The 110,970-nt window shown below is 64.9% G+C and carries 108 protein-coding genes and 1 pseudogene (2 of these 109 cut by a window edge); 69 read left to right on the forward strand and 40 right to left on the reverse strand.

Annotated features, from left to right (window positions below; translation table 11 throughout):
* Window positions 1-114, reverse strand: partial view of a PQQ-dependent methanol/ethanol family dehydrogenase gene (locus Q1A71_RS12010; protein ID WP_299676053.1) — the 5' portion only. The gene continues 1,653 nt to the left of window position 1, outside the view; the window shows 114 of its 1,767 coding nt (coding positions 1-114); the start codon lies at window positions 112-114; the stop codon falls past the left edge of the window.
* A 180-nt stretch (window positions 115-294) separates the two neighbouring features.
* Here Q1A71_RS12010 and Q1A71_RS12015 point away from each other — a divergent pair, with 180 nt between their 5' ends.
* On the forward strand, window positions 295-816 hold the full coding sequence (locus Q1A71_RS12015) for a hypothetical protein (RefSeq protein WP_299676056.1): 522 nt from the start codon (window positions 295-297) through the stop codon (window positions 814-816).
* Between the two features lie 143 nt (window positions 817-959).
* Here the strand turns inward: Q1A71_RS12015 and Q1A71_RS12020 are convergent, their stop codons facing one another.
* From Q1A71_RS12020 to Q1A71_RS12030, 3 genes are all read right to left on the reverse strand, one after another.
* Window positions 960-1,496 carry a sel1 repeat family protein gene (locus Q1A71_RS12020; protein WP_299676059.1) on the reverse strand — a complete coding sequence of 179 codons (537 nt, stop codon included), beginning with the start codon at window positions 1,494-1,496 and terminating at the stop codon, window positions 960-962.
* Between the two features lie 240 nt (window positions 1,497-1,736).
* Complete coding sequence (locus tag Q1A71_RS12025) at window positions 1,737-2,705, reverse strand: YVTN family beta-propeller repeat protein (RefSeq protein ID WP_299676062.1); 969 nt, start codon at window positions 2,703-2,705, stop codon at window positions 1,737-1,739.
* A gap of 79 nt (window positions 2,706-2,784) precedes the next feature.
* Window positions 2,785-3,951: an ABC transporter substrate-binding protein gene (locus tag Q1A71_RS12030; protein WP_299676065.1), complete on the reverse strand. Its 1,167-nt coding sequence runs from the start codon at window positions 3,949-3,951 to the stop codon at window positions 2,785-2,787.
* A 171-nt stretch (window positions 3,952-4,122) separates the two neighbouring features.
* Between Q1A71_RS12030 and pedF the strand changes: the two genes are divergently transcribed.
* The 6 genes from pedF (at window position 4,123) to Q1A71_RS12060 (ending at window position 10,259) form a co-directional block, all read left to right on the forward strand.
* On the forward strand, window positions 4,123-4,809 hold the full coding sequence (pedF, locus tag Q1A71_RS12035) for a cytochrome c-550 PedF (protein WP_299676068.1): 687 nt from the start codon (window positions 4,123-4,125) through the stop codon (window positions 4,807-4,809).
* 18 nt (window positions 4,810-4,827) lie between these two features.
* Entirely contained in the window at window positions 4,828-5,736 is a 909-nt protein-coding gene (locus tag Q1A71_RS12040; protein WP_299676071.1) for a transporter substrate-binding domain-containing protein, read from the forward strand.
* 73 nt (window positions 5,737-5,809) lie between these two features.
* Window positions 5,810-6,325 carry a carbon monoxide dehydrogenase subunit G gene (locus Q1A71_RS12045; RefSeq protein ID WP_299676074.1) on the forward strand — a complete coding sequence of 172 codons (516 nt, stop codon included), beginning with the start codon at window positions 5,810-5,812 and terminating at the stop codon, window positions 6,323-6,325.
* A gap of 26 nt (window positions 6,326-6,351) precedes the next feature.
* A complete protein-coding gene (locus tag Q1A71_RS12050; RefSeq protein WP_299676077.1) occupies window positions 6,352-6,837 on the forward strand; it encodes a (2Fe-2S)-binding protein in 486 nt (161 codons plus the stop codon).
* A 154-nt stretch (window positions 6,838-6,991) separates the two neighbouring features.
* Entirely contained in the window at window positions 6,992-9,364 is a 2,373-nt protein-coding gene (locus Q1A71_RS12055; RefSeq protein WP_299676080.1) for a xanthine dehydrogenase family protein molybdopterin-binding subunit, read from the forward strand.
* Window positions 9,365-9,470: 106 nt separating this feature from the next.
* Window positions 9,471-10,259, forward strand: a complete 789-nt coding sequence (locus tag Q1A71_RS12060) for a xanthine dehydrogenase family protein subunit M (RefSeq protein WP_299676083.1) — start codon at window positions 9,471-9,473, stop codon at window positions 10,257-10,259.
* Window positions 10,260-10,316: 57 nt separating this feature from the next.
* On the opposite strand, the gene Q1A71_RS12065 is transcribed toward Q1A71_RS12060, so the two are convergent.
* On the reverse strand, window positions 10,317-11,198 hold the full coding sequence (locus Q1A71_RS12065; protein ID WP_299676085.1) for an FAD:protein FMN transferase: 882 nt from the start codon (window positions 11,196-11,198) through the stop codon (window positions 10,317-10,319).
* Entirely contained in the window at window positions 11,195-13,291 is a 2,097-nt protein-coding gene (locus Q1A71_RS12070) for a 4Fe-4S binding protein (protein ID WP_299676088.1), read from the reverse strand. The genes Q1A71_RS12065 and Q1A71_RS12070 overlap by 4 nt, the downstream gene beginning before the upstream one ends.
* Before the next feature lie 300 nt (window positions 13,292-13,591).
* Here Q1A71_RS12070 and Q1A71_RS12075 point away from each other — a divergent pair, with 300 nt between their 5' ends.
* From Q1A71_RS12075 to cls, 3 genes are all read left to right on the forward strand, one after another.
* Window positions 13,592-13,777, forward strand: a complete 186-nt coding sequence (locus tag Q1A71_RS12075; protein ID WP_299676091.1) for a hypothetical protein — start codon at window positions 13,592-13,594, stop codon at window positions 13,775-13,777.
* A gap of 209 nt (window positions 13,778-13,986) precedes the next feature.
* On the forward strand, window positions 13,987-14,670 hold the full coding sequence (locus Q1A71_RS12080; RefSeq protein WP_299677019.1) for an endonuclease/exonuclease/phosphatase family protein: 684 nt from the start codon (window positions 13,987-13,989) through the stop codon (window positions 14,668-14,670).
* Window positions 14,667-16,100: a cardiolipin synthase gene (cls, locus tag Q1A71_RS12085; protein WP_299676094.1), complete on the forward strand. Its 1,434-nt coding sequence runs from the start codon at window positions 14,667-14,669 to the stop codon at window positions 16,098-16,100. The genes Q1A71_RS12080 and cls overlap by 4 nt, the downstream gene beginning before the upstream one ends.
* A gap of 12 nt (window positions 16,101-16,112) precedes the next feature.
* On the opposite strand, the gene Q1A71_RS12090 is transcribed toward cls, so the two are convergent.
* Entirely contained in the window at window positions 16,113-16,991 is an 879-nt protein-coding gene (locus tag Q1A71_RS12090) for a DMT family transporter (RefSeq protein WP_299676097.1), read from the reverse strand.
* A 110-nt stretch (window positions 16,992-17,101) separates the two neighbouring features.
* Between Q1A71_RS12090 and Q1A71_RS12095 the strand changes: the two genes are divergently transcribed.
* The 3 genes from Q1A71_RS12095 (at window position 17,102) to Q1A71_RS12105 (ending at window position 19,394) form a co-directional block, all read left to right on the forward strand.
* Window positions 17,102-17,998: a LysR substrate-binding domain-containing protein gene (locus Q1A71_RS12095; RefSeq protein ID WP_299676099.1), complete on the forward strand. Its 897-nt coding sequence runs from the start codon at window positions 17,102-17,104 to the stop codon at window positions 17,996-17,998.
* Between the two features lie 189 nt (window positions 17,999-18,187).
* Window positions 18,188-18,544: a hypothetical protein gene (locus tag Q1A71_RS12100; RefSeq protein ID WP_299676102.1), complete on the forward strand. Its 357-nt coding sequence runs from the start codon at window positions 18,188-18,190 to the stop codon at window positions 18,542-18,544.
* A 160-nt stretch (window positions 18,545-18,704) separates the two neighbouring features.
* Window positions 18,705-19,394 carry a hypothetical protein gene (locus tag Q1A71_RS12105; protein WP_299676105.1) on the forward strand — a complete coding sequence of 230 codons (690 nt, stop codon included), beginning with the start codon at window positions 18,705-18,707 and terminating at the stop codon, window positions 19,392-19,394.
* A 3-nt stretch (window positions 19,395-19,397) separates the two neighbouring features.
* Here Q1A71_RS12105 and Q1A71_RS12110 read toward each other — a convergent pair whose 3' ends face one another.
* On the reverse strand, window positions 19,398-20,903 hold the full coding sequence (locus tag Q1A71_RS12110; protein ID WP_299676108.1) for a winged helix-turn-helix domain-containing protein: 1,506 nt from the start codon (window positions 20,901-20,903) through the stop codon (window positions 19,398-19,400).
* A 342-nt stretch (window positions 20,904-21,245) separates the two neighbouring features.
* On the opposite strand from Q1A71_RS12110, the gene Q1A71_RS12115 reads away from it, so the two are divergent.
* From Q1A71_RS12115 to Q1A71_RS12185, 15 genes and pseudogenes are all read left to right on the forward strand, one after another.
* Entirely contained in the window at window positions 21,246-23,501 is a 2,256-nt protein-coding gene (locus Q1A71_RS12115; protein WP_299676111.1) for a DUF6851 domain-containing protein, read from the forward strand.
* Between the two features lie 437 nt (window positions 23,502-23,938).
* Window positions 23,939-25,813, forward strand: coding sequence for a serine hydrolase (locus tag Q1A71_RS12120; protein ID WP_299676114.1), 1,875 nt, complete (start codon window positions 23,939-23,941; stop codon window positions 25,811-25,813).
* Window positions 25,814-25,895: 82 nt separating this feature from the next.
* On the forward strand, window positions 25,896-27,122 hold the full coding sequence (locus tag Q1A71_RS12125) for a helix-turn-helix transcriptional regulator (protein ID WP_299676117.1): 1,227 nt from the start codon (window positions 25,896-25,898) through the stop codon (window positions 27,120-27,122).
* A gap of 149 nt (window positions 27,123-27,271) precedes the next feature.
* Window positions 27,272-28,291, forward strand: a complete 1,020-nt coding sequence (locus tag Q1A71_RS12130; RefSeq protein WP_299676120.1) for a LacI family DNA-binding transcriptional regulator — start codon at window positions 27,272-27,274, stop codon at window positions 28,289-28,291.
* Between the two features lie 92 nt (window positions 28,292-28,383).
* Window positions 28,384-29,688: a sugar ABC transporter substrate-binding protein gene (locus Q1A71_RS12135; RefSeq protein WP_299676123.1), complete on the forward strand. Its 1,305-nt coding sequence runs from the start codon at window positions 28,384-28,386 to the stop codon at window positions 29,686-29,688.
* Between the two features lie 113 nt (window positions 29,689-29,801).
* Window positions 29,802-30,668, forward strand: coding sequence for a sugar ABC transporter permease (locus tag Q1A71_RS12140; protein ID WP_299676126.1), 867 nt, complete (start codon window positions 29,802-29,804; stop codon window positions 30,666-30,668).
* Between the two features lie 12 nt (window positions 30,669-30,680).
* On the forward strand, window positions 30,681-31,511 hold the full coding sequence (locus Q1A71_RS12145; RefSeq protein WP_299676129.1) for a carbohydrate ABC transporter permease: 831 nt from the start codon (window positions 30,681-30,683) through the stop codon (window positions 31,509-31,511).
* A 24-nt stretch (window positions 31,512-31,535) separates the two neighbouring features.
* On the forward strand, window positions 31,536-32,540 hold the full coding sequence (locus tag Q1A71_RS12150; RefSeq protein WP_299676132.1) for an ABC transporter ATP-binding protein: 1,005 nt from the start codon (window positions 31,536-31,538) through the stop codon (window positions 32,538-32,540).
* Window positions 32,537-32,665: pseudogene (locus tag Q1A71_RS12155) on the forward strand (SDR family NAD(P)-dependent oxidoreductase); the annotation flags it as partial. The gene Q1A71_RS12150 and the pseudogene Q1A71_RS12155, both read left to right, overlap by 4 nt.
* A gap of 62 nt (window positions 32,666-32,727) precedes the next feature.
* Window positions 32,728-34,212 carry a mannitol dehydrogenase family protein gene (locus tag Q1A71_RS12160; RefSeq protein ID WP_299676135.1) on the forward strand — a complete coding sequence of 495 codons (1,485 nt, stop codon included), beginning with the start codon at window positions 32,728-32,730 and terminating at the stop codon, window positions 34,210-34,212.
* A gap of 160 nt (window positions 34,213-34,372) precedes the next feature.
* On the forward strand, window positions 34,373-35,110 hold the full coding sequence (locus tag Q1A71_RS12165; protein WP_299676138.1) for a hypothetical protein: 738 nt from the start codon (window positions 34,373-34,375) through the stop codon (window positions 35,108-35,110).
* The gene (locus Q1A71_RS12170; RefSeq protein WP_299676141.1) at window positions 35,107-39,300 is read left to right on the forward strand and encodes a CHAT domain-containing protein; all 4,194 of its coding nucleotides are present in this window, start codon (window positions 35,107-35,109) and stop codon (window positions 39,298-39,300) included. The genes Q1A71_RS12165 and Q1A71_RS12170 overlap by 4 nt, the downstream gene beginning before the upstream one ends.
* A gap of 516 nt (window positions 39,301-39,816) precedes the next feature.
* Window positions 39,817-40,887, forward strand: coding sequence for a hypothetical protein (locus Q1A71_RS12175; protein WP_299676144.1), 1,071 nt, complete (start codon window positions 39,817-39,819; stop codon window positions 40,885-40,887).
* A gap of 9 nt (window positions 40,888-40,896) precedes the next feature.
* The gene (locus Q1A71_RS12180) at window positions 40,897-41,568 is read left to right on the forward strand and encodes a hypothetical protein (RefSeq protein WP_299676147.1); all 672 of its coding nucleotides are present in this window, start codon (window positions 40,897-40,899) and stop codon (window positions 41,566-41,568) included.
* 11 nt (window positions 41,569-41,579) lie between these two features.
* Window positions 41,580-42,044, forward strand: coding sequence for a HEAT repeat domain-containing protein (locus tag Q1A71_RS12185; protein WP_299676150.1), 465 nt, complete (start codon window positions 41,580-41,582; stop codon window positions 42,042-42,044).
* A gap of 112 nt (window positions 42,045-42,156) precedes the next feature.
* On the opposite strand, the gene Q1A71_RS12190 is transcribed toward Q1A71_RS12185, so the two are convergent.
* A complete protein-coding gene (locus Q1A71_RS12190; RefSeq protein WP_299676153.1) occupies window positions 42,157-43,101 on the reverse strand; it encodes an aldo/keto reductase in 945 nt (314 codons plus the stop codon).
* Window positions 43,102-43,173: 72 nt separating this feature from the next.
* Here Q1A71_RS12190 and Q1A71_RS12195 point away from each other — a divergent pair, with 72 nt between their 5' ends.
* Complete coding sequence (locus Q1A71_RS12195; RefSeq protein ID WP_299676156.1) at window positions 43,174-43,560, forward strand: ectoine synthase; 387 nt, start codon at window positions 43,174-43,176, stop codon at window positions 43,558-43,560.
* On the opposite strand, the gene Q1A71_RS12200 is transcribed toward Q1A71_RS12195, so the two are convergent.
* The 5 genes from Q1A71_RS12200 to Q1A71_RS12220 form a co-directional block, all read right to left on the reverse strand.
* Window positions 43,545-43,841, reverse strand: coding sequence for a hypothetical protein (locus Q1A71_RS12200; RefSeq protein WP_299676159.1), 297 nt, complete (start codon window positions 43,839-43,841; stop codon window positions 43,545-43,547). The genes Q1A71_RS12195 and Q1A71_RS12200 overlap by 16 nt on opposite strands.
* Complete coding sequence (gene plsY / locus Q1A71_RS12205; RefSeq protein WP_299676161.1) at window positions 43,825-44,433, reverse strand: glycerol-3-phosphate 1-O-acyltransferase PlsY; 609 nt, start codon at window positions 44,431-44,433, stop codon at window positions 43,825-43,827. The genes Q1A71_RS12200 and plsY overlap by 17 nt, the downstream gene beginning before the upstream one ends.
* The gene (gene pyrC / locus Q1A71_RS12210) at window positions 44,433-45,716 is read right to left on the reverse strand and encodes a dihydroorotase (RefSeq protein WP_299676164.1); all 1,284 of its coding nucleotides are present in this window, start codon (window positions 45,714-45,716) and stop codon (window positions 44,433-44,435) included. The genes plsY and pyrC overlap by 1 nt, the downstream gene beginning before the upstream one ends.
* A gap of 117 nt (window positions 45,717-45,833) precedes the next feature.
* Window positions 45,834-46,379 (reverse strand): hypothetical protein, encoded by a 546-nt coding sequence (locus Q1A71_RS12215; protein WP_299676167.1) that lies wholly within the window; start codon window positions 46,377-46,379, stop codon window positions 45,834-45,836.
* Window positions 46,376-47,323, reverse strand: coding sequence for an aspartate carbamoyltransferase catalytic subunit (locus Q1A71_RS12220; protein WP_299676170.1), 948 nt, complete (start codon window positions 47,321-47,323; stop codon window positions 46,376-46,378). The genes Q1A71_RS12215 and Q1A71_RS12220 overlap by 4 nt, the downstream gene beginning before the upstream one ends.
* Before the next feature lie 107 nt (window positions 47,324-47,430).
* Between Q1A71_RS12220 and Q1A71_RS12225 the strand changes: the two genes are divergently transcribed.
* The 5 genes from Q1A71_RS12225 (at window position 47,431) to Q1A71_RS12245 (ending at window position 54,314) form a co-directional block, all read left to right on the forward strand.
* Window positions 47,431-48,210: a uracil-DNA glycosylase gene (locus Q1A71_RS12225; RefSeq protein ID WP_299676173.1), complete on the forward strand. Its 780-nt coding sequence runs from the start codon at window positions 47,431-47,433 to the stop codon at window positions 48,208-48,210.
* Window positions 48,203-48,814, forward strand: a complete 612-nt coding sequence (locus tag Q1A71_RS12230) for a LysE family translocator (RefSeq protein ID WP_299676176.1) — start codon at window positions 48,203-48,205, stop codon at window positions 48,812-48,814. Before Q1A71_RS12225 ends, Q1A71_RS12230 begins: the two co-directional genes overlap by 8 nt.
* A gap of 1 nt (window position 48,815) precedes the next feature.
* Window positions 48,816-49,358 carry a molybdenum cofactor biosynthesis protein B gene (gene moaB, locus Q1A71_RS12235; RefSeq protein ID WP_299676179.1) on the forward strand — a complete coding sequence of 181 codons (543 nt, stop codon included), beginning with the start codon at window positions 48,816-48,818 and terminating at the stop codon, window positions 49,356-49,358.
* A gap of 93 nt (window positions 49,359-49,451) precedes the next feature.
* Window positions 49,452-50,906 carry an HlyD family efflux transporter periplasmic adaptor subunit gene (locus tag Q1A71_RS12240; protein WP_299676182.1) on the forward strand — a complete coding sequence of 485 codons (1,455 nt, stop codon included), beginning with the start codon at window positions 49,452-49,454 and terminating at the stop codon, window positions 50,904-50,906.
* Window positions 50,907-50,909: 3 nt separating this feature from the next.
* The gene (locus Q1A71_RS12245; protein WP_299676185.1) at window positions 50,910-54,314 is read left to right on the forward strand and encodes an efflux RND transporter permease subunit; all 3,405 of its coding nucleotides are present in this window, start codon (window positions 50,910-50,912) and stop codon (window positions 54,312-54,314) included.
* On the opposite strand, the gene Q1A71_RS12250 is transcribed toward Q1A71_RS12245, so the two are convergent.
* Complete coding sequence (locus Q1A71_RS12250; protein ID WP_299676188.1) at window positions 54,311-55,117, reverse strand: protein-disulfide reductase DsbD domain-containing protein; 807 nt, start codon at window positions 55,115-55,117, stop codon at window positions 54,311-54,313. The two genes, Q1A71_RS12245 and Q1A71_RS12250, sit on opposite strands and share 4 nt — an antisense overlap.
* Window positions 55,118-55,234: 117 nt before the next feature.
* On the opposite strand from Q1A71_RS12250, the gene Q1A71_RS12255 reads away from it, so the two are divergent.
* Entirely contained in the window at window positions 55,235-55,819 is a 585-nt protein-coding gene (locus Q1A71_RS12255; protein ID WP_299676192.1) for a YqgE/AlgH family protein, read from the forward strand.
* Between the two features lie 267 nt (window positions 55,820-56,086).
* Here Q1A71_RS12255 and Q1A71_RS12260 read toward each other — a convergent pair whose 3' ends face one another.
* Window positions 56,087-57,034 (reverse strand): L-threonylcarbamoyladenylate synthase, encoded by a 948-nt coding sequence (locus tag Q1A71_RS12260; protein ID WP_299676195.1) that lies wholly within the window; start codon window positions 57,032-57,034, stop codon window positions 56,087-56,089.
* A gap of 128 nt (window positions 57,035-57,162) precedes the next feature.
* Here Q1A71_RS12260 and Q1A71_RS12265 point away from each other — a divergent pair, with 128 nt between their 5' ends.
* From Q1A71_RS12265 to Q1A71_RS12285, 5 genes are read left to right on the forward strand one after another with little or no spacing between them, the layout of a single operon-like run.
* Window positions 57,163-58,869 carry an acyl-CoA dehydrogenase gene (locus tag Q1A71_RS12265; protein WP_299676198.1) on the forward strand — a complete coding sequence of 569 codons (1,707 nt, stop codon included), beginning with the start codon at window positions 57,163-57,165 and terminating at the stop codon, window positions 58,867-58,869.
* A complete protein-coding gene (locus tag Q1A71_RS12270; RefSeq protein ID WP_299676201.1) occupies window positions 58,869-59,915 on the forward strand; it encodes an MBL fold metallo-hydrolase in 1,047 nt (348 codons plus the stop codon). The genes Q1A71_RS12265 and Q1A71_RS12270 overlap by 1 nt, the downstream gene beginning before the upstream one ends.
* 3 nt (window positions 59,916-59,918) lie before the next feature.
* On the forward strand, window positions 59,919-60,422 hold the full coding sequence (locus Q1A71_RS12275) for a DUF6173 family protein (RefSeq protein WP_299676204.1): 504 nt from the start codon (window positions 59,919-59,921) through the stop codon (window positions 60,420-60,422).
* 48 nt (window positions 60,423-60,470) lie between these two features.
* Complete coding sequence (locus Q1A71_RS12280; RefSeq protein ID WP_299676207.1) at window positions 60,471-60,605, forward strand: aa3-type cytochrome c oxidase subunit IV; 135 nt, start codon at window positions 60,471-60,473, stop codon at window positions 60,603-60,605.
* A gap of 27 nt (window positions 60,606-60,632) precedes the next feature.
* Window positions 60,633-61,229 (forward strand): hypothetical protein, encoded by a 597-nt coding sequence (locus Q1A71_RS12285; protein ID WP_299676210.1) that lies wholly within the window; start codon window positions 60,633-60,635, stop codon window positions 61,227-61,229.
* Between the two features lie 179 nt (window positions 61,230-61,408).
* Here Q1A71_RS12285 and Q1A71_RS12290 read toward each other — a convergent pair whose 3' ends face one another.
* Both Q1A71_RS12290 and Q1A71_RS12295 read right to left on the reverse strand, forming a co-directional pair.
* Window positions 61,409-61,738: an AzlD domain-containing protein gene (locus Q1A71_RS12290; RefSeq protein WP_299676213.1), complete on the reverse strand. Its 330-nt coding sequence runs from the start codon at window positions 61,736-61,738 to the stop codon at window positions 61,409-61,411.
* Window positions 61,731-62,465 carry an AzlC family ABC transporter permease gene (locus tag Q1A71_RS12295; RefSeq protein WP_299676216.1) on the reverse strand — a complete coding sequence of 245 codons (735 nt, stop codon included), beginning with the start codon at window positions 62,463-62,465 and terminating at the stop codon, window positions 61,731-61,733. Before Q1A71_RS12295 ends, Q1A71_RS12290 begins: the two co-directional genes overlap by 8 nt.
* 48 nt (window positions 62,466-62,513) lie before the next feature.
* Here Q1A71_RS12295 and fdhD point away from each other — a divergent pair, with 48 nt between their 5' ends.
* The 5 genes from fdhD to Q1A71_RS12320 all read left to right on the forward strand — a co-directional run bounded on the left by fdhD (window position 62,514) and on the right by Q1A71_RS12320 (window position 67,138).
* Window positions 62,514-63,401 carry a formate dehydrogenase accessory sulfurtransferase FdhD gene (gene fdhD / locus Q1A71_RS12300; RefSeq protein ID WP_299676219.1) on the forward strand — a complete coding sequence of 296 codons (888 nt, stop codon included), beginning with the start codon at window positions 62,514-62,516 and terminating at the stop codon, window positions 63,399-63,401.
* Window positions 63,398-64,006 (forward strand): molybdenum cofactor guanylyltransferase MobA, encoded by a 609-nt coding sequence (mobA, locus tag Q1A71_RS12305; protein ID WP_299676222.1) that lies wholly within the window; start codon window positions 63,398-63,400, stop codon window positions 64,004-64,006. Before fdhD ends, mobA begins: the two co-directional genes overlap by 4 nt.
* Complete coding sequence (gene mobB, locus Q1A71_RS12310; RefSeq protein ID WP_299676225.1) at window positions 64,003-64,494, forward strand: molybdopterin-guanine dinucleotide biosynthesis protein B; 492 nt, start codon at window positions 64,003-64,005, stop codon at window positions 64,492-64,494. Before mobA ends, mobB begins: the two co-directional genes overlap by 4 nt.
* Before the next feature lie 20 nt (window positions 64,495-64,514).
* Window positions 64,515-66,563, forward strand: coding sequence for a gephyrin-like molybdotransferase Glp (glp, locus tag Q1A71_RS12315; RefSeq protein WP_299677022.1), 2,049 nt, complete (start codon window positions 64,515-64,517; stop codon window positions 66,561-66,563).
* Between the two features lie 71 nt (window positions 66,564-66,634).
* Window positions 66,635-67,138: an aggregation factor core gene (locus Q1A71_RS12320; RefSeq protein ID WP_299676228.1), complete on the forward strand. Its 504-nt coding sequence runs from the start codon at window positions 66,635-66,637 to the stop codon at window positions 67,136-67,138.
* Window positions 67,139-67,142: 4 nt separating this feature from the next.
* Here Q1A71_RS12320 and Q1A71_RS12325 read toward each other — a convergent pair whose 3' ends face one another.
* The 3 genes from Q1A71_RS12325 to Q1A71_RS12335 form a co-directional block, all read right to left on the reverse strand.
* The gene (locus Q1A71_RS12325; protein WP_299676231.1) at window positions 67,143-68,177 is read right to left on the reverse strand and encodes a hypothetical protein; all 1,035 of its coding nucleotides are present in this window, start codon (window positions 68,175-68,177) and stop codon (window positions 67,143-67,145) included.
* Window positions 68,178-68,190: 13 nt separating this feature from the next.
* Window positions 68,191-68,661, reverse strand: a complete 471-nt coding sequence (gene greA, locus Q1A71_RS12330; RefSeq protein ID WP_299676234.1) for a transcription elongation factor GreA — start codon at window positions 68,659-68,661, stop codon at window positions 68,191-68,193.
* 125 nt (window positions 68,662-68,786) lie between these two features.
* A complete protein-coding gene (locus tag Q1A71_RS12335; protein ID WP_299676237.1) occupies window positions 68,787-69,167 on the reverse strand; it encodes a VOC family protein in 381 nt (126 codons plus the stop codon).
* A gap of 78 nt (window positions 69,168-69,245) precedes the next feature.
* On the opposite strand from Q1A71_RS12335, the gene soxR reads away from it, so the two are divergent.
* From soxR to Q1A71_RS12355, 4 genes are all read left to right on the forward strand, one after another.
* A complete protein-coding gene (soxR, locus tag Q1A71_RS12340; RefSeq protein ID WP_299676241.1) occupies window positions 69,246-69,701 on the forward strand; it encodes a redox-sensitive transcriptional activator SoxR in 456 nt (151 codons plus the stop codon).
* Between the two features lie 150 nt (window positions 69,702-69,851).
* Window positions 69,852-71,501 (forward strand): electron transfer flavoprotein-ubiquinone oxidoreductase, encoded by a 1,650-nt coding sequence (locus Q1A71_RS12345; RefSeq protein WP_299676244.1) that lies wholly within the window; start codon window positions 69,852-69,854, stop codon window positions 71,499-71,501.
* Between the two features lie 166 nt (window positions 71,502-71,667).
* Window positions 71,668-73,365, forward strand: a complete 1,698-nt coding sequence (locus Q1A71_RS12350) for a tetratricopeptide repeat protein (RefSeq protein WP_299677025.1) — start codon at window positions 71,668-71,670, stop codon at window positions 73,363-73,365.
* Window positions 73,352-74,176, forward strand: a complete 825-nt coding sequence (locus tag Q1A71_RS12355; RefSeq protein WP_299676248.1) for a 4-(cytidine 5'-diphospho)-2-C-methyl-D-erythritol kinase — start codon at window positions 73,352-73,354, stop codon at window positions 74,174-74,176. Before Q1A71_RS12350 ends, Q1A71_RS12355 begins: the two co-directional genes overlap by 14 nt.
* Here Q1A71_RS12355 and Q1A71_RS12360 read toward each other — a convergent pair.
* Window positions 74,169-75,170 carry a polyprenyl synthetase family protein gene (locus Q1A71_RS12360; protein ID WP_299676251.1) on the reverse strand — a complete coding sequence of 334 codons (1,002 nt, stop codon included), beginning with the start codon at window positions 75,168-75,170 and terminating at the stop codon, window positions 74,169-74,171. The genes Q1A71_RS12355 and Q1A71_RS12360 overlap by 8 nt on opposite strands.
* A 55-nt stretch (window positions 75,171-75,225) precedes the next feature.
* Here Q1A71_RS12360 and Q1A71_RS12365 point away from each other — a divergent pair, with 55 nt between their 5' ends.
* The 3 genes from Q1A71_RS12365 to Q1A71_RS12375 all read left to right on the forward strand — a co-directional run bounded on the left by Q1A71_RS12365 (window position 75,226) and on the right by Q1A71_RS12375 (window position 76,454).
* Window positions 75,226-75,441, forward strand: coding sequence for a DUF2007 domain-containing protein (locus Q1A71_RS12365; RefSeq protein WP_299676254.1), 216 nt, complete (start codon window positions 75,226-75,228; stop codon window positions 75,439-75,441).
* Entirely contained in the window at window positions 75,438-76,178 is a 741-nt protein-coding gene (locus Q1A71_RS12370) for a methyltransferase domain-containing protein (RefSeq protein ID WP_299676257.1), read from the forward strand. The genes Q1A71_RS12365 and Q1A71_RS12370 overlap by 4 nt, the downstream gene beginning before the upstream one ends.
* Before the next feature lie 111 nt (window positions 76,179-76,289).
* The gene (locus tag Q1A71_RS12375) at window positions 76,290-76,454 is read left to right on the forward strand and encodes a DUF465 domain-containing protein (RefSeq protein WP_299676260.1); all 165 of its coding nucleotides are present in this window, start codon (window positions 76,290-76,292) and stop codon (window positions 76,452-76,454) included.
* Here the strand turns inward: Q1A71_RS12375 and Q1A71_RS12380 are convergent.
* The 5 genes from Q1A71_RS12380 to Q1A71_RS12400 form a co-directional block, all read right to left on the reverse strand.
* Window positions 76,435-77,319 carry an EamA family transporter gene (locus Q1A71_RS12380; RefSeq protein WP_299676263.1) on the reverse strand — a complete coding sequence of 295 codons (885 nt, stop codon included), beginning with the start codon at window positions 77,317-77,319 and terminating at the stop codon, window positions 76,435-76,437. The two genes, Q1A71_RS12375 and Q1A71_RS12380, sit on opposite strands and share 20 nt — an antisense overlap.
* Window positions 77,316-78,260, reverse strand: coding sequence for a transcriptional regulator GcvA (locus Q1A71_RS12385; protein ID WP_299676266.1), 945 nt, complete (start codon window positions 78,258-78,260; stop codon window positions 77,316-77,318). Before Q1A71_RS12385 ends, Q1A71_RS12380 begins: the two co-directional genes overlap by 4 nt.
* Before the next feature lie 305 nt (window positions 78,261-78,565).
* Window positions 78,566-79,288, reverse strand: coding sequence for an acetoacetyl-CoA reductase (gene phbB / locus Q1A71_RS12390; protein ID WP_299676269.1), 723 nt, complete (start codon window positions 79,286-79,288; stop codon window positions 78,566-78,568).
* Between the two features lie 133 nt (window positions 79,289-79,421).
* Entirely contained in the window at window positions 79,422-80,597 is a 1,176-nt protein-coding gene (locus Q1A71_RS12395; RefSeq protein ID WP_299676271.1) for an acetyl-CoA C-acetyltransferase, read from the reverse strand.
* Between the two features lie 128 nt (window positions 80,598-80,725).
* A complete protein-coding gene (locus Q1A71_RS12400; RefSeq protein WP_299676273.1) occupies window positions 80,726-81,568 on the reverse strand; it encodes an EAL domain-containing protein in 843 nt (280 codons plus the stop codon).
* A gap of 359 nt (window positions 81,569-81,927) precedes the next feature.
* On the opposite strand from Q1A71_RS12400, the gene rpsD reads away from it, so the two are divergent.
* On the forward strand, window positions 81,928-82,548 hold the full coding sequence (rpsD, locus tag Q1A71_RS12405) for a 30S ribosomal protein S4 (protein ID WP_299676276.1): 621 nt from the start codon (window positions 81,928-81,930) through the stop codon (window positions 82,546-82,548).
* A gap of 59 nt (window positions 82,549-82,607) precedes the next feature.
* On the opposite strand, the gene Q1A71_RS12410 is transcribed toward rpsD, so the two are convergent.
* A complete protein-coding gene (locus Q1A71_RS12410) occupies window positions 82,608-83,228 on the reverse strand; it encodes a methyltransferase domain-containing protein (protein WP_299676279.1) in 621 nt (206 codons plus the stop codon).
* Between the two features lie 183 nt (window positions 83,229-83,411).
* Here Q1A71_RS12410 and Q1A71_RS12415 point away from each other — a divergent pair, with 183 nt between their 5' ends.
* From Q1A71_RS12415 to Q1A71_RS12430, 4 genes are all read left to right on the forward strand, one after another.
* Window positions 83,412-84,140 carry a VPLPA-CTERM sorting domain-containing protein gene (locus Q1A71_RS12415; protein ID WP_299676282.1) on the forward strand — a complete coding sequence of 243 codons (729 nt, stop codon included), beginning with the start codon at window positions 83,412-83,414 and terminating at the stop codon, window positions 84,138-84,140.
* A 155-nt stretch (window positions 84,141-84,295) separates the two neighbouring features.
* Window positions 84,296-85,381 (forward strand): histidinol-phosphate transaminase, encoded by a 1,086-nt coding sequence (gene hisC / locus Q1A71_RS12420; RefSeq protein ID WP_299676285.1) that lies wholly within the window; start codon window positions 84,296-84,298, stop codon window positions 85,379-85,381.
* Window positions 85,378-86,298, forward strand: coding sequence for a prephenate/arogenate dehydrogenase family protein (locus Q1A71_RS12425; RefSeq protein WP_299676288.1), 921 nt, complete (start codon window positions 85,378-85,380; stop codon window positions 86,296-86,298). The genes hisC and Q1A71_RS12425 overlap by 4 nt, the downstream gene beginning before the upstream one ends.
* Entirely contained in the window at window positions 86,298-87,086 is a 789-nt protein-coding gene (locus tag Q1A71_RS12430) for an extensin family protein (protein ID WP_366140246.1), read from the forward strand. The genes Q1A71_RS12425 and Q1A71_RS12430 overlap by 1 nt, the downstream gene beginning before the upstream one ends.
* On the opposite strand, the gene Q1A71_RS12435 is transcribed toward Q1A71_RS12430, so the two are convergent.
* Window positions 87,083-88,087 carry a DUF2125 domain-containing protein gene (locus tag Q1A71_RS12435; RefSeq protein ID WP_299676294.1) on the reverse strand — a complete coding sequence of 335 codons (1,005 nt, stop codon included), beginning with the start codon at window positions 88,085-88,087 and terminating at the stop codon, window positions 87,083-87,085. The two genes, Q1A71_RS12430 and Q1A71_RS12435, sit on opposite strands and share 4 nt — an antisense overlap.
* Before the next feature lie 65 nt (window positions 88,088-88,152).
* On the opposite strand from Q1A71_RS12435, the gene Q1A71_RS12440 reads away from it, so the two are divergent.
* The 3 genes from Q1A71_RS12440 to Q1A71_RS12450 all read left to right on the forward strand — a co-directional run bounded on the left by Q1A71_RS12440 (window position 88,153) and on the right by Q1A71_RS12450 (window position 91,830).
* Window positions 88,153-88,683, forward strand: coding sequence for a gamma-glutamylcyclotransferase (locus Q1A71_RS12440; protein WP_299676297.1), 531 nt, complete (start codon window positions 88,153-88,155; stop codon window positions 88,681-88,683).
* 73 nt (window positions 88,684-88,756) lie between these two features.
* The gene (locus Q1A71_RS12445) at window positions 88,757-89,941 is read left to right on the forward strand and encodes a biopolymer transporter ExbB (protein WP_299676300.1); all 1,185 of its coding nucleotides are present in this window, start codon (window positions 88,757-88,759) and stop codon (window positions 89,939-89,941) included.
* A gap of 2 nt (window positions 89,942-89,943) precedes the next feature.
* On the forward strand, window positions 89,944-91,830 hold the full coding sequence (locus tag Q1A71_RS12450; protein WP_299676303.1) for a peptidoglycan -binding protein: 1,887 nt from the start codon (window positions 89,944-89,946) through the stop codon (window positions 91,828-91,830).
* A gap of 168 nt (window positions 91,831-91,998) precedes the next feature.
* Here Q1A71_RS12450 and clpA read toward each other — a convergent pair whose 3' ends face one another.
* Window positions 91,999-94,320: an ATP-dependent Clp protease ATP-binding subunit ClpA gene (gene clpA / locus Q1A71_RS12455; protein WP_299676306.1), complete on the reverse strand. Its 2,322-nt coding sequence runs from the start codon at window positions 94,318-94,320 to the stop codon at window positions 91,999-92,001.
* Window positions 94,321-94,495: 175 nt separating this feature from the next.
* Window positions 94,496-95,263 carry a hydroxyacylglutathione hydrolase gene (gloB, locus tag Q1A71_RS12460; RefSeq protein WP_299676310.1) on the reverse strand — a complete coding sequence of 256 codons (768 nt, stop codon included), beginning with the start codon at window positions 95,261-95,263 and terminating at the stop codon, window positions 94,496-94,498.
* Between the two features lie 62 nt (window positions 95,264-95,325).
* Here gloB and Q1A71_RS12465 point away from each other — a divergent pair, with 62 nt between their 5' ends.
* The 6 genes from Q1A71_RS12465 to Q1A71_RS12490 all read left to right on the forward strand — a co-directional run bounded on the left by Q1A71_RS12465 (window position 95,326) and on the right by Q1A71_RS12490 (window position 101,238).
* Complete coding sequence (locus Q1A71_RS12465; protein WP_299676313.1) at window positions 95,326-96,060, forward strand: methyltransferase domain-containing protein; 735 nt, start codon at window positions 95,326-95,328, stop codon at window positions 96,058-96,060.
* Window positions 96,061-96,375: 315 nt separating this feature from the next.
* Complete coding sequence (locus tag Q1A71_RS12470) at window positions 96,376-96,936, forward strand: F0F1 ATP synthase subunit delta (protein WP_299676316.1); 561 nt, start codon at window positions 96,376-96,378, stop codon at window positions 96,934-96,936.
* Complete coding sequence (gene atpA, locus Q1A71_RS12475) at window positions 96,937-98,475, forward strand: F0F1 ATP synthase subunit alpha (protein ID WP_299676319.1); 1,539 nt, start codon at window positions 96,937-96,939, stop codon at window positions 98,473-98,475.
* A gap of 12 nt (window positions 98,476-98,487) precedes the next feature.
* Window positions 98,488-99,366, forward strand: coding sequence for a F0F1 ATP synthase subunit gamma (locus tag Q1A71_RS12480; RefSeq protein ID WP_299676321.1), 879 nt, complete (start codon window positions 98,488-98,490; stop codon window positions 99,364-99,366).
* A 19-nt stretch (window positions 99,367-99,385) separates the two neighbouring features.
* Complete coding sequence (gene atpD / locus Q1A71_RS12485) at window positions 99,386-100,810, forward strand: F0F1 ATP synthase subunit beta (protein WP_299676323.1); 1,425 nt, start codon at window positions 99,386-99,388, stop codon at window positions 100,808-100,810.
* Window positions 100,811-100,821: 11 nt separating this feature from the next.
* The gene (locus tag Q1A71_RS12490; protein WP_299676325.1) at window positions 100,822-101,238 is read left to right on the forward strand and encodes a F0F1 ATP synthase subunit epsilon; all 417 of its coding nucleotides are present in this window, start codon (window positions 100,822-100,824) and stop codon (window positions 101,236-101,238) included.
* 19 nt (window positions 101,239-101,257) lie between these two features.
* Here the strand turns inward: Q1A71_RS12490 and Q1A71_RS12495 are convergent, their stop codons facing one another.
* Complete coding sequence (locus Q1A71_RS12495; protein WP_299676327.1) at window positions 101,258-102,175, reverse strand: LysR family transcriptional regulator; 918 nt, start codon at window positions 102,173-102,175, stop codon at window positions 101,258-101,260.
* Window positions 102,176-102,273: 98 nt separating this feature from the next.
* Here Q1A71_RS12495 and Q1A71_RS12500 point away from each other — a divergent pair, with 98 nt between their 5' ends.
* Entirely contained in the window at window positions 102,274-102,438 is a 165-nt protein-coding gene (locus Q1A71_RS12500) for a hypothetical protein (RefSeq protein WP_299676329.1), read from the forward strand.
* Window positions 102,439-102,477: 39 nt separating this feature from the next.
* On the opposite strand, the gene Q1A71_RS12505 is transcribed toward Q1A71_RS12500, so the two are convergent.
* The 3 genes from Q1A71_RS12505 to Q1A71_RS12515 form a co-directional block, all read right to left on the reverse strand.
* Window positions 102,478-103,038 (reverse strand): c-type cytochrome, encoded by a 561-nt coding sequence (locus tag Q1A71_RS12505; protein ID WP_299676332.1) that lies wholly within the window; start codon window positions 103,036-103,038, stop codon window positions 102,478-102,480.
* Window positions 103,039-103,046: 8 nt separating this feature from the next.
* Entirely contained in the window at window positions 103,047-104,225 is a 1,179-nt protein-coding gene (locus Q1A71_RS12510) for a PQQ-dependent sugar dehydrogenase (protein ID WP_299677028.1), read from the reverse strand.
* Between the two features lie 395 nt (window positions 104,226-104,620).
* A complete protein-coding gene (locus tag Q1A71_RS12515; protein WP_299676335.1) occupies window positions 104,621-105,640 on the reverse strand; it encodes a ribose-phosphate pyrophosphokinase in 1,020 nt (339 codons plus the stop codon).
* 115 nt (window positions 105,641-105,755) lie between these two features.
* On the opposite strand from Q1A71_RS12515, the gene Q1A71_RS12520 reads away from it, so the two are divergent.
* Window positions 105,756-106,355: a 2-hydroxychromene-2-carboxylate isomerase gene (locus tag Q1A71_RS12520; RefSeq protein ID WP_299676338.1), complete on the forward strand. Its 600-nt coding sequence runs from the start codon at window positions 105,756-105,758 to the stop codon at window positions 106,353-106,355.
* Entirely contained in the window at window positions 106,352-107,152 is an 801-nt protein-coding gene (locus tag Q1A71_RS12525; RefSeq protein ID WP_299676341.1) for an alpha/beta hydrolase, read from the forward strand. The genes Q1A71_RS12520 and Q1A71_RS12525 overlap by 4 nt, the downstream gene beginning before the upstream one ends.
* Here the strand turns inward: Q1A71_RS12525 and Q1A71_RS12530 are convergent.
* The 5 genes from Q1A71_RS12530 to Q1A71_RS12550 all read right to left on the reverse strand — a co-directional run.
* The gene (locus tag Q1A71_RS12530) at window positions 107,126-108,169 is read right to left on the reverse strand and encodes a beta-eliminating lyase-related protein (RefSeq protein ID WP_299676344.1); all 1,044 of its coding nucleotides are present in this window, start codon (window positions 108,167-108,169) and stop codon (window positions 107,126-107,128) included. The two genes, Q1A71_RS12525 and Q1A71_RS12530, sit on opposite strands and share 27 nt — an antisense overlap.
* Entirely contained in the window at window positions 108,169-108,639 is a 471-nt protein-coding gene (locus tag Q1A71_RS12535; RefSeq protein WP_299676346.1) for a YcgN family cysteine cluster protein, read from the reverse strand. The genes Q1A71_RS12530 and Q1A71_RS12535 overlap by 1 nt, the downstream gene beginning before the upstream one ends.
* Entirely contained in the window at window positions 108,636-109,568 is a 933-nt protein-coding gene (locus Q1A71_RS12540) for a bifunctional riboflavin kinase/FAD synthetase (RefSeq protein WP_299676349.1), read from the reverse strand. The genes Q1A71_RS12535 and Q1A71_RS12540 overlap by 4 nt, the downstream gene beginning before the upstream one ends.
* An 83-nt stretch (window positions 109,569-109,651) precedes the next feature.
* The gene (locus Q1A71_RS12545) at window positions 109,652-110,095 is read right to left on the reverse strand and encodes a MaoC family dehydratase (protein ID WP_299676352.1); all 444 of its coding nucleotides are present in this window, start codon (window positions 110,093-110,095) and stop codon (window positions 109,652-109,654) included.
* Between the two features lie 90 nt (window positions 110,096-110,185).
* Window positions 110,186-110,970: the 3' portion of a TIGR01459 family HAD-type hydrolase gene (locus Q1A71_RS12550; protein WP_299676355.1), read on the reverse strand. It continues 88 nt past the right edge of the window; the window shows 785 of its 873 coding nt (coding positions 89-873); its start codon lies beyond the right edge, outside the window — the gene reads right to left on this strand; its stop codon occupies window positions 110,186-110,188.

Below are 110,970 nucleotides of genomic sequence, written 5' to 3' on the forward strand. Positions count from 1 at the left end.
CAGCACGTCGCCCGTGGACGCCTGATCGTTGGCGAGCATCTCTTCTGTCACTTCTGCATGTGCCGCGGTGCCTGCCAGCAGGCAGATGACGGCGGCTTTGATAAACCTGTTCATCGGTTTCCTCCCAATCGTCGGTATGAGGCTGCGCACCTTTCCTCATGGTACGGGACAACCCGAGGGCAGTATCGGAGGAACCGCTCACAATCTAAATTGGCCAAAGGTCGTATGCGGGTCGGCTTGCCTGATCCGGGCGATCCGGCCCAGCATGTGGGGACATGAGGTGGAGGGGGTGACATGCGGTTGTTGGGGGCATTGGTGCTGGTGCCGGGACTTGCCGGTGCGGCGGAGGTGGATGGGGCGACCGTCTATCTGGAAGAGGCGGATGGCACGCGGATCGAGGTCGCGACGCTGGCCGGGCCGCGCAACAGCTACAGCGTGGCGTTGAATGACGCGGTGTTCTCGGATCACTTCCTGTCGATGCGTCCGTTTCGATGCATCGAAGGGGCGGAGAAAATCTGGTGCCATGTGCCGTATCCTTATGACATCAAAAGAGATATATCGGATGATCTGATCGATCTGGAATATGATTTCCTCTTTGTGTGGAAGGGCAAGACGGACTACGGGATCAATATGTGGAATGGGGTTTATTACCGGTTGGAAACCGTGGGCGAGGGCCTGGTGGGGCGCATGTATGAGATGGACATGGGCGTGCTCGCGGTGCCGCCGGAGGCGGGGGAGCTGCGCCCGGTCCGGGAGGTCGATCTGGAAGAGGCGGACCCGGAGGGCCACTGGCTGCCGCGGATGGTCATTCGCTAAGGGCTTGGGCGAACGCCGAACCGAACCGCTCCGCTGGCCGGCCCGGCGGGAGCCGCCGGGCAGCGCCCGACCCCCCTCGATGGGGGCGAGGGCGCTTCTGACCTGTGCATATCGTACCCGGCTGGGAGGCCCGGCCCGTTTGCTCAGAAGACCGGCGCGTATTTCCAGTTGTCGGCGTCGGGCGTGACCTCGTCGAGATCGTAGCCTGCGCCTTGAAGGCGTTTGGCGACGGCGAGACCTGCGGCTGCGGCCTCATCGACGAATTGGCGCCCGAGGGTCTCGTCCTGTGCGGTGCCATGGCCGCGCATCAGGTTCAGGCCGTGGTTGAACTTGCCGACCGGATCGCCGAGCTCCGCGGCCCGCCGGTCCCAGTCGGCTGCGGCGTCGGGGTCGTAGTCGCCGCCCAGGCCATTGTTGTCGAGCTGGCTCATCCAGGTCATCGCGCCGGTGTAGCCCGCCTCCGCGCAGCGCTCGAACAGCCGCCGGGCGGCCGCGTGTTCGCCCTTCTTGGTGATCATGTAGCCGCTGGCGCAGAGCACCATACCGGTCTCGCCCCGGTCGGCCCGGTCAAGCATGGATTCCCAGGTCATCTCGGAGGGGTTCAGCGTGCCGCCCGGGTCGGTGTCGTCGGCGAGGGCGGGCGGTGCGATGAGCAGCAGCGGGATCAGGGCATGTTTCATGGGCATCAGTCTAGCACATCGGCGCGGGTGTTGCTCTTCGCCAAAGGTCGCAGGACTTTCATGGGGAATTAGATATTAAAATCAGTATTTTGGCGGATTTAGCCGTGATTTGTCCCATGGTGTTGCCAAACCGGACCGCCGGGAGGCGGCCCGGAATGGGGCGTCGGTGGGATGTCTGTATCGCGTCGGTATGACGTCGGTATCACGTCGGTGCGTGGCGTGCGGTGGCGCAGTGAGACGTTAACCTCCCGTGGGGCGGAAGGCGGCGCCCCAGGGGAAGCGGCCGACCTTGATCGACTTGATCGCCTCGCGGCTGGCCACGTCGATCACCGTGACATCGCCGGAGACCCCGTTGGTGGTGAAGGCCAGGGAGCGGTCGGCGTTGAAGTCCAGATGCCAGACGCGGCGGCCCACGAGGATATAGTCCTCGACCTCGTAAGTCTCGGCATTCACCACCGCGATGTGATTCGAGGGGCCGAGCGCCACATAGGCGTGGGTGTCGCCCGCGGTCATCTCGAAGCCCACCGGCTGCACCCGGTCGGGGTGCACGCCATCGACGGCGAAGTCGATCTTGGTGATCTCGTCCTGCGTCGCCACATCAAAGACGGAGATGGTGCCGCCGATCTCGGCGCTGACCCAGAGCTCGGTGCCCTCCTTGATGAACTCGGCGTGGCGCGGGCGGCTGTCGACCAGCGTGTTGGCAAAGATCTCCTGGCTTTCGGTGTCGATCCAATGGGCCATGTTGGTGGTCTCGGAGGTGGTGATGGCGATTTTGCCGTCGGGGCTCACGGCCATGCCTTCGGGCTCGATGCCGACGCTGATCTGGGCCACCACGGTGCGGCTCTCGGTGTCGACCACGGTGGTGATCGCGTCATCCTCATTGGCGATGTAGAGGTGGCGGTCATCAGGATGCAGCACGAATTGCTCGGGGTCCTCGCCCGAGGGCAGCTCATGCAGGACCTCGCCGCTGTCGGGGTCGATCACCTGCACCGTGTCGCTGTCCGACGCACAGACGTAGAGCACCGAGTAATCCTTGGAGAAGGTGATGCCGCGCGGGCGTTCGCCCACGTCGATGGTGCGCACGACCTCCAGCGTTTCGATGTCGATCACGCTGAGGGTGTCGTCCTTTTCATTGGAGATCCACATCTCGTCCGCCAGCGCGGGTGTGGCGAGCAGAGGGATGGCGAGGAGGATCGGTTTACAGGTCAAGGCGCGTCTCCTTTTTGCGGTGCTCGTGAGGGGCCAGCCCCTCACACTCCCCGGAGTATTTGGGGAAAAATGAAGGGGCCTATTGGAAGGCCGTGCAGGGGCTTTCGGGGGCGTCGAGGCCCAGGGTGTCGAGCTCGGTACGCTGGTGCAGGAAGCCTTCGAGGGGCGCTTGCGCGACGAGGGCGGCACGCGTCACCAGCGGGATCGGCTGGCGCATCTGGCCGTTCCACGTGCGGAAGGACAGTGGGCGGCCCTTGAAGCCTGCGAGCTCGAAATTGTCCGACAGCAGGTAATCGCGGATTGTGGTGGGGTCGGCGGATTGGGTGCGGGTGACGGCCTCGCCCACGGCGCGCACGGCGGCCCAGGCGGCGTAGTCGCGCGGGGTCATGTCGCGGCCTGCGAGATCCTGGAAGCGGCTGTGCAGTTGCGCGGCGCCCCATTGTTCGACGACGGGTGCCCAGGAGACGGGGCGGAGGCCTTCGGAGCCTGCGATGGGGCGGGGGGTCCAGGTGTTATAGGCGATATAGCGGGCGAAGTCGTTGGCCACATCGGCGATGAGCAGGAGGTCATGGTCCGCGAGGTCTTGGGTGAAGAGCGGCACTTCCTGGGCGGCGTTGCGGCGCATGTCGGCGTCGAAGATCCAGGGTTTGGTCTCGGCGATGGTGAGCCCGAATTTAGCAGCACTTGCGGTGAGGGCCGCAGCATACGCGGCATCTTCCGGGGCGTTGCCGGTGATCAGCACCAGGTCTTCCCAGCGTTTGGCGCGGGCGAATTGCATGAGCGCGTCGGTCTGCATCGCGTAGCTGGTTTTCGTATGGAGCAGGTTGGCGCGGCAGTTTTCGCCGCGCAGGGCCATGTCGGAGGCGGCGGCGTTGAAGAGCATCGCGCCTTGCGCTTCCGGCAGATCGGCGATGGCGAGCAGCGTCTCGGCGGGGGCGTCGAGCACCATGTAGGGGGAGCGCGCGAGGGCGGCGCGGGCGTCGGGCAGGGGGTCCGCTTCGGGCGGGATCTCGATCACTTCGAGGCTGTAGTCCTGCCCAAGGAATTTACCGGTGGTGAGGTTGTCCGAGAGGCCCAGTTCGGCGCCCGCCTGGCCGCGGTCTTCGGGGATCGGGTCGAGGTTGGAGAGCACCGGGCGTTCGGCTTCGGCGTGGCGCAGCCAGATCAGCGGCACCTGCAGCGTGTCAGCCAGGGCTGTGGTGCAGAGACCCAAGGATATCGCGGATGCGAGCAGGTGTTTCAGCATGGACCCTCCCAGTCGGCGACAGGATGACGGAGGCGGCGCGGACAGGCTATGCGACCAATGTCCAATGCCGCGGCGGGCGTGGGGCCGCCGCTTCACGACCAAGGTCGCATTGTTGCCGTGCGGGGCGTCGCGTTAGATCAAAGCCAACTTCGAAACGGGAGGGTTTTCACGATGTTGAAGACAGGAATGACGACGGCTGCATTGCTCTGTGCCGCCACGCTGGTCTGGGCCCATGGCGATGTGGCGCCGCAGCCGGTGAACACCGATGCGTTGCCCGATGTGGGTGAGGAATGGCTGATCGAGAACCCGTATCGCGCCGAGGCGGTGGGCGAGGATGTCTGGCAGGCGGCGGTGGAGATCGGCGCCTCGGGGTACAACCAGAACTGCGCGCGCTGTCACGGGCTGGAGGTGATCTCGGGCGGCTTGGCGCCGGATCTGCGCTTCCTGGAGGCGGAGGAATACGGGGATGAATGGTATATGGAGCGCTTCATCCATGGCTATACGCAGAACGGGATTACCAAGATGCCGGCCTTCGGCGATCTGCTCGGTCAGAAGGCGGCCTGGGCCATTCGGACTTACATCGAGACGCGGCCCGACCAGGACATGGTGGACGCGCGCTCGGACGAGTTGAAAGAGATGCGCGATCAGTTTGCGGCCTGGGCCGAGGATCCGGCGGGGGCGGACCCCGATGCGGCCAAGGCGCGGCTGAGCGAGATTGCGGCGGAGATCGAGACCCTCTCGGGGGCGCCGCTGGCCGACAGCATCGCGTTCCGCGCGAGCAATGTGATCGACGGCACGCCGGTGGCCTACAAGCGCGCGGCGGAGATCCTGACGATCGGCTTGTCAGCGGCGCATTAAGCGAACAGACTGGCGGGCATGAAGCTTTTCTCCCTGATGATAGCTGTCAGTCTCGGGGTCGGTCTTTTGGTCGGCCCTGCGCCCGTCTGGGCCAATGACCCCTGTGCCGATCACGTGCCGCAGGCGCGGCCCCAGAACGCGAGCCGCGATATCGTGGGCCGGGAGCTCGACCAGATCATCGAGCAGGGGCATATGCTCTTTGCGGTCTATGAGGAGTATCCGCCCTATTCCTGGGAAGAGGCGGGGCAGCCGCGCGGCGTGGATGTGGAGATTGCGCGGCTGATTGCGGAGTACATCGGCGTGGAGCCGCGGTTCAACTTCGTCGCGGCGGGTGAGAACCTGGATGCGGATCTGCGCAACAACCTGTGGCGCGGGGCGCTGATCGGCGGGCGGATTGCCAATGTGATGATGCGGGTGCCCTACGATTCGGCGTTCAAGTGCCGGGTGGAGCAGGTGGTCTTCACCGGGCAGTATCAGACCGAGACGATTGCCATTGCGTACCGGCAGGAGGCCTATCCGGAGGAGAAACCGGTGCCGGCCTATTTCCGCTTTGACACGGTGGCGGTGGAGAATGATTCCATAGCGGATTTCTATCTCTCCGGTCTCGCGGGCGGGCAGCTCGGCGCCAATATCCGGCGCTATCCGGATGTGGAGGCGGCGATGGCGGCGTTGGCGGCAGGCGAGGTCAAGGCCGCGATGGGCCCGCGCGCGCAGCTGGAGCATGGGTTGGGCGCGGGTGTGGGGCTGCACCAACCGCCGCTGCCCGGCTTTGCGGTGGGCACCTGGACGCTGGGCGTGGGCGTGAATTTCCGCTACCGTCCTCTGGCCTATGACGTGGACGATGCCATCCGGACGGCCCTGGAGGACGGGCGGATTGCGGGGATTTATGACGCCTACGGCCTGAGTTTTCAGCCGCCCGAGCGCTAGACCTATCCATTGGTCTTATATCGCGCGGCGGGGGCACAACGTAACGTCGGGACCAAGACAGGAGGAGACCGCCATGGAAATGTCCGGATCGATCAAGATTGACGCTGACCGCGAGACGGTCTGGGCCGCGCTGCTGAGCCCGGATGTGCTCAAGGAGTGCGTGCCCGGATGCCAGGAGATGACCGGCACGCCGGAGGACGGATTTGCCGCCACTGTCGTGCAGAAGGTCGGCCCGGTGAAGGCCACCTTCAAGGGCGAGGTCCAGTTGCAGGACCGTGTGCCCCCTGAAAGCCTGCGCCTCGTCGGCGAGGGCAAGGGCGGTGCTGCGGGCTTTGCCAAGGGCGGGGCCAAGGTGCAGCTTGTCGAAGAGGAGGGCGGCACGCGGCTCGACTATGAGGCGGAGGCCAAGGTGGGCGGCAAGCTGGCGCAGCTCGGCAGCCGGATCATCGACGGGTTCGCGCGCAAGATGGCCGATCAGTTTTTCGAGAAGTTCCGGCAGGCCGTGGAAGGCCCTGCCGAGGATGAGGCCGCGGATGCATCGCCGGACGCCCCGAAGAAGGGCTGGTTCCGCTCGATGGTGTCTGGTTAGGTGGGGTTCAATCCAGGGAGGTATGAATGACCAAGATTGAAATGACAGTGAACGGGCGCGCGGCGTCCGGAGACGTCGAGGGCCGGACGCTGCTCTCGTCGTTCTTGCGCGATGAGTTGAAGCTGACGGGCACGCATGTGGGCTGCGACACCAGCCAGTGCGGGGCCTGCGTGGTGCATGTGGATGGCGAGGCGGTGAAGGCCTGCACCATGCTGGCGGTCGAGGCTGCGGGCTCCGAGGTCACGACCGTCGAGGGGATGGCCAATGCGGATGGCTCGCTGAGCGTGATCCAGCAGGCGTTCCAGGACCATCACGGGCTGCAGTGCGGGTTTTGTACGCCGGGGATGGTGATGTCGGCGGCGGCCTTGCTGAAGGAGAACCCCAAGCCCAGCGAGGCGGAGGTGCGCGACTATCTGGAAGGCAATATCTGCCGCTGCACCGGGTACCACAACATCGTCAAGGCGATCATGGCGGCCTCCGGGCAGGATGTCGCGCCCGTCGCGGCCGAATAGCATCACGACGCGCCGGGGAGGGTGGCCTGAAAGCCCACCCCACCTGTCAGTTGCGCGTGGAACAAAACGCACGACGGTCTGCCCCTGGGGCGACCAAAGTACAACCAACAGGTAAGGTGGGCTTTCAGGCCACCGTTTGACAGGGAGGAAGGATATGCCGAAAGACGGAGGCATTGGCGCCAGTTCCAAGCGGCGCGAGGACGTACGGTTCCTGACCGGGACCGGAAATTACACCGACGACATCAACATCCACGGGCAGGCGCACGTGTTTTTCCTGCGCTCTGACATCGCCCATGGCACGATCACGTCGGTCGACACCGGCGCCGCCGAGGGGATGCCGGGGGTCGTGAAGGTCTTCACCGGCGCGGATTTTGAAGCCGTCGGCGGCATGCCCTGCGGCTGGCAGGTGACGGACAAGCATGGCCAGCCGATGCAGGAGCCCAAGCACCCGATCCTGGCCCATGGCAAAGTGCGGCACGTGGGTGAGCCCATCGCAGCTGTTGTCGCTGACACGTTGGAGCAGGCGCGCGATGCGGCCGAAGCCATCGTGGTGGACATCGACGAGCTGCCCGCCGTGGTCGACATGAAGGCGGCGGTCGCCAGCGACGACGTGAAGGTGCATGACGATCTGACCTCGAACCTCTGCTACGACTGGGGGTTTGTCGAAGAGAACAAGGATGCCACGGACGCGGCCTTTGAGGCGGCGGCGCATGTGACGACGCTGGAGCTGGTGAACAACCGGTTAGTCGCCAACCCGATGGAGCCGCGTGTGGCGGTGGGCGATTATGCCCGGGGCACGGACGAGTCGACGCTCTATACAACCTCGCAGAATCCGCATGTGATCCGCCTGCTGATGGGCGCTTTCGTGCTTGGAATCCCTGAGCACAAGCTGCGTGTGGTGGCCCCGGATGTGGGCGGCGGCTTCGGCACCAAGATCTTCCACTATCAGGAGGAGGCCTTTTGCACCTTTGCCGCCAAGGCGTGCAACCGCGCGGTCAAGTGGACGTCGAGCCGGTCGGAGGCCTTCATGTCGGACGCCCATGGCCGCGACCATGTGACCAAGATCGAACTGGCGCTGGACGGGGACAACAACTTCACCGCCGTGCGCACCGAGACCTATGCCAACATGGGGGCTTACCTGAGCACCTTTGCGCCGTCGATCCCGACCTGGCTGCATGGCACGCTGATGGCGGGGAACTACAAGACGCCGCTGATCTATGTGAACGTGAAGGCGGTGTTTACGAATACGGTGCCGGTCGATGCCTATCGCGGGGCCGGTCGGCCCGAGGCGACGTTCCAGCTGGAGCGGGTGATCGACAAGGCGGCGCGGGAGCTGGGCGTCGACCCGGTGGAACTGCGGCGGCAGAACTTCATCACCGAGTTTCCTTATGCGACGCCAGTGGCGGTGGAGTATGACACCGGCGATTACCACGCGACCATGGACAAGGTGCTGGAGATCTCGGATCGGGACGGGTTCGCAGCCCGCCGGGCCGAGAGCGAGGCCAAGGGCAAGCTGCGCGGCTTTGGCATCAACTGCTTCATCGAGGCCTGCGGCATCGCGCCCTCGAACCTCGTGGGGCAATTGGGCGCGCGCGCGGGGCTCTATGAGAGCGCCACGGTGCGGGTCAATGCCACCGGCGGTCTGGTGGTGATGACCGGCTCGCATTCTCACGGGCAGGGGCATGAGACCTCCTTTGCGCAGGTGGTGGCCGACATGATCGGGATCGACGAGAACATGGTCGAGATCGTGCATGGCGACACCTCCAAGACGCCGATGGGCATGGGCACCTATGGCTCGCGCTCGATCGCGGTGGGGGGCTCGGCCATGGTGCGCGCGACCGAGAAGATCATCGCTAAGGCGAAGAAGATCGCCTCGCACCTGCTGGAGGCCTCCGAGAGCGATATCGAGCTCAAGGACGGCGCCTTCAGTGTCGCGGGCACGGATAAATCGGTGGCCTGGGGGGATGTGACCCTGGCGGCTTACGTGCCGCATAACTACCCGCTGGAGGACATCGAGCCGGGGCTGGAGGAGACGGCGTTCTATGATCCGTCGAACTTCACCTATCCGGCGGGCGCCTACACCTGTGAAGTGGAGGTCGATCCGGCCACCGGCGAGGTCACCATCGAGCGCTTTGCCTCGGCCGATGACTTCGGCAATGTGGTCAACCCGATGATCGTGGAAGGGCAGGTGCATGGCGGGATCGCGCAAGGCATCGGCCAGGCGCTGCTGGAGAACTGTTCCTATGACGAGAACGGCCAGCTGCTGACGGCGAGTTACATGGATTACACCATGCCGCGCGCCGACAACCTGCCGCAGATGGATCACTATGTGGTCGATCACTCCTGCCAGACGCCCTGCACGCACAACCCCTTGGGCGTGAAGGGCTGTGGCGAGGCCGGGGCCATCGGCTCGCCGCCGACGGTGATCAATGCGATTATTGATGCGCTGCAGTCGGGCGGGCATGATGTCGCGCATATCGACATGCCGGCAACCCCGGCACGTGTCTGGGCGGCGATGCACGGGTGATGAGCTTGGGGCGCGAGCGGTCGATGCCGCCTCGCGCCCTCGCAGTTTATCTGGCAAGATCGAGAGGCCCCGCGGGACCCAGACTTGCCGGGAGAGGAGACAGAATATGTACAACTTCGATGTAGAGACCCCGGGCACGGTGGCCGATGCGGTTGCCGCTATGGGGCGCGATGAGGCGCAGGCGCTGGGGGGCGGTCAGACGCTGATCCCGACGCTGAAGCAACGGTTGGCGAGCCCGTCGGTGCTGGTGAGCCTGAGCGGTGTGGCCGAGATGAAGGGCGTCTGCACCGGCGATGACGGGCAGCTGTGTATCGGCGGAGCGACCACCCATGCGACGGTCGCGCGGGAGGCGACGCAGTACCCCGCGCTGGCGGCGATGGCGAGCCATATCGGCGACCCGGCGGTGCGCAACCGCGGCACGATCGGCGGATCGCTGGCCAACAACGACCCTTCTGCCTGTTATCCCGCGGGTGTTCTGGGCTCGGGGGCCACGGTGGTGACCAACACCCGCGAGATCGCGGCCGATGACTATTTCCAGGGCATGTTCGACACCGCGCTGGACGAGGGCGAGATCATCACCGAGGTGCGCTTTCCGATCCCCGAGGCGGCGAACTATCAGAAGTTCGTGCAGCCCGCGTCGCGCTTTGCGCTGGTGGGCGTCTTTGTGGCGAAGTTCGCCGATGGGGTGCGTGTGGCAGTGACAGGGGCCTCGGAAGACGGTGTCTTCCGCTGGTCCGAGGCCGAGGCGGCGCTGTCGTCGGACTTCTCCGCCGGGGCGCTTGATGGGCTGTCGCTGTCGGGCGACGGCATGATCTCCGACCTGCACGGCACCGGCGCCTACCGGGCGCATCTGGTGGCTGTGATGACCAAGCGTGCGGTGGACGCCGTCGCCTGAGACGCGGACCCATCGGCCAAGACCTGACGCCGCCTCTCGGGGCGGCGTTTTCCGTTTCTAGAGGGTGATCAGATCACCGGTGTGGTCAACGGCAATGATACGCCGGACCCCCGGACGAACGCGCAGCTCTTCCATGAGAGACAGCGGCGCGAGGCAGAGCGCGGTGGAGAGTGCGTCGGCCTCGGTTGCCCGTGTTGCGGTGACCGAGACCGTGGACCAGCGAGGTGCACCGCCCGTTGGCCCAAAGATATGGCCGCTGCCGTTCAGCCGGGTCGCGCCGGGGCTGGAGGTCGCAACCGCGCCGTCCTGCAGGGTCAGATGACCCAGATGACCATGCGCGGGGTCGGAGAGGCCGAGCCGGCGCGCGGGGCCGAAGGCGGCATGCTCGCCGATGTTCACATGGATGTCGCGCAGGCCCGCGCGGCGCAGCGCGTCGCTGACCAGATCGGTGGCGTAGCCCTGGGCGATGCCGTTGAAGCTGAGCTGTTGGCCCGGAGAGAGATGGAGGCCCGCAGGGCCGAACGCCACACGGGACCAGTCCACATGCGCGCGGGCCTGCTCCAGCGGCGCGCCCGTGGCCAGAGCCTGCCAGAGCACCTGCACCGTGGGATCGAAGAGGCCGCCGGTTGCCGCATGGACCGCGTCGCTCGCCGCGAAGAGCGCCAGCATATCCGGGGGCGGGGCGGCGAGATGTCCCGTGCGGTTCAGCGTGACGAGCCGGCTCTCGGGATCGTAGAGGCTGAACAGCGCCTCGATGCGGGCGATCAGCCGCCGCGCCTCGGCGAGCGCCGGTTCGGCCATCTCGGCGGGGCCACGGATCACGACGCTGACATCTGCGCCCAACGCCCGCCCGTGCCAGCGGGTTGTGAAACCCGCGGCACGGGCGGGCGCCCCCAGAGCGGCGCAGCTGATCGCGAGGAAGCGGCGGCGAGAGATCATTCGGCGGCCACCCTGCGCCGCGTCCCGGCCCGGTCCGCGAGGATCAGCGGCACGCATTGCGCCCGGTCGTCGTGGATCGTCACGCAATCGAGGCAGTGGAAGCATTCATCATAGCGGATCTCGCCGGTCTGCTTGATCGCGCCATAGCGGCATTTGACCTTGCAGAGCTGGCAGGGGCTGCCGCAGGCCTCGCGCCGGGGGATCCACGCCCGACCTCGGACCAGCCCGCCGATAGCCAGAAACGCGCCCAAGGGGCAGACGTAGCGGCAGAAGCCCTTGAAGAGCACCATCGACAGGAGCAGCCAGAAGACCGCGTAGGCGACATAGTACCATTCGCGCACGAAAAAGGTGGTGATGGCGGTCTTGAAGGGTTCGACCTCTGCCGCCTTGTCGGTGTAGCCGGGGGCCACGACGACCACCGCGACGAGGGCCCCGAGCACGGCGTATTTGAGCCAGCTCAGGCGTGCGTCCCATGTCGCGTTGGGTTCGATCTGGGGGATGCGAAGGGCGCGGCCGATGTGGCTCGCGAATTCCTGCAGCGCGCCGAAGGGGCAGAGCCAGCCGCAGAAGAGGCCACGGCCCCAGAGCACGAGACCGAGCAGCGCAAAGCCCCAGATCACCAGCGAGAAGGCGTCGTAGATCAGGAAGGCGTAGGAGCCGCCCTCGAGGGCCGCGCGCAGCGTGGCGAGCGGCGTGACGATGGAGAGCTGGCCCTGGCCCCACCAGCCGATGAAGCCCGTGACAGCGGCGAGGATACCGAGGCGTATGGGGGTGTAGTGGCGCAGTGCTGCCAATTCGGACTGCCGCAGCAGCAGGACGGCGCAGAGCGTGGTGAGGGCCACGGCGGCAATGGCGATATCCACGGCGCGCCCGCGCAGCGCCTCCAGCCAGGGCGGATTGGGCGCCTGCACCACGGGGCGGGAGAAGAACCGTGCGTCGGTCTGATGCGTCAGGTCGAGCGAGACGGAGCCGATCTCGGGCTGGAACATGCCATGTTCGCGCACGGCCTTCACCTTGAACGTCCAGTCCGAGGCGGGGTCGAACCCCAGCCGCCGGTCGGTGCGCAGGATCAGCCCCGCGCCGAAATCCGCGGCGTCGTGCAGCGCGTCGGGCACATCGTCGTTGAGCTCGATGATCAGGTCGGCGTCGCGCAGGGCGATGGGGAAGCCGCCCTGTTCCGCGCTCAGCCAGTCGGGCGCGGTGTTGCGCACGAAGTCCTCGGAAACGAGGCCATGGCGGCCCGCTTCGATCACCAGCAGGGGCTCGTCGCTGGTGGAGATGGACATGAAGTCTTGCAGCGCTGCGAAGCCGTCCTCGGAGAGCACGGCGCGGGCAATCGACGGCGGGCCGAGGTCCACGAGCCAGAGGTCGAGGTAGATGCCTTCGGGGTCGTCCAGCGCGTCGGGGTCGTCATCCTCCCAGACAGTTCCGTCAAAGAGCGCCTGGATCTCGGCGTTGGTGACGGTCTTGCGGGCGACGAGACCCTGGGCGACCAGATCGTCCCAGGTGAGGTCTTCGGTGTGGTCGCGGTTGGGGTAGGCGGGCGGGCCGGCGGAGACGCCGCCCATCTTCTCGCGCGCGATCTGGAGGGCTGCGGCGAGGATGCTTTCATGGGCGATACGCACGCTGGCGGTGCCCTTGGTCACCCCGTCGAGGTAGACCAGTGCGGAGCTGTCGTCTCCTGCGCCATAGGGCGAGCCGACCACGAGGCTGTCGGAGATCGAGTGGCCGCGGTACTGCGTGAAGAAGTCGAAGAAGAGCTTTTCGGGCAGGCCGGACACGAAGATGGGTTCGTTGTGGGTGAGCAGTTGCACATCAAGAAAGCGCCCGTCGAGGTCGAGCACCACCAGCGCATTGATCGGCGCGCCGGAGAAGCCGGGCAGGGGCGCCATGGGTTCGGTCTCGAAGACATAGCCCGCATGCGCGCCGCCCGAGTTCAGGAGTTCATAGACGCCCTGGTCGTTGATCACCTCGCCCAGCGACATGGGAGGTACGATCAGCGGGGCAAGCACGTCGCGCGGGGAGGGTTCCGCCGACGCGGAGGACGGTCCCAGGACCGCGAGGATCCAGAGCAGAAGGGCGCGCACCAACATGCGCGCATGATTGCACGGGAGCGCCGGGGCGACGAAATGCGACTTTGGTCGGGGGCGCTCCAGTGCGGAGGTGGCGACGCGTCCTGGGCCCGTGCGAAGCGCGAGGCCGCCGGTTCGAAGAGATCTTATGGTCGCTGCTGCTGTTGTACAGCGACACGGGCCCGCCGCCCGTCGCCGTTGCACGCGCCGCCCGTGTTCTGGCCGATGGGATCGCCGGGATCAGGGCGGCGATCCCCCGCGTCGCGGGCGTAGAATAGCATGGCTGGACTTGCGGGATGACGGAGGGCACCGGCTTCTCGAGTGATGCAGCTCGCTCGGCTTTTGCCGGACTTTGACGCGACCGATCGGATGGTGACGGACGAAACCGGGATGTCTGCTGCCGGGGGTGGCGGATGTCACCGGCGCCTTGCGCTTCGGCACGGCTCTGTGGCAGTTGCGCGGGTGCCCGAAGCGGCGGTGGACGTCGAGGGCAAGGCCGCGCTCTGAGAGGCGGGCATGCGGCCAAGTGCGGGGGCCCGCTATTGGCCCCTCGCGCGCGGAATTTTGTCGCGGGCTCTTGCCAAAGTCGCCGCGGGGCGGTGAACTCCGCCCAGAGCGTGTGGTGGCCCCGGGGGATGTCATCCGGTGCAGCAGGTTGAAGGATGTGCCATGCGCGAGGCGGGCTGGATAGACGTGTTGAGAGTGACCGCCGCGTGATGCGGATCGCCAGCTATAATATCCGCAAGGCGGTCGGCCTCGACTGGCGGCGTGACCCGGACCGGATTGCCGATGTGCTGGCGGAGATCGATGCGGATGTGGTGGTGCTGCAGGAGGCCGACAAGCGCACCGGGCCGCGCGAGGGTGTGCTGCCGCTTGAGCGTCTGGAGCGCGAGCAGGGCTATGTGCTGGCCGATGTCTCGGCCCGCCCGCTGAGCCATGGCTGGCACGGCAATGCGATCCTGATGCGGGACCGATTTGCGGTGCGGGAGACCTGCCGGATCGACATCCCCTCGCTGGAGCCGCGGGGCGCTGTTGCGGTACGGGTCGGTCCGCCAGATCTGGAGGTGGTGGGCGCGCATCTTGGCCTCACCCGCGCGATCCGGCGCAAGCAGATGACGGCGCTGCAGGCCTACCTCGACGGGTGCGATCATCCGGTCATCATCGCCGGTGATTTCAACGAGTGGAACGGAGACAAGATGGGGTTTGATGCGGGTGCGCGCGTGGTCTCGCCCGGGCCGAGCTTTCATGCCGCGCGCCCGGTCACGGCGCTCGACCGCTTCGTGCTGGCGGGCGCGGTGCGGCCCGTCTCCGCGCATGTGCATCGCTCGGAACTGGCGCGGCGGGCCTCGGACCATCTTCCCATCGTGATGGATGTGGCCTTCGCGGAGGCTGCGCGATGATCTGGCTGGCGGTGGCGGCGCATGTCTTCGTGGTGATCGGCTTCACCACGCGGATCCTGCTGCGCGATGACCTGTCGCCGCCCGCGCGCATGGCCTGGTTCGTGGTGCTGAACCTGCTGCCCTATTTCGGCAGCGCGGTTTACTTCCTCTTCGGCGAGGTCGATCTGGGGCACCGGGCGAACAGGCGGCATCAGGCGGTCTTTGATGCGCTGCGCGCCAAGATGGCGGATTTCATGGGCGCGCCCGGATCGGCCGATGACCTGATTGCGCCGCTGTACCGCCCGGCGTTTCACTATGCAGCCTCGATCAATGGGTTTCACCCGGTGCCGGGCAACCGGGCGGAGCTGCTGGCAGACGAGGCGGCCACCACGGCGCGGCTGGTGCAGGACATTGAGGCCGCGACCGAGCGGGTGAGCGTGCTCTACTACATCTGGCTGACCGACGAGACAGGCACGGCGATCGCCGAGGCCCTTATTCGCGCGGCGCAGCGCGGCGTGATCTGCCGGGCGCTGGCGGATGGTCTGGGCTCGCGGCGGCTGGTGCGCTCGCCGCTCTGGCGGCGCATGGGCGAGGCGGGCGTGCAATGCGCAGTGACGCTGCCGCTGAAAAAGCCGGTGCGCACGGTGCTGACCAGTCGGCTGGATCTGCGCAACCACCGCAAGATCACCGTGATCGACGGCAGGATCACCTATTGCGGCAGCCAGAATGCGGCGGACCCGGCGTTTCTGATCAAGGCGCAATACGGGCCCTGGGTGGATGTGATGCTGCGCTTCGAAGGGCCGGTGGTGGCGCAGAACGAGATCTTGTTCCTGAGCGACTGGCTGCAGGCGACGGGGGAGCATCTGGAGGCCTTCGACCTCTATGAGGAGCCGCAGGCGGGCGGGTTTCCGGCGCAGGTGATGGGCGACGGGCCGACCGAGCGGCGGGGTGCGACGCCGCAGCTCTTCTCGGGGCTTTTTGCCTCGGCGCAGGAGGAGCTGATCCTGTCGACACCCTATTTCGTGCCGGATGCCACCGTTCTGGAGGCGCTCTGTGCGGCAGCGCACCGCGGGGTGGCGGTGCAGTTGATCTTCCCCAAGCGCAATGACAGCTGGGTGGTGGCGGCGGCGAGCCGGAGCTACTATCGCAAGCTGTTGTCCGCAGGCTGTCAGATCCACGAGTACCGGGACGGGCTGCTGCATGCCAAGACGCTGACCGTGGATGGCTGTGTGAGCGTGATCGGGTCGTCGAACCTCGACCAGCGCAGCTTTGACCTGAATTACGAGAACAACATCCTGCTGCAGGATCCAGGCGTGACATGCGATCTGCGGGCGCGCCAGCAGAGCTATGTCGCGCAGTCGGATGTGGTGCATCATGCCGAGGTGCTGGCCTGGCCGCGGCACGAGCGGATCTGGCACAATGTCATCGCCACCATCGGGCCGGTGCTCTAGCCGGCGCGCGGGTCAGCGCCGCCGGGGCAGGGCGAGCAGGCCCGCTGCGAAGATCAGGCCGATGCCGAGGAGCGCCACGGGGCCCGGACGCTCGCCGAAGAAGAGGTGGCCCCAGAGCAGGCTGAACAGAAGATAGCTGTAATCGAAGACGGCCACGGTGACCGGGGGGCCGCTCTGATAGGCGAAGGCCGCGCCCACGCTGCCGATGAGGATGATCACCGCGAGTGCCGCGATGGTCCCGATCAGCCGCGCGTCGAGCGGCTGCCAGGGGCCGCGCAGCACCCCGCCGTCTGCGCGTGAGAGGAGCCCCAGTGCCAGCCCTGCGACGATGAAGCCGATGTTGAGCGCCAGGGCCAGGACCAGCGGGCTCTCCTCGCGGCACCGGGCGGCGGTCAGCATCATGGCGCAGGCGTAGAGCCCGGCGGCGAGCAGCGGCAGCAGGGTGGCGGGTTGGAGGGCATCTGCATCCGGGCGCAGGATCAGCAGGACGCCCAGAAAGCCGCCCGTGATCGCGGCCCATGCGCGGGGGGTCGGCCAGCGGCGGGCCTGTGCCGCCGCGAGGGCGAGGATGAAGAGCGGACCGGTGTAATAGGCGGCTGCGGCGAGCGAGAGCGGCATCTGCGGCAGGGCGAGGTAGTAGCTGAGCCACATCACGACCAGAAGCGCGCTGCGCAGCGCCACCCAGAAGGGGGCTGCGGGCCAGAGCGGACCTTGCCGGCGCGCCAGGACCCAAAGCATCGGCAGGGCCAGGGCCGAGCGCAGGATATACATCTGCCACAGCGGCAGCGACAGGCCCGTACCCTTGATCAGCGCATCCCCGAGCGAGAGCGCAAAGACCGAGAGGATGATCGCCAGGATGGCGGCGGACCTGCCGTGCGGTGGCGCTGTCATGGGGTGGGCCTTCGAAAGGGTCTCATGCAGCAGAAAAATCATGTAAAAGAGGAGGTATAAAATGAGTTCCTCTCTCATTTGCATGAGGTAAAGTTATGGAGCAGCGAAGATTGGCACTGCCGCCGCTGTCACGGTTGCGGCCGTTCGAGGCGGCAGCGCGGTTGGAGAGCTTTTCGCGTGCGGCGGAGGAGCTGGGCATGACCCAGACGGCGGTGAGCAAGCAGATCGCGCAGCTGGAGCGGGAGCTGGACACACCGCTCTTTGAGCGGCGGAACCGGGCGGTGTTTCTCACCGACGCGGGGCGCAGGCTGGGCCGCGTGGTGAGTGCGGCCCTGTCGGACATCGCGACGGAGATGAACGCGCTGCGCGGGGCGCGGCTGTCCGGGGAGCTGATCCTTCAATGCCAGCTGTGCGAGGCGTTCTATTGGCTGATGCCGCGGCTGGCCCGGTTTCACGAGCGTCATCCCGGTGTCGAATTGCGGGTGGTCACCACTCTGCGACCGATCACAGAGGCGACGGAGGCTTTCGACGTGGCCATGCAGACGACGGGGCGGCCCTCGGGCAGTCACCGGCTGGCCTTCACGGCGGCGGACGAGATCTTTCCGGTCTGTGCACCGGAGCTGGTCGCAGGCCGGCCGCTGCCCTTGGACCCGGATGCGCTGGGCGCCTTTGCGCTGCTGTCGCACCGGGTGGTTCCGCAGGACTGGATGGACTGGGCGGCCTGGTTCGAGGCGGTGGGTGTGCCACCGCTGCGGGAGGCGCGGGTCTTGCCGTTTGACAGCTACCCCATGGCGCTGCAGGCCGCGGCGATGGGGCAGGGGGTGGCGCTTGGATGGTCACGGACCACGCAGGCGCTGATCGCCGATGGCAAGCTTGTGCGACCTTGCGCGGAGGCGGTGCGGCGCCCCGAGGAGATCTCGGTATTTCGCGGGGGCGGGCGGCACCTGCATCCCGACACGGACAAGCTGGTGCGGTGGCTCGCAGATGAGCTGTTGGGCGAGGGCTAGGCCATGTGCGCACTGGACGGGCGGCGGGGTCCTTGGCACACATCCCTTGCCCGGAGACTTATGTGGAGCGGTGCCGATGCCGGAGACCCCGATTGAACTCTATCAGCCGCGCGGTGTGAGCGACCTGGGCAGGCGCAGACCGGCCGCCTGCGGGTCAAGCTCTATGGTCTGGTGGCCGCCGGTCGGGAGGTGACCCCCGAGATGCGGGCGGTGGCAGAGCGGATCCTGACCGACGAGGTCCCTGCGAAGGTGGCCGCCATGGGTGAGAGCAACGATCTGGGCTTCGTGATCATTCATCCGGGAGACGGGGGCGTGTCGATCCTGGTGCAATGGTGGGTGCAGGGCTCGGTCCTCTGCCAGCATTTTCACCGCCAGCTCTATGGCGCCGCGGCGCCGCTGGAGACGGCCACGCGCCCGGCCATCGGCTGTGTCTGGGAACTGGCCATCATCGATGCGGAGCGGGAGGCCTGGTGCCGGACCATGATGCAGGCGGACCCCGAGCCGGAGCGCTATCTCGCGATGCGGCTGGTTGAGGGGGCGGTCTGAGGTCGCTTCTTGCCCGCGTAACCCCTTGATGATGCGGCGATACCGCTGAATCAACAAAGAGTCATCGGACGGGCCCCCAGCCCCGGCGATAGGCTTCCTCCATGCGCTGGCTGACCGGCTATGCGCTGCTTTTTCAGAAAGTGATTTGGAGGGTAGAGCCTTGTGCAGCCATCTGGGGAAGTCCTCCTTTGACCGGCGCCCTGCGGGCGGTGGGGCACCCGTTGCGGGGCAGTGGCGGCGGGTCCGCTCACCGGGGCCGGGCGTGCTTTACAACATCGGCAACGTGCTGGCGCTCTGTGCGGGCGTGATCATGCAGTGGGTGCAGATGCGCGGCGAGGCCGGGGTCGGCGCGGCGGTTGTCGCCTATTTTGCCGGCAGCCCCGGCGCGCTGTGGCTGACGGGGTCCATGGTGCTTTTTATTCTGGCGGGTGGTCTCTACCACCGGGGCTGGTCTGAGCCGTCGGGAACGCAGCCGCGGCTGGTGCAGCTGGGAGACCTGATTTCGGGCCTTGCGGCGATCCTGCTGACGGTTGCGCTGGTGTGGATGGGGGATACGGCGCTGGCGCTGCTGGCGGGTGTGCTGCTGGCGGGCGGCAAGCTCGGCACGGCTGTCCTGCCCACGATGCCGGTTCCGGGCAGGGGTCTGCTGGATGGGGCCTGTCGCATGGCGGTGATCGTGAGCCGGGGGCCGTCCATCGCGGCGCTGGCGGTGGCGCTGCTCGACACCAGCGGGTCCCTGGCCGACGTGGCGCTGCCCGCGACGATGATCGTCTGCTTCCTGCTGTGGTTCTGGGCCGATCTGCTGTTGCTGCGGGCGGGGCCGGTGCAGCTGATCGAGGGGAACCGCTAGACGCTAGTCGACGCCCAGCCGGGCGACGGCGTCGTTGTAGGTTGCAAGCGTGGCCTCGGCCACCATGCCCATGTTCTTGGGATATTTATCAAACCTGAAATGGGGGTATTTTGCGCGCAACACCTGCAGTGTTTCGCGGGCGGCCTCGGATTTGTTCTGCAGGGCTTGCGACAGCACACGGATCACATAGGTCGATTCGTAGTCAGGCCCGGTGGCGGCGACCTCTTCGGCCTCCGCGTAGCGGCCCGAGAACAGCAGGTTGCGGCCTTTGGCAAAGGCGTAGAAGGCCGGCGGCAGCGGGCACAGCGAAAACGCCGTGTCGAGCATGTGATCCGCCAGGTCGAATTCGCCCGCAACAAGCGTCAACGAGGAGGCTGTGTTGAGGGCGGCATGCGCGTCGTTTTCGGCGTAATCGGCGGCCCGCACGGCCGCGTCGCGGCCCTGGGCTGCGCGCCCGGTGTTGGCAAAGGCGCGGGCGCATTCGGAGAGGATCAGCGGATCGCGCCCGTCGATCTTCAGCGCACTTTCGGCAGAGAGCGCGGTTTCCGCCACCCATTCCGCCTGGCTGCGGCTGGTCGAGACCGCCTCGCCCCGGTCGCAGAACATGGCGCGCATCAGGTGGCCACGCGCGAACTCCGGGTCCATCTCGATAACCGTCTCGGCGTGCTTGAGCCCGGTTTGCATCGAGACCTGATCGTAGTGTTCCTCCAGATGGCAGGCCATGACGTAGTGTTCGTAGGCGGTGAGCTCGGAGAGCGGGCGGCGGACGGCAAAGCGTTGCTCGGCGCGCATGATGGCCCCCGCCGTGCCGCCGATGTGGTTGGCTACGCTGAGAGCGATGTCGCCGGAGAGCTTGGGCATGGAGGTGATCGGGCGCTCGATGCTCTCGGCCCAGACGTGCAGCCCGTTGCGCCCGTCGATCAGCTGGAACTGTGCCTTCAGGTGATCGGACCAGGCCGAGAGGCTGCTCTCAACCACGTAATCGGCATCGAGCTGGTCGACCACATCGAGGATGGAGTTCGACTTGTCGGCGGCGAATGAGGAGATGCGCGCGATCACGGCGAGATCGCTGAAGCGCGCCAGATCGGTGATCAGCTCGTCGGCCATGCCATCGGCAAAGCGCTGCCAGCGCGGGCCACCTTCAAGGCAGTCGGGCCGCAGCACGGCGATGCGCGGGCGGCGGATGCCCGGTGCGTCGCCGGTCCGGTTGCGGTGCACTTCCACACCGCCGAGCAGCCGGAAGCCTTTGCCGCGGATGGTCTCGATATAGCGCGGGTTGCTTGCGTCATCGCCGAGCGCCTGGCGGATGTCGAAGATGTACTCACGCACCAGATCGGGGGTGACATGCACGTCCTGCCAGATCGCCTTGTGGATTTCGTCGCGCGAGACCACCGCGCCCTGGTTCTGCAGCAGATAGCGCAGCACGGCGCTGGCCTTGCCCGTCAGATGGGCGATTTCTTCCTCCGTCTCAAGGCGGTTTTCCGAAGGAATGAACGACCATGTCCGCATTCGGCGTGCCCCCGCGCGCAATCTGCAACCGATGGAATCAACGTTTAATCAACACAGAGCCTAATGCGGATCGCGTTATCCTCAAAGCCAGGTCTGAGAGGGGCCAGAGCCTGTCGGTGCGGTTGAGGGATATAAGGCGTGAGATATGCGCAAGAGCGGGGCGTAGTTGCGGCCTCTGGCAGTGCAGCGTCATGGTGCACCATATGCCCAGATTATGGGTGCTACTTCTATCTGGAGTTGAGTTAAGATGCTGAATTAAAACAAAACTCTTTGGATCTGCTCGGCTCTGCCATAGGGTTCAGGCACATTTGAAAACAAGGCTATTCTATTGGAGTTGTTATTATGACTGTTCAGCAGCAATCTCTTGTCGCGCAGTGGAACGAGGTGATGCTTGAGGCCATTCGCGAAGGCGGCGCTAAGCCCACCGCGACGACCTATCAGCTGCATCTGGTGAGTTCTGCCGTCTACGACGCCTGGGCCGCCTTCGATCCGGAGGCCTATGGTTACTACTCGGAGATCGACACCGGGCTGGCCGCGACGGAGGCCAACAAGGCCGAAGCGGTGAGCTTTGCGGCCTATGTCGCCTTGAGCGCGCTCTTTCCGGATGAGAGCGACAGGTTCGACGACTTCATGGCGGATCTGGGCTATGACCCGGCGGACGCGGTGCCGGGGACCGGCAGGGCCGCCGGGCTGGGCGCGCTGGCGGCGCAGAATGTCTTTGCCGCGCGGGCCGAGGATGGGGCCAATGCGAATAATGACTTCGCCGATACCAGCGGCTATGTGCCGATCAACTCCGCCGACCCCGCAAGCGGGCGCGCGCCCGGAGGGGATGACTTTGACCCCAACCACTGGCAGCCCTTGCGGGTGCCGACGGGCACGGTGACGGATGCCAATGGTGTCCCGATTGTCGATAATGACGATCCGGCCAGTTACGTGGATCAGGTCGCGCTGACGCCGCACTGGGGATCGGTGGACAGTTTCGCGCTGAGCTCAGGCGATCAGTTCCGCCCGGATGCGCCGCCGCAGCTTGGTGATTTCTCACCCTATGTGGACGGCACCGGCACCGTCACCACCAACGATCAGGCCTACCGCGACCAGATCGCGGAGGTGATCGCGGTCTCGGCCAATCTGACCGATGCGCAGAAGGTCATTGCCGAGCTGTGGGCCGATGGTCCGCGCACCGAGTCGCCTCCCGGTCACTGGAACCAGATCGCCCAGGACATCGCGCTGCGTGACGGGCATGGCATCGACGAGGATGCCAAGCTGTTCTTTGCATTGAATGCAGCCGTCTTTGACGCGGGCATCGCGACCTGGGAGGCGAAATACACCTATGATTACGTGCGCCCGCAGTCTGCGATCCGCGATCTCTTTTATGATCAGCAGATCGAGGCCTGGGGCGGGGTCAACCAGGGCAGGCAGACCATTCTGGGTCAGGACTGGCAACCCTATCAGAACGTCACCTTCGTCACACCGCCCTTCCCGGAGTATGTCTCGGGGCACTCGACGTTTTCGATGGCGGCGGCGCGGACGATTGCGAGTTTTGTCGGTTCGGACGCCTACTATGATGGCGCCTCGCTCAGCAATTACGACCTCGACGGCGTGCCCGGCATTGATCTTTTGGGCCGCTATGAAACCAGCGAGCTGGTCTTTGAGGAGTTCGGCGCCGGGCCGCCCGTCGTGCTGCAATGGGAGACCCTGACCGAGGCGGCGGAGGAGGCGGGGATCTCGCGGCTCTATGGGGGCATCCACATTCAGGATGGCAATCTCAATGGTCTGGAGGTCGGCAAGCAGGTGGCAGCGCAGGCCGAGGTCCGATGGGAGGCGCTGTTCACGCGCGGTGGTGATGATGGGATCGCCGCCGAGGCGCAGGGTGGCTTGATCATAGCGGGCGCCGGTGACGACCGCGTGGCCGGGCGTTTGGGTTCGGATCATGTCGAAGGCGGATCGGGTGACGACCGGCTGGGTGGGCGCAACGGGCGTGACCTGCTGGAGGGGGGCCTCGGCGATGACAGTCTCATTGGCAATCGCGGTGAAGACACGCTGCGGGGCGGTGAGGGCGACGATCTGCTGCGCGGCGGGCGCGACAACGATGTGCTCGACGGAGGGGAGGGCGCGGATACGCTCTTCGGCGGTGGCGACGACGACACGCTCAGCGGTGGCGCTGGCGATGACATGGTCCGTGGTGGCAGCGGCGATGACCTGGCTGCCGGAGGGATCGGCGATGACGAGATGGTCGGAGGCCATGGCCATGACACCATGCAAGGCGAACACGGGTCCGATACGCTTCACGGCGGGCAGGGGGATGACATCCTGTCGGGCGGTGACGGTCCGGATGTGCTCGAGGGTGGGCTAGGCGCTGACACCTTCGTCTTTGGTTTCGCCGAGACCGGTGTCGATCTGGTCAGGGATTTCGACAGCAGCACGGATCAACTGCATCTGATCGGCTTCGGAGCCGGGGCGCAGGTGGGCCTTGCAGCGGGTGCGGTGGGCGTGATGCTTTCGGTCGATGGCGAGGAGATTGCCATCCTGCGGGGCGCCGATGTGGCGGATGTGGTGCTGGGCGAGACCTTTTTCTTTGTCGATGAGCTTTGGGCTTAGCATCCGCGGGCGGGCCGGCGGGGCTTGACCCGCCGGCCCGCCCGCGGCCCCCGCCCGGATGACCCGGGCGGCTCCCGAAGCGCGGTGGCGCCCCGATCAGCACTGCGCGCCTCTGACGACGGAAGGCAGGCATCGACGAGTGGGGCGTGGTACCGATTTTGGTGTCGGCGCCAACTGTCTTGACCATCGGCTATGATCGCGGGCCGGGGCTGCAGTGGTCGTGCCGCGGCATCGGCGTCTGGGACGTGGCGGCGTTGCGCGGGGTGAATGCTCCCTCCAATCCCCCTCTGTGTATGGTGGTCGCAGGGGGAAGTGCCGGCCCCACCTGAAAAATCTGTCCTGACCGATCCAGACGGACGCCTTGGCGTGCGGGACCGGGCATGTGGGCCCTCGGGCGCTGTGCCCGTTTCCACCTGCATTTACCAAGGACCTAACTCATGTCTTTTTTCGACCCTTCTGCCCTGCAAGCGGCCCCCCGTGCCGTGATCGATGCCTTCATGGGCGGCACACCCGCGCCCGCCGTTCTCATGGAGATCTTCCGCGACGGTCTCTCTGTCACCGAGGCCCGCGGGGTCAGTGATATCGCCACCGGCAGGCCGGTGCAGACGGACAGCCAGTTCCAGATCGGATCGCAGACCAAGATGATGACCGGTGTGATTGTCCTGGATCTGGCGGCGGAGGGGGCGCTGGACCTCGATCTGCCGCTGAGCGCCCAGATGGACATCTCCGATCTCGCCGGTATCGCGAATGTCGAGACGGTGACGGTGCGGGAGCTTCTGGCGAACCGGTCGGGCATCCCTGATTTCGACACCATCCCTGGCGCCGGTGGCGCGCCCGCCTTCCTCGAAGCCCTGATCGCGGATCCGACGCAGCCCATGGGCCCCGATGCGCTGCTGGAGTTCGCGCGGGGCGCGCCTGCGTCCTTTGCGCCGGGGACGGAGTATGCCTATTCGAACACCAACTTCCTGCTGCTGCAGACGCTGGTGGAAACGCTGAGCGGGCAGACCTTCAGCCAGCTGCTGGACGACAGGATCTTCGCGCCCAGCGGTATGGCGGCCACGCGCCTTGCGCCGCACAGCGGATCGGCGGAGATGCTGAGCTCCTACGCGGAACTTGTGCCGGGCCAGGTGATCGACGTGACGCAGGCGCCGCTCGATTTCGGCGCGGCGGGCGGTGTGGTCTCGACCACCGGCGATATGGTGCGCTTTCTCGATGCGCTGCTGATCTCGAAGACCCTGTTGCCGCCGGAGCAGTTGGCGCAGATGCTGGATTTTCGCGCGCCGGACGGCACAGCGTCCCTCAATGGCGAAAGCCTCGGCCTGTCGTCTGGCATTGTGTTTGGTCAGCAGCTGATCGGGTTCCAGGGCGGGACACTGGGCACCAAATCGGCGACCTTCGTGCATGTGCAGAGCGGCACCATCGTCTCGGTCGCGGCCTCGCACTCCGGCGCGGAGCCGATCGATCTGCTGCTGGAGGCCTTCGCCGCGGTCTTCGATGATGCGCATTGGGCGAGCTTCGACCCCGGTGACGACAGCTTCGAGATTGCCGGGACGGCGGCGGAGGTCACGCTGGGCGAAGAGGTCGATGTGGCGGGTGAGCCGCAAACGACGCTGGCGCTGGACGGCGCGCAGCTGAGCTTTGATGGCGCGCTCGAAGACCTCGACACGGCGCGGTTCAGGTTCGCGGATGGCTCGACCCTGTGGGTCGGTGGGGACGGGCGCGATGCAGTCGACATCCTGCGATCCGCCCCCGATGCGGCCTGGGCTGACAACCAGATGCTGGGGCTGGGCGGCAACGACCACCTGCGCGGTGGCTTCGGCGACGACAGGATGCTGGGCGGCGACGGGCGGGATGTGCTTCTGGGCCGGGCCGGGGATGACCGGTTGGATGGCGGCGCGGAGGCGGATTTCCTGAGGGGCGGACGCGGTCAGGACACGCTCGACGGTGGCGCGGGGCGCGATTACCTGTCGGGCGGTCGTGGCGATGACCTGCTCACAGGCGGTGCGGGCGACGACCGGCTCTCCGCCGGGGGCGGGGATGACACGCTGGACGGCGGGCAGGGTGCCGACCGGATGTCGGGCGGGCAGGGCGCGGATGTGTTCGTCTTTCGGAGCGACGCCGGGCATGACCGGATTTACGACTTCGATCCGCAGGCCGACAGTCTGGACTTCTCGGCCACCGGTTTGAGGTATGACGATCTGGAGATCACCGGCACGGGGCGCTGCGGCGTGCAGATCGTCTATGGCGAGAATGAGATTGATCTGATCGGCGTATCGCTTACAGAGCTGACGGAGGACGCCTTCCTGTTCTGACCGGAAGCGTCCGACGTCTGTATGCCCGCAGGGGGTGCCGCGCGCATCCTGCGGGCCCTTCGGGGTTGGTTTGAGATTGGATATGACAGCGGCACCCACCGACCTTGAGACCTGGCGGCTGGCGCTGGCGGTGGGGCTGTTGATGGTGTCGGCCTTCTGTACGCATCTGCTGCTGTTGCCGGGGCCCAACCGGGCGGTGCGCCTGCCGTTGGGGCTGTTCTTTCTGTCCAACACCCTGCGGCTGACCGCGCTGCCGGTGGAGCATCTGTTGCTGGCCGCGCCAATGCCGCTGCTCGGCCTCAGCCTCGATCTGGCCGAAGTGCCGCTGAGCATGGTGCAACCGTTTCTGTTGTGGCTTTACGTGCGCCGGCTCACGGCGGATCCGACGCGGGCGGACGCGCCAATCCGGCGCTGGTGGCATCTGGCGCCGGTGATCTTCGGTTGCCTCGTTTATGGCGCGGTGCTGGCGCAGCAGGCGGCCTCGCTCAGTCTTGGCGAAGGATCCCGCGCCGCGGCGTTGCTGCCCGCCACCGTGGGGCTGTTGTGGGGCGCGACCGGGGTGTTCTATGCGCTGGTGCCGTTCTATGCGGTGCTGACCATCCGCCGGCTGCTGTCTTACCGGACCCAGTTGAAGGCGCTTTATGCCAGTACGGAGGGCCGGGAGCTGCGCTGGATCTGGTGTCTGACAGCGGTGGTCGCCGTCTTCTGGAGCGTCAACCTCTTTGCCATCCTGTTGGAGGGGGCCGGTGTGGCGGTCGGGGCGCTGACCCCTGAGGTGTCCTTTTACGCGGAGGCGACGGCACAGATGGCGCTGTTGTGGACCATCGCCATCTGGGGGGTGCGCCAACGGCCCGGCATGGTGCCGCCGCGGCCACGGCGGGAGGAGGAGAGCGAACCGGCGCCGGACGGGCGGAAATACGGCCACTCGGGGTTGGACGAGCGGCACCTGGCGCGGATCGCGGCGAAGATCGAGGCCGTGATGCGCGCCGATACGCTCTACCGCGACCCGGATCTGTCACTCTGGGATCTGGCGGAGAAGGTCGGGGCGAAGCGGCATTATGTCTCGCAGGCGCTGAACGATCATCTGGGGCAGAACTTCTTTGACTATGTGAACGGGTTTCGGATCGAGGATGCAAAAGGGCAGCTGGTCGGGACATCGGCTCCGATCCTGACGATCACCTTCGACGTGGGGTTCAACTCGCGGTCCGTGTTCTACCGCGCGTTCAAGCAGAACGTCGGCATGACGCCGTCTCAGTTCCGGCACCGCGGGCAGCTGGTCGCGGGTGAGGGGCTGCAGACGCTGTCCTGACGGGTGCGCCCCCTTGGCGGCCCGACCTTCCGGATGGGAATTCTTTACAGCCTGCGCGAATTTTCACAGAGAAGTTACCGCGCGTAAAAGTTACGGATTGACACATCGCGGCCTGTCATGACTGTTTGGTAACATGTCAAGGAAGCGAAATGGTCAGAATACGGAACATGGAGGAATTTGCGACGCTGAGCGGTGTGTCGCGTCCGACGGTGTCGAAATATTTTCACGACCCGAGCAGTGTGCGGCCGAAGATCCGCGCCCAGATCGAGCGGGCGTTGGAGCAGTACGACTATCAGCCGAATATCTTTGCGATCAACCAGAACCGCAAACTGACCAAGAACATCGGGATCGTGGTGCCCTATCTGGCCGATCCGTTCTTTGCGGAGATCGCGCGGAACCTGGAGCAGCGCTGCCTCGCCGCCGGGTTTCAGCCGACGTTGTATTCGTCTCATGGGCAGCCGGATCTGGAGGTCGGCATTCTGAGCAACCTGCGCCGGCTGAAGCCCGCGGGGGTGTTGCTGGCCCCGCTGGGGCGGGTGTCGAACCGTGCCGAGATCGAGAAGTTCTGCAAGGATGTGCCAACGGTGCTGTTTGACAGTGCTTTGGACGATGTGGGGCTGGCCTTCATCGGCTCGGACAATCCGAACCTGGCGCTGCAGATCGTGGACTATCTGTGCCGCAGTGGCGAACCGCCGTGCTTCATGGAGATGAAGACCCCGGCGAACCCCAATGCCAACAAGCGGCGCGAGGCCTATCTGCAGGCGATGGCGCATTTCGGGCAGACACCCCAGATCGTGAAGATCGAGGGGATCGGCTGGGCGTTCGAAGAGATCGGCTACACCTACGGGGGTGCGGCCCTGGCCTCCAACGCCTTCGCCACCAACACCATTCTGTGCAGCAATGACCGTCTGGCGATCGGGCTGCTGTCGGCCTGTTATGAGCAGCAGATCCGCGTCGGCATGACACCGGGCTGCGCGATCCGCGTTGCCGGACAGGACGATCACCCCTTCTCGCGCTTTACCTGTCCGCCGCTCACGACCGTGGCGCAGGACTACGAGTCGATCTCGGCGAAATCGCTGGAAATTCTGATGCAGGTGATCGACGGAGGCGCCGTCGATGCGGCCAAAACCCTGTTCGAGGGCCGGTTGGTGATGCGGCAGTCGGCCTGACTTAATTTTGTCGCGCGTAAAATTTTTTGTTGACGCCCGAATTTTTAATCGGCTAGTCTGGCTTGCATAACATCCAGCTAGGGAGGATTCGGATGTCTATAAGAACCGCACTTGGTGCGGCGAGCGCCCTTGCCGTGCTCGCAGGCACAGCAGCTTTCGCCGACACCACGATCACCATCGCCACCGTGAACAACGGCGACATGATCCGCATGCAGGGCTACACCGACAATTTCACCGAGCAGACCGGGATCGGCGTGGAGTGGGTCACGCTGGAAGAGAACGTCCTGCGTCAGCGCGTGACCACCGATATCACCACCAAGGGCGGTCAGTTCGATATCATGACCATCGGTATGTATGAGACGCCGATCTGGGGTGCCAACGGCTGGCTTGTGCCGCTGGACGATCTGTCCGCCGAGTACGACGTGGACGATCTTCTGCCCGCGATGGCCGGTGGCCTGAGCCATGAGGGCACGCTTTATGCCGCGCCTTTCTACGGCGAAAGCTCCATGATCATGTACCGCACTGACCTGATGGAGAAGGCCGGGCTGGAAATGCCGGACGCGCCCACCTGGGAGTTCGTGCGGGAAGCCGCCGCGGCGATGACCGACCGCGACAATGAGATCAACGGCATCTGCCTGCGCGGCAAGGCGGGCTGGGGTGAAGGCGGGGCCTTCATCACGGCGATGTCAAACTCCTTCGGTGCACGCTGGTTCGATGAAAACTGGACGCCCCAGTTCGACACGCAGCCGTGGAAAGACACGCTGGAGTTCTTTGTCGGCATGATGAACGAGAGCGGCCCGACAGGCTATGCCACCAACGGGTTCAACGAGAACCTCAACCTGTTCCAGCAGGGCAAATGCGGCATGTGGATCGACGCGACGGTTGCGGCCTCCTTTGTGACGAACCCGGACGACAGCACGGTGGCCGACAGCGTCGGATTTGCGCTGGCGCCTGACACCGGCTTGGGCAAACGCTCGAACTGGCTCTGGGCCTGGGCTCTGGCCGTGCCGGCCGGCACGCAGAAAGAGGCTGAAGCCAAGCAGTTCATCGAATGGGCCACCTCGAAAGACTACATCGAGCTGGTGGCGGCCAACGAAGGCTGGGCCAATGTGCCTCCGGGCGCGCGGAAGTCGCTGTACGAGAACCCCGAGTACCAGAAGGTGCCCTTCGCGCAGAAGACGCTGGATTCGATCCTGTCGGCAGACCCGAACGACTCCACGGTCGAGCCGACCCCCTATGTGGGCATCCAGTTCGCGGCCATTCCTGAATTTGCGGGCATTGCCACGCAGGTGAGCCAGGAATTCTCGGCGGTTTATGCTGGTCAGCAGACGGTCGATGAAGCGCTGGCCAAAGCGCAGGCGATCACGACCGAGGAAATGGAAGCGGCAGGCTACTAAGCTTCTATTTCACGCGGGCGGGCGGCCCGGCTGCCCCCCGCAACACCCCTCTCTTCCATACGTCCCCGTCTTTTCCGACGGCTGCAACGACCTGACCAGAGGAGGCATGCCCGATGGCGACCCAACACTCCCGATCCGCTGCACGCGTGATGATGGCCCCCGCGGTGATCCTGCTCCTCGGTTGGATGCTCGTGCCGCTGACGATGACGCTCTACTTCTCGTTCAAACGCTATCTGCCCCTGCGGGGCGGCGACCAGGGCTGGGTCGGGTTCGAGAACTACGTCCGTTTCGTGTCCTCCAGTGCGTTCTGGCCTGCGGTGCAAACCACGCTGCTGATTGTCGGCGGAGTCCTGTTGATCACGGTGGCGCTGGGGATCTGCCTGGCGATGTTGCTGGATCAGCCGATGTGGGGGCAGGGGGTCGTGCGCATCCTGGTCATCGCCCCGTTCTTCGTGATGCCGACGGTGTCGGCGCTGGTGTGGAAGAACATGTTCATGGACCCGGTGAACGGTCTCTTTGCCCATCTGTGGCGGTTTTTCGGGGCTGAGCCGGTGTCCTGGCTGTCCGAGGCCTCGATGTCCTCGATTGTGATGATTGTCTCCTGGCAGTGGCTGCCCTTTGCGACGCTGATCCTTCTGACCGCGATCCAGTCGCTGGACAGTGAACAGCTGGAGGCCGCGGAGATGGATGGCGCGCCGGCGCACAAGCGTTTCTGGTTCATCATCCTGCCGCATTTGAGCCGCGCGATCACCATCGTGATCCTGATCCAGACGATCTTTCTGCTGTCGATCTTCGCCGAGATCTTCGTGACGACCGGTGGCGCCTTCGGCACCCGCACGCTGACCTATCTGATCTTCCAGCGCGTGCTGGAAAGCCAGAACGTGGGGCTGGGCTCCGCCGGTGGGGTCTATGCGATCATTCTGGCCAATATCGTTGCCATCTTCCTGATGCGCATCGTCGGCAAAAACCTAGACCGGTAGGGAGGAGCTGTCATGGCACGCGCTGTCACCACACCCCGCAAAGTGATCAACACCACCGTGACCTGGGGGATTGGCCTGCTGATCTTCTTTCCGATCCTCTGGACCATCCTGACCAGTTTCAAGACCGAGGCGCAGGCCATCGCAAGCCCGCCGATCTTTCTCGCCTTTGACTGGACGCTGGAAAACTACGCCGTCGTGCAGGAGCGCTCCAACTATATGCGGTTCCTGTGGAATTCGGTGATCATCGCCGGCGGGTCGACCATTCTGGGGATCATCATCGCGATCCCCGCCGCCTGGTCCATGGCCTTTGTGCCGTCCAAGCGCACCAAGGACATCCTGCTGTGGATGCTGTCCACCAAGATGCTGCCTGCGGTGGGCGTGCTCTACCCGATCTACCTGCTGTGCATTCAGCTGGGATTGCTCGACAACCGGGCCGCGCTGGTGGTGATCCTGATGCTGATCAACCTGCCGATCATCGTCTGGATGCTCTATACCTATTTCCGCGAGATCCCGGGGGAGATCCTCGAAGCGGCGCGGATGGATGGTGCCGGCCTGAAGGAAGAGCTGCTCTATATCCTGACGCCGATGGCGGTGCCGGGCATTGCCTCGACCCTGCTGCTCAACTTCATCCTGGCGTGGAACGAGGCCTTCTGGACGCTGAACCTCACGGCGGTGGATGCCGCACCGCTGACGGCCTTCATCGCCAGCTATTCGAGCCCCGAGGGTCTCTTCTTTGCCAAGCTGAGCGCCGCCTCGACGATGGCCATCGCGCCGATCCTGATCCTTGGCTGGTTCAGCCAGAAACAACTCGTCCGAGGTCTGACCTTTGGCGCCGTCAAGTAATCCAGTGAATGAGGGAGCCTGATCATGGGACACATTCAACTCCAAAAAGTGACCAAGAGCTTTGGTGATGTCGAAGTCATCCCGCCGCTGGATCTGACCATCGAGGATGGCGAGTTCACGGTCTTCGTCGGCCCCTCGGGCTGCGGGAAATCCACTCTGCTGCGGCTGATTGCGGGGCTGGAGGATATCTCCTCGGGTGTCATCAGCATCGACGGCTCGGATGCCACCGAGGTGCCCCCGGCCAAGCGCGGGCTGGCCATGGTGTTCCAGTCTTACGCGCTTTATCCGCATATGTCGGTGCGCAAGAACATCGCCTTCCCGCTGCGCATGGCCCAGCTGGATCAGGCGGAGATCGACCGGCGTGTGACGGGGGCTGCGCAGATCCTGAACCTGGCCGATTATCTAGATCGGCGGCCGGGGCAGTTGTCCGGCGGGCAGCGGCAACGGGTCGCCATCGGGCGCGCCATCGTGCGGGAGCCTGCGGCCTTTCTCTTCGACGAGCCGCTCTCCAACCTCGACGCGGCCCTGCGGGTCGGCATGCGTCTGGAGATCAGCGAGCTGCACAAGCGGCTGGAGACCACGATGATCTATGTCACGCACGACCAGGTCGAGGCGATGACCATGGCCGACAAGATCGTCGTGTTGCAGGCCGGGGTGATCGAGCAAGTGGGCTCGCCGCTGGATCTCTACCGCGCGCCGCGCAATCTCTTCGTGGCGGGGTTCATCGGATCGCCGCGGATGAACTTCATCGAAGGGCCCGAGGCCGAGAAGCATGGCGCGCACACCATCGGGGTTCGCCCGGAGCATATTGCCGTCTCTGAGACCGAGGGGCCGTGGTCGGGGGTTGTCGGTGTGTCGGAGCATCTGGGCTCTGACACCTTCTTTCACATTCACGACACCGGTCTCGCCGAGGCGATCACGGTGCGCGCCGATGGCGAGGTCGGCTTCCGGCATGGAGATCGCGTGCATCTGACGCCGCGGGCTGACGTCATCCACCGGTTCGATGCGCAAGGGTTGCGTATGTCATGACGCGGCTGGCCGGACAGTCGGCTCTGATCACGGGTGGGGCGCGCGGGATCGGATTGGCCTTTTCCAAGGCCTATCTTGCCGAGGGCGCGCAGGTCGCGATTGGAGATATCGACCTAGGTCGCGCCGAGGCGGCAGAGTATATCGTCGCGCAGACCGACAATGTGGATGGCGGAAACTGGATGAGCTGATGAACGAGATGTCTGAGACCGACCAACTGATCCCGCTTTCCAACGCGACGCTGAATGACTTGCCTGCCGCGATCCAGCGTCCGACCTACGACCGGTCTGCGCTGCGCGCCGGGATCGTTCACATCGGGCTCGGAAACTTCCACCGCGCGCATCAGGCGTGGTACCTGCATCGGCTGATGCAACAGGGCCTTGCGCAGGACTGGGCGATTGTCGGCGCAGGCGTGCGGTCGGGTGACGCGCAGATGCGCGCGCGGCTCGAGGCGCAGGACCATCTGACCACCCTCATCGAGCTCGACCCGGAGGGTACACGTATCGAAGTCACGGGGGCGATGATCGATTTCCTGCCCGTGGCGGAGGACAATGCCCCGCTGATCGCCTGCCTGTCGGACCCGGCCATCCGGATCGTTTCGCTGACCGTCACCGAAGGCGGCTACTTCATTGCGCAGGACACAGGCGGCCCGGATCTGGACCATCCGGAGCTGTTGCATGACATTGCCCATCCGGCGACGCCTCGCACGGCATTCGGGGCGATCATCGCCGGTCTGCGGGCGCGGCGCTTGGCGGGGCATGGGCCCTTCACCGTGCAGAGCTGTGACAATCTGCAGGGCAACGGCGATATCACGCGGGACCTGGTTGTCTCGCTGGCGCGGGTAATGGATCCGGCACTGGCCGACTGGATCGAGGCGGAGTGCGCCTTTCCGAACTCCATGGTCGACTGCATCGTTCCGGCGACGGGCCCGGATGAGCTGGCCCGGGTACGGGCCTCCGGGATCGACGACGCTGCCCCCGTCACCCATGAGAACTTTCGCCAATGGGTAATCGAGGATCACTTCTGTGCCGGGCGCCCGGACTGGGACCAGGTGGGCGCGGTGTTCACCGATGACGTGGTCCCCTACGAATCCATGAAGATCCGCATGTTGAACGCAGGTCATCAGCTGTTGGCCAATGCGGGGGAGCTTCTGTCGATTGCGACGATTGCGGATTGCATGGCGGATGCCGATATCGCGGCGTTCTTTGCTCAGGTCCAGCGGGCGGAAATCGCGCCGCATGTGACCGCGGTGGCCGGGATGACGGCGGAAGAGTACGTGACGCTGATCACGCGCCGTTTCGCAAATCCGCAAATCCGCGACACCACCCGACGCGTGGCGTTCGACGGCCTGTCCCGTCACCGCGGGTTTCTGCATCCCATCATTCGCGATGCTCTGACGGCCGGGCATCGGGTGGAGGGTCTCGCCTTGGCAGAGGCGCTTTGGGCGCGGATGTGCGCCGGCCTCCGGGAGGACGGCAGTGAGATTGCGCCAAACGATCCCGAATGGGACGTTTTGCATGCGGCGGCGACAGAGGCCCGCACGGACCCCAGGGCGTGGCTCGCGCTCTACGCTGATCTGGCGGAGGATCCGCGCTTTTGCGCGCCCTTCGAGCAGGCGCTGCGCCGGGTCTGGCAGGATGGGACGCGGTCTGTCTTGCGCTCCTATGTGAGCTGAGCGGCCAGCCCGCACCGGCGTCAGGCCGCGGTCATCGGCGGCCTCTCCATCGGACGTGCGGCTTGACACAGCTGGAGCGCGGATGGCTCACTGCAATATGGGGGGGTGGGGACGTCTCGCGTCGGTCCGCCCTTCATTTGCAACCAAGGATCATTGCTTCATGTCGATTAATCTGCACTACACCCGAGAGATTCTGGAGGAGCTGAACTACGTCGCGACCTGGTTTCCGACGACCACGCTGGCCCCCGGAGAGGTCTGCGACATGCGCGGCGGGCAGCTCAAGCCTGTTGGATCTCTGGAGGACTTCGACATCACGTTCGAGACCGAGCCGGGCTCGGCCGAGAGCACCATCGAGTACAAGTCGGCGGGCGCCGTTTCGATCAAGACCAAAGCGGCAGGCAGCGCCGAACTGCCCGGTTCGGCGTTGAAGGAGGCCGAGGCGGGGCTGCATATCACCTTTGCGCGTGAAAACGCGATCTTGCTGACGCTGACAGGCTGTGAGGCGCGCCGGATCGCGCGTCTGCATCAGGTCGGACAGCAGGTGTTGGCGAAGCACAATGAAGGAGCGTGGCCCAAAGGATATGTTGTGGTCACCGAGGCCTTGACCTGTGGCGCCTCGACCATTCTGGTGGCCTCCAGCGACAATGCGGCGATTGATCTGTCGGCGAAAGGGGCCTTCGGGGCCATGGCGCTCACGCTCGCCAATGCCAATGCGGGTCTGGAGATGCGCACCGAAAGCAACATCGGGTTCCGCACCATTTCCAGCCCCGGGCTCACTCCATTGCTGCGCACCTCCGGTATTGTCCCGAGGTTCCTGAGGCCCGATGAGTTCCGCGGCGGTGCCGAGGAGGCGGATGTGGATTTTGCCGCCGTGAGCTATGACGATCTGGAAGAATGAGCCCGGGCGCGTCGGTCAAAGACGCGCTGGCGGCGGTTGGAGCGCTCCTCGGTCGGGGCAAGTTTGACGCGGCTGCGGAGCGGCTGACGTCCATTGATCCGGGAGATGATGCCGCAGCGCAGGCGCTGAAGCTGCGGCTGGAAGGCGCGATTGCCTATCGCAGGAACGACCTTGCGGTGGCCATAGACCTCCTCGCGCGCGGGATCGAGGGTGAACCGGACGGGAGCACGGAGGAGCTGGCCACCGCGCTCCGGGATTTGGCCAACGCGCATCAGGAGATGGGGCACGCGGACGCCGCCGCCGAGCACAGGCGCGCGGCGGTGGACAACCTTGTGGGGCGCCTGTCCATTTCGCCCGGCTGGGCCATCGAACTGGCAGCCGCGCTGTCGGGCGATTTGCGCCACAGCGGGGCGGAGGACCCGGAGGCCCCTTTGCTGCGCGTCGCCGAGGCGGCGCAGGGGCTGAGCGGGCAAGCGGCCGTGTCCGTGTTTGTCCGGCTGGCGTCCGGCTTTCTCGGTGCCGGGGCCGCCCCGCAGGTGGTGGCTGTGTTGACGGACGCGTTGGAAAGAGTGCGGGCGATGGATCCACCGGGCCGCCGGGCTGCCGTGCCCGCGCTGCTGGAAGCCGTGGCCACCGTACAGCAGTTGGGACCAACCGATCTGGCGGATGCGCTTCTCAGCCTCGTGGAAGGCATGACCGACGATCTGTCGCCGGAGCAGCGACACGCGGCTCTGCAGTATCGGGCGGCGCATCTGGCCATGATGGGCGATGCGGAGGCGCGTGTCGCTTTGGACCGTGTGATCACCCACGCGGAAGACGGCCTTCGCAGCGCAGAGGCGGCACGTGCGGCCCGCGCGACACTGGGGGAGTATCTGGCCAAGACGGGGGATGCCGAAGGAGCGGAGGAGGTCCTGCGGACCGCTCTCGAGGACGCGGACACGGCCGACCCGGTGACCATTGGCCGGATCGCGGCGGAGCTTGGCCTGCTCGCCGACAAGGCCTGGCGGTGGCGCGACGCCGCGGACCTGCACGGGCTGGCCTTGACCAAGCGCCGCGACGCTTTGGGGCACTGGCACCGGGCGACGAACAGCAGCCGCTATGAACTGGCCGAGATGAGCCGTCTTCTGGGGCGCAACGCCGAAGCCGAGCTGCACTATCGCGATGCCATCCGGGTCGATGACCGGATTGGCGACGACGGTGGAGAATTCGGATCGAAGCTGCGCAACAATCTGGCCGAATTGCTGATCCAGATGGGGCAGGGTGCGGCAGCGGATGTCTTGCTCGAGGAGGCGTTGGAGCGTCGCGTGGCGGCCTTTGGGTCTGACAGCGAAAGCGCCTGGCGCAGCCGGTCCAGCCGCGCCAACTGGCATTTGATGTTCGGTGATCCGCAGGCGGCGGCAGATCTTGCCGAGCAAGCCCTGGCCTTGCCGCAGTTCGAGGGGAGCGTTGCGTGGCACCTGCTGCAGGCCTCCGCGCTGCGGCGCCTGGGCCGGTTTGCCGAGGCCGAGCCGATACTCACACAGGTTTTCGACCAGATCCCCGTCGATGATCTGGAGCGGTATATCAACTGGGAAACATATCTCGATTTGACGATGGATCTGGCCTTGAGCCGCGCCGGCCTCGCCGACTGGCCGGGTGTGGTGGCGGTGCTGGCAAAGGCGTCGGAGGCGTTGATCCGCCGCGAGATCACCTTGCTGCAACATTCGTCAGCGGGTCAGGTGCTGCATTATGCGCGGCGGTGCCATGAGATCCTGTCGATCTGGATGGGAGCGGCGGTGAAGCTCGACCCGGAGATGCGCCGCACTGAGGCCTTTCTGGACCGTGCCACCAACCTGACCGAAACCGTGAAAGGTCTGCGGACACGGTACATGCGCCTGCGCCAGCCTGGGACCGGATATGTCGAAGACCTCGCACCACCGGATCGGCGCAGGCGCGATCAGGACCGGCGGGCGCACCTGGCAAAGCTTGATGCCGAACTGGCCGAGCTGGAGTTGGCTGGTGTGCCCCGGACGGATCGGGCCCATCTTGCGGTTCGGGCGATGATCGAGGAGGCTGAACGCAGTCTGGCCAGCACGATTCCATCCTGGAAGACCGCCTACAACTGGACGCATCTGGGCGCGGACACCCTCGGCTTGGAGATCCTGCGCATCGAAGGGATCGAGCCGGCGGGACAGCACGCGCCGCCGCTTTCGCAAGACCGTTATGTCGCGCTTCTGGTCGAGGGTGACGGTGATGCGACCCGGGTCGATCTGATTGATTTCGGACTGGCGGATCCGATCGACACCGCCGTCACCGATCTAAGGGCGTCGCTGGTGAACGAGGCCTGGGGGGCGGGGCGCAAGCCCAGCTGGTGGCGGCTGTCCCGATTCCTCGGGCGCAAGCTCCTGGACCCTATTGCCGAGGCGCTGGCAAAGGCGGACCGACTCTTCGTGGCGCCCGATGGTCCGCTGGGTGCGCTGCCGTTCGAGATCCTGCGCCTGTCCGAGGGTGCCTATTTGGACGATGTCCTGAAGGTCTGCTATCTGCCGCGGCTTGCCGAAAGCGGGGGCTTCCGCCGACCGCTTCTGGCCGCGCAGCCGCCTCTGGTTCTGGGAGGCCCGGATTATGACCTCGAGGGTGCTTTTCGGGGGGCTCGTGGACTTATGGGCACCTTGGAACGGGAGCTGTCCGATGGTCTGAGCGAACAGCGGTTCGCCTCGCTGCCGCAGGCGGAGGCGGAGGGTCGCGCGGTGGCTGCGACCCTGGATGCGACAGCGTTTTGCGGGCGTCTGGCGCTGGCCACCGTGCTGCAGGACACGCCTGCGCCCGAGATCCTGCATATCGCGACACATGGGTTCTGTTTGCCGCGCGCGGCGGCGGAGCGAGGCTTTGCGGCGACGCTCGGCAATGCGGTGGACCGGCGGATGATACTCTCGGACCCGATGCAGCGCAGTGGTCTGGCGCTTGCGGGCGCGAATGCGGTGCTGGATCAGCGGGCCCTGCCTGAGGAGGTCGGCACCGGTTTTCTCTACGCGGCGCAGATCCAGAGCCTCGATCTGCAGCGCACCGATCTGGTTTTTCTGGCGGCCTGCCGGTCGGGCCTCGGCGAATTTGAGGTCGGCGATGGAGCGCAGGGGTTGGGACGGGCGTTTCTGGCAGCGGGGTGCCGGTCGGTGGTGACCGCGCTCTGGGACATTCCGGACACGGCCTCTCGCAAGCTGGTGGAGCGGTTTTATCAGGAGGTCATCGCGGGTGTTCCGCGCCTCGATGCGTTGCGCGCGGCCCGTCAGGCTGTCCGAGCGGAGCATCCCAATGATCCGATCTACTGGGCCGGGCTGGTCTTGATCGGCAATCCGGGGCCGCTGGGACGGTGTTCAGCTACGGCAGGGCTGCATGTCGCCTCGGTTTCGATGTCGGAGTGGGACTTGCGCGGGACCGGTGACGGCCCTGACCTGGAGGCATTTGCAGAGCGTGTGGTGGCGGGCGAAAAGGTCAACTGGGCCGAACGCCCGGGAGGGCGTGTGATGCTGCTCGAACGGGCGTCGGCGAAGCCGGATCTGAAAGAGCGGGATCGGGTTTGGATCACCTCGAAGCGCGCGGATCTCTTGAACCGGCTCGGGGATCATGACGCGGCGATTGCCCTGTATAGCGAATTGAGTGAAGACCCGGAGGTTGCGGAGGATGCAGGCCTTTTCTACGCCTACAATGCGGCCAAGATCGCCCAGCAGAAAGGCGATTTTGCTCAGGCCCTTTCCGGCTACACCGCTGTTCTTGAACGCTGTGCCAAGCGGCCCGATCCGCGGGCAAGCCCGTTTCACCATGCGATGGTCAATCGGGGCACAGTCTTCATGGCAACAGGCCGGACCACGGAGGCCATGGCGGACTTTAGGGTCGTGATCGAGGACACTGCGGCACCTGTTGATCAGCGGTTCATGGCATATGGCAATCGCGCCGATGTGTTGACACGGACCGATCCCGCTGCGGCCTTGGCCGATGTCGAGGCGGCGCTGGATCTGGATGTGGCGACGCCGGGGGAGCGGCGGCTGTGGCAGGCCAAGCGGATTTCACTTCTGATCGCTGTGGCGGATGCGGCGGGGGGGCGGGCAGCGCTGCAGGCGCTGGAGGCCGAACTCGACGGTCTGCCGGACGATCCCGAAACACGCCGTGTGCGTGGCTTCCTTCAGGCGTTTCGGCGCGATTTGGACATGTAGCGCGCGCTCCGGCGGCTCGTTGACCGGAGCGGGGTGAACACGATTCGTTATGGAGCGGCGTCGATGCGCTTGAAGGGCGGTCTTGCGATCTGCCATCCGCCGGACCTGACGCGTCGCACATCCACCTCAGTCGGTGGATCGACGGGAGGCGATGGTGCAGTGCGTGTCGACCTTTGGGGTTGGGGGACCGATGCCCGGTTTGCAACCTGAGAAAATCGCGTAACGCGCTGGCAAGAAGTTACATAATCCATGCTTCGGCTGATCTTGTCGCAGCGATTTTCCATGCAAGACCCTGGCCTCACATAGCGTTCTCTTGGCGCAAATGTCGACGGCCAGCGCTGTCCCGAACTCCTTGGCATCGACCTCCGCTCGGACCGCTGGCTTGAAAAAAGCGGGTTTTTGGGCTACAACCATGCCGCGTGTATTGGCGCGGTGGGCGTTTTTCCGCCCTCCCTTTTTGAGGCCCATTTTTATTTCAGCGCGATCCTGAGCGCATTTTTCAAGGGATGACATTTCATGGCAATCAAGATTGATTCCGACACCGGCAATATCTCAGCGGGCGGTGACAACACCGATGGCGATCTGCTTCTCAACTCCAACAGTGGTCAGCGCCGGATCCATCTCGATGCGGGATCGGGCAATGCCTATCTCGGGGGCAATGGCGCCGATGGCGACCTGTTGCTGATGCCGTCGGGGGCCTCCAGCCAGTCGGGCTCCTCCGGGACCATTCATATGAGCGGTGACAGTGGCAACTACCGCGCCGGCGGCAACGGTGCCGACGGAGATGTGACGCTGCAATCCACCGAAGGCCAGAACCGCATCCGGCTCGATGGCGGAGGCGGCAATGCCTGGCTGGGCGGCAATGGGGCGGACGGGGACCTTGTGCTCTTTGCGTCGGATGGCGACAACGCCACGCTGGCAGCATCAACGATCCACATGAACGGCGAGGAGGCCAATTACCGCGCCGGAGGCAACGGTGCGGATGGAGACATCACTCTGCAATCCACGGAAGGCGAGAACCGCATCCGCCTGGATGCCGGCGGCGGCAACATGTGGATCGGCGGAAATGGCGCGGATGGTGATATCGTTGTCTTTGCATCGACCGGCGACAATTCGACCTTGGCGAATGCGACCATCCATATCAATGGGGATGCGGGTGATATCGTCATGCAGAACGCCGACTTCGCCGAGGAGTTTGATATCTGCGAAGCGTCACCGGCGGTAGAGCCGGGCGATGTGATGGTGATGGGCCGAAGCGGAGCGCTGGAGCCGTGTCGGTCGGCGTATGACGCCCGGGCTGTCGGTATCGTCTCCGGCGCGGGCGATTACCGGCCCGGTATCGTGCTGGACCGACAGGTCAGCGCGGGGATGCGCCTGCCCGTGGCGCTGGTGGGCAAGGTCTTCGTCAAGGCCGATGCCAGCCATGGCGCGATTGCGGTCGGCGACATGCTCACGACCTCGCCGACGTTCGGTCACGCGATGCGGGCCAGTGATCGCGCGCGGGCCTTTGGGGCGACGTTGGGCAAGGCGATGGCGCCGCTGGATGACGGAACGGGGATGATCCCCGTTCTGGTCAACCTGCAGTAGGGCCCGGCCATGACTGCGAGCATTCGTAACGTGGCGAGCAGCTGTCTGGACAAGACCGGGCGCCTGTCGCTGCGCGAGGACATCCTTGGTGTCTACGCCAACGACAATCCTCAGAACCGATCCGTTCTGGCTCAGATGAACCGGATACAGACCGTACCTTTTGTCAAAATCGCTCTGGTGACCATCCAGGGCGCGAGCCCGCAGATCCAGCGTGATCTGGACAACGCCAATGCGGTCTGGGTCGGGAACTGCAATGTCTGGGTTTACCCCACCGACAGCATTACGGTGAACGCGCCTGCGCTGGTGGCGCTGGCGCAGGATGACTGCAATGGCAGCGGACATTCGGTGAGTTCAGAGGAGGATCAGCTTTTCGATCTGGGCCGCAATCTGGGGGCCAATATCGTCGCTTACTATATCCAGTCGGGCAGCGGTGCGGGATGTGCGGCGCATCCACCCGGGCGCCGGGGCTTCTGGGCCGATGACGGCGCCTCACCCTGGACTTTCATTCACGAGTTGACCCATGTGGTCGGGGACAATCCTCACATCGACTCCAATGACAGCTGCAATCTGGGCAATCTCATGACCACCTGCGGGACGGCCAATATCAACGTGGCACTGCCCAATCTGACGAATAACCAGTGTGACCGCATCAATGGCGATGCCGACATCGAAAGCTGCTGAAGGAGGCGAGAATGGCAGAGATTTCAGACCGCACGGAACGCCTGCTCGTCACCGATTGCGGGCGCGCGATATCGGAACTGGCGCAGGGTATGACCCGAGAGGATCTGGCGCATCTTGCGGAGGTCGTCGCGGACCCGCAGGAGACGCCCGAGCGCGTCGGACGGGCGAGCATGATCCTGGGACGGTCGGGGTACAAACCGGCACTGGAGCCGATCCTCGCCTCTCTCAAACGCTTGAGTGGCAAGCCGCGCCTTCAGGCTGCGGAAGCGTTGGGTCGGCTGGGCGGGGCGAAGGCGCGGGATGCCCTGGCGCAGCTGGCCCGGGACGAGGACGCCCAGGTGCGGAAATTCGCGACGCTGGGGTTGGCACAGATTGCGGATAAGAAGACGCAGACCCTGTTGCAGTCGATTGCCGAGCGTGACAGCGAAGCGTTTATTCGCGAAATCGCAGGTCGGCATCTGGCGCCCGACCGGTAGCGGCACGATCCGGCTTAGTCACTCTGATCCTGCAGTGAACCCTTTGGATTTGAAGGGTGCCGGATCAGCTTCTTCGCCGTCGGCCGTGGTCACCGCAAGGTGGCCTTGAGGATCAGCCGGTCTCTTGTTCTTCGATGCGGTCCGTCGCCGGTGGTGGGGTCGGGCTCAGGGCTGCGAGGCGGGCGTAGAGGTCGGGGCTCATCTCGTAGTCGAGAGCGTCGAGCGATGGCACCAGCTGTTCGGCAGAGCGCGCGGAGATGATCGGCGTGGGGCCCATCGGGTGGGCGGCGGCCCAGGCGACGGCGAGCGTGGCGGCATCGGTGCCGACCTCTTGCGCCACGGCGCTGAGCCCGGTGGCCGCGGCGTGCATCCAGTCGAGCCCATAGCGCGCGGCATAGCGGTCATCCTCGGTGAGCCGGCCCCCGCCGCCGGTGCCGTATTTGCCGGTGAGTAGCCCACCGCCCAAGGGTGAGTAGGGCGCGCAGGCCACACCCTGATCGGCGCACATGGGCAGGATCTCCACCTCGGCCTGGCGTTTCACGAGGTTGTACATGGGCTGCAGGATGTCGATGGTGATGTCGAATTTCGCGGCGATGTTGAGGGCCTTGACCACCTGCCAGGCGGCAAAGTTCGACACGCCGACATAGCGGATGAGGCCTTTCGCTTTCAGCTCGGCCAGCGCCTCCATGCTCTCATGCAGGTCGGTGTCGGGGTCGAAGCGGTGCATGTAGAGGACGTCGACCATATCCATGTTCAGCCGCTTGCGCGAAATGGCAAAGCTGTCCTGGATGTTCTTCTTCGAGCCACCGCCGGTGTAGGCGGCCTTGGTGGCGATGATCAGGCGGTCGCGGTGCGGCCCAAGCATGGCACCCAGCAGCTCTTCCGAGGCGCCATGGTTATAGACATGCGCGGTGTCGAAATGGGTGATGCCCGCGGCGATACAGGCGTCGAACATGGCGCGCGAGGCTGTGGCATCGGCGCGGCCTCCGAACTGCATTGTGCCAAAGGCGAGGCGGCTTGCGGGGGTCCCGTCGGGACTTGTTAAGAGTTTGGTCATACGCTCAGAAGTGGCACGCGGCGCAGAGGCGTGCAACAGTCAATCCCGACCGATGAGCAGAAGGAGCAGAGCATGATCGTCACACGGAAATCCGAGCTGGAAGGCACCGCGCGGGATGCGTCGGGGCCGGGATGGACCAGCCTGCGCTTGTTGGTGAAAAGCGACGGGATGGGGTTTTCGATGACCGATACGCAGGTGATGCCGAGCGAGGTGCTGAGCCTGCAGTACAAGCATCATATCGAGGCCTGTTATTGCATCGGTGGCACGGGCCGGGTGACGGAGCTCGACACGGGCGCCGTGCATGAGATCGGGCCGGGGGTGCTCTATGCGCCGAATGAGCATGAACGCCACCAGGTCGAGGCCCTTGGGCCCGAGCCTTTGCATTTCATCTGTGTGTTCTCGCCTGCCTTGCAGGGGGACGAGGTGCATGGGCCTGACGGCAGCTATGCGTCGTCCTGACCGGCCACGCGCAGGGACTGCAGGAAGGCGATGACCTTGGCGCGGGGCATTTCGCAGGGAAAGAGGCGCGGGCCGCTGCGTAGCTGGTAGAAGTTGAGGCTGATGTAGTTGACGCCGCCCATCTCCTCGGCGACGAGTTTCACCGCGCGCCCGCCACTGAAGAGCGTCTTGGTGAGCAGGTAGCGGCGGTCGGCTGCGGTGCCCGTGAAACTGCCGCGGGGCAGGGCGTTCAGGATCGCGGTGACCTCTGTGAGGTCGGTCGGGTCAGGATTTACCGCCAATGGTCGGCTCGGTGCCCGCGCGCAGGCGGGCGATGTTGGCGCGGTGGCGCCAAAACACCACAAGGGTGAGGGCGATGCTGAGGAAGAGGCCCTCCGGATGGCCGGTGAAGACCATCAGCGGGCTGCTCGCCGCGGCGGCAAAGAGCGCGCCCATGGACGAGATGCGCGAGGTGAGCGCCCCCGCCAGCCAGGCGAGGCAGCAGCCGATGCCGACAGGCCAGGCCAGCGCCAGCACGATGCCGAGGAAGGTCGCCACGCCCTTGCCGCCCTTGAAGCGCAGCCAGACCGGGTAGCAATGGCCCAGCATGGCCATCAGCCCGGCGATCTGGGCGGTGTCCTCGCCGCCGAAGGCGCGGGCGAGCAGCACCGCGACCACACCCTTGCCGCCGTCGAGCAACAGGGTCAGGGCGGCGGCGGTCTTGCTGCCGGTGCGCAGCACGTTGGTGGCCCCGATGTTGCCCGAGCCGATGTCGCGCAGGTTGCCGAGCCCCATAACCCGCGCCAGCACCATGCCGAAGGGGATGGAGCCCAGCAGGTAGCCGAGGACGGCCCAGAGGGCGAGGAGGGGGGCGGCGTGCTCGAGGGTGGGCATCAGGATTTCTCGTAGACGCTGGTGCCGCCGACGAAGGTGGAGAGCACCTTGCCCTGCATCCGGGCGCCGTCGAAGGGGGTGTTTTGTGATTTCGAGCGCAGGGTGGTGCGGTCCATCAGGAAAGGCGCGTCGGGGTCGAAGAGCACCAGATCGGCAGGAGCGCCGACGGCGAGCCGCCCGCAGGTCAGCCCTAGGCGCTGGGCGGGGTTGAAGGACATCGCGCGCCAGAGCGTCGGCAGGTCGATGAGCCCCGCGTGATACAGGCGCATGGCGGCAGGCAGCAGGGTTTCCAGCGCCACGGCGCCCGAGGCGGCCTCCTCGAAAGGCAGGCGCTTGCTTTCTTCATCCTGTGGCGTGTGCATTGAGGAGATCACATCGATCAGGCCGGACTTCACGGCTTCGGCGACGGCGAGCCGGTCCTGCTCGTCCCGCAAGGGGGGCTTGAGCTTGAAGAAGGTGCGATAGTCGGCGACGTCGAGCGCGTTCAACGTCAGGTGATGGATCGACGTGCCCGCGGTGAGGTCGAGCCCGTTTGCCTTGGCGCGCGTGAGCGCGGGCAAGGCACGGGCGCAGGTGATCTGGTCGGCGTGATAGCGCGCGCCGGTCATCTCCACGAGCGCGATGTCGCGGTCGAGCCCCATGCGCTCGGCCATCGGCGAGACGGCGGGCAGGCCGCGCAAGCTCGCGAATTTGCCGGAGGTCGCCGCGGCACCGTGGCTCAGCCCCGGCTCCTGCGGGTGGGCGATGATCAAGGCACCGAGGCCCGCCGCGTAGTGGAAGGCCCGCGCGGCCACCTTGGTGTCGGTGATCACGCGGTCGCAATCGGTGAAGGCGACGGCGCCCGCGTCCATCAGAAAGCCGATCTCGGTCATCTCGCGGCCCTGCCGCCCCTTGGTGAGTGCTGCCATGGGCAGCACGTTGACCGGCGTCGCCTCGCTCGCGCGCCGCGCGACGAATTCGAGCGTCTCGGGGCTGTCGATGGCGGGGTCGGTGTCGGGGCGGGTGATCATCGTGGTGACCCCGCCCGCCGCCGCCGCGAGGCCCGCGGACCGGTAGCTTTCCTTGTGCCGGTCACCGGGCTCGCAGACCTTCACGCCGAGATCGACGATGCCGGGGGCGAGGTATTTCAGTCCGCAATCGATCACACGCCCAGAGGTGAGGCGCGGCGCGTCCTTGGGCAGATGCTTGGTGATGCGCCCATCCTCGACCACCAGGCCGCCGATCACGATCTCGTCTTTTTCGGGGTCGACCAGGCGGGCATTCAGAAAGGTGATCTTGCTCATCCGCCCACCCAGATCATCAGGCCGACCACGCCAAAGGCGACGAGCAGCGCGATCATCGCGATGCGGCCCGACATCTTGGGATCTTTCGGTTCTTTCATCGCGGGGGTGCCTTTGTTGTCATGAGAGCATCCACCAGAGCGCCAGCCCGCTGAGCACCACGAGCGCGAGCGCCACGAGGGCGCTGCCTGCGGGGCCGCGCGCCGGGGTGGGCGGCGTCATCTGGGCCGCGCCGCTGTAGGGTTTGGCGCTGTCGGTGTCGATCGGCGGTCCGCTGTCCGCGGGCTGGGCCTCGGCATAGGTGCCGATGAGCGTGAGCGTGGCGGTGGGCGTGAGCGTGGCCGCACCCCCTTTGAAGCTTTCCGAAAAGAGCAGCAGCACGTAGCCGTCGAGCGCGTCGAGCTTGGTGCGGTCCGCGTTGAGTGTGCTGTCTGCGACCGCGTAGCCTTCGGCCAGGTAGCCCGCGAGCCCCATGCCGGTGAGGTCGCTCACGGGGAAGAGCTCGACGCTGGTGGTGTCGAGATGCGGGCTGTTCAGCAACTGGCGTGCGAGGTCGGCCTTGGGCAGCGTTTTGAGCTGCTGAGCGATCTCGTCCGCGGCGGCATTGATCGCGAAGACGCGGATCACGCCGCGCTCGTTTGCGGGGATGTCGATGGGGGTGCTCATGTGGGTTCGGCCCGGGTCAGCTTGAGGTTCTGGGCGAGCAGGTCCATCGCGGCCATGCGCACGGCGACGCCCATCTCGACTTGGTCCTGAATGACGCTGCGGTTGATGTCATCGGCGAGCGTGCCGTCGATTTCCACGCCGCGGTTCATAGGCCCGGGGTGCATCACGATGGCGTCGGGCTTGGCATGGGATAACTTCTCGGCATCCAGGCCAAACCGGTGGTAATACTCGCGTTCGCTGGGGATAAACCCGCCGTCCATGCGCTCTTTTTGCAAGCGGAGCATCATGACGACGTCCACGTCTTTCAGGCCCTCGGCCATGTCGTGGAAGACCTCGACGCCGAATTCGGCGATGCCGGAGGGCAGCAGCGTGGGCGGACCGATAAGGCGGAGGCGGTTTTCCATCTTGCCCAGCAGCAGGATGTTCGAGCGGGCCACGCGGCTGTGCGAAATGTCGCCGCAGATCGCAATCGAGAGCCGGTGCAGCCGCCCCTTGGCGCGCCGGATGGTGAGCGCGTCGAGCAGCGCTTGCGTGGGGTGTTCGTGCCGCCCGTCACCGGCGTTCAAGACGGCGCAGTTGACCTTCTGGGCCAGCAGATCGACGGCACCCGACTGCGGGTGGCGCACGACCAGCAGGTCGGGGTGCATGGCGTTGAGCGTGAGGGCGGTGTCGATCAGAGTTTCGCCCTTTTTCACCGAGCTCGCCTGCATCGCCATGTTCATCACATCGGCGCCAAGGCGCTTGCCCGCGATCTCGAAGCTCGCCTGCGTGCGGGTCGAGTTTTCGAAGAACATGTTGATCTGGGTGAGCCCGGCGAGCGCGTCGGCGTGCTTGTCGGGCTTGCGGTTGAGGGCGGCGTAGCGATCCGCCAGATCCAGCACCGTGGTGATCTCCTCCGGGCGCAGGGCCTCGATCCCAAGCAGGTGGCGGTGCGGAAAACTCATGGGCTGCAGCTCTTCGTGATTTCCTGCGTTATAGGCAGCACATGGCGGACGGGCAAGCGGGTCGGATAGCGGTTCATCTCAGGCAGGCAACGTCGTAGGCTGCGGCCATGGAATCATCCGAGTTTCATCACGCGCTGGCGCTTTTGGAGTGGCAGGTCGAACTGGGCGCGACCGAGGCGATCGGTGACGCGCCGGTCAATTGCTACGAGCTGCCGGAGACGGTGGCGAAGCCGAAGGCCAAGGCGCCCGCTGCGGCACCCCTCGCCACGCCTGCAGTGGCGGCGGCTGCGGATCCCGTGGTGGAGGCGGAGCGCCTGGCGGCGGCGGCGCCGGATCTGGAGAGCTTGCGTGCCGCCCTTGCCGGGTTTGAGCATTGCGCGTTGAAGCGGGGCGCGCGAAACCTGGTGTTTTCGGACGGGATCGCAGGCGCGCCGGTGATGATCGTGGGCGAAGCGCCGGGCCGCGACGAGGACCGCGAGGGCAAGCCTTTCGTGGGGCGCGCGGGGCAGCTGCTGGACCGGATGCTCGCGGCCATCGACATGGGGCGTGCGGAGGCGGAAGCGCCCGTCTACATCACGAATGTGCTGCCTTGGCGCCCGCCGCAGAACCGCGACCCGCAGCCCGAAGAGATTGCGATGATGCGCCCCTTCCTGCAGCGGCACATCGTACTGGCGCAGCCCAAGCTCTTGGTGATCATGGGAAATATCTCGGCTCAGACGCTGCTGGGCAAGCGCGGAATCACCCGGCTGCGCGGGACCTGGACGGAGGCCTGCGGGCTGCCTGCGTTGCCGATGTTCCACCCCGCCTATCTGCTGCGCCAACCGGCGGCCAAGCGGGAGGCCTGGGCCGATCTGTTGAGCCTGAAGGCACGGCTGGCCGATGGTTGATCCGATTGTCCTGCTGGCCTTCATCCCGGCGGCGCTGGCGCTGAACCTGACGCCGGGGGCGGACATGATGTTCTGCCTCGGGCAGGGCGTGCGCGCGGGGCCGAAAGCGGCCTGGCTCGCGAGCGCGGGCATTGCGACGGGCGGCATGATCCACGTGCTGATGGCGGGGCTGGGGCTGAGCGCGGTCGTGGCCTCGGTGCCCTGGGCCTTCGATTTGATCCGCTGGATCGGGGTGGGGTACCTCCTGTGGCTGGCATGGCGTGCGCTGCGCCCGACCCCGCAGAGCGAGACCGGGCCTGTGCCCCCGGCGCGGCAGGCGTTCCGCGCGGGGCTGCTGGTCAATCTGACCAACCCCAAGGTGATCCTCTTTGTGCTGGCTTTTGTGCCACAGTTCGTGGTGCCGGCGGCGGGGTCGGTCCTGCTGCAATTCGCGATTTTCGGGGCGGTGATCGGGGTGGGCGGCTTCGTGATCAATGGGCTGGTCGGTGTCTTTGCAGGGTCGCTGGGCCAGCGGCTGGCCAAGGGCAGCCGGGTGCTTGACTGGATCACTGCGGGCATCTTCACCGCACTGGCCGCGCGCCTCGCCCTTTTGGAGAAGGCCTGACATGAGCCGCATCGACGAGAGCATCGAGTTCATTCCCGTCCGGATCGCCGTTCTGACGGTGTCGGACAGCCGCAGCCTCGCCGAGGACCGCTCGGGCGATGTGCTGGTGCAGCGGCTGCTTGACGCCGGGCATGAACTGGCTGACCGGCGCATTCTGCCCGACGAGCGCGACCAGATCGCGACGCAGCTGCGCGCGTGGTGCAAGGATTCCGGGATAGATGTGGTGATCTCGACCGGGGGCACGGGGTTGACGGGGCGCGATGTGACGGTCGAGGCGCACCGCGATGTCTATGAGAAGGAAATCGATGCCTTCGGCACGGTCTTCACCATAGTCTCGATGCAGAAGATCGGCACCAGCGCGGTGCAGAGTCGGGCGACGGGTGGCGTCGCGCAGGGCACATACCTCTTTGCGCTGCCCGGAAGCCCCGGTGCCTGTAAGGACGCCTGGGACGAGATCCTGGCCCGGCAGCTCGACTATCGGCATCGCCCCTGCAACTTTGTGGAGATTTTTCCGCGCCTTGATGAGCATCGGCGACGGAAATAGCCGGTTGCGGCGTAACATTGCTGTAGATTGGTATATTTGCGCGCTATCTTGAGGTATAAGCGTCCGGGGGTAAGGTATTAGGAACACGGCGGAATGCGGTTTTTGCGCCAGAGCATGATCGGGGTCTTCCTCGCGGCGGTCAGCCTGGGGCTGCTCGCCTATGCGGGTTATGCGGTGCAAAGCGCTGTGCAGGCCCGTTTGAACGCCGAAGCCGTCGTCCCGCCCGCGCGCGAGCGTGTTTTTACCGTGACCCTGCAACGGGCCGAAAGTCGCACCATCACGCCGGTGATGGAAACCTTTGGCGAAGTCTCCTCGCGGCGGACCTTGGAGCTGCGCGCGGCTGTGGCCGGGCGGGTGACCGCGCTGCATGAAAATTTCGAGGATGCCGGTCACGTGAACGCGGGCGATGTGCTGGTCCGCATTGATCCGGCGGATATGCAGTCTGCGGTGGATCGGCTTTCTGCCGATCTGGCGGATGCGGAGGCCGAGGTGCGTGATGCAGAACGCGCGCTGGATCTGGCGCATGCGGAACAGGACGCGGCGGAGGATCAGGTCACCCTGCTGCAGAGGGCTTACGACCGGCAGGTGGATCTCGCTGGACGCGGCGTGGGGACGGCTGCAGCGGTCGAGAGCGCGGAGCTCAGTGCGGCCTCGGCGCGCTCGACCGTGCTCGCCCGGCGTCAGGACGTGGCCCGGGCCGAAGCACGCATCGATTTGGCCGCGACCCGGCTGGCGCGCGAGCGGATCGCGCTGGCCGAAGCGGAGCGCAAACTGGCCGACACCGCGATTGCCGCGCCGTTCAGCGGTACGTTGAGCGATACGACCGTGGTCGAGGGGCGCCTGGTAGCCGCCAACGAACGGCTGGCCGACCTGATAGATCCAAGCGATCTGGAGGTGTCGTTCCAGATTTCGACGGCCCAGTATGCCAGGCTGCTCGGGCCCGATGGCGGGTTGATCGACACCCGTGTTCTTGCGTCGCTCGATGTCACGGGCGTTGATCTGCAGGCGACGGGCGTGCTGTCACGGGTCAGCGCGGGGGCGGGTGACGGGCAGACCGGGCGGCGGGTCTTCGCGCGCCTGATCCATGCGCCGGGCTTTCGTCCGGGAGATTTTGTGACGATCCAGATCGAGGAGCCACCGCTGGCCAATGTGGTAAGTCTGCCAGCTGCCGCGTTGGGCCCGGATCGGACCGTCCTGGTGCGGACCGACGATGATCGTCTGGAGGCGCTGCCGGTCACTCTGGTCCGACGTCAACGCGACCAGGTCTTGCTGCGGGGCGAGGGCCTGGAGGGACGGGACGTCGTCACACGGCGAACCCCCCTGCTCGGGCCGGGCGTGGCGATCCGGCCTGTTCAGCAGAATGCCGATCTGTCTGCGCTGCCGGATATGCTGGAGCTTACGGATGAGCGGCGCGCGCGGTTGGTGGCCTTTGTGCAGAGCAACGACCGTATGCCGCCCGACGCCAAAGAGCGCGTTCTGGCCCAACTGGCCGAGCAGGAAGTGCCCGCGGGCATCGTTGCTCGAATCGAAAGCCGCATGGGCGGATAGGGCATGTCTCGGCATATTCCTCCGGCCGCTGGCGGCATCCTGTCGTATTTCACCCGCCACCGGACGCTGGCCAACCTCGTTTTCGCGGCGATGCTTCTGGCGGGTCTCTTTGCGATGCCCAACCTGCGGGCGCAATTCTTCCCGGATGCCAGTTTTGACCGGGTGACGGTCACGACGACCTGGGAACAGGCCAGCTCCGATGATGTGGACAGTGCCATTATTCAGGTGCTGGAACCCTCCCTGATGCGGGTCGAAGGGGTGACGAAAAGCACCGCCGTCGCACAGCCCGGGAGTGGAACGATCTCCCTCGAGTTCGAGCCGAACTGGGACATGACCCGCGCGGCCAATGAGGTCCAGGATGCGGTGGATGCGGTCACCGAGCTGCCCGAGGATGTCGAGGATCCCGAAGTCCGCCGGGCCGTGCGGCGGGACCGGGTGACGGATGTGATCATAACCGGACCGGTGTCACCGGAGCAGTTGGGCCTATACGGCGATGAATTCGTCAAACGGCTGTTTGCCGCCGGGGTGACGCGCACCACCTTCCGCGGTTTTGCCGCGCCGCAGATCACCGTCGAGGTGCCCTCGGTTCAACTGGTGGCCAACGATGTGACCATGGCGCAGATTGCCGAGGCCATTGCGGCGGAGGTTGATACGGATCCTGCCGGAAACGTGACGGGCGGAACTGCGCGGGTTCGCACCGGCACCGAAAAACGCGTGCCGGAGCAGATCGCCCGGATCGTGTTGCGCTCCAATCCGGATGGTTCAAAACTGCGGGTGGGTGACATCGCCCAGGTCCTGCAGGAAGGGCCTGATCGCGAGCGCGCCTATTTCGTCGAGGGTGATCCTGCGATCTCGATCCGTGTGGATCGCGCCGATGGCGGCGACTCCATTGCGGTGCAGCGGACCGTCGAGGATGTGGCGGAAGAGATGCGTGCGACGATGCAGACCGGTGTGTCGATCACGCTGATCAGGACACGCGCCGAGGCCATTACCTCGCGGCTGAACACGTTGGTTGACAATGGGTTGGTTGGTTTGGGGCTGGTGGTTTGCCTGCTGTTTCTTTTCCTGAACGCCCGCACCGCTTTTTGGGTTGCGGCGGGCATTCCGGCCGCGATGATGGCGGCGATCGGTTTGATGTATGCCGCCGGTCTGACACTGAACATGATCTCGCTCTTCGGCCTGATCATTACTCTCGGGATCGTAGTGGACGATGCCATCGTGGTGGCGGAGCATGCCGACCATCGGGTCCGGCATTTAGGTGAACCTCCCTTCATTGCCGCGGAACGGGCGGCAGGGCGCATGGCGTTGCCGGTCTTCGCGGCAACCATGACGACGGTCATTGCCTTTATGGGACTGCTGGTGGTGGGAGGCTGGTTTGGCACCATCGTCAAGGACATTCCCTATACGGTGATCGCTGTCTTGCTGGCGTCGCTGATCGAGTGTTTCCTGGTGTTGCCCAACCATATGGCCCATGCGCTGGTCGCCCAGACCAAGGAGCGCTGGTACGATTGGCCGAGCCGGCAGGTGAACCGGGGCTTTGTCTGGGTGCGGCACACCCTTTTCAAACCGATGATCGCCGGGGTGATTGCCGCGCGCTATGCGGTGCTGTCCGGCCTCGTTCTGATCCTGGCACTGCAGGTCTCCGCCTTTATCAGCGGCGAGGCGCAGTGGCGGTTCTGGAACGCGCCGGAGCGCAGCACGGTAACGGGTAATTTCGCCATGGTCGAAGGGGCCGACCGTGCCGACACCAAGGCGATGATGGATGAGCTACAGCGCGCCACGGATGCGCTGGCCGAGGCGTATGAGGCCCGCTATGGGGTGAACCCGGTGCTCTATTCCATTGCGGAGATCGGTGGCAACGCCGGTCGCGGGCTTTCGGCGAACGGATCAAAGGACGAGGATCTGCTCGGCGCCATTTCGATCACGCTCATTGATCCGGATGACCGGCCTTACTCCAGCTTCGCCTTCGCCGCCGACCTGCGCGAGAACGTCACCGAAAACCCGCTGATCGAGGTTCTGTCATTCCGGGGGCAGCGCAGCGGACAAGGCGGCGATGCGCTGAGTGTCGAGTTCTCCGGGGGGGACACCGATACGCTGAAAGCGGCCAGCCTCGATCTTCAGGCCGCTCTGCTGCGGTATCCCGAGGTCCTGTCGGTTGAGGACGATCTCACCTATGACAAGGAGGAGTTGATCCTCGATCTGACCCCGCGCGGTCAGGCTCTGGGCTTCACCATCGACGGGCTGGGGCGTGTCCTGCGAAACCGCTTGGGCGGGGTCGAGGCGGCGACCTTCCCGGACGGCCCGCGCAGCGCCACGATCGAGGTGCAGCTGCCGAAGGGAGAACTCACCGCCGACTTCCTTGATCGCACGCAGATGCGCACGCCCGACGGCGTGTATGTTCCGCTGTCGGACATCGTGACAGTGCAGAGCCGCATCGGGTTCAGAACCATCAACCGCGTCAACGGCGTTCGGGTCATCTCCGTCACTGGTGACATCTCCGAAGACAACCCGCAGCGGGCTGCCGAGATCCAGCAGGCGCTGCAACAGGAGATCCTGCCGCGTATCGCCGGCACGCATCAGGTGGATTGGCAGGTGTCGGGCCTTGCCGAGGAGGAGGATCGCTTCCTGAGCGAGGCGCTCAACGGGTTGGTGCTCTGTCTGGTCGGCATCTACCTGGTTCTGGCGTGGGTCTTTGGCAGTTGGACGCGGCCGCTCCTTGTGATGTCGGTTGTGCCTTTCGGCCTTGTCGGGGTGATCTACGGCCACATGGTCTGGGATATGCCACTGAATATCTTTACCGTGGTGGGCCTCTTGGGGATGACGGGGATCATCATCAACGACTCCATCGTCCTGATCACCACCATTGACGACTATGCCGAGGACCGCGGCCTGATCCCCTCCATCATCGACGGCGCGGCGGACCGGTTGCGCCCGGTCATGCTCACCACGCTGACGACGGTTCTGGGGATGATGCCCATGCTGCACGAGTCGAGCCGTCAGGCCGAATTTCTCAAGCCCACCGTGATCACGCTGGTCTACGGCCTCGGGTTCGGAATGGTCATCGTGCTGTTGCTGGTCCCCGCGCTGGTGGCGGTTCAGCATGATCTCTCACGGCAGATCAAAGCCATGCGGCGCGGTTTGGTTGCACCCGTCGCCACTGTCCGCATGGGGTTTGTGGCGCTCTGGGCAGCGATTGCGCTCTGGGCAGGTGCCACACTGGGCTGGACCATGGTGGGCTCGGGCCTGTCGCCTGTACTCGCGCAGTCCTGGCCGTCGCTTGTGACCTGGCCGCCCATGACGGCGGCCCTACTGGCCTTCATCTTGGGCGCGGCGATACTGGTTGCTGCGGCCTATGTGGTCGCTGCGGGTCTCCTGCGGATGAGCCGCCACAAGGGAGACGCGGTCTAGCCCGGCGTACAGCCTCGGACATCAACGGCGTGGTTGCTGCCCAAGACGGTGAGACGAATGGCGGACCGATCAATCGCGATTGTGCCGCCGTTTACGTGGATCATTTCCGACGTGGCAATCACGTCACCGCCCTTGCGGTGTGTGTGGGACTCGCTGACCCAGACTTCGGGCAAACCCGGTTCGATCACCATCACCTCCGTGCCGCCCGTATGGGGGACACCCACACGCGCCTCGATCCGCAACCCATCCGATGTCGGTTCGATGCGGCATCGTGATGACGTGACACCCGCTTCTCGTGCGGAATAGGGGCTTTGCGCCAAGGCTGCTGCAATGGCCGGGGTCGGGCGGGTCCGGTCGGTGTCGATCATCTGGTCAAATTCGAGCCGGTGGGGGATACAGATGTCCGCACAGACGCCAATGTCCATGGTCAGGCGCACCCGCACCGGCTCGCCCGGTTGTTTCGGCGTCAGCGATAGGGGAATGACCAAAGTGTCGGAGTACCCAATCGAACGCATGCCATTGTCGTCGAATACCTTGGGTTTGGGCCAGGATATAGCAACAGAGTGCAGATTGCGCGAGCCGGACCAATCGAAACTGGGGGGGATGCCGGCGTCTCCCGGCGCCCGCCAGTAGGTCTTCCAGCCTGGTTGGAGATCCATGTGCACGGCGGACATCCGGGTGCCGTCCCTTTGGACCCAGCCTTGCAGAACCTCTGCAGTGACCGGCACCGCAAAGCGATCCTGAGCCCAGGCGGGTAAGGCAGCCAGACCGCCGAGCATCAGCACAAAAAGTAAGTGTTTCATCGCTCCGATATGCGGCAGACTCGATGAAATGCCAAGTCACGATCCGGTTAGCCATGTTTCGCCGCTGTCCGGTCTATTGCCCTTGCACCCTCTGCGGGTGCAGGTCATTCTGAAATCATGGGCGGACCAGTTCACGACACGGACACACTCGATCTGACGGGCGCGCTTCTGGTTGCGATGCCGTCCATGGGAGACCCGCGGTTTGAGCGTGCGGTGATCCTGATGTGCGCCTATTCCGACAAGGGGGCGATGGGGCTGATCCTGAACAAGCCCAGCAGCGATGTGCGCATGAGTGATGTGCTTGACCAACTCGAGATTGCTCCCTCGGACAAGGCCGCGCGGATGCCTGTCCATTTCGGCGGCCCGGTCGAGACGGGGCGGGGGTTCGTGCTGCATTCGGATGACTATGAGTCCAGCTTGCATACCCTGCGAGTTCAGGGAGGGTTCGGGATGACCGCCACGCTGGACATTCTGGAAGAGATCGCCCGCGACCGGGGGCCGGACAAGGCGCTGATGATGCTCGGTTACGCAGGCTGGGGGCCGGGCCAGCTGGAGGGCGAGATCGCTCGGAATGGCTGGCTGACGGCGGATGCCTCGCCAGAGCTGGTCTTTGACGTAGGGGCGGAAGACAAGTGGTCCGAGGCGCTTGTGAGCCTTGGGATTGATCCGCTCGGTCTGTCGTCGGCGGCCGGGCGGGCGTGATGGGCCATTCGGCATTCATCGCGCCACTGTTCGCGGTAAACAGCTGGGGTCATCGTCCGACCTGGAGGGCGTTTGAAACGCGGCCGTGACGCGTGACATCGCCAAGCAGCCAAACGCAGAGTGGTTTGCGACGTTTAAGTCGCCCTCCGGGGCGGAGGTTGGGCGATGCCTTGCGGTACATCTGAACGGTTTGTCGAGGGGCCGAAGCTTTTGTCACGCTCTGACTGTCGTTTGAGCGGAGTACCCGCGGCGGCGCCCCGAGACGTCTCAGTCTCGGGGCGCCGCCGCCCGGGCGAGCCGATCGTTGATCGCGCGGCCCAGGCCGTGATCGGGGATTGGTGCCACGGCGATGGCTTGGCCCATGGCGTCGAGCCGGTGCAGCATCTCGAAGAGATTGGCCGCCGCCTCATGCAGGTCACCCCGCTCGGAGAGGTTGAGGTCGGCCTGGATCTGGCCAAAGCCGAGCAGGAGTTCGCCGGGCTCTGCGGTGGTCACATTCATGCGGAGAGGCGCGCGAGGCGCATAATGCGAGGCGAGTTGGCCCGGTGCGGTGATCGCCACCGGTGTCGTCGATTGGTCCAACGGGCCGCCGAGCGCAGCTTCTATGGCCTCAAGCGGCAGGCCACCCGCGCGCAGGAGCGTCGGTGCGCCGTCGAGCCCGATGATCGTGCTTTCCAGCCCCACCGTGCAGGGGCCGTCATCGAGCACCGCAACAAGTTTGTCGCCCAGACCCGCCACCACATGCGCCGCGGTTGTGGCGCTGATCCGGCCCGAGGGGTTGGCGGAGGGCGCGGCCACCGGCCCGCCGAAGGCCCGCAGCAGGGTCTGGGCCGAGGGTTGCGCGGGCACGCGCAACGCCACTGTGGGCAGCCCCGCCGTCACCAGCCCGGAGAGGCCGTGATCCGCCCGCAGCGGCAGCACCAGGGTGAGCGGCCCGGGCCAGAAAGCCTGCGCCAGCCGGTCGGCGGTGTCGCTCCAGTGCACCAGATCACGCGCGGCGTCTGTCGAGGGCAGGTGCACAATCAGCGGGTTGAAGCTGGGCCTGCCCTTGGCCGCATAGATCGCCGCCACCGCCTCACCATTACGCGCGTCAGCACCAAGGCCATAGACCGTCTCGGTCGGGAAGGCGACGAGCGCGCCGCTGGCCAGCAGGCTGGCCGCTTGATCAATGCCCGCCGCATCGGGGCGCAGGGCGAGAGGGCGGGTGGGGGTCATCAGGCTCCGTGACGCCGCGTTTCGGTTGCCGGGAGCGGCGATGCGGCTCATGTTTGGGTGCGCAAACCCTTAATGGGTCCCGTGCCTGTTGCCAAGACAGCCCGCCTGCCCGGACCGGAGACAACGACATGCCGTATCACGCCCCTGTGGATGACTTTGCCTTTCTTTTCGAACATGTGGTGGGCTTTGGCGCGGTGCAGGCGACCGAGCGCTTTGCCGAGGCGGGCCCGGATGTGACGCAGGCGATCCTGACCGAAGCGGCCAAGCTCTGTGACGAGGTGCTGGCCCCGTTGCAGCGTCCCGGCGATCTGCACCCCGCGCGGCTGGAGAACGGCGTGGTGCGCACGTCACCCGGCTTTTCCGAAGGCTACCGGGCGATTGCCGAGGGCGGCTGGGTCGGTATGGCGGCGGATCCGGAATATGGCGGCATGGGTTTGCCGATGACGGTGACCACGGCGGTGAACGAGATGATGAGCGCGGCCTGCCTCTCGCTGCAGCTGGCGCCGCTGATGACCCAGGGACAGATCGAGGCGCTGGAGCACCATGCCTCTGACGAGATCAAGGCGCTTTATCTGCCCAAGCTGATTTCCGGCGAATGGACCGGCACGATGAACCTGACCGAGCCGCAGGCAGGCTCGGACGTGGGCGCACTCAGCTCCAAGGCCGAGGACAATGGCGACGGCACCTACAGCATCACCGGGCAGAAGATCTACATCTCCTGGGGGGACAATGATTTCACCGAGAATGTCTGCCACCTGGTGCTGGCGCGACTGCCGGGCGCACCTGCGGGCACGAAGGGCATTTCGCTCTTCCTCGTGCCGCGCAACCTGCCGGATGAGAGCGGAAATGCGGGCGTGGCCAACAGCCTCAAGGTCGTGAGCCTGGAGCACAAGATGGGCCTGCACGGCTCGCCCACCTGCGTGATGCAGTATGATGGGGCGACCGGCTGGCTCGTGGGCCCCGAGGGCGGCGGCATGGCGGCGATGTTCACGATGATGAACAACGCGCGGCTTGGCGTCGGCGGGCAGGGCGTGGGGGCGGCGGAAGGCGCCTATCAGCACGCGCTGGCCTATGCGCTCGACCGCAAGCAGGGGCGCACCGAAGGCGAGACCGGGGCGATCATCGACCATGCGGATGTGCGGCGCATGCTGATGACCATGCGCGCCGACACCTACGCCGCGCGGGGGATTGCGCTAACGTGCGCGGTGGCGATTGACATGTCCACCGCGACCGAGGACGACCGCTGGACCTCGCGCGCAGCACTCCTCACCCCCATCGCCAAAGCCTTCGGCACGGATATCGGCAACGAGGTCGCGGCCATGGGCATTCAGGTGCACGGCGGCATGGGCTTTGTCGAAGAGACAGGGGCCGCGCAATACGCCCGCGATGTGCGCGTGACGACCATTTACGAAGGCACCAACGGCATCCAGGCGATGGATTTGGTGGCGCGCAAGATGATGGACGGCGGCGAGGCGGCCTATCAGCTTATGGATGAGATCGAGGCAGCGGCGGAGGCGGCGCGCGACGTGCTGCCGGAGCTGGCCGAGCCGGTCTGGCAGGCGAGCGAATCTCTGCGCGAGACCACCGAGTGGATGATCAGCCAGAACCACCGCGTGCGTTTCGCAGGTGCGGTGCCGTATCTGCGCGCCTTCGCGCGGGTGCTGGGCGGGCATATCCATCTGGCCTCGGCCCTGCAGGATCCGGAGGGTCCCCGCGCCAAGGTCGCGAAGTTCTACATCCAGCGACTTCTGCCCGATCACAACAGTCTGCTTGCGCAGGCGCAAGCGGGCGACTACGACGTCTATGCATTGACCCCGGAGGAGTTTGCCGCCTGATGAAAGATCAGCCCCCCGAAGGACTGCGCTACCCTTGGGAGGCGCCGCCCGCCGAGGGGGAGGCGATTGAGGTGGCCGACGGTGTGCTGTGGATGCGGCTGCCGCTGCCGATGAAACTCGACCATGTGAATGTCTATGCGCTGGAAGACGGCGACGGCTGGACGATCATCGACACCGGGTTTTCTTCGAGACGCGGCAAGGCTCTGTGGCAAAACCTGCTCGACGGCCCGCTGGCGGGCAAGCCGGTCACCCGCGTCGTGGTCACCCACCATCATCCGGATCATGTGGGCCTTGCCGGGTGGTTTCAGACCGCGCATGGCGCCGAGCTGATCACGACGCGCACCGCGTGGCTGACTGCGCGGATGCTGACGCTGGACGAACAATCGTTGCCCGCGCCCGAGACGCTGGCCTTTTACCGCAGCGCGGGAATGGACCCGGAGATCTATGTGCAGCGGGCGCAGGAGCGCCCGTTCAACTTCGCGGATATCGTGGAGCCTCTGCCGCTGGGCTATACCCGGATCAAGCAGGGCGATTGCATCGAGATGGGCGGGCGCGCATGGGAAGTCCACATCGGCAATGGCCATGCGCCGGAACATGCGACCTTCTGGAGCCGGGACGACGATCTGGTCCTGGCGGGCGATCAGATCCTGCCGTCGATCAGCCCCAACATCGGCGTTTATGCCACCGAGCCCATGGCCGACCCGATCGCGGAGTGGCTGGAAGCCTGTGAACGGCTCGCAACGCTGGCGCGTGCGGATCACGTGGTGCTGGGCGGGCACAAGCTGCCCTTCACCGGGCTGCCTATGCGGATGCGGCAGTTGATCGACAATCACCACGGGGCGCTGAAGCGGCTGCTGGCGTTCATCGAGACCCCGAAGACCGCCGCCGAATGCTTTGCCCCGCTCTTCAAGCGCACCATCGGGGCTGGCGAATACGGGCTTGCCCTGGTCGAATCCGTCGCACACCTCAGCCACCTCTATCAGGATGGGCTTGCCACGCGGCACCGCCGCGAAGATGATGCCTGGGAGTATCAACGGAAAGGGTGAGCCATGGGCGAGAAGATCGAGACCTCGGCGGAGGCGGTGGAAGCCGATGCCTTGCCACGCCGGCACGAGGTGCACTGCGACCCAGAGACCCCAGCGCCCGCGCAGACGCATGTTCCCAAGGATATGGCCCGCACGCCTACGGGTCAGAAATCGCCCGCACAATGGGCCTATGAACGCATCATCCTCTACCTTAAGAACTTCGAGGAGCAGCTTGATAATACGCAGGAAGTCGCCATGGGCTTCACTGCTGGCGGTGCGGGCGTGCTCCGGATCGAGGGCATGGGGTACTTCGACCCCGATATCGTGACCTTCTATGGCTCGGACGGCGTGGGCGGGCGCACCCAGCTGGTGCAGCATGTGAGCCAATTGAACGTGATGCTGCGCGCGCTGCCGAAACCGGAGGAGAAGAGCGAGGCACGGCGCATCGGCTTTCGGCTGGCGCAGGATATCGAGGACAACGCCGAAAGCATTTCGTCGCAACCCGGGGGTGAAGAGGTGACATCTTAGTCCGAATCCAGTAGGGCTTGGCGCAAAGACAACGGAAGGGCTGCGGCAATGGCAGAACACAAGCACGGTGACATGGATATCGAAACGCAGGAGAAGACCTTTGACGGCTTCATGCAGTTCACCACCCGGACCGTTATCGTCATCCTGGCGATCATCATCCTGATGGCCATTTTTATCACCTGATCCCAAGACCTCGCGGAGCGCCCTCGGATGCGGATAGTTGCAACGCTGGCCCTTGTGGCTGTGCTGTCGGGCTGTGCGGTGTCCTCGCCGTTCGAGGCGACGCCGGAGGAGGCGGCGGCGAAGGCCTATGTGCCGGAGGGGCCGCCAAAGCTGACCCTCTTCACCATGGTCAACAACACCACCGGCGCGGGGGGGCACACGGCGCTGATGGTGTCCGGCTCGCAGCAGGTGATCTTTGACCCCGCAGGCTCGTTCCAGCACCAGCTAGTGGCCGAGCGCGGCGATGTGCTCTATGGCATATCGCCCGCGTGGGTGCAGGCCTACAAGAGCGCCCACGCGCGAAACTCGCATCACGTGGTCACGCAAGAGATCGTCGTGACGCCGGAGCAGGCGGAGATTGCGCTGCAGCTTGTGCAGCAGAATGGAGCGGTGGCGGGCGCCTTCTGCACGCGCTCTACAACCGCAATTCTCAGGCAGGTACCGGGGTTCGAGAGCATCGAACCCACGTTCTATCCCGTTCAGCTGATGGAGCAAATCGCTGCGCGTCCCGACGTGGTGATGGATCGCTACTACGAGGACGACGAAGGCAATGTGCGCGACGGGATCGTGCCGGCCGAGGGGTAGCGCTCCGGGCTGAAAGGCCGACCTAAGCCTTAGAGTTCATCCAACTGATGGCCACCATCGCGCAAGGCGTTGTACCGCAGGTTCTGGCACGGGGGGGCGCCCCAAACTCAAGCAAGCCAGAAAGACAGGACGAGGCGCGTCAGCTCACGCTTGCGATTCCGTGGTCTGAAGCGCCGGTTCTAGAGGGCAACCAGCCATAACAGACCGAAGAGCGTTCCCGCCCCGGACATGATCGCCGCGAGCACATTCTTCGTGATCAGCCCCACCACCAGCGTGACGGCCGCTGCCGACATGCGCGGCAGATCGGCTTCGCCTCCGGTGGCGGCGGGCCAGACCACCTGCGGGGCCACCAGCGCGGGCAGGATCGCCACCGCCGTATACCGCAGATGGCGCAGCAACCAGGGGGGCATGGGCCGGTCGCCGACGATCCCGAGGAAGGTGAAGCGCAGCGCGTAGCTGCCGATGCCTAACCCGACGATCACGATCCAGAGGGTTGTCTGATCAATCATGGGCCAGCCTCCTGCGCGCCAGCCAGACCTCGGCCTGGGCGCCCGCCATCATGCCCAGTGTGCCTGCGATGATGAGCCCGAGGGAATAGGGCACTGTGGCGGTCAGCAGGCTCACCGTGATGCCCACGAGCGCCGCAATCACATGCGCCGCTGTGCGCAGCATCGGAGCGACCAGCGCAAGGAAGGTGATGGGCAGCGCAAAGTCGAGTGCCCACGCCTCCGGGATCTGAGTGCCCACCAGCGCGCCGATCACGGTGCTGATGTACCAGAGCGGGACGATGGGGGTGAGAACGCCGGAGAAATAGGCCATGCGCTGCGGCACACTCATCTGCGGCTCTTTCTCGAACTGCGCGACCGAGCAGGCATAGGACTGGTCGACCGTGAAATAAGCTGCGATCGCACGCTGCCAGAGCGGCGCGGCTCCGATCCATGGCGTAAGCGAAGCGGAATACATCGCGACCCGTAGATTGACCGCCAGAGCCGAGGCCAGCACGACAGCGGTGGGCGCGTGTTCCTGCATCAGCTGCAGAGCCGTGAACTGCGCTGCCCCCGCAAAGACCACTGCCGAAAAGGCCAGCGTTTCCAACACGTTCAAACCGGATTCGGTCGCCAGTACCCCAAACAGCATCGCGAATGGCACGACCACCAGAATGAAGGGCGCGCCATCTGCAGCACCCTTCCAATAGGCTCCCGCCGTCGTGCGTGTTTTCGATGTGGTGGAGGGCATCATATGCTTCTACAGTGTCGCCCAAGGCGTAGCCCAGCCCGAGGGAGGATGCAATTGGCCAGACTGGCGGACACCGGCGACTATCTGATCGCACCGGACCCGCGTGCAGCGCGCCTCACGCGGTCGGTGACCGGCTCAGATCAGACCGGCGCTGTGGTCGAGACCAATGTGGTCGAGGAGCGTCCACTCACGATCTTTCTGAATGGTCAGGAGATTGTGACGGCAATGACCATCGGGGACTATCCCGATTATCTCGCGCTGGGGTTTCTGCGCAATCAGGGCATGTTGCGCGCGGATGATGAGATTACCGGTGTAGACTTCGATGAGGAGCTGGAGACGGTGGTCGTGCGCACCGCGCGGCAGACCGATTTCGAGGAGAAGCTGCGCAAGAAGACCCGCACGAGTGGCTGCGCCGTCGGGACTGTGTTCGGGGACATGATGGCGGGTCTTGAGGGTGTCGAGTTGCCCCAGACGGAACTGCGGACGTCCTGGCTCTATGCTCTGAGCGGCAAGATCAACCGCACACCATCGCTCTATCTCGAAGCCGGCGCGATTCACGGCACGGTGCTCTGCCACGAGGATCGTCCGCTGGTCTATATGGAAGACGTCGGCCGTCACAATGCGGTGGATAAGATCGCGGGCTGGATGCTGACCGAAGGCGTGGAGGCAGCGGACAAGATCCTCTACACTACCGGGCGGCTGACATCCGAGATGGTGATCAAGACGGCGATGATGGGCATCCCGGTGCTGGCCTCGCGTTCGGGCTTTACGGCCTGGGGCGTCGAGATTGCCCAGCAAGTGGGGCTGACGCTGATCGGGCGCATGAAGGGGCAGCGCTTTGTCTGCCTGTCGGGGGAGGCGCGGCTCATGCGCGATGCGGACCCGGCGCAGGTGCCGGACGAGCCGCGCCGGGCGGGGCGGAAGGCAGCGGAATGAAACAACCGCTTGGGGTGATCCTCGCGGGCGGGCAGGCCACGCGCATGGGCGGGGGTGACAAGGGTCTGTTGCCGCTGGGCGGACAGACTTTGCTGGATCGTGTCATTGATCGCTTGGCGCCGCAGGTCGCCGGGCTTGCGCTGAATGCCAATGGCGATCCTTCGCGGTTTGATCGCTTTCGTCTTCCAGTGCTGGCCGACAGCGTGGCAGGCTTTGCCGGGCCGCTGGCGGGCGTGCTCGCCGGGTTCGACTGGGCCGCTGAACAAGGGGCCGAGGCGATCGTGACCGCCGCCGCCGACACGCCGTTTTTTCCCGGTGATCTGGTGCCGCAGCTGCTGCTCGCCGGCGAGGGCATGGACCATCCGCTGGTGCTGGCGGCCACGCCAGATCCGGAGCGCGGCACCCTGCGGCATCCGACCTTCGGCCTCTGGCCCGTGGCCTTGCGCGATGATCTGCGCATGGCCCTTGAGGGCGGGCTACGCAAGGTCGTGCTCTGGACCGACCAGCATGACGGGCGCATCGCGCGCTTCCCGGTGGCTACCTTTGATCCGTTTTTCAACGTCAACACACCAGGTGATCTGGCCCGCGCCGAGGCTTTGCTATGAAGCTTTATGGCGTTGTCGGCTGGAAGAATGCAGGCAAGACCGGGCTGATGGAGCGGCTGGTGACCGAGATCACCGGGCGGGGGCTGTCGGTCTCGACCGTGAAGCATGCGCACCACGTCTTCGACGTCGACCAGCCGGGCAAGGACAGCTATCGGCACCGGGAAGCGGGGGCGACTGAGGTGCTTCTCGCCTCCCGTAAGCGCTTTGCGCTGATGCACGAGCTGCGCGCGGCGGAGGAGCCCACGCTGGACATGTTGCTCGCCAAACTGAGCCCGGTCGATCTGGTGCTGGTCGAAGGCTACAAGCGCGACGTGCACCCCAAGATCGAGGCGTTTCGGGCCGTGACGAAAAACCCTCTGATCGCTTCGGAAGACCCGACGGTAAAGGCCGTCGCGAGCGACAGCCCCATCGAGATTGACCGGCCTGTGTTCGAGCTCGATGACACTGTGGCGATTGCGGATTTCATCCTAGCCGAGGTCGGGATGTGAGGACGTTCGAGACGGTTGTGATGGTGGATTGGTCCGGTGGGAATGACACCGGGCCCGCGCCGCGCGCCGATGCGATCTGGGCCTGTGTGGCCCGAGATGGCCGCGCCGACGAACCCGTCTATCTGCGCAATCGCCGCGTGGCGGAAGACTGGCTCGCGGCTCTTTTCGAGGCAGAACGGGAGGCGGGCCGCCGGGTGCTGGCGGGGTTTGATTTTCCCTTCGGATATCCTTCTGGCTTCGCCGAAGCAATCACCGGTCAGCCGAACCCCTTCGCGCTCTGGAACTGGCTTCAGGAGCGCATCGAAGACAGCCCCAAGACCAATAACCGGTTTGACCTCGCTGGTGAGATCAACCGGCGCTTTGGCGGGCAGGGCCCCTTTTGGTTCAACGGGTTGAAGCGCGACATTGACGGGTTGCCGCGCCGCAAGACCGACTACAAGAACCCATTCCCGGAGCGGCGGGAGGCCGAGACGCGGGCCAAGGGTGCCTTCTCCTGCTGGCAGCTGGGAGGCACCGGCGCTGTTGGCTCGCAGGTGCTGATGGGGCTGCCGGTGCTGGCGCGGCTACGTGCGCGGTACGACGCGGCGGTCTGGCCGTTTGAGCCTCTGGATAAGTTGGTTGCATTTGTTGAGATCTGGCCGTCCTTGACACTTGGAGCGGCACCAGAAGGACGGATCAAAGACGCATGGCAAGTGGCGGAAATTGCGCGCGCAGTATCCTCCCTTGATCCAAAAAAGCTGGATGGCATCCTGGCTGTGGATCAGCCCGAAGAAGGTTGGATTTTCGGACTCGGATTCGAGGACGATTTGCGCGCGGCGGCAGCGCAACCGCCTCGCCTGTCGAACAGCTGTTTCGCGCTGCCACCGGGCGTGCATTGGACTCCGGTGCGTGAGGCGCTCGATCTGTTGAACGCGCGGATTTCTCCAGTCACCCGGACCACCCGGTGTCCGGTCGCCGACGCGACAGGCCACGTGGTGGCGGAGGATGTTGTGGCACCTCGTTCCAATCCACCGCTGCCGAATACGGCTGTGGATGGCTACGGTTTCGCGGGGGGAAGAGGTGAGGGCGTGCACTGCCTGCCGCTGGCCGAGGGGCGTGCGGCAGCAGGCGACCGGCCTGGCGCTTTGCACAGGGGGACAGCGGTGCGTGTTCTGACCGGTGCAGCCTTGCCCGAAGGCGTTGACACGGTTGTGCTGCAAGAGGATGTCACGCTCCAGGACGGCCAGATCGCTTTTCGTGGGCCCATCAAACCGGGCGCCAACACCCGCGCGGCGGGAGAAGATGTGGCAGCCGGTGACATCGCTCTCCAACAGGGGACACGGGTTGGGGCGGCGGAGGCAGCCCTGTTGGCTGCGGTGGGTGTCCGCGAGGTTGAGGTGCGGGAGCGCTTGCGGGTCGCCGTCATATCCACCGGAGCCGAATTGATCGAGCCCGGTGAGGCCGCGGCGCCGGGGCAGATTTTCGATGCCAACCGCCCGATGTTGCTGGAGGTCATCCGACGGTTGGGCCATGTGCCGGTCGATCTGGGCATCGTGCCCGACGACCGGATGGCGCTGTCGGATCGGCTCGATCAGGCGGCGACCGAGGCTGATTTGATCCTGACCAGCGGCGGGGCCTCGTCGGGCGACGAAGATCATGTCTCGGCTCTGCTCAAACAAGCGGGAGCCATGGCGCTCTGGCGGATTGCGATCAAGCCGGGGCGCCCGTTGGCCCTGGGTGTTTGGTCCGGTGTCCCGGTCTTCGGCCTGCCGGGCAATCCCGTTGCCGCGATGACCTGTACCCTGGTATTCGCGCGCCCCGCGATGGCGCGGCTGGCAGGGGAGCCGTGGCGAGAGCCGCAAGGGTTCGAGGTGCCTGCAGGGTTCGCCAAAAACAAGAAGCCCGGCCGCTCGGAATTTCTGCGTGCGCGCCTCCGGGACGGGCGGGCGGAGGTCTTTGCCTCGGAAGGCTCGGGTCGGATTTCCGGCCTGAGCTGGGCGGAGGGCTTCGTCGAACTGCCCCATGAGGCGATGGAAATCCGGCCGGGCACGCTGGTGCGCTATATCCCCTTCGGCAGCTTCGGGCTGTGATCGGCTGGGCTTTTCGGGCACCTGCTGCGCCCTATGTGACTGCAAAAGACAGACGACCGAGGAGATATGCGATGATGCCGGTCAAAATACTTTGTGCGGGAGTGATTGCGCTGCTTGCCGGACAAGCACATGCGGACTGCATGCAGGCCTTGACCGTGAAGTTTGTCGAGGGTGCGCCGCGCGACCGGTTCGAGATTATCCATACTGCAACGGGGGTCTTTGTGACCGATATCCGCATTGATCTGGCCAGCTCGTCCGGTGGGCTGATTTTTGACACGGAGCCGGGCGGGGCGGGCGTCGAGGTGTTCCAGCCCTTCACAGCAGGTGAGGGTATTGACGCAGCTGAAATCGCTGATGGTGCAGACCAGATCAACATGCGCCTCGATGCGCTTTCCGCCGGGCAGCGGACGGGCTTCACCATAGATGTGGATGACCGGAATGCGCAGTCGGATCTGGGCCAGATCCGCGTGACCGGCTCCGAGATTACAGGCGCGCGGGTGATCTTCACGCTGGCGGATGGCGACCAGCTCGAGGCCGAATTCGACGCAGAGAGCCGCGCCAAAGTCTGCATCTGAGGCGCTAGTCGAAGGTACCTGCCACACGGCCCAGCAGCATGAAGGCGCGGGCGGTGCGGGTTTCCGCCAGTGCGGAGATGTCGCCGTCGGAGGCCGCGGGTTCGAACTCGGCGAAGGTCTGGTCGAACCGGCGCAGGAAGTGGTGCGCTGCGTCGCGGAAGATCGGGTCCTGCTTCATCCGTCCGGAGGTGAGCGCCAGCGAGGAGCGGTCACGCACACCGCCAAGAGACGCGATGGGGCGTCCCCGCGCGCCCTGTCCAAACTGGCGCCAAACCTCGGGGCGTGCGCGGTCGGGGCGCAGATCGTCCATGTAGATGCCGTCCTGGCTCAGCAGGGTAAGCACATCCTGCGCGGCCTGAATGAGCTGTGCGGTGGAGCGATCCTTCAGGGCACGTCGCAGCGCGGCAAAACCCTGCTGGTCTTCGGCGTTTTCCGGGAAGTTCAGCGCGCGGATGAAATCGTCTACCGCAAGCGGCGGTGCCATGTCTGCCGCTTGGGTGCCGAGGGCGAGCGTCGGCTGATCCTCGGTTGCAGGGTCCGGTGCGATAGCCTGCGCTGGGGCTGCACTCTCCTGTTCCCGGCGCGAGGCGAAGGTGGCCAAGGCGCTTTCGGTCTTGCGCGCGGCGGCTGCGATCTCATCAAGCTTGCGGGCGACCGATGCCGGCTCCGGCCCGAGGACGCCGCTTTGGTTCTGTGCAATGTAAGCGTGGCGTATGGTGTCGATGGCGGCCCGCAGGCGCTCGCTCTCTTCGCGCATGACGCGGCTCGATCGGGCAACAACGGCTGCCACCCAGATCATGCCAACGGGCATGAAAATCGCCAGGATGATCATGACGGCCCGCAGTCCGCCAATGCCGTCCGTGCCAGCGGGCATAACCAAAAAGAAGATCGCAGACGCAAGCAGCCACAGACCCGACACCGCGAGCGCGATGATTTCCACGCTGGTGATGCCTTCCGCACCGACCCGATCATAAATGCCCAGCGGCGTTGGGCGTGGGCTCGGCTCCGCGGGGTCTGTTGTCTCTGTCGTATCCGTCATCGCACCGTTCCCGTCAGGCGTAGACGATTTTGAGCACCTCGTAGGATTTCTCACCGCCCGGCGTGCGCACTTCTACGCTGTCGCCTTCGTCCTTGCCAATCAACGCGCGCGCAATCGGCGATTTTATGTTCAGCAGGCCTGCTTCGATATTGGCCTCGTGTTCGCCCACGATCTGCCAGGTCTTTTCCTCGTCGGTGTCCTCGTCGACCAGCGTGACGGTGGCGCCGAACTTGATCGTGCCGGACATTTTCGACGGGTCAATCACCTCAGCCAGTCCCAAAACACCTTCCAGCTCTTTGATACGGCCCTCGATGAAGGACTGTTTCTCGCGGGCCGAGTGATACTCGGCGTTCTCCGACAGATCACCGTGCTCGCGCGCTTCGGCAATGGCCTTGATGATCGCGGGGCGCTCGACGGATTTCAGCTGTTTCAGCTCCGCTTCCAGATCGGCGTGGCCCTTGCGGGTCATGGGTATCTTGTCCATCTGTCTCGTCCACGAAATGACGCGGCCCGCCGGGGATGCCCGGGGGCCGCAAGGGAAGGTTGACAGTTAGCTGACCCAAATACGGAGGAAAATGCAAGAGGATCCTGTGGCTGTGCCAGCCTCCTTCAATCGTATTGCACCACCTCGTATTCAATGTTGTCGTGATCATGGAAGTAGAACCGGCGCCCGGGCTCATAGTCGCCGTGGTTGCCGGGGGTGAAGCCCGCGGCGGTCACCGCGTCTTCCATCGCGTCGATGTCATCGACCACCACCGCGATATGGTTGAGCCCGCCACGGGTGAGGTAGCTGTTGGGCTGTTGCGTTGTATCTGCGCCGGGCGTGTAGAGCGCCAGGTATTGCGTGTCTGTGCCCACATGAATGGAGTGCCCGCCGTCCTTGGCGGCCCCCTGCCAGCGGATGTGCCAGCCGAAGAGATCCTGCATCCAGGCGGCGGTCGCAGCCCCATCGGAGACGGTGTAATTGGCGTGTTCAAGCTGTGCGGTCATCGGGTGTCTCCTCTTGAAATTCTCTCGATGACCTGTATCGTAATTTCTAAACCTAACTTTAGGTCAAGGGCTTTTTGCATGGCGTTGAATGACGGCCTGTCGATCGGGGCGCTTGCCACCCGCACGGGGCTCGCCGTCTCGGCGATCCGCTACTATGAGGCGCAGGGGTTGATCAAACCCTGGCGCAATGCGGGGGGGCAGCGGCGGTTTGAACGATCCGACCTGCGGCGGCTCAGCTTCGTCATGATCGCCCAGCAGTTCGGCTTCACCCTGCCGGAGATTCGCGCGGAGCTTGACCGGCTGCCAGGGGGCCGCACGCCGACCAAGGCCGATTGGGCGCGGATCAGCACGGGGTTTCGGGCCCGGTTGGATGAGAAAATCGAGACTCTGACCCGGCTGCGCGACAATCTGGACGGTTGCATCGGCTGCGGATGCCTGTCGTTGCCCACCTGCGCGCTCTACAATCCGACAGACCGGGCGGCGGAAAAAGGCGCCGGGCCGCGCTACCTGATGGGCGACCGCCCAGAGACGTGACAAAACGCGTGAATTTTTGTTGCCTTTTTTCACGAAGCGCCGTTATGACGTCTCGTTGCGATTGCATTGGCCAGGCACGTGGTTTAGCCAATCGCGAACGATTGTTGCGCGGGTGGGGCCGCGCCCCGATGGAGTGTGAGGGAGCCGGACATGTCCGAGACAGAACGCGAAGCAATGGAATACGATGTGGTCATCGTTGGCGCGGGGCCTGCGGGTCTGTCGGCGGCGATCCGCCTGAAGCAGCTCGACGCAGATTGTAACGTGGTCGTGCTGGAGAAGGGCTCGGAGGTGGGCGCGCATATCCTCTCTGGTGCGGTGCTCGACCCGGTTGGCCTCGACAGGCTGATCCCGGATTGGAAGAAGAAGGGCGCGCCGCTGAATGTGCCTGTGGTGGAAGACAAATTCTACATGCTCGGCGAGGCGGGCCAGGTCCGCATCCCCAACTTCCCGATGCCGCCGCTGATGAACAACCACGGCAACTATATCGTCTCCATGGGCAACGTCTGTCGCTGGATGGCGGAACAGGCGGAAGAACTGGGTGTGGAGATCTTTCCCGGCATGTCCTGTTCCGAACTGGTGTTCGACGAACAGGGCGGCATCAAGGGCGTCGTTGCGGGCGAATTCGGCAAGAACCCCGATGGCAGCAAGGGCGATGGATACGAGCCTGGCATGGAGCTGCACGGCAAATATGTCTTCCTGAGCGAAGGCGTGCGCGGCTCGCTCTCCAAGCAGGTGATCGCGAAATACAACCTTTCCGACGGGTACGAGCCGCAGAAGTACGGTCTCGGCATGAAGGAGATTTGGGAGATCGACCCCACGAAGCACCGCGAAGGCTCGGTCACTCACACCATGGGCTGGCCGTTGGAAAAGAATGCAGGCGGCGGTTCCTTCATCTACCACCTTGAGAACAATCAGGTTTACGTGGGCTTTGTGGTTCACCTCAACTACAAGAACCCGCATCTTTTTCCGTATATGGAATTCCAGCGGTTCAAGCACCACCCGATGGTCGCGGAGTTGCTGAAAGGTGGCAAGCGCGTGGCCTATGGCGCGCGCGCAATCTCGGAAGGCGGCTTCCAGTCAATGCCGAAGATGGTCGCGCCCGGCGTGGCGCTGCTCGGCTGTTCGGTGGGCATGGTCAACGTGCCGCGGATCAAGGGCAACCACAACGCCATGCTCTCAGGGGTCGCGGCAGCAGAGGCTGCCATCGCCGCCATCGCCGAAGGCCGCAGCGGTGACGAGCTCACCGCTTACGAGACCGAAGTGCGGACTGGTGCGATTGGGAAAGACCTGAAGAAAGTCCGCAACGTCAAGCCCTTGTGGTCGAAGTATGGCCTCACCGCCAGCCTCACCCTGGGCGGTCTCGACATGTGGACCAACACCCTGGGTTTCTCGTTCTTCGGCACCATCGGTCACGGCAAATCCGACGCCGAGGCGACGGAAGAGGCGTCCAAGCATTCCGTCATCGACTACCCCAAACCCGACGGGAAACTGTCCTTTGATCGTCTGACAAACGTGGCCTTCTCCTTCACCAACCATGAAGAAAGCCAGCCCGCGCACCTGACGCTGAAAGACGCGGACGTGCCGGTGAAAGTCAATCTGCCGACATACGCGGGCCCTTCCGCGCGGTATTGCCCGGCGGGCGTCTATGAGTTCGTGGAAGAGCCCGACAAGGACGCGCGCTTTGTGATCAACTTCCAGAACTGCGTGCACTGCAAGACCTGCGATATCAAGGACCCGGCGCAAAACATCGTCTGGACCACCCCGCAAGGTGGAGACGGGCCCAACTATCCCAATATGTGATGGTCCCGAACGGGTGCGCGGAAAACGCTAAGCGGTGATTAATGATCGCGCGCTATCAGTGGATTATGGCCGCGGCGTGTTGCGCAGGATTGCGCTTGGTCCCGAACCTGATAGCCTGTCGCAAAAGAGAAATCTCGCGAGGGAGCAGCCCCCTGTGTTTCGACTGATGACCACCTCCGCCGCGGCAATTGCGCTGTCTTTGACCGTCGCGATGCCGTTGGCCGCGCAATCCAACGCGGGACCGTATCTCGCAGCCCGCGCGGCCGCGATGAAAAGCGATTTCGAACAGGCATCGACCTACTTCATCCAGGCGCTGGCGCGCGATCCGCGCAATCCGGCGCTGATGGAAAGTGTCGTGGCGTCGCAACTCGCCCTGGGGCGGGTTGAACAGGCGGTCCCTGTGGCCGAAGCGCTGGTGGCGCTCAACCAGGACAGCCAGATCGCCGATCTGGTGCTGACCGCCGACAGGATCCTGAACGCGGAATATGATGCGCTTCTGGAAAGTGCGCCGGAGGGGCAGGGCGTCGGCCCGCTCGTGGATGGCCTGATCAAGGCTTGGGCGACGCTCGGCGCAGGGCGGGCCAATGATGCCCTGACGGCGTTTGATGAGGTGGCAGATCAGCCCGGCCTGCAGGGGTTCGCGCTTTATCACAAGGCGATGGCCCTGGCCTCCGTGGGAGACTTTGAAGGCGCCGAGGAGATTTTCAGCGCCGATACGACCGGCGCCATCATCCAGACGCGCCGGGGTGTGCTCGCGCGCGCCGAGATCCTGTCGCAGCTTGAGCGGGACGACGAGGCGCTGGCCTTGTTGGAGCGCATGTTCAGCGGTGCGACCGACCCTGAAATCGAACAGGTGATCGAGGCCCTGAACGGGGACACGCCGATGCCGTTTCGGCATATCACCTCGGTGCGCGACGGTTTGGCTGAGGTGTTCTATTCGGTGGCGGCCGCCTTGCGCAACGAAGCGGGCCCGGAATTCACGATCCTCTATGCACAGGTCGCCCTCGCGCTGCGGCCTGATCATGTGGATGGCCTTTTGCTGACCGCCGATCTCTTTGAAACGCTGGAGCAATACGCGCAGGCCATCGCCGTCTATCGGCAAGTGCCACAGAACGATCCGGCCTATCACGCCGCTGAGCTTGGCCGCGCCGAGGCGCTGCGGCGCTGGGGCAAGCCGGATGCCTCCATTGAAGTCCTCGAACAGCTCACACGCAGTCATGGCCATCTGGCGACGGTGCACTCGTCCCTCGGGGACGCGTTGCGGCAAGAAGATCGCTTTGCCGAAGCCGTCGTGGCCTATAACCGGGCCGCTGCGCTGGTCGAAGATCATGGCGGGCCGAGCTGGTTCCTCTACTACGCCCGCGCCATTTCGCACGAACGGCAGGGCAACTGGGAGGAGGCCGAGGCCGATTTCCGCGCGGCACTCGAGATCAATCCGGGCCAGCCGCAAGTGCTGAACTACCTCGGCTATTCGCTGGTCGAGAAACAGATCAAGCTGGAAGAAGCGCTGGAGATGATCGAACGCGCCGTGGCTGCGAGCCCTGACAGCGGCTACATCATCGATTCCCTTGGCTGGGCGCTCTACCGGCTGGGCCGCTACGAAGAGGCGGTGCCGCATATGGAGCGCGCGGTGGAACTGATGGCGGTCGATCCGGTGGTCAACGACCATCTTGGTGACGTCTACTGGGCGGTGGGCCGCAAGCGCGAGGCGGAGTTTCAATGGGCACGTGCCTTGTCCTTCGTCGACGAAGACGACCCGATGAGCGAGGCCAAACCCGAACGGATCCGGCGCAAGCTGGAGGTCGGGCTCGACGCGGTTCTGGCAGAGGAAGGCGCGGAGCCGCTGCAAGTTGCCACAGACTGACGCCGCCGTTCGCGCCGCATTCGCCCCGGCCAAGATCAACCTCGCCCTGCACGTCACCTGTCAAAGGGCGGACGGCTATCACGCGCTCGACAGCCTGGTGGTCTTCGCGGATATCGGCGATCACCTGCAGCTGACCCCCGGCGATGCGTTGACCTTGGCGGTGTCCGGCCCTTTCGCCACCGGGGTGCCGACGGATGCACGCAACCTCGCCTTGCAGGCGGCGCACCTGGCGGAGTGGCGCGGTCATATCACCCTCGACAAACATCTTCCACATGGCGGCGGCATAGGTGGCGGTTCGTCAGATGCGGGAGCGATACTGCGCGCGCTTGGGTTCACCGGCGATGCGCTGCCGCTTGGTGCGGATGTGCCGGTGTGCCAGTTCGGCCGGGCTGCCTGGATGTCCGGCGTGGGCGATGACATCAGGCCGGCGCCCCAGGTGCCGAATTTTGCTGCGGTCCTCGTCAATCCGCGTGTACATGTGTCGACGCCGCAGGTGTTCCGGCGCCTTGCGCATAAGGATAACCCGCCTCTGCAGCCACCGCCCGCGCCGGGATCGGAGGCGGTGGCTTGGCTCGAATGGCTCGCCGCTCAACGCAACGACCTCGAGGATGCGGCACAGCGCATCGCACCGGCGATCACCGATGTTCTGGGAGCCATCCGGCAAACCGCAGATGTGCGCCTGTCCCGGATGTCAGGATCGGGTGCAACCTGTTTCGGGCTCTACCCATCGGCGTCGGCGGCACAGGCTGCGGCAGAGGCGCTGACCGCGCGTCGGCCCGATTGGTGGGTCAGGGCGACCGAGCTCAGTTGATCCGTTCGACCACGTAGTCCGCAAGCTCACTGAGCATGTCCTTGATGTCATGGGCCGGCAGCGGGGCGAGGGAGGCCTTCGCCTTCGCGGCCCAGTCGCGGGCGGCGCTGGCCGTGTCAACGAGCGCGTTGTGCTTGCGCAACAAGGCCTGTGCCGTGTCGAGGTCATCCTCCGTCTGCTTGCCTTTTTCGATGGTCCGCACCCAGAAAGCGCGCTCTTCCGCATCTGCCTGCGCCACTGCCTTGAGAAGCGGCAGGGTGAGCTTGCGTTCGCGAAAATCATCACCAAGGTTCTTCCCGATCGCGCCCGCATCCCCTTGAAAATCCAGAAGATCGTCAACAATCTGGAACGCGATGCCCAATGCGTCCCCATAGTCGAAAAGCGCGGTCACCTGGTCGTCCGGCGCATCGGCGATCACACCACCGACCTTGGTTGCCGCCGAAAACAGGGCTGCGGTCTTGCCGCGGATCACCTGCATGTAGATCTCTTCGGTGGTGCCCAGGTCCTGGCTCGCGGTGAGTTGCAACACCTCGCCTTCCGCAATCGTCGCCGAGGCATTCGAGAGGATGTCCAACACGCGCAGCGACCCCGTCTCCACCATCAGCTGGAAGCTGCGCGAAAACAGGTAGTCTCCCACCAGCACGGAAGACTTGTTATCCCACAGCAGATTGGCGGTAGGCCGCCCGCGCCGCTGCCCGCTTTCATCGACCACATCATCGTGCAGCAGGGTCGCGGTGTGGATGAACTCCACGGTCGCAGCGAGGTTGATGTGAAACTGGCCCTGATAGCCGCAAAGATGTGCTGCCGCCAAGGTGAGCATCGGCCGCAGCCGTTTGCCGCCGGCCTCGACCAGATGCGCGGTCACTTCGGGGATGCGCGGCGCATGCTCCGAGGCCATGCGCGCGCGGATCAACGCGTTCACCGCGTCCAGATCATCTGCCAGATAGGCGGCCATGCGATCATGCGGTTTCTGCGAATTGTCAGTTTGCGGCATCAACTTCCCGTTTGCTGGCTCGACATCGCGGCCGGCTTACTCTTACATCCCTGATATGAAGGAACTTTTGCGCAGCACCGACCCCACGATCATCGCCTTTGCCACGGCCCTTCTCCAGGGTGAGGATATAGACTGCTTTGAGTTGGACGTAAATATGAGCGTGCTCGAAGGCGGCATCGGAGTCTTCCCCCGCCGGCTCATGGTGCGCACCGACGATCATGACGCCGCACTCCGTGTCATGCGGGACAATGAGATCCCGCTCGGGATATGAGCGAAGCGCTGACGCGGGATGCCTTTCTTGGCGGGCGCGTGCAGCTCTGGCAGCCCCGAACGGGCTACCGCGCAGGGGTCGACCCGGTGCTGATGGCCGCCAGCGTGGCGGCGGAGCCCGGACAGTCTGTGCTGGATCTCGGCTGCGGGGCCGGTGCGGCGCTCCTGTGCCTCGCCGCGCGCGTCCCCGGTCTGCACCTCACCGGGGTCGAACTACAGGACGATTACGCCGCACTCGCCCGGCGCAATGCCGGTGACAGTGCCGAAATCTTCACCGCCGATATCACCGACCTGCCCGGCGAACTGCGGCAGCGCCAGTTCGATCACGTCATCAGCAACCCGCCCTATTTCGACCGCGCGGCAAGTCGGGAAGCGCGGGATCTGGGGCGCGAGGCGGCCCTGGGAGAGACGGCACCGCTCGCCGATTGGGTCAAGGTCGCGGCCAAGCGCCTGAAACCCAAAGGATACGCGCATATCATCCACCGCGCCGAGCGGCTGCCGGATATCCTGAAGGCCTGGCCCAGCGGGATGGGCAGCGTCGAGGTGCTGCCGCTGGCGCCACGCGCAGAACGGCGGGCCGAGTTGGTCATCGTCCGCGCGCGCAAGAACGGGCGCGGGGCTTTCAAGCTGCATGCCCCACTGATTCTCCACGCTGGTGCACGCCACACCACCGACGCCGAAGATTATGTCCCCCGGGTCAAAGCCGTCCTGCGCGATGGAGCTGCGCTGGATTTCTGACCGGCGTTAATACAATTTTAACGAGTATCGTGCCCATGCTGCTTGTGCGGCGTGACTTGAATCACCATCTGTGATCCAGTGAAGGTCGTACCGTAGCAACAGGAGGAATGAATGAGCGTCACTGCACATGTCGACCAGCTGAAGAAGAAGCATCAGTCCCTGAGCGAAGCTGTAGAAGAAGCCCAGCGCTCCCCCGGCACAGACGATCTCGCAATTGCCGACCTGAAAAAGCAGAAACTGCGCCTCAAAGAAGAAATCACCCGCCTGTCGAGTTAAAACCCGCGGCGAAGCTGGCGCGTGCGGCCACCACGGCGCCACCGGTTATGAGCAAAGCGGCAAGACCCAACGTCGTGGACAATGGGGCGACGCCAGCCAGTACCAAAACGCAAGTAGACAGAAGCGGCGCCGCATAAGACGCCGCGCCTAATAGCTGTATGTCACCGCGTTTCACCCCGATGTCCCAGACAAAGAAGGCCAGCCCCACGGGCCCGAGGCCGAGCAAAATCGTTGCCCCCCATCCGGTCACCGTCTGCGGCAGCACCGTTTGCTCGAAGATGAGGTGAAGCGGCAGGGATAGCAGCGCCGCTCCCAAGCAGAACACCGTGACCGATTGAGTCGGCGCATCGCCCAGCAGCCGCGACAACACCGAATAGCTCGACCAGGTCAGCGCACAGACCAGCGCGAGCCCATAGCCAAGGGCATACTGGGCCTGAAACCCCTCGCCACCACCGGTGACGATCAGCGCCGCCCCGGCAAACCCGATAACCGCGCCGATCACATGGCCGCCCCGCAACCGCTCGCCGGGCAGCAGGCCCGAGAGCAGCACGATCAGCAAAGGCCAGAGATAGGCGATCAGACCAGCCTCCGCCGCAGGCGCCAGCCTCAGAGCCGAGAAATAGAGCGCGTGATATCCGAAAAGTCCCAGCGTCCCGAAAACATATACATACCAGCGCACCCGCAGCAGAAGGCGCAGTCCGCCGGACAGGTGCGTCCATATCAGGCCGCACGTGCCGCCAATGGCAAAACAGATCGTGTTGAGCAGCAGCGGCGGGGTCGGGGCCGACCCGACGGTCAGAAGTGCCAGCAGCGCCCAGAGGATCACGGCAATGAACCCCACCCCCGTCGCCTGCGTCCGGTTCATGCCGCGGCCTCACCGGGCTCGACGATCTGCAGCGCTTCGGTGATGTGCGCGGTCTTGTTGATTTCCTCCAGCACCCACTCCCGGAACGCTTTGACTTGCGGGCGGTTTTCACTGCCTTCCGGGCAGAGAAACCGAAACTTTGCTCCGGTGGACAGGGCAACCCCATAGGGTGTCACCAGACGGCCTTCGTCGATGTCCTTCACCACCAGTGCCCGTCGTCCCAGCACGACCCCGACCCCGGTCAGGGCCGCGTCCATCGCGTGATCGGCCTGGCTGAAATGCGGGCCATGCGTGGGGTCGAAGTCGATCCCCAGCGCCGCAAACCACGCCTTCCAGTCGCAGCGCGGCCTCAGAAAATCGATCGAATCATCGAAAATCAGTGGCGCCTGCATCAGGCTGACCGGATCAGGGAAGCGCTCCGCAAGGCCAGGCGTCATCACCGGTGCAATCCATTCCTCCGCGAGCGGCAGACAGTACAGCCCGTCGCCGCCCTCCTTGCCGAAGCGGATCGCCACATCAATGGCGTCGCGGCCAAAGTCCATGATGCGCAAGGCGGCCGAAAACCGCAGCTCGATCTCGGGGTGGGCCTGGGCAAATTCATAAAGACGGGGTGCCAGCCATTTCGCAGTAAAGGCCGGACCCGCCGTCACCGTGAGCGACTGGTCGTCCTGCAGCCGCTGCGTTCCGCGCCAGGCGTTTGCCAGCGTCTGAAACCCGTCCGTCACCCCCGGGGCCAAGGTCTCTCCGGCCTCCGTCAATTCCACCGCGCGGTTGAGGCGTCGAAAGAGCGGCGCGCCCAGGTGTTCTTCCAGAGATTTGATCTGAAAGCTGAGCGCGGCCGGCGTGACCGACAACTCCTCCGCCGCCTTCGCAAAGGACATGTGCCGCGCGGCGGCTTCAAAGGCACGCAAGGCGGTGAGCGGAGGCAGTCTGTTAACCATGCTCGCTTAAATACAGCTTAACTGACGCGGTGGAAAGTCTCGTTTGTCAGCTTTGTTAGCGGATGTCATATTCGGATCAGATCAAATGAACTTTTGCAAACAAGGAGCCTTCCCATGTTTGAAGCCACGACCCGCCGCGATACGCGCAACGCCATGCAACGCGCCCATGAAGAGCGTGCTCAAGCCATGAAAAACGCCTGGAATTGGCTGTTTCCCTCTTCCCGCTGATCGGCTGCAGCGATCTTACGGGATGCAGAAGGGCCGGTCGTCGTGACCGGCCCTTCTCCGTTTGATGCTGTTGCGCGTCAGACGAAGAACTGCGCGCCGTTGGCCGAGATGGTCGAGCCGTTGATGAAGCCGGAATCGTCCGAGGCCAGGAAGACAACGCAGCGCGCGATCTCTTCCGGCTCGCCCAACCGGCCCGCCGGGATCTGTGCGATGATCGATTCGCGCACCTTCTCAGGCACCGCCATGACCATATCGGTGGCAATATAGCCCGGGCAGATAGCATTTGCGGTGATGCCTGCACGCGCACCTTCCTGCGCCAGAGACTTCACGATGCCAAGATCACCCGCCTTGGTCGCGGCATAGTTCACCTGCGCGAACTGTCCTTTCTGACCATTGATCGAACTGATCACGATGACCCTGCCGAACTTGCGCTCGCGCATTCCGGGCCAGATCGGGTGGACGGTGTTGAACACGCCCGTGAGGTTGGTGTCGATCACCTCCTGCCACTGCTCCGGCGTCATCCGGTGGAACGGCGCGTCACGGGTGATGCCCGCGTTGGCGACGACGATTTCGATTGGGCCAAGATCCGCCTCGACACCCGCGATGCCCTCCTTGCAGGCGTTGTAATCCGCGACGTTCCACTTGTAGGTCTTGATGCCTGTCTCGTCGGTGAATTTCGCGGCGGCCTCATCATTGCCGGCATAGGTGGCGGCGACGGTGTAACCGGCGTCTTTCAGAGCGTTGGAAATCGAAGCGCCGATACCTCGGCTGCCTCCGGTGACAAGGGCGACGCGGGACATGAGAGTTCCTCCATGGTTTTTCTGATAATCTTGTTACGCACTGAAATTCAGATGCGCAATATTATTGCGCGCGCATTTTCGGATTTCAGTGGCTGAGTGGGGGGCGGCACAGCTTCGCGCCGCCCGGATGAAGTCAGGGGCGCTCAAGGCACATGGCAACGCCCATGCCGCCACCGATGCAGAGGGTGGCCAGACCCTTCTTCGCATCGCGCCGCTTCATCTCGAAGAGCAGCGTGTTCAGGATGCGCGCGCCCGAGGCACCAATGGGGTGGCCGATGGCGATGGCGCCGCCGTTCACGTTCACGATCTCGGGGTTCCAGCCCATGTCTTTGTTCACAGCGCAAGCCTGTGCGGCAAAGGCCTCGTTGGCCTCGACCAGGTCCAGGTCTTCGGCCTTCCAGCCCGCCTTTTCCAGCGCCTTGCGGCTGGCATAGATCGGGCCAGCGCCCATGATAGACGGGTCAAGGCCGACGGTTGCGTAGCTGGCGATGCGGGCCAGCGGCTCGATGCCGCGTTTCTCCGCCTCATCCGCAGACATCATCAGCGCGGCCGCCGCACCATCGTTCAAGCCCGACGCGTTCGCCGCGGTGACCGAGCCGTCCTTGGTGAAGGCGGGGCGCAGCTTCTGCATCGCTTCGATGGTCGCGCCATGGCGAATGTACTCGTCCTGATCGACGATAGTGTCGCCCTTGCGGCCCTTGACGGTGAAGGCCATGATCTCGTCTGCGAATTTGCCCGCCTTCTGCGCAGCTTCGGCCTTGTTCTGCGAGGCAACAGCAAACTCATCTTGTTGTTCGCGATTGATCTGCCATTTTTCAGCAACGTTTTCGGCCGTTTGGCCCATGTGATAGCCGTTGAAGGCGTCCCACAACCCGTCGCGGATCATGGTGTCGATGTATTTGATATCGCCCATCTTGTGGCCCGCCCGCAGGGGCGCCGCATGGGGCGAAAGCGTCATGTTTTCCTGCCCGCCTGCGGCAACGATGCTCGCATCTCCCAATTGGATATGCTGCGCGGCCAGAGCAACGGAGCGCAGACCCGACCCGCACACCTGGTTGATCGTCCAGGCGGCACTTTCTTGCGGCAGCCCCGCGTTGATATGGGCTTGACGTGCGGGGTTCTGGCCCTGCGCCGCGGTCAGCACCTGACCCAAAATGGTTTCGGACACCTCGGCAGCCTCGACGCCTGCGCGCGCGACGACTTCCTTCAGCACGGCTGCTCCGAGATCATGGGCGGGGATGGTTGCGAAGGAGCCGCCAAAACTGCCAACGGCAGTGCGGGCTGCGGATGCGATAACGACATTCGTCATGTGGTGTGTCCTTTACCAGTTCTGGCAAAGGGGCAGTCTTGCCGGGCCCCGGTTCAAAGGGCCCCACCCCCTCACCTCTCATGGGGGGTCCATATCGCATTCATATCACGTCAGCAACCAACTGCCGGTCAGACAACTTTCTGGGTGTCGACCGGGCGCAGCCAATGCGGCCGCGTCGATGCCGGCGCGAAATAGAAACCCTGCAAACAGTCGACGCCGAGCTGGATGAGGGTTTCCGCATCTTCCTTGTTTTCGACGAACTCCGCGACCGTCAGCATGTCGAAATGCCGCGCAATCGAGACCAGCGCGGCGGTCAGCGCCTGATTGTCCGGGTCGGTGGCGATGCCCTGGATGAACTGCCCGTCGATCTTCAGAATGTCGAAGTAAAAGTCCTTGAAGTACCGCAGCGCCGTGTACCCGGCACCAAAATCGTCCATGGCAAAGCTGATCCCCTCGATCTGAAGCCGGTCCATGAAGTCCACGACCAGTTCCGGCACCAGCATGGCGGAGCTTTCGGTGATCTCCAGGATCAGCCGCTCCGCAATCAGCGGGTTGCGGGTGAGCCAGCGGTCCAGCGTCCGGTTCCATTGCCGGTAGCCGATAGAGCGCGCGGACATATTGATCGACAAGCGCAGGCTGGGGTTGTCGTTCAGGGCCCGCAACCCGAGGCCGAGCGCGAGCGTGTCAAGCTGCCGCCCCAACTCCGTATTCTCGATGGTGTCCATGAAGTCGATGGCGGGGATGACCCGACCCGTGGAATCGAGCACGCGGATCAACCCTTCATAGAACGCCACCTTATCCGGCGCCCGGGCCTGCATGACCGGCTGAAAGGCCAGCAGCACCTGCTTGTGCTTGATCGCCTCTTCCACCATGCCGATGGTGTTCTTGTCACGCTGCGAGAGCGCGAATTGCAATGGATTCTCGGCGCCCGGAGGGATATCGGCCAATCGTCTCTTTCTCGTTCCGGACATGCAAACCTCACAGCGTTCTAACGGCGCCACCTTGTTGGCAAAAATGCTAAAATCGCGTAAATATTCTCATTTTGTTCTAATTTACCTCATATTTAACCCTTTGAAAAATATGGTAAACGAAAGAGAAACGTCAGCGGCCCTGTCTTGCATGCCTCAACGGTCGGAAGGGCCCGGATGCCAGGGTGCGGCATCACTGGCTGACACGCGGGCGGATCAGACGTTGACTCTCCATTTCGGCACAGTATAAGCGCGGCTTCATTGGTGTTGGTGGCCCCCGCGAGGGGATGCCTGTCGGGTCGCAAGGCCAAAGGACAACGCCCTTCACGCCCGCAAAGGGCACATATCGAAGGAGATCAGCCGTGACCAAACGCACCGCTGCCAAATACAAGATCGACCGCCGCATGGGCGAAAACATCTGGGGCCGTCCCAAATCCCCCGTCAACCGCCGTGAATACGGCCCCGGCCAGCACGGCCAGCGCCGCAAGGGCAAGCTGTCTGACTTCGGCATCCAACTGCGCGCCAAGCAGAAGCTCAAGGGCTACTACGGCGACCTGACCGAAAAGCAGTTCCGGCGCATCTATGCCGAAGCCGAGCGTGTGCGGGGCGACACCGGTGAAAACCTGATCGGCCTGCTGGAGCGCCGCCTCGACGCGGTCGTCTACCGCGCGAAATTCGTGCCGACCGTCTTTGCCGCCCGCCAGTTCGTGAACCACAAGCACGTGCGTGTGAATGGCAAGATCGTGAACATCCCCTCCTACCGTGTGAAAGAGGGTGACGTGATCGAGGTGCGCGACCGCTCGAAACAGATGGCCGCGCTGCTGGAGGCAACACAGCTGCCCGAGCGCGACGTGCCGGACTACATCGAGGCGGACCATTCGAAGATGAGCGCGACCTTCGTGCGCACCCCCGCTCTGGGCGACGTGCCCTACCCGGTCATGATGGAGCCGAACCTCGTCGTGGAATTCTACGCGAAGAACTAAACCTCTTCGCATCTGGACACAGTCAGAACCGCGCCGGTCTTCGGCGCGGTTTTTTTTGGTCAAATTGCGCGCGCGAGGATGCCGAAGCTGGTCCGGGAGGGTGGGCCGGACGGAAAGCGGTAGTGCGCCTGCACGTCAAACCCCGCATGCAGCAGTAGTTCCGAGATTTCGTCGGATCGGAAGGTGCGGTGCCGCCACTGCAGCCAGATGATCACATTACACCAATGCGGTTTTGACACGACCAGAAACAGCCGCGCGTCTGGCCGCGCCAGCCGGCGCATCGCGGTCAGCGCGGACAGGGGATCATCGAAATGTTCGATCACATGCGCTGCGAGCAGAACATCGAAAGGTCCCAGCGCCGCCGTCTCGAGCGGGCTGTCGTGCACTTCGGCGACCACCTCGCGGCGCAGCAGGGCGGCGCGGGCGACGGCCAACATGGCCGGGGACGGATCCAAAAGCGCCATCCGCCCCGGCGCCCCGTGGGTTGCCGCCCAGGCCTCTGCCATGGCACCGGTGCCCGCGCCGATATCGACGACATCGAGGCCTGCGCTTGCGCCCAGACGGTGGGTATCCAGAAAGCCGAGATATCCATCGAAGTAACCCAGGGCCCGCATCTTGTCGGACCATTTCGGGGCAGCTGCGGTATAGCGATCCGCCAGATCCGAAGCGTACTGTGTCATAGCCGTAGATTGACATGGCACCCCCACCCCGACAAGTCCGCGCCTGCCGGAGAGGAGACGGTGCGGTTTCGGAGTGACGCGGCGTCGGAAACAGTTTGTTCAGCGGAAATCCGCTTGACCAGGCAACCCGCGCCAGATAGCTCCGAGTGAAGAAAAATAAGTTAAAATTGTTCGGAGAGAGTAATGAGTATTTGGACTGTGGCCGGCGCAGCCGCGCTGACGCTGGCCTGCACCTTCGGTGCAAGCGCAACAACCATCAAAGTCTCGACATTCGACGCCGGGAGCTACAACAGCAGCTTCGGCGGGCCCAATGCCACGGGCGAAGACTTTGAGACCCTTGGCGCCAACATGGGTGAGGGCGAAGTGGGCGCGTCGCTCGGCACCGCCGTCGGTACGTTCGAATCCCTCGGCGGAACGGGTACGGGCGGCTCGGTGATCGGCACCGGGACCGAACTGGCGCTGCGCGACGGCAAGCTCTTCGGTCGCCAGAACACGGTGCCGCAAGGCGGGTCCTGGTTCCTGGACAGCAACGACACCTGGGGCATGAAATGGGACGTCGAGACCGGCGGTCTGTTCAACAAGCTCACATTCGTCGTCAATGACGGCAGCGATGTGGGTGCGTTCCTGCGCATCATCGCAGGCGGCGAGACCAAAGAGCTGCGCACCGGTGGCAAGCTGCCCAACGGCAACGCCCGTCTGGTGCAGATCAAGTTCGGTGAACACATCGACTCCGCCGAGATCATCCTGGGCAACTTCTTCACCTCGGGTGGCGATCGCTACAAGCTGAACGATGGTTTCTCCATCGACGGCATCGAAGTCTCTGCCGTTCCGCTGCCCGCGTCCGTGCTGCTGCTGGGTGCCGCCATGGGTGGGCTCGGCTGGGCCGGCCGCCGCAAAGCGCGCAAAGCCTGATCGACACAGGCGACCTCGTGGAAGGGCTCGGGTGACCGGGCCCTTTTTCGTTGCGAGCGTGTCAGAATCTCTGTGGATCGCCCCGGCGGCGGCGCGTTTGGTGGTGGCACAGCCCGCGGCACCTCGCTAATGTCCGCCGGACAGGAGACGACCCGATGACCACAGCCATGCGCGCCCAGCCCGGTATCATGGATATCGCCCTCTATCAGGGCGGTGCCTCTCAGATCGAAGGGCAGACCGATCCGCTCAAGCTGAGCTCCAACGAGAACCCCCTCGGCGCAAGCCCCGAGGTGACCGTGGCGGTGACCGAGGCCGCACGGACGCTCCACCGCTATCCGACAACCGATCACGTGCGCCTGCGGACCGCCATTGCGGAGGTGCATGGGCTTGAACCGGACCGGATCATCTGCGGTGTGGGGTCCGACGAAGTGCTGACGCTGCTCGCCATGGCCTTTGCCGGCCCGGGCGACGAGGTGCTCTACACCGAGCACGGGTTCGGGCTCTACCGGATCTTTGCGCTCTCTGCGGGGGCAACGCCGGTGGTGGCCCCCGAGCGCGACCGCCGCATCGACGTTGACCGGCTTCTCGACCATGTCACCCCCGCCACGCGGCTGATCTATATCGCCAACCCGGCCAACCCGACGGGCACGGCGCTCGATATGGCCGAGTTGACCCGGCTGGCCGATGCGCTGCCCGAACAATGCCTGCTGGTGCTTGATGGCGCCTATGCGGAGTTCTACGCGGGCTACGACGGTGGCGCGGCACTGGTCACCGCGCGTGAGAACGTGGTCATGACCCGCACCTTCTCCAAGCTCTACGGGCTCGGTGGGCTGCGCGTCGGCTGGGGCTATGCGAGCCAGCATGTCGTCGACGTGCTCAACCGCATCCGCGGGCCGTTCAACCTCTCTGCCGTCGCGCTGGCGGGGGCCGAGGCGGCGATGCGCGACCGCGGCTTCGTGGAAACCTGCCTGCGCGAGAACTCCGAACAGCGCGCGCGGCTGACCGGTGGGCTGCGCCAGCTCGGCATCGCCTGCGACGAGAGCCAGGCCAACTTCGTGCTCGCGCGCTTCGCCGACGAGGCCGAAGCGCGCGCCGCCGACGCCCACCTGAAGTCCGCCGGGATCCTCGTGCGGCTGGTCAAGGGCTACGGCTTCCCCGAAGCGCTGCGCATCACCGTCGGGCAAAGCGACGACGTCACCCGTGTGCTCGATGCGCTCGCCAGCTTTCGACAGCCGACATGAGCGTGATCTACGACCGCGTGGCGCTGATCGGGCTGGGGCTGATCGCCTCCTCGATGTTCTGGGCGATGAAACGCGGCGGGCTTGCCGGCGAGGTCACCGGATATGCCCGCTCCGAGGCGACGCGCGCCACCGCGCGGCGCATCGGCCTCTGTGACCGCGTCTGCGAGAGCGCGGCGGAGGCGGTGGAGGGCGCCGACCTGGTCGTGCTTGCGGTCCCCGTGGGCGTGATGGGGGCGGTCGCGGCCGACATCGCCGCCGCGCTCAAACCCGGCGCGACGGTCACCGACGTGGGCTCCGTCAAGCGCGATGTGATCAAAAGTGTAGGCCCGCATCTGCCGCCGGAGGTCCACTTTGTCCCCGGTCACCCGCTCGCGGGCACGGAACACTCCGGGCCTGAATCCGGTTTTGCGGAACTCTTCGACAACCGATGGTGCCTGCTGGTGCCGCCTCCGGGTTCCGACCCGGTGGCCATTGCCCGGCTGAAGGCGCTCTGGGAGGGTCTGGGCAGCAATGTGGAGGAGATGGATCCGGATCACCACGATCTGGTGCTCGCGGTCACCAGCCACGCGCCGCATCTCATCGCCTACACCATGGTGGGCGTGGCTGATGATCTGCGCCGGGTCACGGATACGGAAGTCATCAAATACTCCGCTGCGGGCTTTCGGGATTTCACCCGCATCGCGGCCAGCGATCCCACCATGTGGCGCGATGTCTTCCTCACTAACCGGGACGCAACTCTGGAAATCCTGGGCCGGTTCACCGAAGAGCTCTTTGCGCTGCAGCGGGCCATTCGCACCGGCGACGGCGCGCACCTGCACGAGTATTTTACCCGCACCCGCGCGATCCGCCGCGGCATCATCGAAGCGGGGCAGGATACCGACGCGCCGGACTTCGGCCGCGGGCAAAAATCGTCGTGATGCGCTGGGTCCTGCTCGTCCTGCTGTTGGCAGGATCAGCCTCGGCCACAGTCGTCGAACGCTCCAAACGCCCCGTCGACCGCCCCGAGCGGGCCGCACCCGCGCCCGTGCTGCAAGGCTCCGGGGCCATCTCGACCGGCGCGGCGCGGGCAGAGGCCCGTGCGCCAAGCCTGCAAAGCCTCGGGCCTGCAGTCTCCTTGCGGCCCAAGATGCGCACGCGGGCTCTCCGCCGCGCGATCCGCCGCCACCAAAAGCTGCGCGCGGAAGGGGCGATCTGCGGCGATCCCGCGATCCAGGGTCAGGTGGTGGGCCGGATGCCGGGGCGTATTCCGGGATGTGGCGTGGCGGAGGCCGTGCGGGTGCGCGCGGTTTCCGACATCGCGCTCAGCCAGCAGGCGGTGATGGACTGCGGCACCGCCCGCGCGCTCAAGACCTGGGTGGATCGCTCGGTGAAACCGGCCCTGCGCGACATCGGTGGCGGTGTCCAGAGCCTGAAAGTGGCCGCGCATTACGTCTGCCGCACCCGCAACCACAAGAAAGGCGCGCGCATCTCCGAGCATGGCAAGGGGCGCGCCATCGACATCTCCGGCTTCCGCCTGCGTGACGGCTCCACCATCACTGTGCTGACGGGGTGGACGGCCCGTGGGACGGCCCAGGCGCTGCGCCGGATGCACCGCGACGCCTGTGGGCCGTTCGGCACGGTCCTGGGCCCGGATGCCGACAGCTTTCACCGCGATCACTTCCACTTCGACACCGCGCGCTATCGCAGCGGCACCTACTGCCGCTAACGCAGCACCAGACGCGGGGCCGGCCCCAGCGGCACGAACCCCAGAAGCACCAGCCCGTCGCGCAAGGTCAGTGTCACGTCGATGGCGCGCGGATCGCCCGACGCGGCGGCAAGCGCCTGCAACACGCTGCGCGCCTGCGGAACCAGCGCCGCGGGCAAGGCACCCGACCGCTCCGCCAGCCCGAGGATCTCCTGCCAGTTCCGCGCCTGCAGCGACAGCGGCCCCTCCGGTACACCCTGCGCATCCAACGTGAGCTCTGCCGCCGCGCGCAGCTCCAGCGTGCCCCAGACCGCCTCGGCCAGATCAATCTCGATCCGCTGTGGCTGCGGGCGCGCCACCTCCACGGCCCGGCGGTCCCAGACCCGGTCAAAGACCACCTCCATCTCGAGCGCAAAGCTGTCGAAGCTCACCGGCCAGCTCTCCGGCACCCGCAGCGCCGCCCGCGGGACCGAACCGGGCTGCAACGCCGCGGCCCCGACGCTCAGGGCATAGCGTTGCGGGGTGCTCTCATCCTGAACCATCGCCAGACGCAGATCGTCGGCCAGGACCACCTGACCCTGCGGCCCGCCGAGCGACCAGGGCCCCGCGCCGAACTGCAGCCGCTCCAGCTCCAGCGCATTGCCGGGCGTCAGCTCCATGTCTGCCGTTGCCGCCTGCATCAGCAGCGTCGCCCGACCTTCGGGGCTGGCCAGCGTGATCGCATCCGCAGGCAGCCTGACGGTCAGATCTCCCGGCCACCACGCAGGTGCCGAGACACCCACATGGCTCGCCGTGAGCGCCACACCGGTCCCCGGATCCGCCAGAGCGGGCAGCAGCACCTCTGCGTCGAAACGCAGCGGATATCCCGCCAGATCAAGGCGCGCATACTCCGCCTGCCAGCCCTCGGCGCGGCGCTCCGCAAACCAGCGCTCCACCGCCCTTTCTGCCGCCGCCGTGGCCCAGAGCCACCAGCCGCTCCATGCCAGTGCCAGCACCAGCCCTGCCCATATGATCCGAGGCATCACCCACCTCTTTGCTTTTGCTCTGATTTGAGGTTTACGCAATGCAAGCAAGGAGAACCAGTCATATGACCATGTGGGTGTTCGGCTACGGCAGCCTTCTGTGGAAACCGGGGTTCGAGGTCTCCGAACAGGTGATCGCAACCCTGCCGGGTTACGCGCGGTCGTTCTGCATGTGGTCGATCCACCACCGCGGCACGGAAGCCGACCCCGGCCTGGTGCTGGCCCTCGATGAAGACCCGGGCCACGCCTGCGAAGGGGTCGCGCTGGCCGTCAAGCCGGGCACCGAAGAGGCCACGCTGACCTATCTGCGCGACCGCGAGTTGATCTCCTCCGCCTATCTCGAACGCACGCTGGATGTGGACCTGGTCGATGGGCGTCGGGTGCAGGCGCTGGCCTATGTGATCAACCGCGCCAACCGGCAGTACTGCGGCGGTCTCCCGCTGGAACAGCAGGCCCAGATCATCGCCAAGGCCACCGGCGGCATGGGGCCGAACACCGAATATCTCTACAACACCACGCGGCATCTTGCCGAGATCGGCCTGCATGATCCCGATCTGGAGTGGCTGAGCCAGCGGGTGCGGCACCTGACCTCATAAATCCTTGGCGCAAGGGGCAGTTTTCAGGTTAAACTGCGCCCGGGGCAGAACAATAACGCGCGGGGAGCAGCGCATGGCATTGCCAGTCCGACAGGCAAGACCGGTCTTTTCACAGCCGGTGCGGCAGATCACGCTGATGCTCATCGTTCTGGCGCTCTCCGGCTTTGGCAGCTTCCTCGCCTTGCCGCGCGTTCTGCCGGTGTTCGAGGCCAACCCCTACCTCAACGGCTTCATCCTCTTCGTCTTCGCCATCGGCGTGCTGGCCTGCTTTTATCAGGTCTTCCAGCTGATCGGGTCCGTCCGCTGGATCGAGCGCTTCGCTTCGGACCAGCTCGACGGCTCGGCACAGGCGCCCCTGCTGCTGGCCCCGCTGGCGACCCTGCTGCGCGCGCGCGGCGCGCGGATGCAGGTCAGTGCCACCTCCACGCGGTCGATCCTCGATTCCGTCGCCACCCGGATCGACGAGGCGCGCGAGATCACCCGCTATATCGTCAACACGCTGATCTTCCTGGGCCTTCTGGGCACCTTCTACGGCCTGGCGACGACGGTCCCCGCCGTGGTCGACACCATCCGCAGCCTTGCACCGCAGGACGGCGAAGGCGGCGTGCAGGTCTTCAACCGGTTGATGACCGGGCTCGAGGCGCAGCTGGGCGGGATGGGCGTGGCCTTTGCCTCCTCGCTCCTGGGCCTCGCGGGCTCGCTCATTGTTGGTCTGCTGGAACTCTTCGCTGGCCACGGCCAGAACCGCTTCTACCGCGAACTCGAAGAATGGCTCAGCACCATCACCCGCGTCGGCCTGACCTCCGATGACGAGGCGGCGGGCGATCAGGGCGCCCTGGCTGCGGTGGTCGAGCATATGGTCGAGCAGATGGAACGCCTGCAGGAGATGTTCCAGAACTCGGATGTGAGCCGCTCAGAAATCAATCACAACCTCAGCACCCTCGCGGGCTCCATCGAACGCATGACGCAAAAGATGGACGGGATGGACCCGGCCAGCGCCGCGCTGGAACGGGTCGCCGCGGGGCAGGAGCGGCTGATCTCCGCTCTTGGAAACCAGACCACCGGCGAGGGCATCGACGCCGAAAGCCGGATGCGTCTGCGCTCCATCGACGTGCAGATGTTGCGCATTCTCGAGGAAATCTCCGCAGGGCGGCAGGAGAGCATGGCCGAGCTGCGCATGGATCTGTCGAGACTCACCGACGCGCTGCGCACCGGGCCGCCCCGCGCCACGACCCGCCTGACCTCCGAGGACCGTTGATCATGGCCCTGTCCCGACGCACAGGCACCCGGTTCCAGGCCTCGATCTGGCCGGGGTTCGTGGATGCGATGACGGGGCTCTTGCTGGTCCTGATGTTCGTGCTGACCATCTTCATGGTGGTGCAATTCGTGCTGACCGAGCGGATCACCGGCCAGGAAAGCGAACTTGATCAGCTCGCCGGCGAAGTGGCGATCCTTGCACAGGCCTTGGGTCTCGAGCGTCAGGCGACGGCGGAGCTGGAAGGTGAGCTGGGCGCGCTGCGCACGACGCTTTCGGACGCCGAAGACCGCATTGCCACACTGACCGCAACGCGGGATGCGCAAGCCGCCGCGCTTGAGGAGAGCAGGGCGGACATCACCCGCTTCGAAGCGCAGGTCGCCGCCCTGATCGCTCAACGGGACAGTGCCCGTGACACCGTGGCCTCCCTGACGGAGCAACGCGACAGGGCTCGCGGCAATGTGACTGAATTGGAAGCCGCACAGGCAGAACTGCTGAGCGAGCAGGAGGCGCTGAACCTCGCCCTCGCCACTGCCCGCAACGAGATTGACTTGCAGACTGAGGCCGCGCGCCTTGCCGCCGCCCGGCGTGAGGTGCTGGATGCGCTTGTGGCCGATCTGCGCGCCCGCACCGCCGAGACGGACGGCCAGCTGCAGGCCCTTACCTCCGATCTCGAGGCGGCCGAAGCTGCCTTGAGCGCGGAGGAGGCGGCACGGCTTGCCGAGGCGGCCGCCGCTGAGGCCCTGCGCGCGCGGCTTGCCGATGCGGATGCGGAGCTGACCGCGATGACGCTGGCGCTCGAGGCCCAGCGGAAGGAGGCGGAAGACACGCTGACGTTGCTGGCCGCTGCACGGGTTGCCGAACAGGATCTCGATGCCCGGCTTGCCGCCGCGCTTTTGCAGATCGACGGGCTCGAAACTTCCCTCGACACCGTAGGCTCCGAGGCTGAAGCCCTGCGGACCGCCGAGGAGGCGCTGCGGGCTCAGCTTGAGGCTGCAGCCGCGCGCTCCGAACGCGCGCAAGAGGCTCTGCGGTCACAGCTTGCGGAGGCCCTCGCGGCCCGGCTCGCCGCCGAAACTCTGGCCGGGGATACAAGCACCGAAGCGGAGCGTCAGGCCGCGTTGCTGGCGCAGGCGCGGCAGGCGTTGAGCGAGGAGGCGGAGATCAGCGCCGAGGCACAGCGGCAGGCCGAGGTGCTGAACCAGCAGGTGGCCGCGCTGCGCGGACAATTGGGCGAGTTGCAGGCGCTGCTCGACGATGCGACCGAACGCGATGCCTCGGCCCGGGTGCGGCTGCAGTCCCTGGGGTCCGACTTGAACACGGCCCTGGCCCGGCTGGCAGCCGAGGAACGTCGGCGCGCGGCCCTCGAAGAGGCCGAGCGCAAACGGCTGGAGGAGGAGGCCGCGCGGCTCGCCGCTCAGACCAAGGACCTGGAACAATACCGCTCGGAGTTCTTTGGCCGATTGCGCGATGTGTTGGGGCGGCAGGACGGCGTGCGGATCGAGGGAGACCGGTTTGTGTTTTCCTCCGAAGTGCTCTTCGCCCCCGCCAGTGCCGAGCTCTCACCGGAGGGCCGGCAGGAGGTGGCGAAGGTGGCCGAGATCATCTCCAGCGTGGCCGATGAGATCCCGCCCGAGATCAACTGGATCTTGCGGGTCGACGGCCATACCGACAACGTGCCGCTCTCGGGCGCCGGACGGTTTGCCGACAACTGGGAACTGAGCCAGGGCCGGGCGTTGTCGGTCGTGAAATACATGGTGGAGGCGCTTGGTCTTCCCCCCGACCGTCTGGCCGCCAACGGCTTCGGGCAGTATCAGCCTGTTGCCTTCGGCGACAGCGAAGCTGCGCGCGCTCAGAATCGGCGGATCGAATTGAAGTTCACGGAACGGTAGAGCAAGCCCCTGCCGGGCGCGGTCGGCCCTGGCAGACCGCGCCCGGCAGGGGCACGCCAGTTGGCTGGGTCCGGTCTTTGACCCGACGTTGTTCCGGCGTTTCAGGATGGATTTGAAATAGAAAGCCCCGCCGCGTCGGCGGCGGGGATGATGTGACGTCTTGCAGACTTACTCCGCGGTCAACAGAGGGGGTTTGTCCCCTGACAGCCGCGGCTTATCGGGGCCTTCGATTTTCAGATCGATCTCGCCGGCCTTGATGCCCACCTTGACGATCCCGCCTTTGGCCAGCTTGCCGAAGAGCAGATCCTCTGCCAATGGCTTCTTGATATGCTCCTGGATCACACGGCCCAGCGGACGCGCGCCCATCTTGCTGTCATAGCCTTTGTCGGCCAGCCATTCAGCCGCAGGTTTGGTCAGCTCGATGGTCACGTTGCGATCCATCAGCTGGGCTTCCAGCTGCAGCACGAACTTCTCCACCACCCGCAGGATGACCTCTTTCGGCAGCGGCGCGAAGCTGATCACCGCATCCAGACGGTTGCGGAACTCCGGCGTGAACGTCCGCTCGATGGCGGCGGTGTCCTCGCCTTCGCGGCGGTCGCGGCCAAAGCCGATCGCCTCTTTCGCCTGCTCCGCGGCACCTGCGTTGGACGTCATGATCAGCACCACATTGCGGAAGTCCACCGTGCGCCCGTTGTGGTCGGTCAGCTTGCCGTGGTCCATCACCTGCAACAGAATGTTGTAGACATCCGGGTGCGCTTTTTCCATCTCGTCGAGCAGCAGCACACAATGCGGATGCTGGTCCACACCGTCCGTCAGCATGCCGCCCTGGTCGAAGCCGACATAGCCCGGGGGCGCGCCGATCAGGCGGCTGACCGCGTGCTTCTCCATATACTCCGACATGTCGAAGCGCAGCAGCTCGACGCCCAGCGTATCCGCGAGCTGTTTGGCCACTTCCGTCTTGCCTACACCGGTGGGACCGGCAAAGAGATAGTTGCCGATGGGCTTCTCGGGCTCACGCAGACCGGCGCGGGCCAGCTTGATCGCTGACGAGAGCGCCTCGATGGCGCTGTCCTGGCCAAAGACCACGCGTTTCAGCGAGCCTTCCAGATCTTTCAGCACCTCCGCATCGTCCTTGGAGACGTTCTTTGGCGGAATGCGGGCGATCTTCGCCACGACATTCTCGATTTCCCTGGTCCCAATGGTCTTGCGCCGTTTGGCAGCGACCACGAGATGCTGGGCCGCACCCGCCTCGTCGATCACATCAATCGCCGAATCCGGCAGCTTGCGGTCGTTGATGTAGCGCGACGCTAACTCCACGGAGGTCTTGATCGCATCCGCGGTGTATTTCACCGCGTGGTGATCCTCGAAGTACGGCTTCAACCCGCGCAGGATCTTCACTGCATCTTCCACCGAGGGTTCGTTCACGTCGATCTTCTGGAACCGGCGGCTCAGCGCGCGGTCCTTCTCGAAATGCTGACGGAATTCCTTGTAGGTGGTCGACCCCATGGTCCGCAGCTTGCCGCCCGCCAGCGCAGGTTTCAGCAGGTTCGACGCATCCATGGCGCCGCCGGATGTGGCGCCCGCGCCGATCACCGTGTGAATCTCATCAATGAAGAGCACGGCATCGTCGTGCTGCTCCAGCTCTGCCACAACCGCTTTCAGCCGCTCCTCGAAATCACCGCGATAGCGGGTTCCGGCGAGCAGCGCACCCATGTCCAGCGAATAGATGGTTGTGTTTTTAAGGACTTCAGGCGTTTCACCGGCCACAATCTGGCGTGCGAGGCCCTCGGCGATGGCGGTCTTGCCCACGCCGGGGTCGCCCACCAGCAGCGGGTTGTTTTTCCGACGGCGGCACAGCACCTGGATACAGCGCTCCACTTCCGCATCGCGCCCGATGAGAGGGTCAATATCGCCCTCGCGGGACTTGGCATTCAAGTCCACACAGTATTTCTCAAGCGCACTCTCTTTCTTCTCGCCTTCGGTGACACCCTGCGCCTCTTCCTCATGCTCCGGCGCACCAGAGACCGGGCGCTGTTCGCCGTAAGCGGGGTCCTTCGCGACCCCATGGGCAATGAAATTCACCGCGTCATAGCGCGTCATATCCTGCTCCTGCAGGAAATAGGCAGCATTGCTCTCGCGCTCGGCAAAGATTGCCACCAGCACGTTGGCACCCGTCACCTCCGTGCGCCCCGAGGACTGCACATGGATGGCCGCGCGCTGAATGACCCGCTGGAACGCGGCTGTCGGCACGGCTTCGGAGCCGTCGACATCCGTGACCAGATTGCTCAGATCCTCGTCAACGAATTCCACAAGCGTGGCGCGCAGATCGTCGATATCGACGCTGCAGGCCTTCATGACGCGCGTGGCGTCCGGCTCGTCGATCAGCGCCAGCAGCAGGTGCTCAAGCGTCGCGAATTCGTGGCGGCGGGCATTGGCCAGCGCCAGCGCAGAATGGATTGCCTGTTCCAGTGTGGTCGAAAATGAAGGCACGAGCTGTGCTCCTTCTTATCGGGGTCGGTTGGGGATCTGATTGATGCCGATCCGTAAGCCGACCATGGCCTCATAGTATTAGAGTTTGGTTGATCGCAGGCCCGCTTCAAGTTTTTTCTGCACTTTCACGGTCACAAATTGTGTGATCCCGACATGAAAGACTGCGATTTCGGCGTTAGAAGGCGTCCTTGCGGGCGCGGATTTCGGCAAAGACCTGAACATCGCTTGCGTCTGTCATGCCCAGACGGGCGCGGATGTCCGGATCTGCGGCGCGCAGAAAAGGGTTCGTGGCCATTTCAAGCGCCAGAGTGGAAGGAACGGTTGCCTCGCCCGCCGCACGGGCGGCGTCGATGGCCTTGCTCCGCGATATAAGCTCAGGATTATCCGGGTCAATGGTTAACGCAAACTTAGCATTGGACGCGGTGTATTCATGGCCCGAACAGACCGTCGTCTCGGGCGGCAGCGCCATCAGGCGGCTGAGCGAGCCCCACATCTGTTCCGCCGTGCCTTCAAAGAGCCGCCCGCACCCCAGTGCCATCAGGCTGTCTGCGGTGAAGACGGTGTCGGCCTCGGCCACGTAAAAGGCAATATGGCCGGTGGTATGGCCCGGCACATCCATCACCTGCACCGGGTGTCCGGCGAACTCAAAGCTGTCCTCACCACGGTAGGCATGATCGAGCGGGGGCAGCCGGTGCGCGTCTGCGGCACCTCCGCGCACGATCACCTCATGCGCCGCCTGAATCTCCGGCAGATCTTGCAAGTGATCCGCATGGTGATGCGTGATCCAGACCTCGCTGATCGTCCAACCCCGCGCCTCTGCCGCGGCAAGGATGGGCGCGGCCTCCGGGATGTCGACCAGGGCCGTCGCACCACTCGCTTCATCATGCAGCAGGAAGGCATAGTTGTCCGCGAGACACGGAACGGTAACGAGTTCAAGGGCCATGGCCATTCTCCCAGAGGTTTGCGACACTGCTCCCAGAGTGACCCAACACGAGACGGGCTGCAATGCATCTGGATGTGCAAGACCTGCGCAACTTCTACTACCGCTCGCAACTGGGCCGTGCCGCTCAGGCGAGCCTGCGCGGGCGCATTCTGGAGTTTTGGCCCGAGGCCAAGGGCCAGACGGTGGTGGGCTATGGCTTTGCCGCCCCGCTGCTGCGCCCCTACCTGAAGGAAGCGCGGCGGGTGATCGCGCTCATGCCCGGCCCGCAGGGGGTGATGCCCTGGCCCGCCAATATGCCCAATGTCTCCGTTCTGACGGATGAGATCTGCTGGCCGCTGGAAACAGGTCATGTGGACAAGCTGGTGATGCTGCACGGGCTTGAAACCTCGGAGCGGGCGTCGGACCTGCTGGAGGAGTGCTGGCGTGTCCTTGGCCCCGGGGGGCGGGCGCTTTTCATCGTGCCGAACCGGGCGGGCCTCTGGGCCCGGCGCGACCGCACGCCCTTTGGCTTCGGGCGGCCCTATTCGCCGGGGCAACTCGAGACCCAGCTGCGCAAGCACCAGTTCCTGCCCGAACGGCACATGGGCGCGCTCTACCAGGTCCCGTCGAGCAAACGCATCTGGATGAAAGCGGGCCCTGCCTTCGAGAAATTCGGGCGCCACGTGCCAACGATGATGGCCGGCGGTGCCTTCATGGTGGAGGCGACCAAGCTCGTCTACCCGCCGAAAGGCAAGGTGGAGCCCCTGCGCAAACTGCGTCCCTCTGCGGTGCTCGAACCCACCGCAAAGCCGGTTTAGCCATCAAACCAACCGCAAATCTGCGGCGCGGCCTGGCTCATGCGCCCAAAAACCCGCCACGGGAATCGAAAAAGGCCGCAATAATTGCGCCCAAATGCAAACTTTCTGAGACGCCAAACCGTCGCACCTTGGCCAAGCGCCTGAAAATACGGGAAAAGCGGTTCAGACGCGCTACAGTATCTCATGTTGCGGGGTCCAAGGCTCTCTGCTACATCACCGCTGATTTTGACGTCTTGAGCTATTTCAAGTCGCGCCAACACCCTCGGTGACGCGATTTTTTCGCATACCCGGGGCAAGAACATCGGAAGGGTGGACGTGTCAGAACCAGCTTCGATTTCCACGAGTATTGCCGGGCGCTACGCCACTGCGGTCTATGAGATCGCCAAGGATGGCGACGCGGTTGCCGCTCTCGAAACCGACCTAGATGCCTTGAAAACAGCGCTGAGCGAGAGCGAGGATTTTCGGTCCCTGATCCATTCCCCGATCTACTCGCGCGACGAGCAAGGCAAGGCCATCAGCGCCATCGCCGCCAAGATGGGCCTCTCGGACACCATGGCCAACACCCTGGCCCTGATGGCGCAGAACCGGCGGCTCTTCGTGCTGCCGCAACTGGTCACCACCCTGCGCGACATCATCGCCGCCGAGAAGGGCGAGGTCACCGCCGAGGTCACCTCCGCCAAGGCGCTGACCAAGACACAGGCCGAGAAGCTCGCCAAGACGCTCACGGCCTCCACCGGCAAAACCGTGACACTCGATGCAACCGTCGATGAAAGCCTCATCGGCGGTCTGATCGTCAAAGTGGGTTCGCGCATGGTCGACACCTCGATCCGCGCGAAGCTGAATTCCCTCCAGAATGCAATGAAAGAGGTCGGATAAATGGGTATCCAAGCAGCAGAGATTTCTGCGATCCTGAAGGACCAGATCAAGAACTTCGGTCAGGAAGCCGAAGTTGCCGAAGTGGGCCGCGTGCTCTCCGTCGGCGACGGCATCGCGCGCGTCTACGGTCTGGACAACGTGCAGGCCGGTGAGATGGTCGAATTTCCCGGCGGCATTCAGGGCATGGCGCTGAACCTCGAATCCGACAACGTGGGTGTGGTGATCTTCGGCTCCGACCGCGACATCAAGGAAGGCGACACCGTCAAGCGCACCAACTCCATCGTGTCGGTGCCGACCGGAGACGAACTGCTGGGCCGGGTCGTGGACGGCTTGGGCAACCCGATCGACGGCAAGGGCCCGATCAACACCTCGACCTCCTCGCAGGCGGACGTGAAGGCCCCGGGCATCATCCCGCGCAAATCCGTGCACGAGCCCATGGCAACCGGCCTCAAGGCCGTGGACTCCATGATCCCCATCGGCCGCGGCCAGCGCGAGCTAATCATCGGCGACCGTCAGACCGGCAAGACCGCCGTGGCGCTTGACGCGATCCTGAACCAGAAATCCTACAACGACGCCGCAGGCGATGACGAGAGCAAGAAGCTCTACTGCGTCTATGTCGCCGTCGGTCAGAAGCGCTCCACTGTGGCGCAGCTGGTGAAGAAGCTCGAAGAGACCGGCGCCATCGACTATTCCATCGTGGTCGCCGCCACCGCCTCCGAGCCGGCGCCGATGCAGTTTCTGGCACCATACTCCGCCACCGCGATGGCCGAGCACTTCCGCGACAATGGCCGCCACGCGCTGATCATCTACGATGACCTGTCGAAACAGGCCGTGTCCTACCGCCAGATGTCCCTGCTGCTGCGCCGTCCGCCCGGACGTGAAGCCTACCCGGGGGACGTTTTCTACCTCCACTCCCGCCTTCTGGAGCGCTCCGCGAAGCTGGGCGATGACGCGGGCAACGGCTCGCTGACCGCGCTGCCGATTATTGAGACCCAAGGCGGCGACGTGTCGGCCTTTATTCCAACCAACGTGATCTCGATCACCGACGGTCAGATCTTCCTGGAAACCGAACTCTTCTATCAGGGCATCCGCCCGGCGGTGAACACCGGTCTGTCGGTGTCCCGCGTGGGCTCGTCGGCCCAGACCAAGGCGATGTCGTCGGTCGCAGGCCCGGTGAAACTGTCGCTCGCGCAGTACCGCGAAATGGCCGCTTTTGCGCAGTTCGGCTCTGACCTCGACGCCTCCACCCAGCAGCTGCTGGCCCGTGGCGCGCGCCTGACCGAACTAATGAAGCAGCCACAGTACTCGCCGCTCACCAACGCGGAAATCGTCTGCGTGATCTTCGCGGGGACCAACGGCTATCTCGACAAGATCGACGTGAGCGAGGTGGGCCGCTTCGAGGCGGGCATGCTCGCGCACCTGCGCTCCAAGCATCAGGACCTGCTCGATGACATCACCAACAACGACCGCAAGGTGAAGGACGATCTGGCCGACGCGATCAAGGCTGCTCTCGACGAATTCGCCGCTGATTTCGCTTAAGAGGTCCGCGCAATGCCCAGTCTTAAGGATCTCAAAAACAGGATCGAGTCGGTCAAATCGACCCGCAAGATCACCAAGGCGATGCAGATGGTCGCCGCCGCGAAACTGCGCCGCGCGCAGGAAGCGGCGGAGCAGGCCCGCCCCTATACCGAGCGCTTCAATGCGGTGATGGCGCGGCTCGCCGCCTCCGTCGGCGACAGCGACACCGCGCCCAAGCTGCTCAGCGGCACGGGCAGCGACACCGTGCAGCTGCTGATCGTGATGACCTCGGAACGTGGCCTCTGCGGCGGCTTCAACTCGAACATCGCCAAGCTCGCCAAGACCCACGCGGCCAAGCTGCAAGCCGAAGGCAAGGAGGTGAAAATCCTCACCGTCGGCAAGAAGGGGCGCGACCAGCTCAAGCGCGACTACGGATCGCTCTTCATCGACCACGTGGACCTCACCGATGTGAAACGCGTGGGCTATGCGGATGCGCAGAGCATCGCCAAGGACGTGCTGGCACGGTTCGACGCGGGTGAGTTTGACGTGGCCACGCTCTTCTATTCGAAGTTCGTGAACGTGGTCAGCCAGATCCCCACCGCGCAACAGATCATCCCGGCGACGTTCGAGGACGAAGAGGAGGGCGACGAGGCCTCGACGCTCTTCGACTACGAGCCCTCAGAGGAGGCGATCCTCGCCGATCTGCTGCCGCGCGGTGTGGCCACGCAGATTTTCGCAGGTCTGCTCGAAAACGGCGCCTCCGAGCAGGGCGCGCGCATGTCCGCAATGGACAACGCGACCCGCAACGCAGGCGAGATGATCGACCAGCTGACCATCGAGTTCAACCGCTCGCGTCAGGCTGTGATCACCAACGAGCTGATCGAGATTATTTCCGGCGCGGAAGCGCTCTAAAGACAACCGGAGAAACGACATGGCAAATGCAGTCGGCAAAGTAACGCAAGTCATCGGCGCGGTCGTTGACGTTCAGTTCGAGGATCACCTGCCGGAGATCCTCAACGCGCTGGAAACGGACAACAACGGCAACCGCCTCGTGCTCGAAGTGGCCCAGCACCTCGGCGAGAACACGGTGCGCACCATCGCGATGGACAGCTCCGAAGGCCTCGTGCGCGGTCAGAAGGTCACCGACACCGGCGGCCCGATCTCGATCCCTGTCGGGAACGCCACGCTGGGTCGCATCCTGAACGTCGTGGGCGAGCCCGTGGACGAAAAAGGCCCGGTGGTTTCGGACGAAACCCGCGCGATCCACCAGCCTGCGCCCGAATTCGCCGCACAGGCCACCGAATCCGAGGTGCTGGAGACGGGCATCAAGGTGATCGACCTGCTGGCACCCTACGCCAAGGGCGGCAAGATCGGCCTCTTCGGCGGCGCCGGTGTGGGCAAGACGGTTCTGATCATGGAGCTGATCAACAACATCGCGAAGGTGCACTCGGGCTACTCCGTGTTCGCCGGCGTGGGCGAGCGGACCCGCGAGGGCAACGACCTCTACCACGAGATGATCGAATCCAACGTGATCAAGCCGGACAACCTCGAGGAAAGCCAGGTGGCGCTGGTCTACGGCCAGATGAACGAGCCTCCCGGAGCGCGCGCCCGTGTGGCCCTGACCGGTCTGACCCTGGCCGAGCAGTTCCGCGACCAGTCGGGCACCGACGTGCTCTTCTTCGTCGACAACATCTTCCGCTTCACGCAGGCGGGCTCCGAAGTGTCCGCCCTTCTGGGGCGTATCCCGTCTGCTGTGGGCTACCAGCCGACGCTGGCCACCGACATGGGCCAGATGCAGGAGCGCATCACCTCCACCAAAGCGGGCTCCATCACCTCGATTCAGGCCGTCTACGTGCCTGCGGACGACCTCACCGACCCCGCGCCTGCGACCACCTTTGCGCACCTCGACGCCACAACCGTGCTGTCGCGCGCGATCTCCGAGCTGGGCATCTACCCCGCCGTGGACCCGCTCGACTCTACATCCCGCCTGATGGATCCGGGCATCGTGGGCGACGAGCACTACAAGGTCGCCCGCGACGTGCAGGGGATCCTCCAGCGCTACAAATCGCTGCAGGACATCATTGCGATCCTCGGCATGGACGAGCTCTCCGAAGAGGACAAGCTCACCGTGGCCCGTGCCCGCAAGATCCAGCGCTTCCTCAGCCAGCCCTTCGACGTGGCCAAGGTCTTCACCGGCTCCGACGGGGTGCAGGTGCCTCTGACCGAGACCATCGAGAGCTTCAAGGCGGTTGTGGCCGGTGAATACGACCACCTGCCCGAGGGCGCCTTCTACATGGTCGGCGGCATCGAGGAAGTGAAAGCCAAAGCCGAGAAAATGGCGGCCGACGCCGCCTGAGGAGGCCCCTGATGGCAGACACAACCCAATTCGATCTGGTCTCGCCCGAGCGGCGGCTGGCTTCCGCCGCCGTCACCTCCGTGCAGATCCCGGGCGCGGACGGCGACATGACGGCGATGGCGGGCCACGCGCCCACCATCACCACCCTGCGCCCCGGTGTGCTGAGCACCGAAGGGCCCGACGGCACCTCCGACTATGTGGTCACCGGCGGGTTCGCCGAGATCACCGCCGAGGGCGTCACCGTGCTGGCCGAGCGCGCCATGCCGAAATCCGAGGTCACCGCCGACGATATGGCAGCCTTGATCAAGGAAGCCGAGGACGCGCTGGCGCAGGCCAAGGACACCTTCAAAAACGAGCCGGGCCCCGTCGATGACGCGGCCAAGCTGCTCGCCGACATGGTGGCCGTGGGCGATCACATCCGCGTCTGATCCCGCGCCGTAGCAAAGTTCAGGAGGCCCCTGCAGCGCCGGGGGCGTCTTGCGTCTCGCGGTCCTTGCGCGCCGTCTGGCGCAGCCAGGCCATGAAGGTGCGCAGATGCGGTGTGCTGCGCCCCGGCACCGTCACCATGTGATAGCCCAACCCGTTGTCCTTCAGCTCAAACAGCTTCACCAATTGCCCGCTGCGCACGTCCCGCTCGACGATCGAACTGGGCTGCACCGTCACCCCAAGCCCCGCCAGCGCCGCTGAGAGCGCCAGATCGTTGGTGCTCAGCAAGGTCACATCCAGCTCCGCCAGATCAATGCCTTCGCCCTCCAGCACCCGGTGCTGCTCGCGCTCATAGCTGTCCATGACCCAGGGCAGGTCGGTCAGGTCCCGCAGGCTGCGCACCTCGCGTCCGGCGATCAGGTCGGGATGCGCCACCGCGCAATACCGCGCCGCCGTCAGCATCTCTGCCTCCAGCTTCGGCCAGTCGCCCGCGCCATAGCGCACACCCATGTCGAACCCCTCCTGCCGCAGGTCCATGACCGAACAGCTGGGGTTGATGTTCACCTGGATCTCCGGGTGCTTGGTCCAGAACTCGCCGATGCGCGGCATCAGCCAGCTGCCCGCAAACCCCGGCGTCACGGTGATATTGATCGGGCGGTCCGCATTGCGGTCGCGCAGGTCGCCCACGGCCTCGGCGATGGTCTGAAACCCGTCGCCCAAGCGCTCCGCCAGCGCACGCCCCGCCGCCGTCGCCGCCACACCGCGCCCCTGCCGCACCAAAAGGCTGTCCGCGAACTCCTGCTCCAGCGCACGCACATGCTGCGCCACTGCCGCGTGTGTGACATTCAACTCGCGCGCTGCCGCACTCAGGCTCTGATGCCGCGCGGCTGCCTCAAAGGCCCGCAGCGCGGCAAGCGAAGGGATGTGGTGCCAATCCATACTATTAGCTCAACTTACATATAAAAAATCATATTGCTTTGCCGTCTGGTCCTTCTCGTACCTATGTTGACTCAACACAGATGAATCAGGAGGCTGACATGTTCGCCATACTTTCAGATACGATCAGAATTGCAACCCAGCAGGACGCCTGGAGCAGCCGCCGCGACTATCCAGAGGTCAACGGGCTGATGTCGGAGATGGAGCGCCGCACAGGGCGCAGAACAGGCCGGTGGGCACACTCTGACGGTCGCACGCGGCGGTGAGGCGCGCGCAGCGTGACGGGCCGACTGAGCGGTGAGGTGTTACTCGACGGTGTCGATGTAAAGCTTCACCGCCGCGTACCAATCCGCATAGGCGCGGATCTCCGCGTCGGTCAGCTCCGCTGCAATCCCGCTCATCACCTCATGCGTGCGCTTGCCCGAGCGAAACGCCTTGAGCTGCGTGTCGATGTAGATGTTGGTCTCGCCGGCAAGGTTCGGCACGTCCTCGGCCAGATGCATGCCATCCGCGCCATGACAGGCCACGCAGAGCTCCGGCGCGCCTGCGGGGTCCGCGGTCAGTTCGGCCCGGGCCGTATGTCCTCCATACCAGGCGGCCAGGTCGGCGATCTGCTGGTCACTGAGGTTCGCGGCCACGATGGTCATCATCTCGTGCTCGCGTGTGCCATCCCGAAAGGCGGTGAGCTGGTCGCGCAGATAAGCCTCGGGCTCGCCGCCGATATGCGGCGCGATCGGGATCGCGGCATAGCCGTCCGCGCCGTGACAGGTGCGGCATTGGCCGGAAATCTTGCGCCCTGCGTCACGGTCGCCCACGATGTCCGCCGCGAGGGGTCCGGCGCACAAAAGCGCGCCGGACAGGGCCATCAAAAGCCTCACCGTGCGTACGCGATGCGCCAGATCGCACCCGCGAAGTCATCGGAGACCAGCATAGACCCGTCCTTCAGGAAGGCGATGTCCATGGGGCGCCCCCGGTACTCGCCCGTCTCCTCGTTGAGCCAGCCATCCGCAAAGACCTGCGCCTCGACCGCATCGCCGGTCTCGGGATCAAGCGCCGTGAACATCACCCGCGCGCCCACCGGCGTTGTGCGGTTCCACGAGCCGTGCTGCGCCCAGAAGATGCCGCCCTGATAGGCGTCCGGGAAGCTCGAGCCTTCGTAGAACTTCATGCCCAGATCCGCCGCATGCGCGGTCAGCTCCAGCTGCGGCTCGACGAAACTCACACCCTCGGGGCGTGGATGGTCTGCCTCGGACATGATCTCCACGCGGCTGTTGGTCCAGGGGAAGCCGAAGTGCTGGCCCGCCTCGGTCTGGCGGTTCAGCTCGCCCGGCGGGATATCATCACCCATGCCGTCGACCTGGTTGTCGGTCCACCACAGCTCGCCTGTCTCGGGGTGGAAGTCCTGCCCCACCGAGTTGCGCACCCCGCGGGTGAAGACCTCGCGGCCCGTGCCGTCGGTGTTGATCCGGATGATGCCGCCGATGCCGATCTTGTCGTACATCTCGACCTTCTCCGCCGGCTGCACGTTGTAGGGCTGACCGAGCGAGATATAGAGCTTGCCGTCCGGACCCACGTCACAGACGCGCGCGGTGTGGTTGAAGCTTTCTTCTTCAACGGGCACGAGATCACCCTGCTCGACCACGACGGCAACCGCCGGGTCGGGCCCTTCAAAGAAGAATTCCGCCGCGGGGAAGTTCAGCACCCGGTTGCGCTCGGCAATGAACAGGAAGCCGTCCTTCGAGAAACACGGCCCATTGGGAATGTCGAAGGTGATCGAGGGCGCAAAATCCTTGACCTCATCCGCGACCCGGTTGCGGTCGCGGTCCACCACGGACCAGACCTTGTCCTTGCGGGTGCCCACAAAGGTCACCGTGCCTTGCGGCGCCACCGCCATGGAGCGCGCATCGGGCACCACCGCATAGAGGCTGACCTCGAAGCCGTCCGGCACATTGATATGCGGAATGATCTCCTTCAGCGCGTCGGCCCGGTCCCCGCTCTGATCTATGTGCGTAAACGTCGCATCCGTGCGCTGCATGTTGGACAGTTTGTCCATATTGTCCTGCGCGAAGGCCGTACCGGCCAGCGCCACGCCGAGTGCCGCACCCGTGGCGTATTGAATCACAGTCATAAATTCCTCCCAGATTTTGTGTGATAGTCCCCGCTCGTTTGGTTCAGCCCCCCGTCGACTGCCATCCGGCGATAACAGCAACAATGACAAAAGCTGTCAACAACCGCCGCGTGTGAGCAGCGCGCGCCGGGTTCAGACTTTGGTCGCAAAGAGGGGGTCAGCGGCCGGATAATCGCCGGTGCAGACAAATCCACCGACGTAATACCGACGTCATACCGACGCGATACAGACAGGCCAAAATGCCTTCTTTTCATGCGGGGTTGGGGCCGACAGCCGAATGTCCCGCGCCGCAGGCTCCAGCCGTTGCGCGTGCGGTCGGTTTACTCTGCCGCGTAGGTGCCGTCGTAGATCGGGCTGAGGGTCTCCGCCTCGAAGAGCGAGGAGACCGAGGTGCCGCTCCAGATATTGAGGATGGCCTGCGCGAAAACCGGGGCAGTTGGTACCACACGGATGTTGCGCGCCTTCTGGACCGCTTCCGTCGGCGCGATGGTATCGGTGATGACCAGCGACTTCATCACCGAGTTCGTCACCCGCTCCACCGCCGGGCCCGACAGGATGCCGTGGGTGATGTAGGAATGCACTTCCTTGGCCCCGTTCTCGATCAGGACCTCCGCCGCCTTGCAGAGGGTGCCCGCGGTGTCGCACATGTCATCCACGATCAGGCAGGTTTTCCCGCTCACATCCCCGATCACGGTCATCTCCGCCACCTCGCCGGGCTTTTCGCGGCGCTTGTCCACGATGGCCAGCGGCGAGTTGATCCGCTTGGCCAGCTCGCGCGCGCGGGCCACGCCGCCCACGTCCGGAGAGACAACCATCAGCTCGCCCATACGTTTCTTGAACGTCGTCTGGATATCCAGCGCAAAGATCGGCGAGGCATAGAGGTTGTCCACCGGAATGTCGAAAAACCCTTGAATCTGAGCGGCATGCAAGTCCATTGTCAGCACCCGCTCGATGCCGGTGCCCACCAGCATATTGGCCACCAGCTTGGCGGTGATGGGCGTGCGCGCCTTGGTGCGCCGGTCCTGCCGGGCATAACCGAAATAGGGCAGCACCGCCGTGACCCGCGCCGCCGAGGAGCGCCGCAGCGCGTCCGCCATGATCAGCAATTCCATCAGGTTGTCATTGGCCGGGTTCGAGGTCGACTGCAGGATGAACATGTCCTCGCCGCGCACATTCTCGAAGACCTCGACGAAAATCTCGCCATCGTTGAACCGCTCGACCCGCGCGTCGACCAATCCCACCTGCTTGCCCCGGTGCATCGACATGCGCCGCGCAATCGCTGTCGCCAGAGGCATATTGGCATTACCAGCGATCAGCTTGGGTTCTTGGACGTGGGGCATGGGGATTTCCTGGAGCGCAGCTGGAGAGAGAATTGTGACAGATTCGTGATGTTGACTCCCCCTACCACGGCCTTACCAATCGGCAAAGAACCTCGCACCTGTCAGGAGCCGCAAAATGGCGCATATTGATCTCTTTTTCTCCACGCTCTCCCCCTACGCCTACCTGGCCGGGAATCGGGCCGAGGCGGTGGCCGCCAAACACGGCGCAACCCTGACCTACAAACCCTTCGACATTATGGCGCTCTTCCCGCGCACCGGTGGCACACCGCCGAAGGACCGGCACGCGTCCCGCGTCGAATATCGCGCGCAGGAGCTGGTCCGGCAGGCCAAGAAGCTGAAGATGCCCTTCAACCTCAAACCCGCGCATTGGCCGACCAATGGCGCGCCCTCCTCCTATGCCTTCATCGCTGCGCAGACCGCTGGCGGCGGCGATCTGGGCAAACTCATGCACGCGATCTGTCGCGCGGTCTGGGCCGAGGACAAGGACATCGCCGACGACGCCGTGGTCCGGGCGTGCCTGGAGGAGGCGGGCTTTGATCCCGGCCTCGCCGACAGCGGCCTTTTGCAGGGCGCCGAGACCTATGCGGCCAACCTCGAAGAGGCGGTGGAGCGCGGCGTCTTCGGCGCGCCGTTCTACATCACCGATGATGGCCAGCGCTTCTGGGGTCAGGACCGGATCGAGGACCTCGACCTGCATCTCTCCGGAGCTTTGTGAGCGTAGCTCCCCACACCCACGTCCGGCGCTTCGGAGCAGGGCCGCAGGACGCTCTGGCCCTTCACTGCACGCTCGCGCATTCGGGTGCGTGGCGCGGCCTGGGCGCCGCGCTTTCGGATTGTTTGACGCTGCACGCCATGGACCTGCCCGGGCATGGTCAAAGCGCCGATTTTGACCCGGCGCACGATCTGCACGATCAATGCACGGCGGCTGCGCTCAGGCAGCTTGACGCACCGATGCACGTGATCGGCCATTCCTTTGGCGCCACGGTGGCGCTGCGCCTGGCGGTCGAGCGCCCGGATCTGCTGCGCAGCCTCACCCTGATCGAACCCGTGTTCTTCGCCGCCGCCCTCGCCGATGCGCCGGATCGGATGGCCGCGCATGAGCGCGAGGCGCAGCCCTATTTTGACGCGCTGGCCGCCGGCGATCACCGTCTCGCGGCCCGGCTTTTCAACCGGTTCTGGGGCGATGGCACGCGCTGGGACGATATGCCCGCGAGCACGCAGGACTATCTGGCCAAGCGGGTGCATCTGGTGCCTGCGCAGGCCTCCGGCATCATCAAGGACCATCCGGGCCTGATGGCTCCCGGCGCACTGGATCGCGTCGCGATGCCGACCCTGCTGATCGAAGGCGATCAGACTGCCGATGTCATCGATGCGGTCCATACCAGCCTGGCCCGCCGCCTGCCTGACGCGCGCCGCGTCCGGATCCCCGGGGCCGGGCATATGGCGCCGCTCACGCATCCCGGGCAGGTCGCGCGCGAGATCCGGTCACTTGTCGAAATGGCTGAGGAATAGGTCGATCTGTTCCGCAGTGATCGACCAGTCACAGACCAACCGCGCGGTCAGCATCTCGTCCCGGTCCGCGCCCTCCAGCGCCCCCTCCCAGACATAGTACCGCGCGCCTGCCTCATGCAGCCGTTGGTGAACACCGCGCGGGAAACGCGCAAAGATCATATTGGCCTGGGGCGGATGCACGAACTCCGCGCCGCGCGCCTCCAGCCCGGTCGCCAGCCGCGCGCAATTCGCATTGGCGGACCGGGCGGCGTCCAGCCATGCACCGTCCTGCAGATACCCCGCCATCTGTGCCGACAGATAGCGATGCTTGGAGAACAGATGCGCCCCGCGCTTGCGCCGCAACTCGAACTCCCAGGCTTTCTCCGCGTCAAAGAACACCACAGCCTCAACCCCAAGACAGCCGTTCTTGGTCCCCCCGAAGCTCACCACATCGACACCGGCCCTCCAGGTCATCTCCGCCGGGGTGCAGCCCAACGCGACCAGCGCATTGGCAAAGCGCGCGCCATCCAGATGCACCGGCAGGCCGAAGTCCTTGGCCACCGTCGTCAGCGCACCCAGCTCATCGAGGGTGTAGACCTGCCCGCGTTCGGTCACCTGCGTGATCGACACCGGACCCCGCTGCGGCCCGTGCACCCCGCGCACCTCTTCGGCAGCGATCCGGGCACGCAGGGCCGCGGGCGTCATCTTGTCCCCGCCCGCCACCAGGCTCAGCTTGGCGCCGCCGCTGTAGAACTCCGGCGCGTTACACTCGTCCTCCTGCACATGCGCGACCTCGGAGCAGAAGACGGTCTGCCACGGCTGGGCATAGCAGGCCAGCGCGAGCACATTGGCCGCCGTGCCGGTGGCCACCAGATAAACCGCGGCCTCAGGCGCCTCGAAGGCCGCGCGCAGGCCAGCGCGCACCTCGTCCATGATCTCATCCGCGCCATATGGCATCGCATAGCCCGCGTTGGCGTCGGTCACGCGCTGCATCACGCCGGGCAGGGCAGGGCCCGCGTTGTCCGAGGCAAAGAACATCAGACGGGCTCCTCGATGACATGCTCTTCCCAGTCATCTTCGGGCACATCGAACTCGCTCAGCGTCCAGCCCTGCACTGACACGCCCGCGTCATGCACCGATTGCGCCGTGCCGCTGATCAGCGGGTGCCAGTCGGGCAGGGGCTTGCCTTCCCAAAGCAGCCGGTAGGCACAGGTTTTGGGCATCCAATAGGCGTGGGTGTCGAGATTGTCCGGCTTCAACACGATGCAATCGGGCACGAACTGATGCCGGTTCTCGTAATGCGCGCAGCGGCAGGTGGTGTCATCAAGCAGACGGCAGGCGATCCGCGTGAGCGCCACGCGCCCGCTGTCCTCATCCTCGAGCTTGTTCAGGCAACACTTGCCACAGCCGTCACACAGCGCCTCCCACTCGCGTTGGCTCATCTTCGCCAGCGGCTTGCGCTCCCAGAACCTCTGTCCAAGCCCATCCCGGTCAATCGGATCGCTCACAGCGCCTCCAGGATCTTGCGCGCCTGCGCGCTGTCCGCATCCATCTGCGCGATCAGAGCCTCGAGGTTGTCGAATGTCTCCTCCGGGCGCAGGTGCTCGACAAGCCCGACCGACAGCGGGGTGCCATAGAGATCGCCTTTGAAATCGAAGATGAAGGTCTCCAGATTGGGCCGGTTCTCCCCGAACATCGGGCGCACGCCGAGCGACGCGACACCGTGATAGCTGCCGGTGTGCGGCCCCTCCAGCACGTCGGCCAGCACAGCGTAGACGCCGAAGGCCGGCGGGTGCAGCCCCTCGATGGACATATTCGCGGTGGGATACCCCAACTCGCGCCCGCGCTGCTCGCCACTGATCACCGGGCCCTCGATCCGGTGCCAGTGGCCCAGCATCTCGGCTGCCAGCGCCGGGTTTCCGTCGCTCAGCGCGTGCCGGATCGCAGTGGAGGAGACGGTCTTGTCCGTATGGGCCATCAGCGGGGCGATGGTCACGCCAAAGCCCAACTCCGCGCCAAAGGTCTGCAGATGCTGCGCCGTCCCTGCGCGCGCCTTTCCAAAGCAGAAGTCCGCCCCCACGATCACATGGCGCAGGCCAAGCCCGTCGGCGATCACACGCTGTGCGAAGTCCTCGGGCGCGAGGGCGGCAAGGGCCGCGTTGAAATTCAACTCATAGAGCCGCTCCACCCCCAGCTTTTCCAACCGGCTGGCCCGGGCGTCGCGCCCCATCAGCCGAAAGGCCGGGGCGTTTGGTGCGAAGAAGCTGCGCGGATGCGGCTCGAAGGTCACGATGCCGAGCGGGGCCTCAGGCTCGGCCTGCCGCGCCAGGTCGATGACCGATTGGTGCCCCAGATGCACGCCGTCGAAATTTCCGATTGCGGCACTGGCACCGCGATCTTCCGGCGCCACGAATTGGAAATCTCGGATAATCCTCATGCCGCTGTGCGTAGCGCCCGTGGGCGTCCGACGCAAGCAGCGTACGGTGGGTTAACCCATGCGCGGCTGCGATCGTGTAAGGTTCAGTCGAACTTGCGGGACGGTGCCATCACGGTTGCTTCGCCAACAAGCACCTTCTTGCCGTCGACCTCGCAATGACAATCGAGCTTCACGCGGCGCCTGGACATATCAATGTCGATGACCTTGACTTCCGCATGCACCAGATCGCCGGGGCGGACAGGCGCGAGGAACTTGAGCGACTGGCCCATGTAGACCGTCCCGTGGCCCGGAAGCTGCTCGCCGATCACCGCGGAGATGAGACCGGCGGTCAGCATGCCGTGGGCGATACGGCCTTCAAAGATCGTGTCGCGGGCGTAATCATCATCGAGGTGCACCGGGTTCCGGTCGGTCGAGATCTGCGCAAACATCTCGATGTCTTCGTCGGTCACCACCTTCTGGAGATAGCGTGACATCCCCATTTCGATGTCTTCGATGCAGATGGTTCCGCGCGGCAGATTGTCCAACATGATGACCCTTCCGGTAATTTTCTAATCATTACGCCGTAATCGTTGAAACTTAATTACTTTGCAATTGCAGAAAATCAAGTGAAAAATAGGTCAGCGCAGGTACCCTATTGCATAGGTCGGGCTCGACATTTCCTCTTTAAGGTAAGCGCTTAGCGCATCTGGGTCGGGTTGGGTGCGCGTCTTTGTTTCCGCCGCTGCCAGCCCGCCGGAGATAAACAGCGAATCGATATCCTCGCCCATGGCCCCGGCGATGTCGGTCAGGACACCATCGCCGATGGCTAGTATCCGACTGTCCGGCACATCCACACCGAGCGCTGAGAGCCGCCGTCGCGCCAGATCATAGATCGGCGGGTGCGGCTTTCCGAAATAGAGGCTCTCGCCGCCCATCTCCGTATAGAGCTGCGCCAACGCGCCCGCGCACCACTCGCGCTGCTCCCCCCTGTCCACAATGATGTCAGGGTTGGCGCAGAGCAGCTTGAGCCCGCGCTGCTTGGCCATCAGGAACTCCGGCCGCATCACTGCCGGGTCCGCCAACGGGTCGCGCGGGCCGGTGCAGACAATCCCCTCGGCCTCCTCCAGCGGGACCGCCCGCACCTCAACCGGGTTCTGCACGACACCGATGGGCTCAAAGAACCGCTCGTCGCCCGGATAGCCGATGTGCCAGACCTTCTCCCCCACCACACCACGAAACATGGCCGAGCGCGCGCTGTCGCCGGAGGTGGCAATCGTATCCCAGCTGTCCTCGGGCACATTGAACGCGGTGAGCTGCTTCTCGACCCCCGCGCGAGGGCGCGGTGAGTTGGTCACCAGCACCACCTTGCCGCCGCTCTCGCGATAGGCCTTGAGCGCCGCAACAGCCTCGGGCAGGGCGCTCA

Source organism: uncultured Roseobacter sp. (genome assembly GCF_947493125.1).
In the GTDB taxonomy this organism is placed as follows: Bacteria; Pseudomonadota; Alphaproteobacteria; order Rhodobacterales; family Rhodobacteraceae; genus Roseobacter.

Coding starts and splice junctions, on each gene's coding strand:
- Q1A71_RS12015 (WP_299676056.1), top strand. CDS start 295: ATGCGGTTGTTGGGGGCATTGGTGCTGGTGCCGGGACTTGCCGGTGCG.
- Q1A71_RS12365 (WP_299676254.1), top strand. CDS start 75,226: ATGAAGGAACTTTTGCGCAGCACCGACCCCACGATCATCGCCTTTGCC.
- Q1A71_RS12220 (WP_299676170.1), bottom strand. CDS start 47,323: ATGAGTTTTCCGCACCGCCACCTGCTTGGGATCGAGGCCCTGCGCCCG.
- Q1A71_RS12115 (WP_299676111.1), top strand. CDS start 21,246: ATGACTGTTCAGCAGCAATCTCTTGTCGCGCAGTGGAACGAGGTGATG.
- Q1A71_RS12045 (WP_299676074.1), top strand. CDS start 5,810: ATGGAAATGTCCGGATCGATCAAGATTGACGCTGACCGCGAGACGGTC.
- Q1A71_RS12380 (WP_299676263.1), bottom strand. CDS start 77,319: ATGAACCGGACGCAGGCGACGGGGGTGGGGTTCATTGCCGTGATCCTC.
- Q1A71_RS12515 (WP_299676335.1), bottom strand. CDS start 105,640: ATGCCCCACGTCCAAGAACCCAAGCTGATCGCTGGTAATGCCAATATG.
- Q1A71_RS12180 (WP_299676147.1), top strand. CDS start 40,897: ATGACTGCGAGCATTCGTAACGTGGCGAGCAGCTGTCTGGACAAGACC.
- Q1A71_RS12215 (WP_299676167.1), bottom strand. CDS start 46,379: ATGAGCACCCCCATCGACATCCCCGCAAACGAGCGCGGCGTGATCCGC.
- Q1A71_RS12335 (WP_299676237.1), bottom strand. CDS start 69,167: ATGACCGCACAGCTTGAACACGCCAATTACACCGTCTCCGATGGGGCT.
- Q1A71_RS12510 (WP_299677028.1), bottom strand. CDS start 104,225: ATGGACAAACTGTCCAACATGCAGCGCACGGATGCGACGTTTACGCAC.
- Q1A71_RS12130 (WP_299676120.1), top strand. CDS start 27,272: ATGGTCAGAATACGGAACATGGAGGAATTTGCGACGCTGAGCGGTGTG.
- Q1A71_RS12425 (WP_299676288.1), top strand. CDS start 85,378: ATGAGCGTGATCTACGACCGCGTGGCGCTGATCGGGCTGGGGCTGATC.
- Q1A71_RS12415 (WP_299676282.1), top strand. CDS start 83,412: ATGAGTATTTGGACTGTGGCCGGCGCAGCCGCGCTGACGCTGGCCTGC.
- Q1A71_RS12290 (WP_299676213.1), bottom strand. CDS start 61,738: ATGATTGATCAGACAACCCTCTGGATCGTGATCGTCGGGTTAGGCATC.
- Q1A71_RS12145 (WP_299676129.1), top strand. CDS start 30,681: ATGGCACGCGCTGTCACCACACCCCGCAAAGTGATCAACACCACCGTG.
- Q1A71_RS12505 (WP_299676332.1), bottom strand. CDS start 103,038: ATGGCCCTGTCCGGCGCGCTTTTGTGCGCCGGACCCCTCGCGGCGGAC.
- Q1A71_RS12480 (WP_299676321.1), top strand. CDS start 98,488: ATGCCCAGTCTTAAGGATCTCAAAAACAGGATCGAGTCGGTCAAATCG.
- Q1A71_RS12540 (WP_299676349.1), bottom strand. CDS start 109,568: ATGAGGATTATCCGAGATTTCCAATTCGTGGCGCCGGAAGATCGCGGT.
- Q1A71_RS12260 (WP_299676195.1), bottom strand. CDS start 57,034: ATGACCCCCACCCGCCCTCTCGCCCTGCGCCCCGATGCGGCGGGCATT.
- Q1A71_RS12080 (WP_299677019.1), top strand. CDS start 13,987: ATGCGGATCGCCAGCTATAATATCCGCAAGGCGGTCGGCCTCGACTGG.
- Q1A71_RS12255 (WP_299676192.1), top strand. CDS start 55,235: ATGGGCGGACCAGTTCACGACACGGACACACTCGATCTGACGGGCGCG.
- Q1A71_RS12450 (WP_299676303.1), top strand. CDS start 89,944: ATGGCCCTGTCCCGACGCACAGGCACCCGGTTCCAGGCCTCGATCTGG.
- Q1A71_RS12285 (WP_299676210.1), top strand. CDS start 60,633: ATGCGGATAGTTGCAACGCTGGCCCTTGTGGCTGTGCTGTCGGGCTGT.
- hisC (WP_299676285.1), top strand. CDS start 84,296: ATGACCACAGCCATGCGCGCCCAGCCCGGTATCATGGATATCGCCCTC.
- atpA (WP_299676319.1), top strand. CDS start 96,937: ATGGGTATCCAAGCAGCAGAGATTTCTGCGATCCTGAAGGACCAGATC.
- Q1A71_RS12110 (WP_299676108.1), bottom strand. CDS start 20,903: ATGCGGACATGGTCGTTCATTCCTTCGGAAAACCGCCTTGAGACGGAG.
- Q1A71_RS12195 (WP_299676156.1), top strand. CDS start 43,174: ATGATCGTCACACGGAAATCCGAGCTGGAAGGCACCGCGCGGGATGCG.
- Q1A71_RS12170 (WP_299676141.1), top strand. CDS start 35,107: ATGAGCCCGGGCGCGTCGGTCAAAGACGCGCTGGCGGCGGTTGGAGCG.
- pyrC (WP_299676164.1), bottom strand. CDS start 45,716: ATGAGCAAGATCACCTTTCTGAATGCCCGCCTGGTCGACCCCGAAAAA.
- Q1A71_RS12190 (WP_299676153.1), bottom strand. CDS start 43,101: ATGACCAAACTCTTAACAAGTCCCGACGGGACCCCCGCAAGCCGCCTC.
- fdhD (WP_299676219.1), top strand. CDS start 62,514: ATGCAATTGGCCAGACTGGCGGACACCGGCGACTATCTGATCGCACCG.
- moaB (WP_299676179.1), top strand. CDS start 48,816: ATGAGCCGCATCGACGAGAGCATCGAGTTCATTCCCGTCCGGATCGCC.
- atpD (WP_299676323.1), top strand. CDS start 99,386: ATGGCAAATGCAGTCGGCAAAGTAACGCAAGTCATCGGCGCGGTCGTT.
- phbB (WP_299676269.1), bottom strand. CDS start 79,288: ATGTCCCGCGTCGCCCTTGTCACCGGAGGCAGCCGAGGTATCGGCGCT.
- Q1A71_RS12465 (WP_299676313.1), top strand. CDS start 95,326: ATGCATCTGGATGTGCAAGACCTGCGCAACTTCTACTACCGCTCGCAA.
- Q1A71_RS12270 (WP_299676201.1), top strand. CDS start 58,869: ATGAAAGATCAGCCCCCCGAAGGACTGCGCTACCCTTGGGAGGCGCCG.
- Q1A71_RS12295 (WP_299676216.1), bottom strand. CDS start 62,465: ATGCCCTCCACCACATCGAAAACACGCACGACGGCGGGAGCCTATTGG.
- Q1A71_RS12055 (WP_299676080.1), top strand. CDS start 6,992: ATGCCGAAAGACGGAGGCATTGGCGCCAGTTCCAAGCGGCGCGAGGAC.
- Q1A71_RS12360 (WP_299676251.1), bottom strand. CDS start 75,170: ATGCCGCAAACTGACAATTCGCAGAAACCGCATGATCGCATGGCCGCC.
- Q1A71_RS12070 (WP_299676088.1), bottom strand. CDS start 13,291: ATGTTGGTGCGCGCCCTTCTGCTCTGGATCCTCGCGGTCCTGGGACCG.
- Q1A71_RS12520 (WP_299676338.1), top strand. CDS start 105,756: ATGGCGCATATTGATCTCTTTTTCTCCACGCTCTCCCCCTACGCCTAC.
- mobB (WP_299676225.1), top strand. CDS start 64,003: ATGAAGCTTTATGGCGTTGTCGGCTGGAAGAATGCAGGCAAGACCGGG.
- Q1A71_RS12400 (WP_299676273.1), bottom strand. CDS start 81,568: ATGTCCGGAACGAGAAAGAGACGATTGGCCGATATCCCTCCGGGCGCC.
- Q1A71_RS12325 (WP_299676231.1), bottom strand. CDS start 68,177: ATGACGGATACGACAGAGACAACAGACCCCGCGGAGCCGAGCCCACGC.
- Q1A71_RS12020 (WP_299676059.1), bottom strand. CDS start 1,496: ATGAAACATGCCCTGATCCCGCTGCTGCTCATCGCACCGCCCGCCCTC.
- Q1A71_RS12240 (WP_299676182.1), top strand. CDS start 49,452: ATGCGGTTTTTGCGCCAGAGCATGATCGGGGTCTTCCTCGCGGCGGTC.
- Q1A71_RS12350 (WP_299677025.1), top strand. CDS start 71,668: ATGACCACCTCCGCCGCGGCAATTGCGCTGTCTTTGACCGTCGCGATG.
- Q1A71_RS12245 (WP_299676185.1), top strand. CDS start 50,910: ATGTCTCGGCATATTCCTCCGGCCGCTGGCGGCATCCTGTCGTATTTC.
- Q1A71_RS12490 (WP_299676325.1), top strand. CDS start 100,822: ATGGCAGACACAACCCAATTCGATCTGGTCTCGCCCGAGCGGCGGCTG.
- Q1A71_RS12385 (WP_299676266.1), bottom strand. CDS start 78,260: ATGGTTAACAGACTGCCTCCGCTCACCGCCTTGCGTGCCTTTGAAGCC.
- Q1A71_RS12135 (WP_299676123.1), top strand. CDS start 28,384: ATGTCTATAAGAACCGCACTTGGTGCGGCGAGCGCCCTTGCCGTGCTC.
- Q1A71_RS12040 (WP_299676071.1), top strand. CDS start 4,828: ATGAAGCTTTTCTCCCTGATGATAGCTGTCAGTCTCGGGGTCGGTCTT.
- soxR (WP_299676241.1), top strand. CDS start 69,246: ATGGCGTTGAATGACGGCCTGTCGATCGGGGCGCTTGCCACCCGCACG.
- gloB (WP_299676310.1), bottom strand. CDS start 95,263: ATGGCCCTTGAACTCGTTACCGTTCCGTGTCTCGCGGACAACTATGCC.
- Q1A71_RS12495 (WP_299676327.1), bottom strand. CDS start 102,175: ATGGATTGGCACCACATCCCTTCGCTTGCCGCGCTGCGGGCCTTTGAG.
- Q1A71_RS12435 (WP_299676294.1), bottom strand. CDS start 88,087: ATGCCTCGGATCATATGGGCAGGGCTGGTGCTGGCACTGGCATGGAGC.
- Q1A71_RS12250 (WP_299676188.1), bottom strand. CDS start 55,117: ATGAAACACTTACTTTTTGTGCTGATGCTCGGCGGTCTGGCTGCCTTA.
- Q1A71_RS12140 (WP_299676126.1), top strand. CDS start 29,802: ATGGCGACCCAACACTCCCGATCCGCTGCACGCGTGATGATGGCCCCC.
- Q1A71_RS12090 (WP_299676097.1), bottom strand. CDS start 16,991: ATGACAGCGCCACCGCACGGCAGGTCCGCCGCCATCCTGGCGATCATC.
- greA (WP_299676234.1), bottom strand. CDS start 68,661: ATGGACAAGATACCCATGACCCGCAAGGGCCACGCCGATCTGGAAGCG.
- cls (WP_299676094.1), top strand. CDS start 14,667: ATGATCTGGCTGGCGGTGGCGGCGCATGTCTTCGTGGTGATCGGCTTC.
- Q1A71_RS12050 (WP_299676077.1), top strand. CDS start 6,352: ATGACCAAGATTGAAATGACAGTGAACGGGCGCGCGGCGTCCGGAGAC.
- mobA (WP_299676222.1), top strand. CDS start 63,398: ATGAAACAACCGCTTGGGGTGATCCTCGCGGGCGGGCAGGCCACGCGC.
- Q1A71_RS12440 (WP_299676297.1), top strand. CDS start 88,153: ATGACCATGTGGGTGTTCGGCTACGGCAGCCTTCTGTGGAAACCGGGG.
- Q1A71_RS12150 (WP_299676132.1), top strand. CDS start 31,536: ATGGGACACATTCAACTCCAAAAAGTGACCAAGAGCTTTGGTGATGTC.
- Q1A71_RS12530 (WP_299676344.1), bottom strand. CDS start 108,169: ATGTTCTTTGCCTCGGACAACGCGGGCCCTGCCCTGCCCGGCGTGATG.
- Q1A71_RS12500 (WP_299676329.1), top strand. CDS start 102,274: ATGTTCGCCATACTTTCAGATACGATCAGAATTGCAACCCAGCAGGAC.
- Q1A71_RS12375 (WP_299676260.1), top strand. CDS start 76,290: ATGAGCGTCACTGCACATGTCGACCAGCTGAAGAAGAAGCATCAGTCC.
- Q1A71_RS12125 (WP_299676117.1), top strand. CDS start 25,896: ATGACAGCGGCACCCACCGACCTTGAGACCTGGCGGCTGGCGCTGGCG.
- glp (WP_299677022.1), top strand. CDS start 64,515: ATGGTGGATTGGTCCGGTGGGAATGACACCGGGCCCGCGCCGCGCGCC.
- Q1A71_RS12165 (WP_299676138.1), top strand. CDS start 34,373: ATGTCGATTAATCTGCACTACACCCGAGAGATTCTGGAGGAGCTGAAC.
- Q1A71_RS12160 (WP_299676135.1), top strand. CDS start 32,728: ATGAACGAGATGTCTGAGACCGACCAACTGATCCCGCTTTCCAACGCG.
- Q1A71_RS12345 (WP_299676244.1), top strand. CDS start 69,852: ATGTCCGAGACAGAACGCGAAGCAATGGAATACGATGTGGTCATCGTT.
- Q1A71_RS12410 (WP_299676279.1), bottom strand. CDS start 83,228: ATGACACAGTACGCTTCGGATCTGGCGGATCGCTATACCGCAGCTGCC.
- pedF (WP_299676068.1), top strand. CDS start 4,123: ATGTTGAAGACAGGAATGACGACGGCTGCATTGCTCTGTGCCGCCACG.
- Q1A71_RS12395 (WP_299676271.1), bottom strand. CDS start 80,597: ATGACGAATGTCGTTATCGCATCCGCAGCCCGCACTGCCGTTGGCAGT.
- Q1A71_RS12280 (WP_299676207.1), top strand. CDS start 60,471: ATGGCAGAACACAAGCACGGTGACATGGATATCGAAACGCAGGAGAAG.
- plsY (WP_299676161.1), bottom strand. CDS start 44,433: ATGCCCACCCTCGAGCACGCCGCCCCCCTCCTCGCCCTCTGGGCCGTC.
- Q1A71_RS12320 (WP_299676228.1), top strand. CDS start 66,635: ATGATGCCGGTCAAAATACTTTGTGCGGGAGTGATTGCGCTGCTTGCC.
- Q1A71_RS12230 (WP_299676176.1), top strand. CDS start 48,203: ATGGTTGATCCGATTGTCCTGCTGGCCTTCATCCCGGCGGCGCTGGCG.
- Q1A71_RS12445 (WP_299676300.1), top strand. CDS start 88,757: ATGGCATTGCCAGTCCGACAGGCAAGACCGGTCTTTTCACAGCCGGTG.
- Q1A71_RS12030 (WP_299676065.1), bottom strand. CDS start 3,951: ATGCTGAAACACCTGCTCGCATCCGCGATATCCTTGGGTCTCTGCACC.
- Q1A71_RS12225 (WP_299676173.1), top strand. CDS start 47,431: ATGGAATCATCCGAGTTTCATCACGCGCTGGCGCTTTTGGAGTGGCAG.
- Q1A71_RS12545 (WP_299676352.1), bottom strand. CDS start 110,095: ATGTTGGACAATCTGCCGCGCGGAACCATCTGCATCGAAGACATCGAA.
- Q1A71_RS12175 (WP_299676144.1), top strand. CDS start 39,817: ATGGCAATCAAGATTGATTCCGACACCGGCAATATCTCAGCGGGCGGT.
- Q1A71_RS12120 (WP_299676114.1), top strand. CDS start 23,939: ATGTCTTTTTTCGACCCTTCTGCCCTGCAAGCGGCCCCCCGTGCCGTG.
- Q1A71_RS12185 (WP_299676150.1), top strand. CDS start 41,580: ATGGCAGAGATTTCAGACCGCACGGAACGCCTGCTCGTCACCGATTGC.
- Q1A71_RS12065 (WP_299676085.1), bottom strand. CDS start 11,198: ATGATCTCTCGCCGCCGCTTCCTCGCGATCAGCTGCGCCGCTCTGGGG.
- Q1A71_RS12370 (WP_299676257.1), top strand. CDS start 75,438: ATGAGCGAAGCGCTGACGCGGGATGCCTTTCTTGGCGGGCGCGTGCAG.
- Q1A71_RS12430 (WP_366140246.1), top strand. CDS start 86,298: ATGCGCTGGGTCCTGCTCGTCCTGCTGTTGGCAGGATCAGCCTCGGCC.
- Q1A71_RS12060 (WP_299676083.1), top strand. CDS start 9,471: ATGTACAACTTCGATGTAGAGACCCCGGGCACGGTGGCCGATGCGGTT.
- Q1A71_RS12265 (WP_299676198.1), top strand. CDS start 57,163: ATGCCGTATCACGCCCCTGTGGATGACTTTGCCTTTCTTTTCGAACAT.
- Q1A71_RS12275 (WP_299676204.1), top strand. CDS start 59,919: ATGGGCGAGAAGATCGAGACCTCGGCGGAGGCGGTGGAAGCCGATGCC.